This window comes from Streptomyces sp. NPDC051183, from assembly GCF_040682455.1.
Taxonomy (GTDB): Bacteria; Actinomycetota; Actinomycetes; order Streptomycetales; family Streptomycetaceae; genus Streptomyces.
Window position 1 is genome coordinate 1 of the sequence record NZ_JBFBBA010000022.1, and the last position, 115,343, is coordinate 115,343.

The 115,343-nt window shown below is 71.0% G+C and carries 98 protein-coding genes, 1 tRNA gene and 2 pseudogenes; 63 read left to right on the forward strand and 38 right to left on the reverse strand.

From position 1 onward, the window contains the following. Positions 1–50 precede the first annotated feature (50 nt). The gene (locus tag AB0M99_RS20350) at positions 51–608 is read right to left on the reverse strand and encodes a hypothetical protein (RefSeq protein ID WP_365922280.1); all 558 of its coding nucleotides are present in this window, start codon (positions 606–608) and stop codon (positions 51–53) included. 102 nt (positions 609–710) lie between these two features. On the opposite strand from AB0M99_RS20350, the gene AB0M99_RS20355 reads away from it, so the two are divergent. The 7 genes and pseudogenes from AB0M99_RS20355 to AB0M99_RS20385 all read left to right on the forward strand — a co-directional run bounded on the left by AB0M99_RS20355 (position 711) and on the right by AB0M99_RS20385 (position 7,383). Then, positions 711–1,388: an SAM-dependent methyltransferase gene (locus AB0M99_RS20355; protein ID WP_365922282.1), complete on the forward strand. Its 678-nt coding sequence runs from the start codon at positions 711–713 to the stop codon at positions 1,386–1,388. After that, positions 1,385–2,014, forward strand: a complete 630-nt coding sequence (locus tag AB0M99_RS20360; RefSeq protein ID WP_365922284.1) for a DNA cytosine methyltransferase — start codon at positions 1,385–1,387, stop codon at positions 2,012–2,014. Before AB0M99_RS20355 ends, AB0M99_RS20360 begins: the two co-directional genes overlap by 4 nt. After that, positions 2,011–2,913: a bifunctional DNA primase/polymerase gene (locus AB0M99_RS20365; protein ID WP_365922286.1), complete on the forward strand. Its 903-nt coding sequence runs from the start codon at positions 2,011–2,013 to the stop codon at positions 2,911–2,913. Before AB0M99_RS20360 ends, AB0M99_RS20365 begins: the two co-directional genes overlap by 4 nt. Positions 2,914–3,259: 346 nt before the next feature. Next, positions 3,260–4,414: pseudogene (locus AB0M99_RS20370) on the forward strand (DUF3631 domain-containing protein); the annotation flags it as partial. 288 nt (positions 4,415–4,702) lie between these two features. After that, positions 4,703–4,894: a helix-turn-helix domain-containing protein gene (locus AB0M99_RS20375; RefSeq protein WP_285340459.1), complete on the forward strand. Its 192-nt coding sequence runs from the start codon at positions 4,703–4,705 to the stop codon at positions 4,892–4,894. Further along, a complete protein-coding gene (locus AB0M99_RS20380; protein WP_365922288.1) occupies positions 4,891–6,342 on the forward strand; it encodes a site-specific integrase in 1,452 nt (483 codons plus the stop codon). Before AB0M99_RS20375 ends, AB0M99_RS20380 begins: the two co-directional genes overlap by 4 nt. 234 nt (positions 6,343–6,576) lie before the next feature. Next, on the forward strand, positions 6,577–7,383 hold the full coding sequence (locus tag AB0M99_RS20385; protein ID WP_365922290.1) for an HNH endonuclease: 807 nt from the start codon (positions 6,577–6,579) through the stop codon (positions 7,381–7,383). A gap of 178 nt (positions 7,384–7,561) precedes the next feature. Here AB0M99_RS20385 and AB0M99_RS20390 read toward each other — a convergent pair. After that, positions 7,562–7,633: transfer RNA gene (locus AB0M99_RS20390), tRNA-Arg, on the reverse strand. A gap of 105 nt (positions 7,634–7,738) precedes the next feature. Between AB0M99_RS20390 and AB0M99_RS20395 the strand changes: the two genes are divergently transcribed. From AB0M99_RS20395 to AB0M99_RS20515, 25 genes are all read left to right on the forward strand, one after another. Beyond that, the gene (locus tag AB0M99_RS20395) at positions 7,739–8,209 is read left to right on the forward strand and encodes a response regulator (protein ID WP_365922292.1); all 471 of its coding nucleotides are present in this window, start codon (positions 7,739–7,741) and stop codon (positions 8,207–8,209) included. Positions 8,210–8,277: 68 nt separating this feature from the next. Further along, positions 8,278–9,318, forward strand: coding sequence for an ArgS-related anticodon-binding protein NrtL (gene nrtL, locus AB0M99_RS20400; protein ID WP_365922294.1), 1,041 nt, complete (start codon positions 8,278–8,280; stop codon positions 9,316–9,318). 37 nt (positions 9,319–9,355) lie between these two features. Next, positions 9,356–10,747 (forward strand): diaminopimelate decarboxylase, encoded by a 1,392-nt coding sequence (lysA, locus tag AB0M99_RS20405; RefSeq protein WP_365922296.1) that lies wholly within the window; start codon positions 9,356–9,358, stop codon positions 10,745–10,747. Positions 10,748–10,871: 124 nt separating this feature from the next. Further along, the gene (locus AB0M99_RS20410) at positions 10,872–12,176 is read left to right on the forward strand and encodes a homoserine dehydrogenase (protein WP_365922298.1); all 1,305 of its coding nucleotides are present in this window, start codon (positions 10,872–10,874) and stop codon (positions 12,174–12,176) included. 6 nt (positions 12,177–12,182) lie between these two features. Then, a complete protein-coding gene (gene thrC / locus AB0M99_RS20415) occupies positions 12,183–13,253 on the forward strand; it encodes a threonine synthase (RefSeq protein ID WP_365922300.1) in 1,071 nt (356 codons plus the stop codon). Positions 13,254–13,571: 318 nt separating this feature from the next. Continuing rightward, positions 13,572–14,498, forward strand: a complete 927-nt coding sequence (gene thrB, locus AB0M99_RS20420; protein ID WP_365922302.1) for a homoserine kinase — start codon at positions 13,572–13,574, stop codon at positions 14,496–14,498. Between the two features lie 445 nt (positions 14,499–14,943). After that, complete coding sequence (gene rho / locus AB0M99_RS20425; RefSeq protein ID WP_365922304.1) at positions 14,944–17,049, forward strand: transcription termination factor Rho; 2,106 nt, start codon at positions 14,944–14,946, stop codon at positions 17,047–17,049. A 370-nt stretch (positions 17,050–17,419) separates the two neighbouring features. Then, positions 17,420–18,520, forward strand: coding sequence for an LCP family protein (locus AB0M99_RS20430; protein WP_365922306.1), 1,101 nt, complete (start codon positions 17,420–17,422; stop codon positions 18,518–18,520). Between the two features lie 162 nt (positions 18,521–18,682). After that, positions 18,683–18,898, forward strand: coding sequence for a 50S ribosomal protein L31 (gene rpmE / locus AB0M99_RS20435; protein WP_214954960.1), 216 nt, complete (start codon positions 18,683–18,685; stop codon positions 18,896–18,898). A gap of 109 nt (positions 18,899–19,007) precedes the next feature. Then, positions 19,008–20,087, forward strand: a complete 1,080-nt coding sequence (gene prfA, locus AB0M99_RS20440) for a peptide chain release factor 1 (protein WP_365922308.1) — start codon at positions 19,008–19,010, stop codon at positions 20,085–20,087. A 72-nt stretch (positions 20,088–20,159) separates the two neighbouring features. Continuing rightward, positions 20,160–21,005 (forward strand): peptide chain release factor N(5)-glutamine methyltransferase, encoded by an 846-nt coding sequence (prmC, locus tag AB0M99_RS20445; RefSeq protein ID WP_249767811.1) that lies wholly within the window; start codon positions 20,160–20,162, stop codon positions 21,003–21,005. Positions 21,006–21,054: 49 nt separating this feature from the next. Then, a complete protein-coding gene (locus AB0M99_RS20450; protein WP_356649338.1) occupies positions 21,055–21,702 on the forward strand; it encodes an L-threonylcarbamoyladenylate synthase in 648 nt (215 codons plus the stop codon). Further along, the gene (locus tag AB0M99_RS20455; protein WP_365922311.1) at positions 21,699–22,328 is read left to right on the forward strand and encodes a protein-tyrosine-phosphatase; all 630 of its coding nucleotides are present in this window, start codon (positions 21,699–21,701) and stop codon (positions 22,326–22,328) included. Before AB0M99_RS20450 ends, AB0M99_RS20455 begins: the two co-directional genes overlap by 4 nt. A gap of 109 nt (positions 22,329–22,437) precedes the next feature. After that, positions 22,438–23,670, forward strand: coding sequence for a serine hydroxymethyltransferase (gene glyA, locus AB0M99_RS20460; RefSeq protein WP_365922313.1), 1,233 nt, complete (start codon positions 22,438–22,440; stop codon positions 23,668–23,670). A gap of 101 nt (positions 23,671–23,771) precedes the next feature. Next, entirely contained in the window at positions 23,772–25,106 is a 1,335-nt protein-coding gene (locus tag AB0M99_RS20465) for an MraY family glycosyltransferase (RefSeq protein WP_365922469.1), read from the forward strand. 274 nt (positions 25,107–25,380) lie between these two features. Next, a complete protein-coding gene (locus AB0M99_RS20470) occupies positions 25,381–25,818 on the forward strand; it encodes a hypothetical protein (RefSeq protein WP_365922315.1) in 438 nt (145 codons plus the stop codon). A gap of 240 nt (positions 25,819–26,058) precedes the next feature. Continuing rightward, positions 26,059–26,868, forward strand: coding sequence for a F0F1 ATP synthase subunit A (gene atpB / locus AB0M99_RS20475; RefSeq protein ID WP_365922471.1), 810 nt, complete (start codon positions 26,059–26,061; stop codon positions 26,866–26,868). Between the two features lie 80 nt (positions 26,869–26,948). Next, positions 26,949–27,173: an ATP synthase F0 subunit C gene (atpE, locus tag AB0M99_RS20480; protein WP_175461222.1), complete on the forward strand. Its 225-nt coding sequence runs from the start codon at positions 26,949–26,951 to the stop codon at positions 27,171–27,173. A gap of 42 nt (positions 27,174–27,215) precedes the next feature. Continuing rightward, the gene (locus AB0M99_RS20485; RefSeq protein WP_365922317.1) at positions 27,216–27,758 is read left to right on the forward strand and encodes a F0F1 ATP synthase subunit B; all 543 of its coding nucleotides are present in this window, start codon (positions 27,216–27,218) and stop codon (positions 27,756–27,758) included. Continuing rightward, positions 27,755–28,570 carry a F0F1 ATP synthase subunit delta gene (locus AB0M99_RS20490; protein WP_365922319.1) on the forward strand — a complete coding sequence of 272 codons (816 nt, stop codon included), beginning with the start codon at positions 27,755–27,757 and terminating at the stop codon, positions 28,568–28,570. Before AB0M99_RS20485 ends, AB0M99_RS20490 begins: the two co-directional genes overlap by 4 nt. A 129-nt stretch (positions 28,571–28,699) precedes the next feature. Beyond that, positions 28,700–30,295 carry a F0F1 ATP synthase subunit alpha gene (gene atpA, locus AB0M99_RS20495; protein ID WP_365922321.1) on the forward strand — a complete coding sequence of 532 codons (1,596 nt, stop codon included), beginning with the start codon at positions 28,700–28,702 and terminating at the stop codon, positions 30,293–30,295. A 20-nt stretch (positions 30,296–30,315) separates the two neighbouring features. After that, entirely contained in the window at positions 30,316–31,233 is a 918-nt protein-coding gene (locus tag AB0M99_RS20500; protein ID WP_365922323.1) for a F0F1 ATP synthase subunit gamma, read from the forward strand. Continuing rightward, entirely contained in the window at positions 31,233–32,675 is a 1,443-nt protein-coding gene (gene atpD, locus AB0M99_RS20505) for a F0F1 ATP synthase subunit beta (RefSeq protein ID WP_365922325.1), read from the forward strand. The genes AB0M99_RS20500 and atpD overlap by 1 nt, the downstream gene beginning before the upstream one ends. Before the next feature lie 160 nt (positions 32,676–32,835). Then, positions 32,836–33,210, forward strand: a complete 375-nt coding sequence (locus tag AB0M99_RS20510) for a F0F1 ATP synthase subunit epsilon (RefSeq protein WP_280916174.1) — start codon at positions 32,836–32,838, stop codon at positions 33,208–33,210. A gap of 122 nt (positions 33,211–33,332) precedes the next feature. After that, a complete protein-coding gene (locus AB0M99_RS20515) occupies positions 33,333–33,779 on the forward strand; it encodes a DUF2550 domain-containing protein (protein ID WP_365922327.1) in 447 nt (148 codons plus the stop codon). A gap of 69 nt (positions 33,780–33,848) precedes the next feature. On the opposite strand, the gene AB0M99_RS20520 is transcribed toward AB0M99_RS20515, so the two are convergent. The 3 genes from AB0M99_RS20520 to AB0M99_RS20530 form a co-directional block, all read right to left on the reverse strand. After that, entirely contained in the window at positions 33,849–35,738 is a 1,890-nt protein-coding gene (locus tag AB0M99_RS20520) for a glycoside hydrolase family 18 chitinase (protein WP_365922329.1), read from the reverse strand. A 159-nt stretch (positions 35,739–35,897) separates the two neighbouring features. After that, complete coding sequence (locus AB0M99_RS20525) at positions 35,898–36,554, reverse strand: response regulator transcription factor (protein ID WP_365922331.1); 657 nt, start codon at positions 36,552–36,554, stop codon at positions 35,898–35,900. Beyond that, the gene (locus AB0M99_RS20530; RefSeq protein ID WP_365922333.1) at positions 36,551–37,774 is read right to left on the reverse strand and encodes a histidine kinase; all 1,224 of its coding nucleotides are present in this window, start codon (positions 37,772–37,774) and stop codon (positions 36,551–36,553) included. The genes AB0M99_RS20525 and AB0M99_RS20530 overlap by 4 nt, the downstream gene beginning before the upstream one ends. A 159-nt stretch (positions 37,775–37,933) precedes the next feature. Between AB0M99_RS20530 and AB0M99_RS20535 the strand changes: the two genes are divergently transcribed. Next, positions 37,934–38,482 carry a hypothetical protein gene (locus AB0M99_RS20535; RefSeq protein WP_365922335.1) on the forward strand — a complete coding sequence of 183 codons (549 nt, stop codon included), beginning with the start codon at positions 37,934–37,936 and terminating at the stop codon, positions 38,480–38,482. 34 nt (positions 38,483–38,516) lie between these two features. On the opposite strand, the gene AB0M99_RS20540 is transcribed toward AB0M99_RS20535, so the two are convergent. Continuing rightward, positions 38,517–39,089, reverse strand: a complete 573-nt coding sequence (locus AB0M99_RS20540) for a cob(I)yrinic acid a,c-diamide adenosyltransferase (RefSeq protein WP_365922337.1) — start codon at positions 39,087–39,089, stop codon at positions 38,517–38,519. 192 nt (positions 39,090–39,281) lie between these two features. On the opposite strand from AB0M99_RS20540, the gene AB0M99_RS20545 reads away from it, so the two are divergent. The 3 genes from AB0M99_RS20545 (at position 39,282) to AB0M99_RS20555 (ending at position 43,216) form a co-directional block, all read left to right on the forward strand. Beyond that, positions 39,282–40,130, forward strand: coding sequence for a 3-hydroxyacyl-CoA dehydrogenase family protein (locus AB0M99_RS20545; protein WP_365922339.1), 849 nt, complete (start codon positions 39,282–39,284; stop codon positions 40,128–40,130). 203 nt (positions 40,131–40,333) lie between these two features. After that, the gene (locus AB0M99_RS20550; protein ID WP_355410659.1) at positions 40,334–40,657 is read left to right on the forward strand and encodes an STAS domain-containing protein; all 324 of its coding nucleotides are present in this window, start codon (positions 40,334–40,336) and stop codon (positions 40,655–40,657) included. 177 nt (positions 40,658–40,834) lie between these two features. Next, positions 40,835–43,216 (forward strand): ATP-binding protein, encoded by a 2,382-nt coding sequence (locus AB0M99_RS20555; protein WP_365922341.1) that lies wholly within the window; start codon positions 40,835–40,837, stop codon positions 43,214–43,216. 249 nt (positions 43,217–43,465) lie between these two features. On the opposite strand, the gene nucS is transcribed toward AB0M99_RS20555, so the two are convergent. Then, the gene (nucS, locus tag AB0M99_RS20560) at positions 43,466–44,137 is read right to left on the reverse strand and encodes an endonuclease NucS (RefSeq protein WP_365922343.1); all 672 of its coding nucleotides are present in this window, start codon (positions 44,135–44,137) and stop codon (positions 43,466–43,468) included. A gap of 220 nt (positions 44,138–44,357) precedes the next feature. Between nucS and AB0M99_RS20565 the strand changes: the two genes are divergently transcribed. Then, on the forward strand, positions 44,358–44,750 hold the full coding sequence (locus AB0M99_RS20565) for an SCO5389 family protein (protein ID WP_069921977.1): 393 nt from the start codon (positions 44,358–44,360) through the stop codon (positions 44,748–44,750). 127 nt (positions 44,751–44,877) lie between these two features. On the opposite strand, the gene AB0M99_RS20570 is transcribed toward AB0M99_RS20565, so the two are convergent. After that, positions 44,878–45,918: an LLM class flavin-dependent oxidoreductase gene (locus tag AB0M99_RS20570; RefSeq protein WP_365922345.1), complete on the reverse strand. Its 1,041-nt coding sequence runs from the start codon at positions 45,916–45,918 to the stop codon at positions 44,878–44,880. A 240-nt stretch (positions 45,919–46,158) separates the two neighbouring features. Here AB0M99_RS20570 and AB0M99_RS20575 point away from each other — a divergent pair, with 240 nt between their 5' ends. Next, entirely contained in the window at positions 46,159–46,518 is a 360-nt protein-coding gene (locus tag AB0M99_RS20575) for an ATP/GTP-binding protein (protein WP_365922347.1), read from the forward strand. Between the two features lie 25 nt (positions 46,519–46,543). Here the strand turns inward: AB0M99_RS20575 and AB0M99_RS20580 are convergent, their stop codons facing one another. The 7 genes from AB0M99_RS20580 to mce form a co-directional block, all read right to left on the reverse strand. Continuing rightward, positions 46,544–47,419, reverse strand: coding sequence for an ABC transporter permease (locus AB0M99_RS20580; protein ID WP_365922349.1), 876 nt, complete (start codon positions 47,417–47,419; stop codon positions 46,544–46,546). Further along, a complete protein-coding gene (locus AB0M99_RS20585) occupies positions 47,416–48,531 on the reverse strand; it encodes an ABC transporter ATP-binding protein (RefSeq protein WP_365922352.1) in 1,116 nt (371 codons plus the stop codon). The genes AB0M99_RS20580 and AB0M99_RS20585 overlap by 4 nt, the downstream gene beginning before the upstream one ends. 134 nt (positions 48,532–48,665) lie before the next feature. Beyond that, positions 48,666–49,475 carry an ABC transporter permease gene (locus AB0M99_RS20590; protein ID WP_365922354.1) on the reverse strand — a complete coding sequence of 270 codons (810 nt, stop codon included), beginning with the start codon at positions 49,473–49,475 and terminating at the stop codon, positions 48,666–48,668. 2 nt (positions 49,476–49,477) lie between these two features. Then, positions 49,478–50,494: an ABC transporter ATP-binding protein gene (locus AB0M99_RS20595; RefSeq protein ID WP_365922356.1), complete on the reverse strand. Its 1,017-nt coding sequence runs from the start codon at positions 50,492–50,494 to the stop codon at positions 49,478–49,480. Positions 50,495–50,623: 129 nt separating this feature from the next. Continuing rightward, a complete protein-coding gene (locus AB0M99_RS20600) occupies positions 50,624–51,562 on the reverse strand; it encodes a cellulose-binding protein (protein WP_365922358.1) in 939 nt (312 codons plus the stop codon). A gap of 195 nt (positions 51,563–51,757) precedes the next feature. After that, the gene (gene scy, locus AB0M99_RS20605; protein ID WP_365922360.1) at positions 51,758–56,227 is read right to left on the reverse strand and encodes a polarized growth protein Scy; all 4,470 of its coding nucleotides are present in this window, start codon (positions 56,225–56,227) and stop codon (positions 51,758–51,760) included. 181 nt (positions 56,228–56,408) lie between these two features. After that, positions 56,409–56,837: a methylmalonyl-CoA epimerase gene (mce, locus tag AB0M99_RS20610; RefSeq protein ID WP_365922362.1), complete on the reverse strand. Its 429-nt coding sequence runs from the start codon at positions 56,835–56,837 to the stop codon at positions 56,409–56,411. Between the two features lie 137 nt (positions 56,838–56,974). Here mce and AB0M99_RS20615 point away from each other — a divergent pair, with 137 nt between their 5' ends. Then, a complete protein-coding gene (locus AB0M99_RS20615; RefSeq protein WP_365922364.1) occupies positions 56,975–58,177 on the forward strand; it encodes an acetyl-CoA C-acetyltransferase in 1,203 nt (400 codons plus the stop codon). A 51-nt stretch (positions 58,178–58,228) separates the two neighbouring features. Further along, a complete protein-coding gene (gene meaB, locus AB0M99_RS20620; RefSeq protein ID WP_365922473.1) occupies positions 58,229–59,185 on the forward strand; it encodes a methylmalonyl Co-A mutase-associated GTPase MeaB in 957 nt (318 codons plus the stop codon). Between the two features lie 262 nt (positions 59,186–59,447). Here the strand turns inward: meaB and AB0M99_RS20625 are convergent, their stop codons facing one another. The 5 genes from AB0M99_RS20625 to AB0M99_RS20645 form a co-directional block, all read right to left on the reverse strand. After that, the gene (locus AB0M99_RS20625) at positions 59,448–60,065 is read right to left on the reverse strand and encodes a PepSY domain-containing protein (RefSeq protein ID WP_365922367.1); all 618 of its coding nucleotides are present in this window, start codon (positions 60,063–60,065) and stop codon (positions 59,448–59,450) included. 116 nt (positions 60,066–60,181) lie between these two features. Beyond that, positions 60,182–60,658 (reverse strand): MarR family transcriptional regulator, encoded by a 477-nt coding sequence (locus AB0M99_RS20630; protein WP_365922475.1) that lies wholly within the window; start codon positions 60,656–60,658, stop codon positions 60,182–60,184. Positions 60,659–60,728: 70 nt separating this feature from the next. Next, positions 60,729–61,538, reverse strand: coding sequence for an AIM24 family protein (locus AB0M99_RS20635; RefSeq protein ID WP_365922477.1), 810 nt, complete (start codon positions 61,536–61,538; stop codon positions 60,729–60,731). A gap of 14 nt (positions 61,539–61,552) precedes the next feature. After that, positions 61,553–62,203, reverse strand: coding sequence for an AIM24 family protein (locus tag AB0M99_RS20640; RefSeq protein ID WP_365922369.1), 651 nt, complete (start codon positions 62,201–62,203; stop codon positions 61,553–61,555). After that, positions 62,203–62,841 carry an AIM24 family protein gene (locus tag AB0M99_RS20645; RefSeq protein WP_365922370.1) on the reverse strand — a complete coding sequence of 213 codons (639 nt, stop codon included), beginning with the start codon at positions 62,839–62,841 and terminating at the stop codon, positions 62,203–62,205. Before AB0M99_RS20645 ends, AB0M99_RS20640 begins: the two co-directional genes overlap by 1 nt. 181 nt (positions 62,842–63,022) lie before the next feature. Between AB0M99_RS20645 and AB0M99_RS20650 the strand changes: the two genes are divergently transcribed. Both AB0M99_RS20650 and AB0M99_RS20655 read left to right on the forward strand, forming a co-directional pair. Next, positions 63,023–63,367 carry a DUF3817 domain-containing protein gene (locus AB0M99_RS20650; protein ID WP_365922372.1) on the forward strand — a complete coding sequence of 115 codons (345 nt, stop codon included), beginning with the start codon at positions 63,023–63,025 and terminating at the stop codon, positions 63,365–63,367. Next, on the forward strand, positions 63,364–63,660 hold the full coding sequence (locus tag AB0M99_RS20655; RefSeq protein WP_365922374.1) for an MTH1187 family thiamine-binding protein: 297 nt from the start codon (positions 63,364–63,366) through the stop codon (positions 63,658–63,660). Before AB0M99_RS20650 ends, AB0M99_RS20655 begins: the two co-directional genes overlap by 4 nt. 5 nt (positions 63,661–63,665) lie before the next feature. Here the strand turns inward: AB0M99_RS20655 and AB0M99_RS20660 are convergent, their stop codons facing one another. Both AB0M99_RS20660 and AB0M99_RS20665 read right to left on the reverse strand, forming a co-directional pair. Next, positions 63,666–64,118 carry a hypothetical protein gene (locus AB0M99_RS20660; RefSeq protein WP_365922376.1) on the reverse strand — a complete coding sequence of 151 codons (453 nt, stop codon included), beginning with the start codon at positions 64,116–64,118 and terminating at the stop codon, positions 63,666–63,668. Positions 64,119–64,147: 29 nt separating this feature from the next. Continuing rightward, entirely contained in the window at positions 64,148–64,474 is a 327-nt protein-coding gene (locus AB0M99_RS20665) for a hypothetical protein (RefSeq protein ID WP_365922378.1), read from the reverse strand. A 55-nt stretch (positions 64,475–64,529) separates the two neighbouring features. Here AB0M99_RS20665 and AB0M99_RS20670 point away from each other — a divergent pair. Next, positions 64,530–64,613: pseudogene (locus tag AB0M99_RS20670) on the forward strand (thiamine-binding protein); the annotation flags it as partial. 92 nt (positions 64,614–64,705) lie between these two features. Here the strand turns inward: AB0M99_RS20670 and AB0M99_RS20675 are convergent. The 3 genes from AB0M99_RS20675 to AB0M99_RS20685 form a co-directional block, all read right to left on the reverse strand. Further along, positions 64,706–65,056 (reverse strand): hypothetical protein, encoded by a 351-nt coding sequence (locus AB0M99_RS20675; protein ID WP_365922379.1) that lies wholly within the window; start codon positions 65,054–65,056, stop codon positions 64,706–64,708. Then, the gene (locus tag AB0M99_RS20680) at positions 65,053–65,580 is read right to left on the reverse strand and encodes a DUF6232 family protein (protein ID WP_365922381.1); all 528 of its coding nucleotides are present in this window, start codon (positions 65,578–65,580) and stop codon (positions 65,053–65,055) included. The genes AB0M99_RS20675 and AB0M99_RS20680 overlap by 4 nt, the downstream gene beginning before the upstream one ends. A gap of 92 nt (positions 65,581–65,672) precedes the next feature. Further along, entirely contained in the window at positions 65,673–66,773 is a 1,101-nt protein-coding gene (locus tag AB0M99_RS20685) for a glycoside hydrolase family 6 protein (RefSeq protein WP_365922383.1), read from the reverse strand. A gap of 223 nt (positions 66,774–66,996) precedes the next feature. Between AB0M99_RS20685 and AB0M99_RS20690 the strand changes: the two genes are divergently transcribed. The 3 genes from AB0M99_RS20690 to AB0M99_RS20700 all read left to right on the forward strand — a co-directional run bounded on the left by AB0M99_RS20690 (position 66,997) and on the right by AB0M99_RS20700 (position 69,688). Then, positions 66,997–67,506, forward strand: a complete 510-nt coding sequence (locus AB0M99_RS20690) for a MarR family transcriptional regulator (protein ID WP_365922385.1) — start codon at positions 66,997–66,999, stop codon at positions 67,504–67,506. Positions 67,507–67,563: 57 nt separating this feature from the next. After that, on the forward strand, positions 67,564–67,893 hold the full coding sequence (locus AB0M99_RS20695) for a DUF3817 domain-containing protein (RefSeq protein WP_365922387.1): 330 nt from the start codon (positions 67,564–67,566) through the stop codon (positions 67,891–67,893). Between the two features lie 94 nt (positions 67,894–67,987). Continuing rightward, positions 67,988–69,688, forward strand: a complete 1,701-nt coding sequence (locus tag AB0M99_RS20700; protein ID WP_365922389.1) for a methylmalonyl-CoA mutase family protein — start codon at positions 67,988–67,990, stop codon at positions 69,686–69,688. Between the two features lie 114 nt (positions 69,689–69,802). Here the strand turns inward: AB0M99_RS20700 and AB0M99_RS20705 are convergent, their stop codons facing one another. Continuing rightward, entirely contained in the window at positions 69,803–70,444 is a 642-nt protein-coding gene (locus tag AB0M99_RS20705) for a TetR/AcrR family transcriptional regulator (RefSeq protein ID WP_365922391.1), read from the reverse strand. A 230-nt stretch (positions 70,445–70,674) separates the two neighbouring features. Here AB0M99_RS20705 and AB0M99_RS20710 point away from each other — a divergent pair, with 230 nt between their 5' ends. The 7 genes from AB0M99_RS20710 to AB0M99_RS20740 all read left to right on the forward strand — a co-directional run bounded on the left by AB0M99_RS20710 (position 70,675) and on the right by AB0M99_RS20740 (position 80,139). Next, positions 70,675–71,673, forward strand: coding sequence for a tetratricopeptide repeat protein (locus AB0M99_RS20710; RefSeq protein WP_365922393.1), 999 nt, complete (start codon positions 70,675–70,677; stop codon positions 71,671–71,673). A 607-nt stretch (positions 71,674–72,280) separates the two neighbouring features. Next, positions 72,281–72,931: a DUF6230 family protein gene (locus tag AB0M99_RS20715; protein ID WP_365922394.1), complete on the forward strand. Its 651-nt coding sequence runs from the start codon at positions 72,281–72,283 to the stop codon at positions 72,929–72,931. Between the two features lie 114 nt (positions 72,932–73,045). Beyond that, the gene (locus AB0M99_RS20720) at positions 73,046–73,603 is read left to right on the forward strand and encodes a DUF6114 domain-containing protein (protein WP_365922396.1); all 558 of its coding nucleotides are present in this window, start codon (positions 73,046–73,048) and stop codon (positions 73,601–73,603) included. Further along, the gene (locus tag AB0M99_RS20725; RefSeq protein ID WP_365922398.1) at positions 73,593–74,903 is read left to right on the forward strand and encodes a hypothetical protein; all 1,311 of its coding nucleotides are present in this window, start codon (positions 73,593–73,595) and stop codon (positions 74,901–74,903) included. The genes AB0M99_RS20720 and AB0M99_RS20725 overlap by 11 nt, the downstream gene beginning before the upstream one ends. A gap of 228 nt (positions 74,904–75,131) precedes the next feature. Beyond that, positions 75,132–76,013 carry a VCBS repeat-containing protein gene (locus AB0M99_RS20730; RefSeq protein WP_365922400.1) on the forward strand — a complete coding sequence of 294 codons (882 nt, stop codon included), beginning with the start codon at positions 75,132–75,134 and terminating at the stop codon, positions 76,011–76,013. Between the two features lie 20 nt (positions 76,014–76,033). Then, positions 76,034–79,906, forward strand: coding sequence for a hypothetical protein (locus tag AB0M99_RS20735; protein ID WP_365922401.1), 3,873 nt, complete (start codon positions 76,034–76,036; stop codon positions 79,904–79,906). Then, complete coding sequence (locus AB0M99_RS20740; RefSeq protein WP_365922403.1) at positions 79,906–80,139, forward strand: hypothetical protein; 234 nt, start codon at positions 79,906–79,908, stop codon at positions 80,137–80,139. Before AB0M99_RS20735 ends, AB0M99_RS20740 begins: the two co-directional genes overlap by 1 nt. A gap of 76 nt (positions 80,140–80,215) precedes the next feature. Here AB0M99_RS20740 and pyk read toward each other — a convergent pair whose 3' ends face one another. The 3 genes from pyk to pta form a co-directional block, all read right to left on the reverse strand. Continuing rightward, on the reverse strand, positions 80,216–81,634 hold the full coding sequence (pyk, locus tag AB0M99_RS20745) for a pyruvate kinase (RefSeq protein WP_365922405.1): 1,419 nt from the start codon (positions 81,632–81,634) through the stop codon (positions 80,216–80,218). A 62-nt stretch (positions 81,635–81,696) separates the two neighbouring features. Continuing rightward, positions 81,697–82,911, reverse strand: a complete 1,215-nt coding sequence (locus AB0M99_RS20750; RefSeq protein ID WP_365922407.1) for an acetate kinase — start codon at positions 82,909–82,911, stop codon at positions 81,697–81,699. 44 nt (positions 82,912–82,955) lie between these two features. Next, entirely contained in the window at positions 82,956–85,040 is a 2,085-nt protein-coding gene (gene pta, locus AB0M99_RS20755; RefSeq protein ID WP_365922409.1) for a phosphate acetyltransferase, read from the reverse strand. Between the two features lie 272 nt (positions 85,041–85,312). Between pta and AB0M99_RS20760 the strand changes: the two genes are divergently transcribed. Continuing rightward, positions 85,313–86,338, forward strand: coding sequence for an ATP-dependent 6-phosphofructokinase (locus AB0M99_RS20760; RefSeq protein ID WP_365922411.1), 1,026 nt, complete (start codon positions 85,313–85,315; stop codon positions 86,336–86,338). Positions 86,339–86,519: 181 nt separating this feature from the next. On the opposite strand, the gene AB0M99_RS20765 is transcribed toward AB0M99_RS20760, so the two are convergent. The 5 genes from AB0M99_RS20765 to AB0M99_RS20785 all read right to left on the reverse strand — a co-directional run bounded on the left by AB0M99_RS20765 (position 86,520) and on the right by AB0M99_RS20785 (position 95,130). Next, a complete protein-coding gene (locus tag AB0M99_RS20765; protein WP_365922479.1) occupies positions 86,520–87,143 on the reverse strand; it encodes a helix-turn-helix domain-containing protein in 624 nt (207 codons plus the stop codon). 403 nt (positions 87,144–87,546) lie between these two features. Continuing rightward, complete coding sequence (gene glgB / locus AB0M99_RS20770; protein ID WP_365922413.1) at positions 87,547–89,847, reverse strand: 1,4-alpha-glucan branching enzyme; 2,301 nt, start codon at positions 89,845–89,847, stop codon at positions 87,547–87,549. Beyond that, positions 89,844–91,289, reverse strand: a complete 1,446-nt coding sequence (locus AB0M99_RS20775; RefSeq protein ID WP_365922415.1) for a maltokinase — start codon at positions 91,287–91,289, stop codon at positions 89,844–89,846. The genes glgB and AB0M99_RS20775 overlap by 4 nt, the downstream gene beginning before the upstream one ends. Before the next feature lie 155 nt (positions 91,290–91,444). Then, entirely contained in the window at positions 91,445–93,139 is a 1,695-nt protein-coding gene (gene treS, locus AB0M99_RS20780) for a maltose alpha-D-glucosyltransferase (protein ID WP_365922417.1), read from the reverse strand. After that, positions 93,136–95,130, reverse strand: coding sequence for an alpha-1,4-glucan--maltose-1-phosphate maltosyltransferase (locus AB0M99_RS20785; RefSeq protein WP_365922419.1), 1,995 nt, complete (start codon positions 95,128–95,130; stop codon positions 93,136–93,138). Before AB0M99_RS20785 ends, treS begins: the two co-directional genes overlap by 4 nt. Before the next feature lie 413 nt (positions 95,131–95,543). Between AB0M99_RS20785 and AB0M99_RS20790 the strand changes: the two genes are divergently transcribed. The 3 genes from AB0M99_RS20790 to glgP all read left to right on the forward strand — a co-directional run bounded on the left by AB0M99_RS20790 (position 95,544) and on the right by glgP (position 99,942). Beyond that, positions 95,544–96,017: a hypothetical protein gene (locus AB0M99_RS20790; protein WP_365922421.1), complete on the forward strand. Its 474-nt coding sequence runs from the start codon at positions 95,544–95,546 to the stop codon at positions 96,015–96,017. Further along, positions 96,004–97,146: a hypothetical protein gene (locus AB0M99_RS20795; protein WP_365922423.1), complete on the forward strand. Its 1,143-nt coding sequence runs from the start codon at positions 96,004–96,006 to the stop codon at positions 97,144–97,146. The genes AB0M99_RS20790 and AB0M99_RS20795 overlap by 14 nt, the downstream gene beginning before the upstream one ends. A gap of 144 nt (positions 97,147–97,290) precedes the next feature. Next, positions 97,291–99,942 carry an alpha-glucan family phosphorylase gene (glgP, locus tag AB0M99_RS20800; protein WP_365922425.1) on the forward strand — a complete coding sequence of 884 codons (2,652 nt, stop codon included), beginning with the start codon at positions 97,291–97,293 and terminating at the stop codon, positions 99,940–99,942. A 13-nt stretch (positions 99,943–99,955) separates the two neighbouring features. Here glgP and AB0M99_RS20805 read toward each other — a convergent pair whose 3' ends face one another. Next, entirely contained in the window at positions 99,956–100,963 is a 1,008-nt protein-coding gene (locus AB0M99_RS20805; protein WP_365922427.1) for an Lrp/AsnC family transcriptional regulator, read from the reverse strand. Positions 100,964–101,120: 157 nt separating this feature from the next. Here AB0M99_RS20805 and AB0M99_RS20810 point away from each other — a divergent pair, with 157 nt between their 5' ends. Both AB0M99_RS20810 and AB0M99_RS20815 read left to right on the forward strand, forming a co-directional pair. Then, a complete protein-coding gene (locus tag AB0M99_RS20810; protein WP_365922429.1) occupies positions 101,121–102,611 on the forward strand; it encodes an MFS transporter in 1,491 nt (496 codons plus the stop codon). A 156-nt stretch (positions 102,612–102,767) separates the two neighbouring features. Further along, positions 102,768–103,277, forward strand: coding sequence for a hypothetical protein (locus AB0M99_RS20815; RefSeq protein WP_365922431.1), 510 nt, complete (start codon positions 102,768–102,770; stop codon positions 103,275–103,277). A 76-nt stretch (positions 103,278–103,353) separates the two neighbouring features. On the opposite strand, the gene AB0M99_RS20820 is transcribed toward AB0M99_RS20815, so the two are convergent. Further along, the gene (locus AB0M99_RS20820; protein WP_365922433.1) at positions 103,354–104,814 is read right to left on the reverse strand and encodes a nitronate monooxygenase; all 1,461 of its coding nucleotides are present in this window, start codon (positions 104,812–104,814) and stop codon (positions 103,354–103,356) included. A 230-nt stretch (positions 104,815–105,044) separates the two neighbouring features. Then, positions 105,045–107,312, reverse strand: a complete 2,268-nt coding sequence (locus AB0M99_RS20825) for a M4 family metallopeptidase (protein ID WP_365922435.1) — start codon at positions 107,310–107,312, stop codon at positions 105,045–105,047. Between the two features lie 382 nt (positions 107,313–107,694). Between AB0M99_RS20825 and AB0M99_RS20830 the strand changes: the two genes are divergently transcribed. After that, entirely contained in the window at positions 107,695–109,170 is a 1,476-nt protein-coding gene (locus tag AB0M99_RS20830; RefSeq protein WP_365922437.1) for a sugar transferase, read from the forward strand. A gap of 18 nt (positions 109,171–109,188) precedes the next feature. On the opposite strand, the gene AB0M99_RS20835 is transcribed toward AB0M99_RS20830, so the two are convergent. Then, the gene (locus tag AB0M99_RS20835; protein ID WP_365922439.1) at positions 109,189–110,130 is read right to left on the reverse strand and encodes a GDP-L-fucose synthase; all 942 of its coding nucleotides are present in this window, start codon (positions 110,128–110,130) and stop codon (positions 109,189–109,191) included. 218 nt (positions 110,131–110,348) lie between these two features. Between AB0M99_RS20835 and gmd the strand changes: the two genes are divergently transcribed. The 3 genes from gmd to AB0M99_RS20850 all read left to right on the forward strand — a co-directional run bounded on the left by gmd (position 110,349) and on the right by AB0M99_RS20850 (position 115,186). Beyond that, positions 110,349–111,362, forward strand: a complete 1,014-nt coding sequence (gene gmd / locus AB0M99_RS20840) for a GDP-mannose 4,6-dehydratase (protein ID WP_365922441.1) — start codon at positions 110,349–110,351, stop codon at positions 111,360–111,362. A gap of 247 nt (positions 111,363–111,609) precedes the next feature. Beyond that, complete coding sequence (locus AB0M99_RS20845; protein ID WP_365922443.1) at positions 111,610–114,393, forward strand: LamG-like jellyroll fold domain-containing protein; 2,784 nt, start codon at positions 111,610–111,612, stop codon at positions 114,391–114,393. Positions 114,394–114,505: 112 nt separating this feature from the next. Beyond that, a complete protein-coding gene (locus tag AB0M99_RS20850) occupies positions 114,506–115,186 on the forward strand; it encodes a hypothetical protein (RefSeq protein ID WP_365922445.1) in 681 nt (226 codons plus the stop codon). Positions 115,187–115,343: the final 157 nt, after the last annotated feature.

Genomic DNA, 115,343 nt, shown 5'->3' on the forward strand with positions numbered 1-115,343 from the left:
GCCCGTCGAATACGAAGCCAACTACTACACCGAACTCACGAAACCCCAGGTCACAACCACAGTCTGAGATCTCTATGGAACCCGGGGCGGTTCACATCGAGGTCTGCTCCGTCAGCATCCAGGAGAGCGTCACGCAGCTTCTCCCACCTGGCCGGGCGCATGCTCAGCTGGGAGCGGGGCGAGTCGGCCAGGTCCCTGACCTGGGGGCCGGTCAGCAGCCCACGGCCGTCCATCCACGTTTCCCCGTGCCGTGACCGGTAGGTGATGACCGGCTTGGTCTTGCTGCCCGGTTCCTCGAACTCGGCGCCGCACTTGTTGCACAAGCAGGTGGGCTTGAGCCGCTTGCGGCGCTTGAAGTCCGCCTTCTTGCAGGCCGGACAGAAGTAGAGGGTCTTGACCGCGCTGCCGGTCTCGATCGCGGAGATCTTCCCAAGGCCGAGCAGCTGCTTCTTGTCCCACAGGGCGATCACGTCGCCCACCGCCAAGTTGGCGTGGTTGGGGACGGTGTCGTCCCAGCTGTAGTGCTGCGACGGGTCGTCGTCGTACCCGTCGTTTCCCCCGTGCTGCCGCTCGTCGCCCACTGCCAGCACCAGCCAAGCCGTCGTCACAACGCCCCCTCACGCCAGAAACAAAGGCCGGGGGCAGCCACCCTCTCGCAAAGACCGGCTGCCCCCTATCCAGCCCTTTCCACTGAACTGGAGGCATCCAGCATGACCCATCCCACTGACATCGGGCAGCCGCCCAGGATCCTGGACGCGTTCTGCTGCCAGGGCGGCGCTGGCATGGGCTACCACCGGGCCGGGTTCGAGGTGACTGGCGTCGACAAGGACGCCCAGCCCCGCTACCCCCTCGGCTTCCACCAGGCCGAGGCCGTCGCCTTCATCCGCACGTTCGGCGCCGACTTCGACTTCATCCACGCCTCCCCGCCCTGCCAGCACGACTCCGAGTGCCAGCGCATCCAGGGCAACACCCACCCCGACCTCATCGGCCCCACCCGCGACGCCCTCAACGCCACCGGCCACCCCTGGGTCATGGAGAACGTCCGTGGGGCCGCCCACAAGCTGCGCGAGCCGGTGATGCTCTGCGGCGCGATGTTCGGGCTCCAGACCTACCGGCACCGGTACTTCGAGACCGGCGGCGGCTTCACCCTCACCCCGCCCCCGCACCCCGCCCACACCGCCCCGCAGGCCAAGATGGGCCGTCCCATCCCCGACGGCTGGTACGGGCAGTTCGTCGGGAACTTCTCCGGCGTCGGCCTGGCCCGCCAGGTCATGGACGTCCCCTGGATGAACCGCGACGGGATCCGCGAGTGCATCCCCCCGGCCTACACCCAGCACATCGGAGCCCAGGCCCTCGCCCAGCTCGGCGCCGCGGCGGTGGCCGCATGAACACGACGGTGTTACCGCTGCGTCGCCCGAACGGGCTGAAGGTGCTGGACCTGTGCTGCGGTGCCGGCGGCCTGTCCATGGGCTACTACCTCGCCGGATTCGACGTCACCGGCGTCGACAACCGGCCCCAGCCGAACTACCCCTTCACCTTCCACCAGGCCGACGCCCTCACCTTCCCCCTCGACGGCTTCGACCTCATCCACGCCTCCTGGCCCTGCCAGCACTTCGCCCGCGTCACCGCCTGGCGCGGCGACCGCACCCAGCACCCCGACCTCCTCACCCCCGGCCGCCAACGCCTCCAGGAATCCGGCATCCCGTGGGTCATCGAGAACGTCCCCGAAGCACCCCTCAGGCCTGACTACCTGCTGTGCGGCTCCCAGTTCGGGCTCAACGTCCGCCGCCACCGCACCTTCGAAACCTCCTGGGGCGGCGGCGGAGACCTCCTGCCCCCCTGCTGGCACCACAAGAACCTCCTCGCCTTCCAGCACAAGGGCGAACGCGCCTACGCCGACTCCATGGGCTGCACCTGGATGAACAAGACCGAAGCCCGCCAGGCCGTACCCCCGGCCTACACCCACTGGATCGCCACCCAGTACCTCACCCACGAGACGAGGGCCGCTGCATGAACCACCTCCTGTACGCCGCCCTCGCCACCGCCGACCGGGGCTGGCCGGTGTTCCCCCTCCGCCCCGGCTCCAAGGTCAACGCCCTCCACCGCGAGGACCGGTGCCCCGGCACCGGGGCCTGCGCGGGCAGGCACGCCAAGCCCGAGCAGCGGGCCACCACCAACCCCGACCGGATCCGGACCGCCTGGGCCACCAGGGCGTACAACGTGGGGCTGGCGACGGGGCCTGCCGGGCTGGTCGTGATCGACCTCGACCCGCCCAAGCCGTCCGACCCGCCCGGCACCCTCAGCGGCACGCAGATCCTCGACGCCCTGTGCCGGGCGATGGGCGAGCAGCTGCCGCCGACGTTCACGGTGACCACGCCGTCCGGCGGCCTGCATCTGTACTTCGCCGCCCCGCCTGGCTCCAAAGTCCGTTCCAACCAGGACATCCTCGGCCGGCACATCGACCACCGTGCCTGGGGCGGATACGTCGTCGCCCCCGGCAGCGCCACCCCCACCGGCACCTACACCATCACCAACGACCGGCCCGTCGCCCCGCTCCCCGGGTGGGTGCACGCCAAGATCACCGAACCGCCCCGCATCAAGGCCACCCCCATCTACCCCCTCGTCGAAAGGCCCGCCGGGCGCCGCGCCGCTTACGCCAGCGCGGCCCTGCGCAACGAGGAGGCGAACGTCGTAGGCGCCCCCGACGGGACCCGCAACAAGGTGCTGGTCAGGGCGGCGCGGGCTTTGGGGCGGCTGGTCGCGTCCGGCGACCTCGACCGGATGGTGGTGGAGGAGGCTCTTAGCCGGGGGGCGGAAGCGGCCGGTCTGAAGCCTTACGAGTACCGCTCCGCCATCACCAGCGCCCTCAACTGGTCCATCCGCAACAACCCCGCCACCCGGCGGACGGCATGAGCGCCCGCGAACACCCCCCGGCTAACAGCCCTACCCCCACACCGGCCGGGCTCAGCTCCGCCGGACCGGGCCCGGCCACGGACGGCAGTGGCGCGCCGAAGGTCATCGCCGAAGGCGTCCCTTCATCTGTTCGCCCTGACCCGCGCCCGGCGTCGGACGGCCGGTACATCGTCGCCACACTCCACATCCGCGCCCCACACGGGGCGGTCCCCTCCGCGCGCTCGGTCTGCGCCTGCGGACGTGACGAGACCGCGTACGGGCCCCGGCAGATCCTCGCGCTCGTCCAGCGCCACACCGACCACCGCAGCACCTGCCCCCTGCGGGCCGACGATAGGAGTGCCGCCGCATGACCCTCACCACCATCCACCCCGCCCACACCAGCACCCCCGAGGAGTCGGAGCAGGTACCGGAGGGGGCGGCCCTCCTCGACGCGGTGGAAGCCTTCCACCGCCGCTTCAACGTCTTCCCCAGCGAAGCCGCCTACGTCGCCGTCGCCCTGTGGGACGCGCACGCCCACCTCCTCGAAGCGTTCGACGCCACGCCGCGGATCGCGTTCCTCTCCCCGGAGCCCGGATCGGGCAAGTCCCGCGCGCTGGAGATCGTGGAAACCCTCGTCCCGGCGCCGATGGTGGCGGTCAACGCCTCCCCCGCCGCGCTCTTCCGCGCGGTCTCCGGCGGCGAGGGGCGCCCGACGATCCTGTTCGACGAGATCGACACCGTCTTCGGCCCCAAGGCCGGGGAGAACGAGGAACTGCGCGGGTTCATCAACGCCGGCCACCGCCGCTCCGGCGTCACCTACCGGTGCGTCAGCGACGGCGCCGGCAACCAGTCCGTCGTGGGGTTCCCCTCGTACTGTGCGCTCGCCGTCGCCGGGCTGGGGAACCTGCCCGACACGATCCTGACCCGCTCCGTCGTCATCCGCATGCGCCGCCGCGCCCGCTCCGAGAAGGTCGAACCGTTCCGCGCACGCCTCCACACCGCAGAGGGCCACGCCCTCAGGGACCGGCTCGCCACCTGGGCCGACAACATCCGCGACCGCATCACCGGCGCCTTCCCCGTCATGCCCGACGGGGTCACCGACCGGCCGGCCGACGTCTGGGAGCCCCTCCTCGCCGTCGCCGACGCGGCCGGCGGGGACTGGCCCGACCGCGCCCGCGCCGCGTGCCTGGAGCTGGTCACCGCCGCCGAGAGCGACGACAAGGCCAGCCTCGGAATCCGGCTCCTGACCGATCTGCGCGACCACGTCTTCGGCGACATCCCCCGCCTGCCCACCGCCGCCGTCCTCGAACAGCTCCGCTCCCTGGACGAAGCCCCCTGGGGCGACATGAACGGCCGCCCCCTCGACGCCCGCGGACTCGGCCAGATGCTCCGCGAGTACATGACCGGCAGCAACCGGCCGATCGTCGCGCGGAACATCAAGACCGGCGGGACCGTGCTGAAGGGCTACTACGCCGACGACCTCGCCGACGCCTGGAGCAGGTACTGCCCGCCCCCCGGTTCCTGAAAGTCCGCTACCGCCGCTACCGCCGCTACCTCGCAGGTCAGAGCACCTGCCGAGGTAGCGGCAACACCCCTGGGTAGCGGCAAAGATCCGCTACCCACGACCCGCCACCGGCCCGAGCGCACCCCGGGCCGGTGGCGGCACTCATCCGCTACCGCTACCCCATCCGCTACCAAAACACCGCCCCTGACCTGCGCGGTAGCGGAGTAGCGGCGGTAGCGGACCTCTAGAGGGGGAAGCGAGGGAGCTTCCCATTGCCAGATGTTCACGAACTCAAGGAGCCTCGCTGTGGCCAAGCCCCGCGACGAAATGCTGACCATCCCGCAGGTGGTCGAAGAGATCGGTGTTCCGCGAGCCACGTTCTATCGCTGGAGGCAGTGCAAGAAGGGCCCTAAGGCCATCAAGCTCCCCAATGGGTCTGTGCGTATCCGCCGATCCGAGCTGGTCCGTTGGCTGGAGATGCGGGAGGAATCCGCGTGACGAAAGACGCCGATTCCGGGTCCAAGCAGAACGATAGCTCGGACCCGGAAGGGTTTTCCCTCGATGTCCGTCTGTGGAATGTGACCAAGGCGCAGAGCAAGACCCGCCCTTATCAGCTCCGCTGGATTGTCGGCGGCAAGGTGAGCAGTAAGACCTTCGCCACCGTGGCGCTTGCAGGGAGTCGCCGGTCCGAGTTGTGGTTGGCCATGAAGCGGGGCGAGGCGTTTCGCATCAAGGACGGGCTGCCTGAGTCCGAAGTACGGGCCGCCGCGCAGGCCGCAGAGCCTGCGGACGCTCGTGAGGAACTTTCCTGGTTCACGTTCTGCCGTGAGTACATGGCCATGCGCTGGCCTACGGCTGCTGCCAAGACACGTGAGGGCATCGCGGATGGTCTCGCTGCGGTGACCCTGGCCATGGTGGACCAGGACAAGCAGATGCCCGAGGTGGAAGAGCTGCGCCTCGCTCTGCGATGGGCGGTCGTCCCGGCAAACGCCGAGTTGGAGCCGCCGGCCGAACTCGAAGATGCTCATCAGTGGCTTTCGGAGAAGTCGCTACTGGTTTCCGCGCTGGAAGATCCGAAGACCCTGCGAGACGTCCAGTACCGGCTTTCTTTCAAGCTGGACGGGACGCCTGCGGCGGGGGAGACGTCCCGGCGTAGGCGCCGCGCCTTGAACACCGCCGTGGAATACGCGATCGAGCGAAAGCTCCTGGTTGAGAACCCTCTTGCCGTGCTCAAGAAGGTGAAGATCTCTTCATCGGATCGTGTCGACCCGCGCGTTCTCGTGAACAAGGCCCAAGCCGCTCAGTTGCTCGCCGCGGTTTCGTATGTCGGCACGTGGGACCGAAAGAAGGGGCGCCGTCTGGTGGCGTTCTACGCGGTGATGTACTTCGCGGCGCTCCGCCCGAGTGAGGCCGTTGGGCTGCGAAAGTCGGACTGCTACCTCCCCGAGAAGGGATGGGGGACGCTCACCCTCCGGGACACGCACCCTGTGTCGGGCAAGCAGTGGACGGACAGCGGGGAGCGCCACGACAAGCGTGGGTTGAAGTCTCGGGAGGCCAAGGACGACAGGCCGGTCCCGATCCCGCCGCCGCTGGTCGCCATGCTCCGAGCCCACCTGAAGGAGTTCGGCACGGCCAAGGACGGCCGGCTCTTCACGAACGAGCGGCTCGGTCTCGTCGGCAGCAGCACGTACTGGCGGGTCTGGAAGGACTCCCGGGAGTACGCACTCCCGCCGGACCTCGAGGCATCCATCCTCGGCGGGAGGCCGTACGACCTTCGGCACACCTGCATCACGACCTGGCTGAACGCCGGGGTGCCCGTGGCTGAGGTCGCCCGTCGGGTCGGTAACTCACCCGAGGTGATCCACCGTGTGTATGAGGGCTGTATCTACGGCCAGGAGGAGGCCATGAACCGCAAGATCGAGGCTGAGCTGGACTGGTCTGGGTGACGGCCGAGAAGCCTGCCAGTGGCCATCGGTAGGCGGGGCAGTGAGCATGTTGCCGCCGGAATCCGGCGGCAACATCTTGTGATCGGGTGGGGGGATGGCTTGCAGGAAAAGGGTCGTTGGTGAGATTGCGGCTTGACAAGATCCATGCCGGATGGCATGTTCTGGTCGTCGAGTTGCCGATCTTGGGGGGTTGTTGTGACTGCTCGTAAGCTTCCGGAGCCTGGAAGCGCCGAATTGGCCGCGCTTGTGTCGAACGCGGAGACGTCTGCCATCTACGGACTGCTCCATGAGACCCGCGAGGCCCCGCTGGACATGCTGGCCATACGGCAGCGCGTGGAGGAGGTCATCGGCGCGGCGAACGAGCACACGGGTCGGCGCCTCCGGGAGTTGCGCACGCACTTTGAGATCGACCTGGTGAAGCTCCCTGGGCAGCGTCGGCCCGTCTACGTACTCAAGGGCTGGCACCCGCAGGCGGAAGACAGGACGCGCAGAACGACCGTCAGGGGTGCGATCCGGGCAGCGGTGTTCCATAACTACGGGAATCGGTGCGCGCAGTGCGGTCGGACGCCCAAGGAAGACGGTGTGAAGCTGGAGCTGGACCACAAGGTCCCGCTCGACTTGGGAGGGGACAACGAGCTTGAGAACCTCCAGCCCCTGTGTCGGCAGTGCAACAACGAGAAGCAGGCGATGTTCGCCGATCACGACGCGGACGGCCCGGCCATCAAGGCGGCGATCTCCCAGGAGGACGTCCACCTGCGCATCGGTGAACTTTTGAAGGCCAAGCAGGGTCAAGACGTCTCGGTCGACCTGATCAACCTTGTTGCGCGCGATGAGAACCAGGGGGACCCGACACGCCGCCTGCGCGACCTGCGCTCGCTGGGTTGGAAGATTGACGCCTGGCGCCGGAAGGAGGGCAAGCGCACGGTGAGCTACTACGCGCTCCGGCACTGGGAGCCTTGGCCGGCGGAGGGCCCGCGGGCGGCTGTTAATGCCCTTGAGGCTGCACGTAAGCGCCGCAGGAAGGGTGAGGGCGCCGCCTAAGGTGACTGCGGTCGGGTTCAGCGGGGCGCGGGACCGCCCCGCTGGGAACCTCTATCGCAGGTCTATCACGCGCCGTGCATAACAACGACAAAGACCTGGACTCAGTGGGACTGGGTCCAGGTCTTCATACTTGGCACTTGTGCAGATCAGCGGATATTTCACGCTGGTCCAACAGAAGTGCCCCCGGCAGGATTCGAACCTGCGCACACGGCTCCGGAGGCCGTTGCTCTATCCCCTGAGCTACGGGGGCGCGTCGTTCGCGTTGCGGCGACGGGTTGAACACTACCAGCTTCCGCGGGGTGATCAGAAACGGTTTGCAGGGGAGAGGGGGGTCGGTCGCTCGGAGGGGGTGGAAGTGGCAAAAACCCGGACGCGGGGGCCGGGGCGGACCTACTCTCGAGTTGTGCCAGGCGCCTCGCGCCGGGTGCTTGTTGTTGACGACAACAAGGTCATCCGGCAGCTGATCAAGGTCAATCTCGAGCTGGAGGGCTTCGAGGTCGTGACCGCGAACGATGGTGCCGAGTGTCTGGACATCGTGCACCGGGTCAACCCGGACGCGATCACCCTTGATGTGGTCATGCCCCGGCTGGACGGGTTCGGTACGGCCGCTCAGCTGCGGGCCGATCCGCGGACGCGGCACCTGCCCGTCGCCATCGTCAGTGCCTGTACGCAGCACGAGGTGGAGGCCGGGATCGCCGCCGGGGTGGATGCGTTTTTGGCCAAGCCCTTCGAGCCCGCCGAGCTGGTACGGGTCGTACGGCGGCTCATCGAGCGCCGGGACCGCCGCGAGCGGATGGGCACCCCCGCCGGGCGGGGGAGGGGCTAGGCGTCGGCCCGTTCCACATGGCGAAACCATTCGCGTGACGTGGGGGCTTCTCCCCTAGGCTGGGGCACGTGACCCCCGCCGACCTCTCCCGTACCGTCGTGCGCGCCGTGCGCTGCGCCGTCGAGGACGGGGAGCTGCCCGCGGATGCGGCCGTGCCCGCGCGGGTCGTCGTCGAGCGGACCCGGCCCGGCGGGGTGGGGGAGTACGCGACCCCGGTCGCCCTCCAACTGGCCAAGAGTGCCGCCCTCGTCCCGGGGCGCGTCGCGGACGTACTGGCCCGCCGCCTGGCCGGGGAGCCCGGCATCGAGCGCGTGGAGATCACCGGCCCGGGGTTCCTGAACTTCGTCATGGCCCCGGCCTCCGTCGCCGACCTCGTGCGCGACGTACGGGAGCGCGGGGCGCGGTACGGGTTCGTCCCGGCCCCCGACGACGCCCCCGACGACGCCCCCGACGCCTGCCCCGAGCCACCCGAGCTGCCCGAGCTGCGTGCCGGTGTCGTACGGGCCGCCGTGCAGCGAGTGCGCGACAGCCAGGGCCAGAGCGACAGCCAGGGTCTGGGGCTGGGCGCCGCCCCCCTCCCTGCCGGCCCCCTCCCCGTCGCCCCCGTCGCCCGCCGCGACGGTGACGTACGGGCGGCCTACGGTGCGGACGCCGCCGCCTGGGCCATGCTCTGCGTGCCGCCGCAGGAGACCCCGGTGTTCTCCGCGCGGCTGCTCGTCCAGGACGAGTCCAGCGAGTTCTTCCGCGTCAGGTACGCCCACGCCCGATCCCGGGCCCTCTCGCGCAACGCCGCCGACCTCGCCTTCCGCTCCGAGCCCGGGGACTTCACGGACGACGGCGACGACGCCGCCGCCCCGCTCCTGCGCGCGCTGCGCGACTACCCCCTCGTACTCGAAGCCGCCGCGCACCACCGTGCGCCCGAGCGGCTCGTCAGGCATCTCGTCGAGCTGGCCGACGCCCTGCTCGACTTCCAGTACCGCGTCCTGCCCAAGGGGGACGAGAAACCCTCGGCCGCCCACCGCGCCCGGCTGGCTCTTGCCGAAGCCGCCGGAACGGTGCTGGCCGGCGGCCTGGCCCTGCTCGGCATCGACGCTCCCGACTGCCTGTGATCCCCGTGATCCCTGTGATCTGTGAAGAGAGATACCGATGAGCCGTTCCGCGCACCCCGCCGGCCCCCGCCACGCCGATGTGCTGCCCGAGGGCCACTACTCCCCGCCGCCCGCCGACCTGAACGTCCTCGACGAGAAGGTGTGGGCGCGGACCGTCACGCGCAACAGCGCGGGCGTCGCCTGCGTGGGCGGGATCGAAGTCACCCGGCTCGCCCAGGAGTTCGGGACCCCCGCCTACTTCCTCGACGAAGAGGACTTCCGCCGGCGCTGCCGGGCCTGGGCGCACGCCTTCGGCCCCGACGCCGACGTCTTCTACGCCGGCAAGGCGTTCCTCTCCAAGGCCGTCGTGAAGTGGCTGCGGGAAGAAGGGCTGAATCTCGACGTCTGCTCCAGCGGGGAGCTGACCACCGCCCTCGCCGCCGAGATGCCCGCCGCGCAGATCGCGTACCACGGCAACAACAAGTCCGAGCGCGAGATCCGCCGGGCCGTCGAGGCCGGAGTGGGGCGCATCGTCCTCGACTCCTTCCAGGAGATCGCCCGCGTCGCGCACATCGCCCGCGAGCTCGGCGTGCGCCAGCCCGTGCAGATCCGGGTGACCGTGGGCGTGGAAGCGCACACGCACGAGTTCATCGCGACCGCGCACGAGGACCAGAAGTTCGGGATCGCCGTCGCCGACGGGTCCGCCGCCGAGGCCGTACGCCGCGCCCTCGGGCACGACTCGCTGGAACTGCTCGGCGTCCACTCCCACATCGGCTCGCAGATCTTCGACATGGCCGGCTTCGAGGTCTCGGCCAAGCGCGTCGTCCAGCTCCTGGCCGCCGTACGCGACGAGCACGGCGTCGAGCTGCCCGAGATCGACCTCGGCGGCGGCCTCGGCATCGCGTACACCTCCGCCGACGACCCCCGCGAGCCGCACGAGATCGCCAAGGCCCTGCACGAGATCGTCGCCCGCGAGTGCGAGAGCGCCGGCCTGCGCGCGCCCCGCATCTCCGTCGAGCCCGGCCGCGCCATCGTCGGCCCGACCGCCTTCACCCTGTACGAGGTCGGCACCATCAAGCCGCTCGAAGGGCTCCGGACGTACGTCTCCGTCGACGGCGGCATGTCCGACAACATCCGTACCGCGCTCTACGACGCCGAGTACGGGGTCTCCCTCGTCTCCCGCGTCTCCGACGCCGAGCCCATGCTGGTCCGCGTCGTCGGCAAGCACTGCGAGAGCGGCGACATCGTCGTCAAGGACGCGTTCCTGCCCGCCGACCTCGCCCCCGGCGACCTGCTCGCCGTGCCCGCCACCGGCGCGTACTGCCGCTCGATGGCCAGCAACTACAACCACGCGCTCCGCCCGCCCGTCGTCGCCGTGCGCGACGGGCAGGCCCGGGTCATCGTCCGGCGCGAGACGGAAGAAGATCTCCTGTCTCTGGACCTCGGATGATGAAATAGACGTCTCACTCAATGGACCGAAGGTGGAAACTGCTGTCCATTGAGTGAGACTGGTTCACACCTGGCGTACAAACCGTGCGCAAGGTAGCGAAGAAAGATCGAAAGGCGTAGGTCGAATGATGCGTACGCGTCCGCTGAAGGTGGCGCTGCTGGGCTGTGGAGTGGTCGGCTCAGAGGTGGCGCGCATCATGACGACGCACGCCGACGATCTGACAGCCAGGATCGGCGTGCCCGTCGAGCTCGCCGGCGTCGCCGTGCGCCGTCCCTCCAAGGTGCGCGAGGGCATCGACCCGGCGCTCGTCACCACCGATGCGACCGCGCTGCTCAAACGCGGCGACATCGACGTGGCCATCGAGGTCATCGGCGGCATCGAGCCCGCCCGCACCCTGATCACCACCGCCTTCGAGAACGGCATCTCCGTCGTCTCGGCGAACAAGGCCCTCCTCGCCCAGGACGGCGCCTCGCTGCACGCCGCCGCCGAGGCCGCCGGGCTGGACCTCTACTACGAGGCCGCCGTCGCCGGCGCGATCCCGCTGGTCCGCCCGATGCGCGAGTCCCTCGCCGGCGACAAGATCAACCGGGTGATGGGCATCGTCAACGGCACGACGAACTTCATCCTCGACAAGATGGACTCCACCGGCGCGGGCTACCAGGAAGCGCTCGACGAGGCCACCGCCCTCGGGTACGCCGAGGCCGACCCCACCGCCGACGTGGAGGGCTACGACGCCGCAGCCAAGGCCGCGATCCTGGCCGGCATCGCGTTCCACACCCGGGCCCGCCTCGACGACGTCTACCGCGAGGGCATGACCGAGGTCAGCGCCGCCGACTTCGCCTCCGCGAAGCGCATGGGCTGCACCATCAAGCTCCTCGCCATCCTGGAGCGCGCCGAGGACGGCGAGTCCGTCACCGCCCGCGTCCACCCGGCGATGATCCCGCTCAGCCACCCGCTCGCCTCCGTCCGCGAGGCGTACAACGCCGTCTTCGTCGAGGCGGAGGCCGCCGGGCGGCTCATGTTCTACGGGCCCGGCGCGGGCGGCGCTCCGACCGCCTCGGCGGTCCTGGGCGACCTCGTCGCCGTCTGCCGCAACAAGCTCGCCGAGGCAACGGGGCCCGGCGAGTCGGCGTACACCCAGCTGCCGGTCAGCCCCATAGGAGACGTCGTCACCCGCTACCACATCAGCCTCGATGTGGCCGACAAGCCGGGCGTGCTCGCCCAGGTGGCGACGGTATTCGCGGAGCACGGTGTCTCGATCGACACCGTAAGGCAGCAAGGTCGTCAGGACGGGGGCGGCACTGAGGCCTCCCTCGTCGTCGTCACCCACCGCGCGCCCGACGCGGCCCTCTCCGGGGTCGTCACGGCGCTGCGGAAGCTGGACACCGTCCGCGGTGTCGCCAGCATCATGCGTGTTGAAGGGGAGTAAGGACCCATGAGCAGCAATCGCACCCACCAGTGGCGCGGCATCATCGAGGAGTACCGGGACCGCCTGCCGGTGACGGACGCCACTCCCGTGGTCACGCTCCGTGAGGGCGGCACTCCCCTCGTTCCCGCGCAGGTGCTCTCCGAGCGCACCGGCTGCGAGGTGCACCTCAAGGTCGAGGGGGCCAACCCCACCGGGTCCTTCAAGGACCGCGGCATGACCATGGCCATCACCAAGGCCAAGGAGGACGGCGCCAAGGCCGTCATCTGCGCCTCCACGGGCAACACCTCGGCCTCCGCCGCCGCGTACGCGGTGCGCGCCGGCATGGTCAGCGCGGTCCTCGTGCCCCGCGGCAAGATCGCGCTCGGCAAGATGGGCCAGGCCCTGGTCCACGGCGCCAAGATCCTCCAGGTCGACGGCAACTTCGACGACTGCCTGGACCTCGCCCGCGCGCTGTCCGACAACTACCCGGTGGCGCTGGTCAATTCCGTCAACCCGGTGCGCATCGAGGGCCAGAAGACGGCTGCGTTCGAGATCGTCGACGCGCTCGGCGACGCCCCCGACATCCACGTGCTGCCCGTCGGCAACGCCGGCAACATCACCGCGTACTGGAAGGGGTTCAAGGAGTACAAGGCCGACGGCCTGGCCTCCCGTACGCCCCGCGTGTGGGGTTTCCAGGCCTCCGGCTCCGCGCCCATCGTGCGCGGTGAGGTTGTCAAGGAGCCGCACACCATCGCCACCGCGATCCGCATCGGCAACCCGGCCTCCTGGGACTACGCGCTGGCCGCGCGCGACGAGTCGGGCGGCTTCATCGACGAAGTGACGGACCGTCAGATCCTCGCCGCCTACCGGCTGTTGGCCGCGCAGGAGGGCGTCTTCGTCGAGCCCGCCTCGGCCGCTTCCGTGGCCGGTCTGCTGAAGGCCGCCGAGCTGGGCCTCGTCGACCCCGGTCAGAAGATCGTGTGCACCGTCACCGGCAACGGCCTGAAGGACCCCGACTGGGCGGTCGCGGGCGCTCCGCAGCCCGTCACCGTTCCCGTCGACGCCGAAGCGGCCGCCGTCCGCCTCGGTCTCGTCTGACCCACGCCCGGTCGCCGGATTCCGGAAGCTCCCGGAATCCGGCCACCGAGGCCGTACGACCAGTACGACCCGTAAGTTCCGTACGACACCAAAAGTCAACGCGATTCAGCGGAAGTTCGCGACACGCATCGTGCGCCTCCTGTGCGCCCTATGTCGGATGAGAACCTTCCTTCGATACGCTGTACTTACATCCGCCACCGCGCATATGACCGCGGTGCTGCCCACAGGGCCTTCGGGTGTCGTACGTTCTCCAGTACATTCGCAGCGAGCCAGCGAAGAGCGAAGATCTCGCACAGTCACAAGGAGTGTCATCGGACGATGGCCGGTCCAGCGTTCCGCGCCGCCGCCGTACGGGTGCGCGTCCCCGCCAGCAGTGCCAACCTCGGCCCGGGTTTCGACACCCTCGGCCTGGCCCTGGGGCTCTACGACGATGTCGTCGTCCGCGTGGCCGATTCCGGCCTGAACATCGACATCGCGGGTGAAGGTGCCGACACCCTCCCGCGGGACGAGAGCCACCTGCTCGTACGCTCCATGCGCACCGCCTTCGACCTGCTGGGCGGCCAGCCGCGCGGCCTGGAGGTCGTCTGCGCCAACCGCATCCCGCACGGCCGCGGCCTCGGCTCCTCCTCCGCCGCCATCTGCGCCGGAATCGTCGCCGCCCGCGCCGTGACCATAGGCGGCGAGGCCAAGCTCGACGACGCGGCGCTGCTGGAGCTCGCCACGGAGATCGAGGGCCACCCCGACAACGTCGCCGCCTGTCTGCTCGGCGGCTTCACCCTGGCGTGGATGGACGGGGGCAGCGCCAAGGCGATCCGCATGGAGCCCGCCGATTCCATCGTTCCGGTGGTCTTCGTGCCCTCCAAGCCCGTCCTGACCGAGACCGCGCGCGGCCTGCTGCCGCGCTCCGTCCCGCACGTGGACGCGGCCGTCAACGCGGGCCGCGCGGCCCTGCTCGTAGAGGCCCTGACCAGGCGTCCCGAGCTGCTGCTGGCGGCCACCGAAGACCGGCTCCACCAGGAGTACCGGTCCCCGGCGATGCCCGAGAGCGTGGCACTCGTCGCCCGGCTGCGGGCGGACGGCATCCCCGCGGTCATCTCCGGCGCGGGCCCCACGGTCCTCGCGCTGGTCGACAACGGCGCGGCCGACAAGGTCGCGCAGCTCGCGGGCGAGGGGTGGGCGGCCAACCGGCTCGCACTCGACGCCGCGGGCGCGAGCGTACTTCCGCTGGGCACCCAGGGCGGCTAGTCCGTGTCGTAGGGACATGGCCGGTCAGGGGCGGGCGGCCGGGGCAGGCCGCCCGCTCACGGAAGGGCGATTGCCGGTGACTGAGAGGGGGAATGTCTGTTGGATCCGGTAGTGTTAGTGTCAAGTGCGCATCCGAAGCCGCCATGGCTTGGTGCTCAGTGTCCCTATCAGGGACCACCTTTCTTCCGGGAGCCTCCCCGACTGCTTTGATCGCTGCCAGCAGTTTTCGAGCACGCTCCGGAATCGGCGTGACATTCCCACGCTTCCAGCTCGGGGGCTTCTCGCCGGAACCACCCACGCACGTTTCTCTCCGCCGTCGTACCTCCATCGGCGGACCACCGCCCCGGCCGCGGTCCATGCCCCATCAGGTCATGGTCCGTTGTCGGACAGCACAACCGGTCGCCGAGCCAGACAGGCCGACGTCCGCTCCAGGGAAGGACCCTTCGTGAGCGACACCACCGATCTGATGGGCGCTGCCGACACCAATGTCGGCACCAGTGCCCCCGCCGAGGGCGCCGCGCCGACCAAGCGCCGCCGCACCGGCACCGGCCTCGAGGGCATGGTCCTGGCCGAGCTGCAGCAGGTCGCGTCGGGCCTCGGCATCAGGGGCACCGCGCGGATGCGCAAGAGCCAGCTGATCGAGGTCATCAAGGAGGCGCAGGGCGGCAGCGCCCCCAAGGCCGCGGCTTCCGCCGCCGCCGACACCGCCGAGGCCAAGCCGAAGCGTCGCGCCACCAGCAAGGCCCGTACGGGCGAGGCCGCCGAGGCGCCCGCCGAGAAGCCTGCCGCGCAGGCCCAGATCGACATCCCGGGCCAGCCCGCCAGCGAGGACGCCCCGGCCGGCGAGCGCCGCCGCCGTCGGGCCACCGCGCCCTCCGGCAGCCCGGAGGCCTCGGCCCCCGCCGCCGTCCAGGTCGAGCAGAAGACCGAGACGGCCGCCGCCACCGCCCAGGCCGACGCCAAGGCAGAGGCCGCCACCGCCGTCTCCGCCCAGGGCCAGGCCCAGGACGGCGAGGGCCGCGGACGCCGCGACCGCCGTGACCGCGGGGACCGTGCGGAGCGCGGCGACCGCCAGCGCGACCGCCGTGACCGTGGCGCCAAGGCCGACGACCAGGGCCAGGGCGGCCAGGGTCAGGGCGGCCAGGGTCAGGCCGGTCAGGGCCAGGCCGGCCAGGGCGGCGGCCGCCAGGACCGCGCCGACCGCCAGGACCGCCAGCAGCAGGGCGGCCGCGGCCAGGGCCAGGGCCAGAACCAGGGCCAGCAGGGCCGGCAGGACCGTCAGGACAACGGCCCCCAGGACGACTTCGACGACGAGGGCGGCCGCCGTGGCCGTCGCGGCCGCTACCGCGACCGCCGTGGCCGTCGTGGCCGCGACGAGTTCGCCCCGAACGAGCCGCAGGTCGCCGACGACGACGTCCTGATCCCCGTCGCGGGCATCCTCGACATCCTCGACAACTACGCGTTCATCCGGACCTCCGGCTACCTGCCGGGCCCGAACGACGTGTACGTCTCCCTCGCCCAGGTCCGCAAGGCGGGTCTGCGCAAGGGCGACCACACCACCGGTGCGGTCCGCCAGCCCAAGGACGGTGAGCGCCGCGAGAAGTTCAACGCGCTCGTGCGCCTCGACTCGGTGAACGGCATGGCGCCCGAATCCGGCCGCGGCCGACCGGAGTTCCAGAAGCTGACCCCGCTCTACCCGCAGGACCGGCTCCGTCTGGAGACCGACCCGGGCGTGCTGACCACCCGCATCATCGACCTCGTGTCGCCGATCGGCAAGGGCCAGCGAGGCCTGATCGTGGCCCCGCCGAAGACCGGCAAGACCATGATCATGCAGGCGATCGCCAACGCGATCACCACCAACAACCCCGAGTGCCACCTGATGGTCGTCCTGGTCGACGAGCGTCCGGAAGAGGTCACCGACATGCAGCGGTCGGTCAAGGGCGAGGTCATCTCCTCGACCTTCGACCGCCCGGCCGAGGACCACACCACCGTCGCCGAGCTGGCCATCGAGCGCGCCAAGCGCCTCGTCGAGCTGGGTCACGACGTGGTCGTCCTGCTGGACTCCATCACCCGTCTGGGCCGCGCGTACAACCTCGCGGCTCCCGCCTCCGGCCGCATCCTGTCCGGTGGTGTCGACTCGACCGCGCTGTACCCGCCGAAGCGCTTCTTCGGTGCCGCGCGCAACATCGAGGACGGCGGCTCGCTGACCATCCTGGCCACCGCGCTGGTCGACACCGGCTCGCGCATGGACGAGGTGATCTTCGAGGAGTTCAAGGGCACCGGCAACATGGAGCTCAAGCTCGACCGGAAGCTCGCCGACAAGCGCATCTTCCCGGCCGTCGACGTCGACCCGTCGGGCACCCGCAAGGAGGAGATCCTCCTCAACGCGGAAGAGCTCGCCATCGTCTGGAAGCTGCGCCGGGTGCTGCACGCGCTCGACTCGCAGCAGGCCATCGAGCTGCTCCTCGACAAGATGAAGCAGACGAAGTCGAACGCCGAGTTCCTGATGCAGATCGCCAAGACGACCCCGTCGGGCAAGAACGACGACTGACGTCCCCGCGCAGCACCACGGCGCCACCACGGCCGCCCCCGCCGCACCCGCGGCGGGGGCGGCCGTGCGTTTTCCGGAGTTTCCGCCGTTTTTCGGGTTTCCGGCTCTTTCGGCCCCTGTGCGACCTTCGCCACAATCCCGGACCGGGTGAATCCGGGGCCGCCGCCCGGCGTCCCGTACCGAAACCGCAGGTGGGTGTGGCATTACGCGGTGTTTATGCCGGTCGGTTCGCCGGATTGCGGTGTTTTTGCGCCCGTCGGGGCCGTGGAACCCTGGAGAGCGTTCGTCCGTCTGTGTCAGGGGGCGGCGCCGGGGAGGCAAGGGCGGACCCCGGCCGGTCAAGCGGACCCAGGACGGACAGAGGGAGAGCATGAGCCAGGACAGCAGCGGCCGCGGTACGCGCGCCGCAGGCCGGCGGCGACGGAAGCCGCCGAAGCGTCGCAGGGCCCTCGTCATCGCCGCGTGGTGCGCCGCGGGCGTGGTCCTGCTGGGCGGGGTGGGGCTCGGCTACTTCTACTTCAAGCTGAACGGCAACCTGAAGACCGTCGACATCGACCAGGCCCTCGGCAAGGACCGCCCGCAGAACATCGACAACGGGTCGATGGACATCCTCGTCCTCGGCTCGGACTCCCGGGGCGGGGCCAACAGCGAGTACGGCGCCGACGACGGCGGCTCCGCCCGCTCCGACACCGCGATGATCGTCCACCTGTACGAGGGCCACCAGAAGGCCAGCGTCGTCTCGATACCCCGCGACACCATGGTGAACCGGCCCTCCTGCACGATGCCGAACGGGAAGACCGACCCCGGCAGCTCGCGCTCGCAGTTCAACGAGTCGTTCACCATCGGCGGGGCCGCCTGTGCGGTCAAGACGGTGGAGAAGATGTCGGGGATCCGCATGGACCACTACCTGGAAGTCGACTTCACGGGCTTCAAGAAGATCATCGACAACCTCGGCGGCGTCGAAGTGACCACGACCAAGCCGATCAAGGACGGGGCCAGCCACCTCGACCTCAAGGCCGGCACCAACCGGCTGGGCGGTGAGCAGGCCCTGGGCCTGGTACGGACCCGCAAGACCATCGGCGACGGCAGCGACCTGGGCCGAATACAGCTCCAGCAGGCCTTCATCAAGGCGCTGATCAAGCAGGTCAAGGGCATCGGCCTGTTCGACAACCCGAAGCGGCTGCTCGACCTCGCCGACACCGCCACCAAGGCGCTGACCACGGACAAGGCGCTCGGCGACGTGAAGTCGCTGATGGGCTTCGCCCAGGGCCTCCAGGGCATCGACGCCCAGAACATGCAGATGATCACCCTGCCCGTGACCACCGACCCGCGTGATCCCAACCGCGTGGTCCCGCTGGTCAAGGAGTCCAAGATGGTCTGGGACGCGCTGCTGGCCGAGCAGGCGATCCCCGCCGAGGCCACCGTGAATTCCGCCGGGGACAAGGGAACGGCGGGCGCCGTCGTCTCCTAGCGCGGCGGCCAGGAATAGATGCCGGACCCCTCCTGTTGAGGGAGGCGTCCTCAGAATTTTGACAGGCAGCCCGGTCCTGGCAGACTGGTCTGTCGGCCCCGGTTCACGCAGCGCGCAATTCGGCTCCTGCGACCCGGCGCCCTCCCGAATCTAGGAGACACCTTGAAGCGCGATGTTCACCCCGAGTACGTCGAGACCCAGGTCAGCTGCACCTGTGGCGCGTCGTTCACCACCCGTAGCACCCTGACCGAAGGCACCATCCGTGCCGAGGTCTGCTCCGAGTGCCACCCGTTCTACACGGGCAAGCAGAAGATCCTCGACACCGGTGGCCGTGTGGCCCGCTTCGAGGCCCGCTTCGGCAAGGCTGCACAGAAGTAGCGAGCCTCAGGCGTCGGATCCGGCTGCACCCTGTCGATACGGGGGCGGCCGGACCGGCGCCTTTCTCGTCCCGCAGCCCTTTTTCGTACTTTCACCACAGGAGCCCCCGATGTTCGAGGCGGTCGAGGAACTGGTCGGCGAGCACGCCGATCTTGAGATTAAGCTCGCCGACCCGTCGGTCCACTCCGATCAGGCCAACGCGCGCAAGCTGAACAAGCGCTACGCGGAGCTGACCCCGATCGTCGCGACCTTCCGTGCGTGGAAGCAGTCGGCCGAGGACATCGAGACGGCCAAGGAGCTCGCGGCCGACGACCCGGACTTCGCCGCCGAGGCCAAGGAACTGAGCGCGCAGCGCGAAGAGCTCACCGAGAAGCTCCGCCTGCTGCTCGTCCCGCGCGACCCCAGCGACGACAAGGACGTGCTCCTGGAGGTCAAGGCGGGCGCGGGCGGCGACGAGTCCGCCCTGTTCGCCGGCGACCTGCTGCGCATGTACCTGCGCTACGCCGAGCGCGTGGGCTGGAAGACCGAGATCATCGACGCCACCGAGTCCGAGCTCGGCGGCTACAAGGACGTCCAGGTCTCCGTCCGCACCAAGGGCGGCAACGGCGCCACCGAGCCCGGCCAGGGCGTCTGGGCCCGCCTGAAGTACGAGGGCGGCGTGCACCGCGTCCAGCGCGTTCCGGCCACCGAGTCCCAGGGCCGCATCCACACCTCCGCCGCCGGCGTGCTCGTCACCCCGGAGGCCGAGGAGGTCGAGGTCGAGATCAACATGAACGACCTCCGCATCGACGTGTACCGCTCCTCGGGCCCCGGCGGCCAGTCCGTCAACACCACCGACTCGGCCGTGCGCATCACGCACATCCCGACCGGTGTGGTCGCCTCCTGCCAGAACGAGAAGAGCCAGCTCCAGAACAAGGAGCAGGCGATGCGCATCCTGCGCTCGCGCCTGCTGGCCGCCGCCCAGGAAGCCGCCGAGCAGGAGGCCTCCGACGTGCGCCGCAGCCAGGTGCGCTCCGTGGACCGCTCCGAGAAGATCCGGACGTACAACTACCCGGAAAACCGGATCTCGGACCACCGGACCGGCTTCAAGGCGTACAACTTGGACCAGGTGCTCGACGGCGACCTCGACTCGGTCATCCAGGCCTGCGTCGACACCGACTCCGCCGCGAAGCTCGCGGCCGCGCACTGACCGGCCCGGCCCAGCCCGGCCCTGCCTGACCCCAGCACCACCCCCCGTACGACAGCAGCCCGGAGGACCAGCGTGAACTTGCTGCTTGCCGAGGTGGCCCAGGCCACTCAGCGGCTGGCCGCCGCCGGCGTGCCCTCACCGCGCTTCGACGCGGAGGAGCTCGCGGCCTTCGTGCACGGCGTCAAGCGGGGGGAACTGCACCACGTCAAGGACGCGGACTTCGACGCCCGCTACTGGGAGGCCGTCGCCCGCCGCGAGGCGCGCGAGCCGCTCCAGCACATCACCGGCCGTGCCTTCTTCCGGTACCTGGAGCTCCAGGTCGGGCCCGGGGTCTTCGTGCCCCGGCCCGAGACCGAGTCGGTCGTGGACTGGGCCATACAGGCCGTCCGGGCGATGGACGTCGTCGAGCCGCTGATCGTCGACCTGTGCACCGGCTCCGGCGCCATCGCGCTCGCCATGGCGCAGGAGGTGCCGCGCTCGCGCGTGCACGCGGTGGAGCTGTCCGAGGACGCCCTGCGGTGGACGCGCAAGAACGCCGAGGGCTCCCGGGTCACCGTCCACCAGGGCGACGCGCTCAGCGCGCTGCCCGAGCTCGACGGACAGGTCGACCTGGTCATCTCCAACCCGCCGTACATCCCGCTCACCGAGTGGGAGTACGTCGCCCCGGAGGCCCGGGACCACGATCCCGAGATGGCGCTGTTCTCCGGCGAGGACGGCCTCGACACCATCCGCGGCATCGAGCGCACCGCGCACCGGCTGCTGCGGCCCGGCGGCATCGTCGTCATCGAGCACGCCGACACCCAGGGCGGCCAGGTCCCGTGGATCTTCGCCGACGAGCGCGGCTGGGCCGACGCGGCCGACCACCCGGACCTGAACAACCGCCCGCGCTTCGCGACGGCCCGCAAGGCACTGCCGTGACCGGCGCGACGAATCCCGCCACCCCCCTGCTGCACGAGGAGGCCCGCTGATGGCCCGGCGATACGACTGCAACGACGCGACGGACCGCAAGACGGGCCTGCGCGAAGCCGCATCCGCCGTGCGCCGCGGCGAGCTCGTCGTGCTGCCCACCGACACCCTGTACGGGATCGGCGCGGACGCCTTCAGCGCCGAGGCCGTCGGTGACCTGCTCGCCGCCAAGGGGCGCGGCCGCAACATGCCCACCCCCGTCCTCATCGGCTCCCCGAACACCCTGCACGGCCTGGTCACGGACTTCTCCGAGCAGGCCTGGGAGCTCGTCGACGCCTTCTGGCCGGGCGCGCTGACGCTCGTCGCCAAGCACCAGCCGTCGCTGGCGTGGGACCTGGGGGAGACCCGCGGGACCGTGGCCGTACGGATGCCGCTGCACCCCGTCGCGATCGAGCTGCTGACCGAGGTCGGGCCGATGGCGGTGTCCTCGGCGAACCTGACCGGGCACCCGGCGCCGGAGGACTGCGACGCGGCCCGCGAGATGCTGGGGGACTCCGTCTCCGTGTACCTGGACGGTGGTCCGACTCCGGGGATGCAGCCGTCGTCGATCGTCGATGTCACCGGGAAGGTTCCCGTCCTGCTGCGGGAGGGGGCGCTGACCGCCGAGCAGCTGCGGGAGGTCGTACCCGACCTCGAGGTGGCCCCGTGAGCCCTGAGGGGCGTGGCATAGCGAGTGACACTTTCCGCATACTCCACGTCAGCACCGGCAACGTGTGCCGCTCGCCGATCACCGAGCGGCTGACGCGGCACGCCCTGTCGCACCGCCTGGGCGGGCTGGTCACGGGTGACCTCATCGTGGAGAGCGCCGGGACGTGGGGGCACGAAGGTGCCCCGATGGAGGCGAACGCGGCCGCCGTGCTGGCGGACTTCGGCGCGGACGCCTCCGGCTTCACGGGGCGGGAGCTGCTCGACGAGCACGTCATACGGGCGGACCTGGTCCTCACGGCCACGCGCGACCACCGCGCGCAGGTCATCTCGATGGGCCACTCGGCGGGGCTGCGCACCTTCACGCTGAAGGAGTTCACCCGGCTGGTCCGGGCGATAGACCCGGCGACGCTCCCGCCGCTGGACGACGGCATGGCCGAACGGGCGCGCGCGCTGGTCCGCGCCGCCGCCGCCCTGCGGGGCTGGCTGCTGGCGCCCTCGCCGGACGCGGACGAGGTGTACGACCCGTACGGCGCGCCGATCACCTTCTTCCGCTCGATCGGCGACGAGATCAACCAGGCCCTGGAGCCCGTGGTCACGGCCCTGACGGGCGTCACCGCGTCGCGGTAGGCCGCTGCGCGGAGCCTCGCCGCGTGCGCCGGGGTCCGTCGCGAGGCGCCGGGGCGGGGTGCGGCCTACAGTGGCTGGTACCCGGTACCCCACTGCGCGGGAGCACGCCATGAGCGTCATCACCCAGCCGACGGACCTCCTGCGGCAGCAGGATCCGCAGATGGCCGACGTCCTCGCGGGGGAGCGGCAGCGGCAGGCCGGGACGCTCCAGCTGATCGCCGCGGAGAACTTCACCTCGCCCGCCGTGCTCGCGGCGCTCGGCTCCACGCTCGCCAACAAGTACGCCGAGGGCTACCCCGGCGCCCGGCACCACGGCGGGTGCGAGTACGCCGATCTGGCCGAGCGGATCGCGGTCGAACGGGCCAGGGCGCTGTTCGGTGCCGAGCACGCCAACGTGCAGCCGCACTCCGGTTCCGCCGCCGTGCTGGCCGCGTACGCCGCCCTGCTGCGGCCCGGGGACACCGTCCTGGCCATGGGCCTGCCGTACGGCGGCCACCTCACCCACGGGTCGCCGGCGAACTTCTCCGGCCGCTGGTTCGACTTCGTCGGGTACGGGGTCGACGCGGAGACCGGGCTCATCGACTACCTCCAGGTCCAGGAACTGGCGCGCGCGCACCGGCCCAAGGCGATCGTCTGCGGGTCGATCTCCTACCCCCGCCATCCCGAGTACTCCGCGTTCCGGGAGATCGCCGACGAGGTCGGGGCGTACCTGATCGCCGACGCCGCCCACCCGATCGGGCTGGTCGCGGGCGGGGCCGCCCCCAGCCCCGTCCCGTACGCCGACATCGTCTGCGCGACCACCCACAAGGTGCTGCGCGGTCCGCGCGGCGGGATGGTGCTCTGCGGCGCCGAGTTCGCCGAGCGGGTCGACCGGGCGGTGTTCCCCTTCACGCAGGGCGGCGCCCAGATGCACACCATCGCCGCCAAGGCCGTGGCGTTCGGGGAGGCCGCCGGGCCCGCGTTCACCTCGTACGCGCACCGGGTGGTGGCCAACGCCCGGACCCTGGCCGACGCGCTGGCCGCCGGCGGCTTCGCCGTGACGACCGGCGGCACCGACACGCACCTGATCACCGCCGACCCCGCGCCCCTGGGCCTCGACGGCCCGACCGCCCGCGGCCGTCTCGCCGCCGCGGGGATCGTGCTGGACACCTGCGCCCTCCCGTACGGGGACCAGCGCGGGATCCGCCTCGGCACGGCCGCGGTGACCACCCAGGGGATGGGGGAGCCGGAGATGGGCCGGATCGCGGCCCTGTTTGCGCAGGCGCTGCGCGGGGAGGCCGCGAGAACCCGTGCGGAGGTCAACGAGCTGGCGCTGGAATTTCCCCCGTACGGGGAGCAATAGGGGCGAGAGGGGCGTACCGCAACCGGGATACCGCCACCTTGCGTCCTCGATACCGACTGCATCGCAGCTAGTGTGTGGGGCTGAGATGGCCGGCGATACATCTGGGGCAGCCCGTGCGTGAATATCTGCTGACGCTTTGCGTCACGGTCGCGGTGACCTACCTGCTCACCGGGCCCGTGCGGAAGTTCGCGATCGCGGCCGGCGCGATGCCGGAGATCCGCGCCCGCGACGTCCACCGCGAGCCCACGCCGAGGCTGGGCGGCATCGCGATGTTCGGCGGGCTGTGCGCGGGGCTCCTGGTCGCGGACCACCTGCAGAACCTCAACGGCGTCTTCGAGCTGTCGAACGAGCCGCGGGCCCTGCTCTCCGGTGCGGCCCTGATCTGGCTGGTCGGCGTGCTCGACGACAAGTTCGAGATCGACGCCCTGATCAAGCTCGGCGCACAGATGATCGCCGCCGGCGTGATGGTCATGCAGGGCCTGACCATCCTGTGGATCCCCGTCCCGTGGATCGGGACGGTCGCGCTCACCCAGTGGCAGGGCAACCTGCTGACGGTGGCCCTCGTCGTGATCACCATCAACGCGGTGAACTTCGTGGACGGCCTCGACGGCCTGGCCGCCGGCACGGTCTGCATCGCGGCCGGCGCCTTCTTCCTCTACGCCTACCGCATCTGGTTCGGCTACGGCATCGAGGCGGCCGCGCCCGCGACCCTTTTCGCCGCGATCCTCATGGGCATGTGCCTGGGCTTCCTGCCGCACAACATGCATCCCGCCCGCATCTTCATGGGCGACTCCGGCTCGATGCTGATCGGTCTCGTGCTGGCCGCCTCGGCGATCTCCATCACCGGTCAGGTGGACCCCGACACGATGGCGCTGTTCGCGGGCGGCGAGCGCAACGCGACGCACGCGATGCTCCCGGTCTTCATCCCGCTGCTGCTGCCCCTGACCATCATCGCCATCCCGATGGCCGACCTGATCCTGGCCATCGTCCGGCGCACCTGGAAGGGCCAGTCCCCGTTCGCGGCCGACCGCGGGCACCTGCACCACCGGCTGCTGGAGCTCGGCCACTCGCACAGCCGTGCGGTGCTGATCATGTACTTCTGGTCGGGGCTGATCGCCTTCGGCGCGGTGGCGTACTCGGTGCACTCCGCCTCGATGTGGATCGGGCTCGCGATCGCCGGGCTGAGCGCCCTCGGCCTGGTCCTGCTGCTCCTGCCGCGCTTCACCCCGCGGACCCCGCGGTGGGCGGAGGCACTGGTCCCGCCGCGCTACCGACACGCCGAGCGGGCCGCGGAGGCGGCCCTGCAGGAGGCCACGGCCGCGGAACCGGAGCCCGTACGGCCGGTCGCGGCGGGTGTCTCCGGCGTCAACGGGGCGACCGCCGTAGGCCCCCGTTCGCGCTTCCCCGACCGGCGTAAGGCCGAATCCTCGCGCTGACATCCAGGGTGCATGTCGGATATACACCCCCTTTAGCAGGCAAGCCCGTTAGCTGCCGTGCACACACGCGCAGGGTCACTCTCATGTGTGACAGTCAGCACACCCGGCAGGTAAAGCTCTCATCAAATAGTTTGTGATACCGTTCACTAAACCCGGCGACAGAGCCGAAGGACCGTAGTGCGACGGTCCATTGGCCCGAGGTTTCCACTCGAACCGGGCTTACGCTCGTCCCGTACGAGTCCCGTGCCCCCACCACCACGCGGAGCAAACCGCCATGCGGTCAGACGATGTCCGATCCCTCCTGCAAACCGCTGTGCCCACAGCCGCGGCCGGCGCTCTAGCCGCCGTCATCTGCGGCGTGGCCGTCGGCGGCAAGGGGGCTCTCGGTGCTGTCATCGCGACGCTGGTCGTGATCCTCTTCATGGGTGTCGGGGCCGTGGTCCTGCAGCGCACGGCGAAATCACTACCGCACCTGTTCCAGGCCATGGGGCTCATGCTCTACACGGCCCAGATCCTGTTGCTCTTCGTCTTTCTCGCCGCGTTCAAGAACACGACACTGTTCCACCCCCGGTCCTTCGCGATCACGCTCGTCGCCGCCACCCTCGTGTGGATCGGCGTCCAGACCCGTGTTCACATGAAGGCCAAGATCCTCTACGTCGAACCGGACTCGACCAAGGGCGAAAAGCCCGAAAATTCGGGGCCGAAGCCGTGAGGGGTAGGGGCGGAATAAATGGGCGTTCGAGATGCTGCTATCGTCCGGTTCCAACTGCGGCACTGCGGGCGCGGGCATCTGAGCTGACGCCTGTTCCATCGCGAGGCTCGATGCCTGACTGCCGCCCCACCATCCGTAACACCAGTCCAGTGCCGAACCGCGGCTGCGCGCCGCGCCGACACAACGAGGTTGCCGTACCTATGCGCCACGCTGAAGGAGCCCGCGGTGAGTGCTGCTGACATGACGCTCGCCTTCGATATCAACTGTCATTTCGAAGACGGCACTGGCTGCGGCTTCCCGGGCCCGACCCTGTACTCGTTCCTGTTCAAGCCGATCTTCGGCGACGCGGACAGCAACCTGTACTTCAACAAGACGATGCTGCTCGCCCTGCTGGGCTCGGTCATCATCGTCGGCTTCTTCTGGGCCGCGTTCCGGAAGCCGAAGGTCGTCCCGGGCAAGCTCCAGATGGTCGCCGAGGCGGGCTACGACTTCGTACGCCGCGGCATCGTCTACGAGACGCTCGGTAAGAAGGAAGGCGAGAAGTACGTCCCCTTCATGGTCGCGACGTTCTTCTTCGTCTGGATCATGAACCTGTGGTCGATCGTGCCGCTCGCCCAGTTCCCGGTGACCGCCGTCATCGCGTACCCGGCCGGCCTCGCCCTCGTCATCTACGTCATGTGGATGTCGGTGACCTTCAAGCGCCACGGTTTCGTCGGCGGCTTCAAGAACATCACGGGCTACGACAAGTCCCTCGGCGCGATCCTGCCGATGGTCATGGTGATCGAGTTCTTCTCGAACGTCATCGTCCGCCCCTTCACCCACGCGGTCCGACTGTTCGCGAACATGTTCGCCGGTCACACCCTGCTGCTGCTGTTCACCATCGCCAGCTGGTACCTGCTGAACGGGATCGGCATCGCCTACGCGGGCGTCTCGTTCGTCATGGTGATCGTGATGACCGCATTCGAACTCTTCATCCAGGCTGTCCAGGCGTACGTCTTCGTCCTCCTGGCCTGCAGCTTCCTGCAGGGCGCAATCGCCGAGCACCACTGAGCGACCACCGCTCCTGCAACACCCCCGAATCGTCCGGTGGCCAACCCCCACCGGTCCATGAAAGAGAAGGAAGAACTGGCATGTCCCAGACCCTTGCTGCCGTCGAAGGTTCCCTCAGCTCCGTCGGTTACGGTCTCGCGGCGATCGGCCCGGGCGTCGGCGTCGGCATCATCTTCGGTAACGGCACCCAGGCGATGGCCCGTCAGCCCGAGGCTGCCGGTCTGATCCGCGCCAACCAGATCCTCGGCTTCGCCTTCTGTGAGGCGCTCGCCCTCATCGGTCTGGTCATGCCGTTCGTCTACTAAGACGAACTCCACGACTAGTCCGTATCGACGAAAGGCACTGATGTGAACCTCCTGGTTCTCGCGGCCGAGGAGCCTGGTAACCCCCTCGTCCCGCCGATCCCCGAGCTCGTCATCGGTCTGATCGCCTTCGTCATCGTCTTCGGTCTCCTGGCGAAGAAGCTCCTCCCGAACATCAACAAGGTTCTGGACGAGCGTCGCGAGACGATCGAGGGCGGTATCGAAAAGGCAGAAGCCGCTCAGACCGAGGCCCAGAGCGTCCTGGAGCAGTACAAGGCCCAGCTCGCCGAGGCCCGGCACGAGGCCGCGCGCCTGCGCCAGGAAGCGCTGGAGCAGGGCACTGCGCTCAAGGAAGAACTGCGCGCAGAGGGCCAGCGGCAGCGTGAGGAGATCATCGCTGCCGGCCACGCCCAGATCGAGGCCGACCGCAAGGCCGCCTCTCAGGCGCTGCGTCAGGACGTTGGCAAGCTCGCCACCGACCTGGCCGGAAAGCTCGTCGGCGAGTCCCTCGAGGACGCCGCCCGGCAGAGCCGCACGATCGACCGTTTCCTCAGCGAGCTTGAGGAGAAGGCCGAGGCCGCCCGATGAACGGAGCGAGCCGCGAGGCGCTGGCCTCCGCGCGCGAGCGTCTCGACGCGCTGACGGACAACACGTCCGTCGACGCGGCGAAGCTCGCCGGTGAGCTGGCTGCCGTCACCGCGCTGCTCGACCGTGAGGTCTCGCTGCGTCGGGTCATCACGGACCCGGCGCAGTCCGGCGAGGCCAAGGCCGAGCTGGCCGGGCGCCTGCTGGCGGGCCAGGTGGGCGGGGAGACCCTCGACCTGGTGTCCGGCATGGTCCGGTCCCGCTGGTCGCAGTCCCGTGACCTGGTGGACTCGCTGGAGCAGCTGGCGTCCACCGCCGACCTCACGGCGGCCCAGCAGAACGGCGCCCTCGACGACGTCGAGGACGAGCTGTTCCGCTTCGGCCGGATCGTGTCGTCGAACACCGAGCTGCGCGCCGCGCTGACCGACCGGTCGGCCTCCGCCTCCGCCAAGAGCCAGCTGCTGCGCAGCCTGCTCGGCGGCAAGGCGAACGCCGTCACCGAGCGTCTGGTCACGCGTCTCGTCACGCACCCGCGTGGACGTAGCCTGGAAGCGGGACTCGAGTCCCTCTCCGTGATCGCCGCGGAGCGCCGCAACCGCATGGTCGCCACCGTGACCAGCGCGGTTCCGCTCAGCGACGTTCAGAAGCAGCGTCTCGGCGCGGTGCTGGCCAAGCTGTACGGCCGCCAGATGCACCTGAACCTCGACGTGGACCCCACGGTCCTCGGCGGGATCGTGGTGCGGGTCGGCGACGAGGTCATCGACGGCACCATCGCGGACCGCCTCGCCGAGGCGTCCCGCCGCATGGCCGGCTGACCAGCCACCAATAGAACAACGCATTCCTAGCGGCCCGGTTGGGCCGTGCAGAACTTGCAGAAGATTCCTGGGGGTCAACCCCAGACCCCTAAGAAGCTTCAGGCCCAACAAGGAGAGCAGGGAACCCAGATGGCGGAGCTCACGATCCGGCCGGAGGAGATCCGGGACGCACTGGAGAACTTTGTCCAGTCGTACCAGCCGGACGCGGCCTCGCGCGAGGAGGTCGGAACGGTCAGCGTTGCCGGCGACGGCATCGCGAAGGTGGAGGGCCTGCCCTCCGCCATGGCGAACGAGCTGCTGAAGTTCGAGGACGGCACCCTCGGTCTCGCCCTCAACCTCGACGAGCGCGAGATCGGTGCGGTCGTCCTCGGCGAGTTCAGCGGTATCGAGGAGGGCCAGCCGGTGCAGCGCACCGGTGAGGTTCTCTCCGTAGGCGTCGGCGAGGGCTACCTCGGCCGCGTCGTCGACCCGCTCGGCAACCCGATCGACGGTCTCGGCGAGATCGCGACCGAAGGCCGCCGCGCCCTCGAGCTGCAGGCCCCGGGCGTCATGGTCCGTAAGTCGGTGCACGAGCCGATGCAGACCGGCTACAAGGCGATCGACGCGATGGTGCCGGTCGGCCGTGGCCAGCGTCAGCTGATCATCGGTGACCGTCAGACCGGCAAGACCGCTCTGGCCGTCGACACGATCATCAACCAGCGTGACAACTGGCGCTCCGGCGACGTGAACAAGCAGGTTCGCTGCATCTACGTCGCCATCGGCCAGAAGGGCTCGACCATCGCGTCCGTTCGCGGCGCCCTGGAAGACGCCGGCGCGCTCGAGTACACGACGATCGTCGCCGCCCCGGCGTCCGACCCGGCCGGCTTCAAGTACCTGGCGCCGTACACCGGTTCCGCCATCGGCCAGCACTGGATGTACGCCGGCAAGCACGTCCTGATCATCTTCGACGACCTGTCGAAGCAGGCCGACGCCTACCGCGCCGTGTCGCTGCTGCTGCGCCGCCCGCCGGGCCGTGAGGCCTACCCGGGTGACGTCTTCTACCTGCACTCCCGTCTGCTGGAGCGCTGCGCGAAGCTCTCCGACGACATGGGTGCCGGTTCGATGACCGGTCTGCCGATCGTCGAGACCAAGGCGAACGACGTGTCGGCGTTCATCCCGACCAACGTCATCTCCATCACCGACGGCCAGTGCTTCCTGGAGTCCGACCTGTTCAACGCGGGCCAGCGCCCGGCGCTGAACGTCGGTATCTCGGTCTCCCGCGTCGGTGGCTCCGCCCAGCACAAGGCCATGAAGCAGGTTTCCGGCCGTCTGCGCCTGGACCTCGCCCAGTACCGTGAGCTGGAGGCGTTCGCCGCCTTCGGTTCCGACCTGGACGCCGCGTCGAAGGCCTCGCTGGAGCGCGGCAAGCGCCTGGTCGAGCTGCTGAAGCAGGGCCAGTACCAGCCGATGCCCGTCGAGGAGCAGGTCGTCTCCGTCTGGGCCGGCACCACCGGCAAGATGGACGACGTCCCGGTCAACGACATCCGTCGCTTCGAGTCGGAGCTGCTGGAGCACCTGCGCCGCGAGCGCAAGGACCTCCTCACCTCCATCGCCGACGGCGGCAAGATGTCGGACGACACCCTGGGCTCGATCGCCGACGCGATTGCCGCCTTCAAGCGGCAGTTCGAGACCTCGGACGGCAAGCTTCTGGGCGAGGACGTGCCGGCCGTCAACGTCTCCAAGTGACGACGGAAGGGACCTGACTCATGGGAGCGCAGCTCCGGGTCTACAAGCGTCGCATCCGTGCCATCACGGCGACCAAGAAGATCACCAAGGCGATGGAGATGATCGCCGCCTCGCGCATCGTCAAGGCGCAGCGCAAGGTGGCGGCATCGATGCCGTACGCGACCGAGCTCACCCGTGCGGTGACCGCGGTGGCGACGGGCTCGAACACCAAGCACGCCCTGACCACCGAGGTCGAGGCGCCGACCCGGGCCGCGATCGTGCTCATCACGAGCGACCGCGGTCTGGCCGGCGGCTACTCCTCGAACGCCATCAAGCAGGCGGAGCGGCTCACCGAGCGGCTCCGCGGCGAGGGCAAGGAGGTCGACACGTACATCGTCGGCCGTAAGGGTGTCGCCTACTACGGCTTCCGCGAGCGCAAGGTCGCGGATTCGTGGACCGGCTTCACCGACAGCCCGGCCTACGCCGATGCCAAGCGCGTCGCGGGACCGCTGATCGAGGCCATCCAGACGGAAACGGCCGAGGGCGGCGTCGACGAGCTGCACATCGTCTACACGGAATTCGTGTCGATGATGACGCAGAACGCGGTGGACGGCCGGATGCTGCCGCTCAGCCTCGACCAGGCTGCGGAGGAGAGCGGTACGAAGGGCGAGATCCTTCCGCTGTTCGACTTCGAGCCGTCGGCGGAGGACGTCCTCGACGCCCTGCTGCCGCGCTACGTCGAGAGCCGCATCTACAACGCACTGCTGCAGGCCGCTGCTTCCGAGCACGCCGCCCGCCGCCGCGCGATGAAGTCGGCGACCGACAACGCCGGGGATCTCATCAAGAGCCTCTCCCGGCTTGCCAACGCGGCCCGCCAGGCCGAAATCACCCAGGAAATCAGCGAGATCGTCGGTGGCGCCAGCGCCATGGCAGACGCGACCGCGGGGAGTGACAAGTAATGACGACCACTGTTGAGACGGCCGCCGCCACGGGCCGCGTCGCCCGGGTCATCGGCCCGGTCGTCGACGTGGAGTTCCCCGTCGACGCCATGCCCGACATCTACAACGCCCTGAAGGTCCAGGTCACCGACCCGGCCGAGGACGGCGCGCTGAAGACGCTGACCCTTGAGGTCGCCCAGCACCTGGGTGACGGCCTGGTCCGCACCATCTCCATGCAGCCCACCGACGGTCTGGTCCGCCAGGCCCCGGTGACCGACACGGGCGAGGGCATCACCGTCCCCGTCGGTGACTTCACCAAGGGCAAGGTGTTCAACACCCTCGGTGAGGTGCTGAACTACCCGGAGGAGAACGCCAACGTCACCGAGCGCTGGCCGATCCACCGCAAGGCGCCTCGCTTCGACGAGCTCGAGTCGAAGACCGAGATGTTCGAGACCGGCGTCAAGGTCATCGACCTTCTCACCCCGTACGTCAAGGGTGGAAAGATCGGTCTGTTCGGTGGTGCCGGTGTCGGCAAGACCGTTCTGATCCAGGAAATGATCTACCGCGTCGCCAACAACCACGACGGTGTGTCGGTCTTCGCGGGCGTCGGTGAGCGTACCCGTGAGGGCAACGACCTCATCGAGGAAATGGCCGACTCGGGCGTCATCGACAAGACGGCGCTTGTCTTCGGCCAGATGGACGAGCCCCCGGGCACCCGTCTTCGCGTCGCGCTCGCCGGTCTGACCATGGCGGAGTACTTCCGCGATGTGCAGAAGCAGGACGTGCTCTTCTTCATCGACAACATCTTCCGTTACACCCAGGCCGGTTCCGAGGTCTCCACGCTGCTCGGCCGCATGCCGTCCGCAGTGGGTTACCAGCCGAACCTGGCTGACGAGATGGGTCTGCTGCAGGAGCGCATCACCTCGACCCGCGGTCACTCGATCACCTCGATGCAGGCGATCTACGTCCCCGCGGACGACCTGACCGACCCGGCGCCGGCCACCACCTTCGCCCACCTCGACGCGACGACGGTTCTTTCCCGTCCGATCTCCGAGAAGGGCATCTACCCGGCCGTGGACCCGCTGGACTCGACGTCCCGTATCCTCGACCCGCGGTACATCGCGGCGGACCACTACGCCACCGCGATGCGCGTCAAGGGGATCCTGCAGAAGTACAAGGACCTCCAGGACATCATCGCGATCCTCGGTATCGACGAGCTGGGCGAGGAGGACAAGCTCGTTGTCCACCGTGCCCGTCGTGTCGAGCGCTTCCTGTCGCAGAACACCCACGTCGCCAAGCAGTTCACCGGCGTGGACGGTTCGGACGTTCCGCTCGACGAGTCGATCACCGCGTTCAACGCGATCTGCGACGGTGACTACGACCACTTCCCCGAGCAGGCGTTCTTCCTGTGCGGTGGCATCGAGGACCTGAAGGCCAACGCCAAGGAGCTGGGCGTCTCCTGATCCGGCGCGCTCCTCGGAGCGCATCGGTTCGCAGGCCCGCCGGCTCGCCGGCTGGTGTCTCGTAGGAGAGGGGCGGGTGTGTCCCGTCCCTCTCCCCACGCCCATTAGAATTTGACCCAACACCCGGCTGAACCGCCGGGTGGTGACCCGAGGAGCCACCTTGGCTGCTGAGCTGCACGTCGAGCTGGTCGCGGCGGACCGCAATGTCTGGTCCGGCGAGGCCACCCTTGTTGTCGCCCGCACCACGTCCGGCGACATCGGCGTCATGCCCGGTCACCAGCCGCTTCTCGGTGTGCTGGAATCGGGCCCGGTGACCATCCGTACCAGCGAGGGCGGCACTGTCGTCGCCGCGGTGCACGGCGGATTCATCTCGTTCGCGGACAACAAGCTGTCCCTGCTGGCCGAGATCGCCGAGCTCGCGGACGAGATTGACGTCCAGCGGGCGGAGCGGGCACTGGAGCGCGCGAAGTCGGAGGCCGATGCGGCCGCCGAGCGTCGCGCCGATGTCCGGCTGCGCGCGGTCACGGGGCACTGAGCCCCGTACCGAATAGGTTTGATACCTCAGCCGCGGTCCGTTCCGGAATTTTCCGGAGCGGGTCGCGGCTGAGGCGATGCAGGTCCGTTTTTCGCATTCGATGAGCGAGGAGGTCGGTGAAGATGCTCCTCGCTCTGCTTGTGAGCGGCCTGGTCGTAGCCCTGGTGGTGATCGGGCTCTTTGTCTTCGGGCTGCGCCGCAGGCTGATCCAGCGTTCCGGCGGGACCTTCGACTGCAGTCTGCGCTGGGGTGTGGCCGAGGAGCCCGACATCTCCGGCAAGGGCTGGGTCTACGGAGTCGCGCGCTACGGCGGCGACCGGATCGAGTGGTTCCGGGTGTTCTCGTACTCGCCGCGGCCGCGCCGGGTGCTGGAGCGCTCCGCCATCGAGGTGCTCGCCCGCCGGGCCCCCGAGGGCGAGGAGGAGCTCGCGCTGCTGTCCGACGCCGTCGTGCTCGGCTGTTCCCACCGGGGGACCCGCCTGGAGCTGGCGATGAGCGAGGACGCGCTGACCGGATTCCTGGCCTGGCTGGAGGCGGCGCCTCCCGGCCAGAGGGTGAACGTGGCGTAGTCGCACGGGCCGAACGGACGTGAAGAAGCCGGGGAGACGGGGGCGGACCCGTCTCCCCGGCTTCGGTCTTTACTGGAGCCCGGTGTGGATCGCGTTCGCCAGCTCACCGTTGGTGGTGTCGCCGCTGAACTCCCAGAAGAAGGCGCCCTTCAGGCCCTGCTGCTTGGCCCAGGTCATCTTCCCGGCGATCGTGGCGGGGGTGTCGTAGCTCCACCAGTTGCTGCCGCACTTGGCGTAGGCCGTGCCGGCGACGGTGCCGGTGGAGGGGCAGGTGTTCTTGAGCACCTTGTAGTCCTCGATGCCCTGCTCGTACGTGCCGGCCGCCGGTCCGGTGGCGGTGCCGCCGGGGGTCGCCTGGGTGACGCCCGTCCAGCCGCGGCCGTAGAAGCCGATGCCGAGGTTGAGCTTGGAGCCGGGGATGCCCTTGCCCTTGAGCTTGGTGATGGCGGCCTCGGAGTTGAAGCCGGCGATCGGGATGCCGGTGTACGAGGTGAGCGGGGAGTGCGGGGCGGTCGGGCCCTTGGCGTCCCACGCGCCGAAGAAGTCGTACGTCATGACGTTGTAGAAGTCGACGGACTGCGCGGCGCCCGCGTAGTCGGCGAGGTCGAGCTTGCCGCCGTTGGAGCCGTCGGCGGAGATCGCGGCGGTGACGAGGTTGGAGCCGCCGAACTTGGTGCGCAGGGCGGACATCAGGTTCTTGAAGGAGGCGGCGCCGCTGGTGTCGCAGGACAGGCCGCAGGCGTTGGGGTACTCCCAGTCGATGTCGATGCCGTCGAACACGTCGGCCCAGCGCGGGTCCTCGACCAGGCCGTAGCAGGAGTCGGCGAAGGCGGCCGGGTTCGCCGCGGCCTGGCCGAAGCCGCCGGACCAGGTCCAGCCGCCGAAGGACCACAGGATCTTGATGTGCGGGTACTTCGCCTTCAGCTTGCGCAGCTGGTTGAAGTTGCCGCGCAGCGGCTGGTCCCAGTTGTCCGCGACGCCGTCGACGCTCTGGTCGGCGGTGTAGGCCTTGTCGTAGTCGGCGTACGCGTCACCGATGGTGCACTTGCCGCCGGTGACGTTGCCGAAGGCGTAGTTGATGTGGGTGATCTTCGCGGCGGAGCCGGAGGTGACCAGGTTCTTCACGTGGTAATTGCGGCCGTAGACGCCCCACTCGGTGAAGTAGCCGAGCTTGATCTTGTCGCCCGGGTCCGGGGGCGTGGTGCCGCCGGGGGTGGTCACCGACAGGGTGGCGGCTGGACCGGTCTGGTCGATGGTGTCGCGGGCGGTGACCGAGTAGGCGTACGTCGTGCCCTTGGTCAGGCCGGAGTCGCCGTAGCTGGTGCCGGTGACGGTCGCGATCTTGGCGCCGCCGCGGTAGACGTCGTAGTTCTTGATGCCCTTGTCATCGGTGGCCGCCGACCAGGAAAGGGTCAGGCCGGTCTCGCCGACGTTGCTCGCGGCGAGGTTGCCGGGGGCGGAGGGCGGGTTGTCGCCGGGCTGGGTGGTGCCGTCGCAGGCGCCGCCGTTGACCTTGCAGCCGCTGGGGGCGCCCGGGCCGGCGCCGTTGAAGCCGAAGCTGATGCTGGCCCCGGGGGAGAGGGTGCCGTTCCAGCCGACGTTCTTGCCCGTCCAGTGGGTGCCCGAGCTGGTGACGGTGGCGTCCCAGGCCGAGGTGACCGAGGTGCCGGCCGGGTAGTCCCACTCCACGGTCCAGCTGGTGAGGGTGGTGGTGCCGGTGTTCTTCACCGTCCACTTGCCCTCGAAGCCAGTGCCCCAGTCGGACACCTTGGTGTAGGTCGCGGTCGCCGAAGCGGCGGCCTCGGCGGGTCCGGCGAGGGCCACCAGCCCGGCGATGGGCAGGGACAGACAGGCCACGGCCGCGGCCACTCTTCGGAACAGTCGTACGCGTCGTGGGGGTGCTGTGCTCAAGGGTGCTCCTCCGTAGGTCCGTCGCGGCCGTGGGGCCGACTGCGACATGGGGGTGGGACCTGCGCCGCCCGTGAGCACGCTTTTGTCATGGCACGCTCACCACAGTGTTGCGGTGAGAGTAGAAAGGTCTGGACCAAGCGTCAAGAGGTCCAGACCTCCAGGCGGAAGCGGCCCCAGTACGGCTCCAGCGGCCCCCAACGGCCGTGCCTAGAGGCCGAGTTCCTGCGCCAGCACCGCCGCCTGCACCCGGCTGCGCAGCTCCAGCTTCGCCAGCAGCCTGCTGACGTGCGTCTTCACCGTCGCCTCCGCCATCTCCAGGCGCACCGCGATCTCCGCGTTCGCCAGCCCCTCGCCCAGGCAGCCGAGCACCTCCCGCTCGCGCCGGGTCAGCGAGGCCACCGCCGCGGCCGTCCCCTCGGGCACGGGTGCCCGTACGGCCGCGCGCGGGGCCGCGAACTCGGCGATCAGCCGCCGGGTCACCGCCGGGGCGATCAGGCCCTCCCCGCGCGCGACGGTCCGTACCGCGCCGATCAGCTCCGCCGCGTCCGCGTTCTTCAGCAGGAAGCCGGACGCGCCCGCGCGCAGTGCGCCGAAGACATACTCGTCCAGGTCGAAAGTGGTCAGCACCAGGACGTCCGCCAGCCCCTCCGCGACCACCTGGCGCGTCGCCGAGACCCCGTCCAGCCGCGGCATCTGCACGTCCATGAGGACCAGGTCCGGCCGCAGCTCCCGGGCCAGGCGCACCGCCTCCTCGCCGTCCGCGGCCTCGCCCGCCACCTCGATGTCGCCCGCGCTGCGCAGGATCAGCACCAGCCCGGCCCGTACCGCGTTCTGGTCCTCCGCCACCACGACCCGGATCGTCATTCGCGTACCGCCTTCTCCTCCGCGGGCAGCGTCGCCCGCACCCGCCACACCGATTCCGCCGGGCCGGCCGGGCCCGCGGAGAACTCCCCGCCGAGCAGCTCCGTCCGCTCCCGCATGCCGATCAGGCCGGACCCGGAGCCGGGGGCGCGGGGGCCGGGGCGCTCCCCGTACGGGGAGTCCACCTGCACGGTCAGCATCCCGCCCGCCGCGCCGGAGCCGCGGCCGCGGGCCACCCGGACCGTGACCGTGCCCGGAGCGGCGTGCTTGAGGGCGTTGGTCAGCGACTCCTGCGCGATCCGGTACGCCGCCAGCTCCACCGGGGCCGGCAGCGGCTCGCCGGGGGGCCGCTCGTCGTGGAGTACGAAGTCCAGCCCGCTCGCGGAGCCGTTCGTACGGGCTTGGCGGAGCAGGGCGTCCAGAGCGTCGAGCGAGGGCACGGCCACCGCCTCCTGCTCGGCGCCCGCCTCGCGCAGTAGTCCGATCAGACGGCGCATTTCGGCCAGACCCTGAACGCTGTTCTCCCGGATCACCCCGAGCGCCTCGCGGCTCGTCGCGGGGGAGTCGATGGAGAGCGCGGCGGTGGAGTGGATGGCGATGGCGGACAGGTGGTTGGCCACCATGTCGTGCAGCTCGCGGGCCATCCGGGCACGCTCGGCGACCACCGCCTGCGCCCGGTCCATCTCGGCCAGCAGCGCGGTCTGGTCGGCGCGCAGCCGGGCGGCGACCGCGGCCTCGCGGTGATTGCGCAGGGTGGCGCCGGTCAGGGCCGGGGCGAAGCTGACGAGGCCCGTGACCACGCCGATCAGCAGGGCCGGCGGGGTGCGCAGCCAGCTCACGGCGGCGATCGTGACGGCGATGGTGATCAGGCCGGTGGACACGGGGAGCCGGCGGGCCATGGCGGGTTTGCCGTAGACCACGGCCGCGTACATCAGGTCCGTGAAGATCAGGACGGTGGCCAGATTTCCCACCGTGAACTGGTCGGCGATGATCCCGAGCGTGCCGACGGCCAGGGTGACGTGGGGCGCGGACCGGCGTACCAGCTCCAGCGCTCCGAGGGTCACCAGCGGTACCAGGGCGGCCCAGTCGGGGAAGAAGTGCCGGCTGCCGTTGCTGTGCACCCCGAGCGACCACAGCAGCAGGCCCGCGAGCACGCTGACCACGGCGAGCAGGACGTCGTCGCGGTGCGGCCGCGGGAGCTTCGGGGTCACGGTCCCATCCAACACGCTGGGGCGGCGCGGAGCCTCCACACCCGGACGGAGTCCGACTACATCGAAGGATGCAGCCGCCTTTCGTCACGGCGGACGACGAACCGGGCCGGATCGGGCGGGAGCCTGGGAGAGAACCGGGGAACGCAAGAACTGAGCGGAACGGAGAGTCCCGTGATCGTCGCACTGATCATCGCCTGCGAGGTCGGCTTCTGGGTGCTGCTGGCCGCCGGGCTGACGCTGCGCTACGTCGCGAAGATGCCCCGGGCGGGAGCGGCGCTGCTGCTGTGCGAGCCGCTGCTCGAACTCGTCCTGCTGGTCGTCACCACGCTCGACCTCAAGAACGGCGCCGCGCCGGACTGGAAGCACGGCCTCGCGGCCCTGTACATCGGCTACACCGTCGCCTATGGCCACTACACCGTGAAGTGGCTCGACGGCCACGCCGCCCACCGGCTGGCCGGCGGCCCGAAGCCGGCCGGTCCCGGGTACGGCAAGGCGCGCGCCGCCCACGAGTGGAAGCTGTGGATCCGGACGGTCCTCGCCGCGGCGGTCGCGCTCTGCCTGCTCCAGGTCGCTGTCTGGTACGTCGGCGACGCGGGCGACGTCTCCTCCCTCAAGGGCTGGCAGTTCGCCGCCCTGCGGGTGGTCGGCATCCACGCCCTGATCGCCGCCGCCTACACGATCTGGCCGAAGAAGGCCCCGGTGGGCGCGGACGCGTCCTAGCGTCGAGGCCGCCCCCAGCGGTCGCCGACACCCCCTAGCGGTCGCCGCCGGGCACCCAGAGCACGTCCCCGACCTCCTTGTTGGCCGTACGCGCCAGGATGAACAGGAGGTCGGAGAGGCGGTTCAGGTACGTGGCCGTGAGCGGGTTCATCACCTCGCCGTGCACCTCCAGCGCCGCCCACGTCGAGCGCTCCGCGCGCCGGACCACCGTGCAGGCCTGGTGGAGCAGGGCCGCGCCGGGCGTGCCTCCGGGCAGGATGAAGCTGCGCAGCTTCTCCAGCTGCTCGTTGAAGGCGTCGCAGTCGGCCTCCAGCTTGTCGACGTAGAACTGCTCGACGCGCAGCGGCGGGTACTCCGGGTTCTCCACCACCGGGGTGCACAGGTCGGCGCCGACGTCGAACAGGTCGTTCTGCACACGGACCAGGACTTTCACGACCTCCTGCGGCAGCGAGCCCAGGGCGATCGCCGTCCCGATGGCCGCGTTGGCCTCGTTGGCGTCGGCGTACGCGGAGATGCGCAGGTCGGTCTTCTGCGTACGGCTCATGTCGCCCAGGGCGGTCGTGCCCTTGTCGCCGGTGCGGGTGTAGATGCGCGTGAGGTTCACCATGCCGCCAGCGTAGTGCGGGCCAACTGCGGGCCTCCGGCGCACTGCTGGGCCGTATCAGTGTGATGTCCGTCATCTGAGACGTGACGCGTGTTACTTCGCGGTCACACCGCCCCTCACTGACGCTAGTCTCCGCCGGAGAGGCCATGAGACGGCCTTGTCGAGCTGGGCCGTATGAAGAACATGGGGTGTGCAGTGGCTGGGAAGCTTGCCGTCATCGGTGCCGGGCTGATGGGCTCCGGGATCGCTCAGGTCTCCGCTCAGGCGGGCTGGGACGTCGTACTGCGCGATGTCACCGACGCCGCCCTGACCCGGGGCACCGACGGGATCAAGGCCTCGTACGACAAGTTCGTCTCCAAGGGCAGGATGACCGCCGAGGACGCCGAGGCGGCCCTGGCCCGGATCACCACGACGACCGACTTCGACGCGGTCGCCGACGTCGACATCGTCGTCGAGGCCGTCTTCGAGAAGCTCGACGTCAAGCACGACATCTTCCGCACGCTGGACGAGCTGGTGCGCGAGGACACGGTCCTCGCCTCCAACACCTCCGCCATCCCGATCACCAAGATCGCGGCCGTGACGAAGCGCCCCGAGCGGGTCGTCGGCGCGCACTTCTTCTCGCCCGTCCCGATGATGCAGCTGTGCGAGCTGGTGCGCGGCTACAAGACGAGCGACGAAACCCTCGCCACCACGCGGGCGTTCGCCGAGTCCGTCGGCAAGACCTGCATCGTCGTCAACCGCGACGTCGCCGGCTTCGTGACGACCCGTCTGATCTCCGCGCTGGTCGTCGAGGCCGCCAAGCTGTACGAATCGGGCGTGGCCTCCGCCGAGGACATCGACATCGCCTGCAAGCTCGGCTTCGGGCACGCCATGGGGCCGCTGGCCACCGCCGACCTCACCGGCGTCGACATCCTGCTGCACGCCACCAGCAACATCTACACGGAATCGCAGGACGAGAAGTTCGCGCCGCCGGAGCTGATGCGCCGGATGGTGGACGCCGGCGACCTCGGTCGCAAGAGCGGGCAGGGTTTCTACAAGCACTGAGGGCGCGAGGGGCGCCGCGGATGCCCTGCCAGTCCAGAGCCCGCGGCGTGCCGCTGTTCGAATGCCCGCACCCCTACGGGTGAATTAGGTATCGGTTCGCTCACGGTCGGCAACTTCCCCGCCCCCGAGGCAGTCAGTTGCAGTGAGAGTTGCCGACCACGGACCAGTCGGACCAAACGTACGCAGTACCGCCGGGAGCACACATGCACATCAGGGGCGACCACGCCGAACTCGCTGTCGGGGGCCGCCTCGACGTGCGCAGCGCGGCGGACGCCCGTACGGTCCTGCACACCGCCCTCGACGACGGTCACGGCGACCTCGTGCTGGACCTCACCGGGCTCGACTCCTGGGACGCGACCGGCCTCGGCGTGATCATGGGCGCCCACCGGCGGGCGGGCCGGACCGGCCGCCGGCTCGTCCTGCGCGGGGTGCCCCCGCAGATGCAGCGACTGCTCGTGGCCACCCGGCTGCACCGGATCCTCGCGATCGAGGGCGGCCTGGAAGCGGAGTCCCTCCCGCGCGTGTGAACCGCGACCGGTTTCCTGCGGAAACGTAACGTTCCGGTCGTGAAGGCCCCCAGCGGTTCCGGCGCGCCCGGCCACGGTCTAGGGTTCGGGCGGAAACCGGACCAGTAGCGAGAGCGGCGTGTGCGAAGGCCGGGCGGAACGACGGCGACGACGCGCGCGCGATCGGGGGACTGAGTCATGGACCACACACAGGTGCCGACGGATCCGGCGGAGCAGCCCGCACGGGTGGTCACGCTGACCGCCGGTGACTTCACCCTCACCGTGAACCCCGTCGACGGCAGCGAGATCGAGCCGCTCCGCCCGGGCGCCACGGCCGGCCGCCCCGCCAAGCGCGCGTCCGCCGACCGCGGCGCCCGGGAAGCCGCCGCCCGGCCCCCCGTCCCGCCGCTGCCCGTGGGCGCCGCCGCCTCGGGGCGGCTGCCGCTGGGGCGCGACGAGGAGCGCGAGCGGCTCGTACGGCTGCTCGCGCGCGGCCGCTCCGTACGCCTCACCGGTCCCGCCGGGTCCGGGCGTACGACGCTGCTCGACGCGGTCGCGGCCGAGTGCGGGAACCTGGCACCCGACGGGGTGGTACGGCTCTCCGCGTACGGGCACCAGCAGCCCGGCGAGGTGCTCCACGCGCTGTACGCGGCCGTCCACGACACCGCCGGGCGGCCCGACCGCGCCGAACTCCTCGCGCGGGTGCGGGAGATCGGCGCCATAGTCCTGCTGGACGACCTCGACATGGGCGGTCCCGCGCTCGACGAGCTGCTGCGGGCCACGCCGGAGTGCGCGTACCTGCTGGCGGCCACCCCCGACACCCGGGCCCCCTCCGACGACTCGCACCTGGAGGAGGTCTTCCTCGGCGGTCTCGCGCGCGCCGACTGCGCGGCCCTGCTGGAGGCGGGCGTCGGGCGGGCCCTGACGGACGCGGAGACGGCCTGGGCGGAGGACCTGCGGTTCGCCTCCGAGGGGCTGCCGCTGCGCTTCGTGCAGGCCGCCGCGCTGCTGCGGCAGCGGGACGAGCTCAACCGCAGGACCGACGAGGACGAGGACGAGGAGCCCGGCGTCTTCGAGGAGCGGCCGCGCGACGCCGCCTTCGTACCGCTGCCGACGCTGGCCGAGGGCGCGGCCCCGGCCGAACTGCTGGCCTCCCGCGTCAGCGAGTCCGCGCGGGCGGCGCTGCGGATCGCGTGCGCGCTCGGCGGGGAACTGCCGCACCACGCGCACCTGCCGGCGCTGGTCGGGGACACGCACGCCGACACCGCGGTGGGGGAACTGCTCGACTGCGGGCTCCTGACCCCCGTCGGGACGCGCTACCGGCTGGCCGCCGGGGTCGCACGACAGCTGGACGAGGCCGGGTACGGGGACACGGCGGCCGAGGAGGCCCGTACGGCCGCCCGGCACTACGCCTGGTGGACCGGCCACACCTCGGTGACCCCCGGGCGGGTCGCGGCCGAGGCGGACGCGGTGCTCGCGGCGCTGGCCGGCGCCGATGTGGTGGCGGCCGTACTGCTGGCGCGCACGGCGGCTCCGGCGTTCGCGGCCTCGCTGCACTGGGAGGCGTGGGAGCGGGTGCTGCGCTCGGGCGCCGAGGCCGCGCGGAAGGCGGGGGAGGTCGCGGAACAGGCCTACTTCCACCACGAGCTGGGCGTCCTCGCGCTGTGCGAGGGGCGGCTCGACCGGGCGCGCGCGGAACTGGAGGCCTCGATCGGGCTGAAGGGCGCGCTGGCCGACAAGCGGGGGACCGTGGCGGGGCGGCGGGCGCTGGCGCTGGTCGCCGACCGCGAGGCGGCGGGGGTGGAGGTGTCGCCTCCGCTGAGGCTGGAGCCGCCGGTGGCTGCGTCTGGCGGGTCTGCCGCGTCTGCCGCGTCCGGTGCGTCGTCCGCGTCCTCCGCGCCGGTCGCGGCGAAGCAGAGTCCGGCGCTCGCCGCCGGCTCGGCCCCTGCGCCCATTGCTGCCGCGCCGGCCTCGGAGGCGGTGACGACGGTGGTTCCGGTGGTGTCGCCGGCCACGGCACGGGGCGCCGTACCGGCGACGCTGGCGGAGGTGTTCGAGGACGCGTTCCCGCTGACTCCGAAGCCCCCGCGGGTGGAGCGGACGCCGGAGCCGGAGCCCCGGCCGGTCCCGCGCGGGCGCCGCAAGACGGTCCTGCTGGCGGGGGCGGGCGCGGTGACGGTGGCGGTGCTCGGCACGGTGGTGGCGCTGGCGATGGGCTCCTCGGACCCGTCCACGCCGCCGGCCTCGGGGCCGGGGATGTCCACGACCCCGACGCCGCCGGCGGTGCCGGGTACGAGCGGGAACGATCCTGCACCGGATCCGGGCGCGTCTGCGTCTGCGTCCGCTGCGGAGTCGGGTGGGCCGGAGGAGCCGTCGCTGACGCCGTCCGCGACCCCGTCGTCGCGTACGACCCCGTCGCGCAAGCCGTCCTCGAAGCCGCCGACCAAGCCGTCCTCGACCCCGCCGACGCAGGACCCGACGCCTCCGACGCCGACGGAGACGCCCACGACGACGCCGCCGCCGACCCCGACCGCGACCCCGACGGAGCCGCCCCCGGCCAACACCCCGCCGGGCACCTGACCGCCCCGCGCCTCGCCGGCGGGGCTGAAGGATCGGGGCTCCGCCCCGTACCCCGCGCCTCAAACGCCGGCGGGGCTGGATTTCGGCTGATGCCGCCTGCTGGCGGGCTGGATCTGCCGCGCAGCGGCAATCTCAGCCCCGCCGGCGTTTGAGGCGCGGGTCCGGGCAGAGCCCGGGGAACGGTGGAAGGGCGGGTAGGGGACCGCTCCGCGCAGCGGTGCGAGGGGCGCGTCAAAGAAGAGGGGCGCGTCAGAACAGGCGGAGCTTGTCGTCCTCGATGCCGCGAAGGGCGTCGTAGTCCAGCACCACGCAGTCCATACCCCGGTCGGTCGCCAGAACACGCGCCTGCGGCTTGATCTCCTGCGCCGCAAAAACACCCCGCACCGGCGCCAGATGCGGATCGCGGTTCAGCAGCTCCAGGTAGCGCGTGAGCTGCTCGACGCCGTCGATCTCCCCGCGCCGCTTGATCTCGATGGCGACCGTCGCGCCCGACGCGTCCCGGCACAGGATGTCCACGGGCCCGATCGCCGTCATGTACTCGCGGCGGATCAGGGTGTAGCCCTCGCCCAGGGTGTCGATCCGGTCCGCCAGGAGCTCCTGGAGGTGGGCCTCCACGCCGTCCTTGATCAGGCCCGGGTCGATGCCCAGCTCGTGGGAGGAGTCGTGCAGGACTTCCTCCATGGTGATGATGAGCTTCTCGCCCGCCTTGTTGACGACCGTCCAGACGCCGGCCTCGTCACCGCTCCCCTCCTTGAGGGTGCACGGCGGCGACATCCAGTTGAGCGGTTTGTACGCCCTGTCGTCCGCGTGGATCGAGACACTGCCGTCGGCCTTCACGAGGATCAGACGGGGTGCCGAGGGCAGATGGGCGGTGAGCCGGCCCGCGTAGTCGACGGAGCAGCGGGCAATGACGAGACGCATGGTCGGCAACGCTACTCGACCGACGGCCCTGCACGCGATTCGCCCCCGAAAGCCCCGTTCGCCGATGGCGCGTTGTATGCGCATTCTCCTGGTGCGGTACCCACCGGGCGCCTACCGTGGATAGCTGGAGGTTGCCGAGCGTGCACACTGCGTCGCGGCCTCCTTCCCTGCCCGTAAGACTCCGGCAACCCAATCTGCCGGAGTCGCGAGAGGAGAACCCATGTCGCTCGACGTCTCACCGGCCCTACTCGAACAGGCCGAGCGAGGCGAGGTCGACGAAGCCGCTTTCGTCGACTGCGTCCGGACCTCCCTGCCCTACGCATGGGAGATGATCAGCTCGCTGGTGGCCCAGCTGAAGGTGGACGGCGGCCAGTTCGCCGACAACCAGACGCCGCCGCCCGACGAGCAGGCGCGCGGACAGCTGCTGCGCGCTCTCGCGAGTGACGCGATACGCGGTGCGCTGCAGCGGCACTTCGGAGTGCGCCTGGCATTCCAGAACTGCCACCGTGTCGCGGTGTTCCCGCTGGATTCCTCGGTGGACGACCGGCTGGCCAAGTTCACTTCGATCCGCGGCCAGCTGCTCAACCAGTCGCCGGAACTGCGGGACTGCTAGAACCACCTGCACGACCGCACCACCCGCAACCGCACGACCGCAACCGCACCACCCCAACCGTACGACCGTACTTCGCTGCCGCTCCGTATCGCGGGAGGTGCCACAGATACCGGAGCGGCAGCCTTGGTCACACGCCCCGGCCCAGCCGGGGCAGGACCTCGGCGCCGAGGCGTCGTACGTTCTCCTCCGTCGCGGCGAGATCGCCGGAGCCCTCCGTCAACAGGGCGAACCGCGTGATGCCCGTACGCTCCGACGTGGCCGCCAGCCGGTCCGCCGCCAGCTCCGGCGTGCCCACGGGGTGCAGATCGCACAGCAGCTCCGTGTACGCGACCGGGTCGCGCATCGCGCGCTTGCGGCCGTCGACCGTCACATGCGCGTCCAGTCCCTGCTTGAGCCAGCCCGGCATCGACTTCAGCAGGGTCTCCCGGGCGTCCGCCGTACGGTCCGCCAGCTGGCACACCCCGGCCGACACATGGCCCGCTTCCCGTACGAACCGCCGCGCGTGGCCCGCCGCCAGCGCCGTACGCCGCCACAGCGCGACCATCTCCGCCTTGTCCTCGTCCCCGCAGTGCATGCCCAGCAGCATCGGCAGCCCCCGCTCCGCGGCCAGCCGCACCGACGCCGGGGAGGTGCACGCGACGATCACTTCCGGCCCTGTTCCGTCCCCGTCCAGCGCCTCCGCCGGACGCGGTACGACGGCCACCTCGCGGAAGCCGTGCCGCCCGCCGGCCGCCGCCACCCGCGGCTCGGTCAGCCAGCGCCGCAGCAGGTCGAGGTCCTCCGGAAAACCGGTCTCGTACGCGTCGAGCCCGCCTCCGAACACCTCCAGGTCCACCCACGGCCCACCGCGGCCCACCCCCAGGGTGAACCGGCCGCCCGAGGTGACGTGCAGCAGTGCGGCCTGCTCGCCGAGGGCCACCGGATGCGTGCTCGGCAGCACGCTCACCGCCGTGCCCACCCGCAGCCGCCGGGTCCGCCCGAGCAGCAGGGCCGCCAGGGTCACCGCCGACGGGCAGACCCCGTACGGCACGAAGTGGTGCTCGGCGAGCCAGACCGAGTCGAGCCCGGCCTCCTCGGCCACCTCGGCGGTCCGCACCGCCCGGTGCAGCGGCTCTCCCTGTCCCTGACCCGGGAACTGGGCCGCCAGTACAAACGCTCCTACGCGCATCGCTTTGCCTCCTCGCAGCTGACGCGGCCTCCCCCAGGTGGACCGGTTTGATGACAACAACGTCTGATGGCAACAACGTCTGACACGTGCCAAAGGCACGGCCTGACACGAAAGTTATTGGGATTGTCAGGCCAACCGTCCGGGACCGGCCACCCTCTACCGGCCACCCTGCGGGTACCCCGCCTCGCTGCGCGTAGTCTGGGAGAAAGTCACTGCCGTCCGCCCATTCGTGAGGTATACGTGTCACCGCGCCACAACCGCCCCAGGGGCGGCGGGAATCCAGCCGACCGTTCGGACCAGGGCTCGGGCTCCGGTTCGGGAGCGGGTTCGGGGGGCCTGGACCGGTTCGGGCTGGAGCGCACCGAGGAGTACCTCGGCGAGGAGTGGAAGGTCCGGCACGTGGCGGGCGCGAGCGCGGCGGGCAAGCGCTACCGCTGCCCGGGCTGCGACCAGGAGATCCCCTCCGGGACCCCGCACCTGGTGGCCTGGCCGGAGTACGGCGGCGTGGACGACCGGCGGCACTGGCACAAGGCCTGCTGGAACGCGAAGGACCGCCGCACCTCCAAGGTGCAGCGGTCCCGTAACGCCCCGAAATACTGAGACGGTCGTGCAGACGTCTGGACGACTACACGTCCCGGCGGCCGGTCACGACGTACGAGCCGGCGACCGCGGCTCCCGTGGCCAGCAGGATCACGGCCAGATGGGTCGCGTTGCCGGGCAGCCCGAACAAGGACGTCGGGCCGGTGTTCACGTCCGGCATGCCGAAGACCTGCATCAGGGCCACGGGCGCGTTGTACTCCAGCAGCACGCGCCCGACCCCGGCGGAGGCCTCCCAGACGCCGAGTATCCCCCCGATCAGGGGCGGCAGCGTGACCACGCCGAGCATCACCGCGACGGCCCCGGCGGAGTGCCGCACGAGTGCCCCGACGGCGACCGCGAGCACGCCGAGCAGGGTGACGTAGAAGCTGCCGAGCAGCGCGTACAGCCATGCGCTGCCCGGGTGCGGCCCGGCGGCGGTCCCGCCGTGCACGAGCATCGCGGCCAGTCCGACCAGGTAGACGGACCCCGCGGTGGCCAGGAACGTGGTGATGCCGAAGACCAGGTACTTCGCGGTCAGCACCCGGTACCGGTCGGGGGCGGCGGTGAAGGTCGTGCGGACCAGGCCGGTGCCGTACTCCGAGCTCATCATCAGAACACCGAGGGCCATCACCGACAGCTGCCCGACCAGCAGGCCGAAGAGGGCCGGCGCGGTGAACGGCATCTGCACGTAGTTGTCGGACCTCGTCTGGGTGATGAAGAGGATCCCGATGCCGACGATGATGACGACGAGCGAGGCGAGGGTCCCGACCGTGGAGCGCACCGACGTCAGCTTGGTCCACTCCGAGGCCATCGCGTGGCCCAGGTGCGGCCGCGTGGCCGGCACCGACGAGGTGTAGACGGCAGGATCCGGCCGCTCCGCGGGCACGGCGGCCCGGCCGGTCGTGTTCGGGGCGGCGGTCATCGGGGGTCCTCGGGGTTGTTCTTGGCGGCTCCGGCGAGCCGGCTCGGATCGCTCGGCATCAGGAACGGCGCTCCGCCCGACCCGGGCGGCGGAGGCGCGTAGAAGCCCGTCTGCGGGACCGCCGGGGCCGGGACCTCCTCCTCCCACTCGGGGACGGTCAGCGGCTCCGGCTCCCAGAGCTCGGCGCGCGGGTCCTCGGTGGAGGTGAACTCGACGGAGGACTGGGTCATCCGCATGTACGCCTCCTCCAGCGAGGCCCGGTGCGGTGAGAGCTCCCACAGCCGTACGCCGGCCTCGTGGGCCAGGTCAGAGATGCGCGGCAGCTCCAGCCCGGTCACCCGCAGCGCGCCGTCGGGCTCCCTGAGCACGCGGCCGCCCGCCTTGGTGAGGACCACACCCAGCGTGTCCCACCCGGCCGGGTCGGTGTCGGCCGCGCGGACCCGGGCGAATCCGGCCGAGTTGTGGGTGATGAAGTCCTGGGTGCCCATGTCGGCGAGCAGCCGGCCCCGGCCGATCACGATCAGGTGGTCGGCGGTCAGCGCCATCTCGCTCATCAGGTGCGAGGAGACGAAGACGGTGCGGCCCTCGGCGGCGAGCTGGCGCATGAGGTTGCGGACCCAGAGGATGCCCTCGGGGTCCAGGCCGTTGATCGGCTCGTCGAACAGCAGCACCTGCGGGTCGCCGAGCAGCGCGGCGGCGATGCCCAGCCGCTGGCCCATGCCGAGCGAGAAGCCCTTCGTGCGCTGCCGGGCCACGTCCTGGAGGCCGACGACGCCGAGGACCTCGTCCACCCGCTTCTCGGGGATCCCGGAGAGCTGGGCGACGGAGAGCAGGTGGGTCCGGGCCCGGCGGCCGCCGTGCATGGCCTTGGCGTCGAGCAGGGCGCCGACCTGCCGCTGGGCGTTCGGCAGGTCCCGGAACGGGGTGCCGTTGATCGTGACCTGGCCGGAAGTGGGCCTGTCGAGTCCGACGATCATGCGCATGGTGGTGGACTTCCCGGAGCCGTTGGGCCCCAGGAATCCCGTGACGTGACCCGGCTTGACCTGGAAGGACAGCTGGTCGACGGCGGTCTTCGCGCCGAAGCGCTTGGTCAGGCCGACTGCCTCGATCATGATGCTGCCCCTCAGCAGGCTGGGACGGCTTTCGTCCTGTAAGGGTTTAGAGGATATCCAGACGCATCTGGTTCCGTCCCGTCCGTTATCCCTGACCTACCCCTGAGGCCGACCCGGGGATGCCCCGTAGTACCTCAGGCGTCCCTCTTCCTGAGGACGACGTAGCCCCCGAGTACCGCGGCGGCCACCCACAGGACCATGATCCCGAGCCCGCCCCAGGGCCCGTAGGGCACCGGGGCGCTGCCCATGGCCCCGGGGACGACCTGCATGATCTTGGATCCGGCCTGGTCGGGGAAGTACTGCGCGACCTTCTTGGTGGCGCTGACCAGGCCGAGGATGTTCGAGATCAGGAAGAAGAACGGCATCAGGATGCCGAGCGCGAGCATCGAGCTGCGCAGCATGGTGGCCACGCCCATGGAGAAGAGGGCGATCAGCGCCATGTAGAGGCCGGCCCCGATCACCGCGCGCAGCACGTTCGGCTCGCCGATGCCGATGCTGCGGCCGCCCAGGATGGCCTGGCCGAGGAAGAAGGACAGGAAGCTTGTGATCAGACCCACGGCCAGCGCGAGGCCGGTGGCGACGGAGAGCTTGCCGAACAGGAAGCTGCCGCGGCGCGGCACGGCGGCCAGCGAGGTGCGGATCATGCCCGAGCTGTACTCGGTGCCGACGACGAGGACGCCGAAGACGATCATCGCGAGCTGACCGAGGGTCATCCCGGAGAAGCTGACCAGCGTCGGGTCGAAGGTGGCCTGCTCCGCGGGCTCCATGTCCTGGAAGCTGCTGTTGACGAACGCGGACAGGGCGGCGCCGATGCCGACCGTGACGACGAAGGCGGCGACCAGGGTCCAGGTGGTCGAGGCGACCGAGCGGATCTTGGTCCACTCGGACTTCAGGATGGCGGGGAGGGAGGAGGAGGCGGAGGAGGGGGCGGAAGAAGAGGCCACGGTCACTCGCCGCCCTTGCGCGTCGCCTCGAAGCCGGCGCCCCACGCTGGTACGTCGGCCGGCCGGGCCGGATTGTCGGAGGCCGTCCCCGCGGGGACGCCCGGAACCCCCGGGGCGTGGGCGTGGTACTCGACGGAGTCCGCCGTCATGCGCATGAACGCTTCCTCCAGTGAGGCCCGCTGCGGGCTGAGTTCGTGCAGCACGATCTGGTGCTGGGCGGCGAGCTCGCCGAGCCGCTCCGCGGGCACCCCGTCGATCTCCAGCGTGCCGGTGGCGGGGACGCTGATGGCGTCGACCCCGGCCTGGTGCAGGACGTCCTTGAGCCGCTCCTGCTGCGGGGAGCGCAGCCGGACGTAACTACGCGAGTTCTGCTGGATGAAATCGGCCATTGACAGGTCCGCCAGCAGCCTTCCCTGTCCGATGACGACCAAATGGTCTGCGGTCAGCGCCATTTCGCTCATCAGGTGGGAGGATACGAAGATCGTCCTCCCTTCGGCCGCCAGCCCCTTCATAAGATTTCTGATCCACAGAATTCCTTCCGGGTCCAGACCATTGACGGGTTCGTCGAACATCAGGATTTCCGGATCGCCGAGCAGCGCGGAGGCGATTCCCAGCCGCTGCCCCATACCGAGCGAAAATCCTTTCGACTTCTTCCGCGTGACGGCCGTCAGACCGACCAGGTCCAGCACCTCGGAGACCCGGCGCTCCGGGATCCGGTTCGACTGGGCCAGGCAGAGAAGGTTGTTGTAGGCGCTGCGACCGCCGTTCATGGCCTTCGCGTCGAGCAGCGCACCGATGTACTTCAGTGGCTCGGGCAGGTCCCGGTAGTGCTTCCCGTCGATCCGGACCGTGCCGCTGGTCGGGTTGTCGAGGTCCAGCATCATGCGCATGGTCGTGGACTTCCCCGCCCCGTTGGGGCCGAGGAATCCGGTCACCACCCCCGGTCTGACCTTGAAGCTGAGGTCGTCCACGGCGGTCTTCGCGCCGAATCGCTTGGTGAGGCCCTCAAGCTCGATCATGCCGCTCACGCTAGAACGACCGAGGGCCCCTCGCCACCTCACGGAGGTGGCGCGGGGCCCTCGGTCATATGTACGTACGGCGCGTGCGTACTGCCCGTGCGTACGGCGTGTACGTACTGCGCCTACGTACTAGCGGCTCTGCTGCGCCGGGACGCCGCGGGTGACCGGCTCGTCGTCCACGATCGGGTTGGCCGCCGCGACGGCCGCACCGGTGAGCGTCGCCAGCATCTCGCGGACGTTCGTCAGCTGCGCGTTGATCGAGTCGCGGCGGTTGGTGAGCGCCGCCAGCTCGCGCTCGGACTCGCTGCGGATCCGGTCGGCCTTGGCGTTGGCGTCGGCCACGATGTCCTCGGCCTGGCGCTGCGCGGTCTCCACGGTCTGGCGGGCGCGGCGCTCGGCGTCCGTACGGAGCTTCTCCGCCTCCAGGCGCAGCTGCTCCGCGCGGTGCTCGATCTCCGCGAGGCGCTTCTCGGCCTTGGCCTGACGCGAGGCCAGGTCCCGCTCGGACTGCTCGCGGCGCTTGGCCAGGTTGGTCTCGAAGTCCGCGGCGGCCTGGGCGGCCTTCGCGCGGGTCTCCTCGAACAGCGCGTCGGCCTCCTCGCGCTTGGAGGCCGCGTCCTTCTGGGCCTCGGCGCGCAGGGCCGAGGCATCGCCCTTGGCCTTCTCGACGATGCGGACGCCCTCGTCCTCGGCCGTCGACTTCCGGTCGGCAGCGAACGACTCGGCGTCGTTGCGGACCTGCTGGGCAGCCGACTCGGCGAGCTCACGGTGCTGCTCGGCCGCGCGACGGGCCTCCTCGCGCAGGTCCTTCGCCTCCTCCTCGGCGAGCCGCAGGATCTTCTCGACCCGGGCGCCGAGGCCGGCGTACGACGGCTCGGCGTCGCTCACCTGGGCCTGGGCGTTCTGCGTCTCGAGGTGCAACTCCTCGATCCGCTTTTCCAGAGAGTTGATGCGTCCGAGGGCGCTGTCACGGTCGGAGACCAGCTTGGTAATGCGGTCGTCCACCTGACCGCGGTCGTAACCGCGCCGCACGAGCTCGAAGCCGAAGGGGGAGGAAGGGTCGCTCATGGGGTTCCTGTCGAATGAGACCGATGAGGTACTGCGTGAGGTGTTAAGGGGAATCCTAGGCGCCAGGGCGGCGTGTCATCGAGTCAATCCGCGTTTGATCTGGACAATGACACCCCTTTTGAGTGGCAAGGCGTCAGAATGCTTGTCACTCGTTCGCCTGAACCTCCATCAGGAGCACACATTTGTGTGCGCCGACTACCCCTCTGACGTCTTGCCACCCGATCGAGTGGAACCCGCTGTCGCGCCGGCCTTCACGCCCCCCGCGCCCTGGCCGCCGACCGTGGGCTTCGCGCCACCCGAAGGCGCCTCGAATGATTCCAACGCCTCAAGAACGTCCTGGACACGGGAGATCTCCGCCTGAATGTCCTCGCGCCTGCGCACCAGGACCTCCAGCTCGCGGCGGCCCTCCTCGACGAGCCGTTCGGCCTCCGCCTTGGCCTGGGTGAGCGCGCTCTCGGCCTCCCTGACCAGCTCGGCCTTCTTCTGCTCGGCCTCCTTGAGCAGCGCCTCCGCCTTGCGCACCGCGGCGATCCGGACCTTGCTCGCCTCGCTGCTCGCGTCCGACACCAGCTCCTTGGCCTTCGCCTCGGCCTCGACGCTCTGCTCGGTCGCCGCCCGGACCAGCTTGTCCACGCGCTCGCCGGCCGACTTCATCTGCTCGGCAGACTCCCGGCGGGCCCGCTCGTGCAGCTCCTCGACCTCCGACTCGACCCGGCCGCGCAGTTCCTCCGCCCGCTCCCTTATGGCGGCGGCGTCCGTGCGCGCGCCGACGAGCAGCTCGTCCGCGTCCGTGCGGGCCTTCTCCACCATGGAGTTGCCCTCCACGGTCGCCTCCGAGGTGATCCGCGCGGCCTCCTTGCGCGCCGCGTCGACCATCGCGTCGGCCTGCTCCTCGGCCGCCGTGGTGGCGGCCAGGGCCTGCTTCTGCGCGTCGGACGTCAGCTTCTCGGCCTCCGAGGAAGCCTCCGTGATGAGCCGGTCCACCTGCTCCGCGGCCTCGCTGCGGCGCTTGTTGGCCTCCTCGCGGGCCTCGTCCAGCAGCCGCTCCGACTCCGTACGGGCCTCGGCGCGGGTGCGCTCGGCCTCGTTCGCCGCCTCCGCCTTGACCCGCTCGGCCTCGGACCGGGTACGGGTCGCGTGCTCCTGCGCCGAGGACAGCGCCTCCGCCGCCTCCGTACGCAGCCGCTCGGCCTCCGTCGCGGCCTCGCCGACCGTGCGCTCGTTGTCCTTGCGGGTCTGCTCGGTGAGCTTCGCCGCTTCGGACGAGGCCTCCGTGATGAGCCGGTCCGCCTGCTCGGCCGCCTCCGTACGCAGCCGGTTGCCCTCGGCACGCGCCTCGTCCAGGGTCTGCTCGGACTCCCGCTCGGCGCTCGCCAGGGTCTCGTTGGCCGCGACCGTGACGCGCTCCGCCTCCGCGGTGGCCTCGCCGATGATCCGGCCGCCGTCGGCCCGGGCGTCCTCCAGGAGCCGCTCGGCCACGGCCCGCAGGGCCTCGGCCCGCTCGTTCGCCTCGCCGACCGTACGGTCGTTGGCCGCCTGGGTCTCGACCGTCATCCGCTCGGTCTCGGCGGTGGCCTCGCCGATCAGGCGGGCGCCCTCGGTGCGGGCGTCCTCCAGGGTCTCGGCCGCCTGCGCGATGAGCCGGTCGGCCTCGGCGGCGGCGTCGCCGACCGTCGCCGCGTTCGCCGCGCGGGTCTCCTCGGTGAGGCGTTCCGCCTCGGAGAGGGCCTCCGACGTGAGCCGGTCGGCCTGCTCGGCCGCCTCGGTACGCAGCCGGTTCGCGTCGGCGCGGGCCTCGTCCAGCGTGCCCGCGGCCTCGGCGCGCGTCGCGTCCGCGGCCGCCAGGGCCTCGGCCGTCAGCCGCTCCGCCTCCGCCGTCGCCTCCGCGACGATCCGCCCGCCCTCGGCGCGGGAGGACTCCAGGGCCTCCGCCGCCTCGCCGCGGATGCGGTTCGCGTCGTCCCGGGCGTCCGCGCGGGTCCGGGCCGCGTCCCGCTCGGACGCCGCCAGTGCGTCCGTGGCCTCCGTGCGCACCCGCTGCGCGTACTCCGCGGTGTCGGCGCGCAGCTGCTCGGCCTCGGCGATGGCCTCGCCGACCGTCCGCTCCGCGAGCGCCTTCGCCGCGTCCGTCTCGGCCCGCGCCTCGGTGCGGATCCGGTTGGCGTCCTCGTCGGCCCGCTCCCGCTCCGCGTGGGCGTCGGTACGGACCCGCTCGGCCTCTTCCCCGGCCTCGGTCCGCGTACGCTCCGCCGCGTGCTCGGCGGCGCTGCGCAGCCCGGCGACCTCCTCCTCGGCCTGCTCGTGCAGACCCGCCACGGAGTCCCGTACCTGCTGGGCGGTGGCCTCGGCCGCCGTGACCAGCTCCGACGCGCGCTGCTCCGCCTCCTCGGTCAGGCGGGCCGCCTCGGCCTGCGCCTCCTCCGAGCGCTTGCGGGCCTGCGCCAGCAGTTCCTCGCTCTGCTCGCGGGCCTGGGCCCGCTCGCTGTCCGCGTCCGTGCGCGCCGAAGCCAGGGTCTCCTCGGACTCCCGACGGCGCCGGGCGGCCTCCTCCTGGGCGGCGGCCAGCGCCTCCGCGGCCTCCTCGGCGACCCGCTCCGCGGCGGCCTTCGCCTCCGCGCGCAGCCGGTCGGCGGTCTCCTTGGCCTCCGAGCGCACCCGCTCGGCCTCGGCCTCGGACTCCTCGCGCAGCCGCAGCGCGACCTGCTCGGCCTCCGCGCGGACCCGGCCGGCGTCGTCCGCCGCGTCCCCGCGCAGCTGGTCGGCCTCGGCCTCCGACTGCGTCTGGAGGGTGCGGATCCGTTCCGCCGACTCGGCACGCAGCCGGTCGTTCTCCTCGGCGGTCTCCTTGCGGATGTTCTCCGCCGCCGTACGGGCGTCGCGCAGCGTCTGCTCGGCCGTGGTCAGCCGGGCCTCCGCCTCCGTGTGCAGGCGTACGAGCTCCTCGTCGGCCTCCGCGCGCCGCGCGGCCACCGCCTGCTCGGTCTCCTCGCGCCGCACCGCCGCGGCGGCGTCCGCCTCGGCCCCGACGGTCTCCGCCCGCTCCTCGGCCTCGGCGCGCAGCCGCTCCGCCTCGGCGCGGGTCCGCTCCAGGGTCTCCTCGGCCTGCTTGCGCAGGGTCGTGGCCCGTTCCACGGCCTCGGCGCGCACGCGCTCGCTCTCGGCGGTCGCCCCGCCGCGCAGCTCGTCCGCGTCCGCCTTGGCCTTGCCGAGCAGTTCCTCGGCGGTCCGGGCCGCCTCCTCGATCTGCTGGACCGCCTCGCGGCGGGCCTCGCCGCGGATCCGCTCGCCCTCGGCGACGGCCTCCGCGCGCAGCTGCTCGGCCTCGCCGCGCAGCCGCCGGGCCTCCTCCTGGAGCTCGACGGTCCGGGCCCGGTACTCCTCGGTGTCGTCCTTCGCCGCGCCCTTGAGCTCGTCCGCCGTGGTCGCCGCCTGCAGGCGCAGCCGGTCGGCCTCGGCCTCGGCCTCGCGGCGGATCCGCTCGGCCTCCTCGGACGCGGCCTTCGTGGTGGCCCGGGCGTCCTCCGAGGCCTTGTTCAGTACGTCCTCGGCCGTGCGGGCGGCCTTCGCCAGCTGCGCCGCGGTGTCCTCGGCGGCCGCCGTACGGGCCGCCTCACCGGCCTCGGTGCGCAGCCGCTCCGCCTGGGCGCGGGCGTCGGCCAGCGCCTGCTCGGCCTCGGCCTTGAGGACCTCGGTCTCCTTGGTGGCCTCGCCGACCAGCCGGGCCACCTGCTCCTTGGCGGTACGGGTGCGCTGCTCGTTGACGGACTCCGCCGAGGCCAGCTGCCGTGCGGCGCTCTCCTTGGCCTCCGCCAGCACCTTCTCGGCGGCCGCGCGGGCTTCTCGCAGCGCTCCCTCGGCCTCCTGGGCGCGCTGCTCGGCCACCCGGCCGAGGTCCATCGTCTGCTGCCGGGTCTGCTCGGCCTCGGCGCTGGTGGACGAGCGCAGCCGCTCCGCGTGCTCGGTGGCCTCCTGGGCCTGCGCGGAGGCGGCGGTCAGCAGCCGCTCGGCCTCCTTGCGGGCGCGCAGCAGGGTGGCCTCGGTCTCCGCCCGGGCGGCCTCCGTGTCGGCGGCCATCCGGCGCCGGGTCTCCTCGGCGACCCGCGCGGCCTCGGCGCGGGCGGCGTTCAGCGACTGCTCGGCCTCGGCGCGGGACTCCTCCATGAGCCGGCGGGCCTGGGACTCCGTACGGGCCCGAAGCTGCTCGGCCCACGCGACGTTCTCGTTGACGTGCGCCTCGACGGTCTGGCGGCGCTCGCTCAGCTCCTGGTCCAGGCGCTGGCGGCGGTTGACGGCCTCGGCGTGCAGCTCGGCCTGCAGGCGCGCCTGGTGCTCGGCGTGCTCCTGGAGGATCCGCTGGGTCTGCGCCCGGACGTCGCGCAGCTCGCGCTCGGCGTCGGAGCGCATCTGGTCGGCCTGGATCTGGGCATTGCGGAGCAGCTGCTCCGCCTGATAGCCCATGTCCGCGCTGTCGTAGGCGGGCCGGGACGCCAGATTGCGGCGTACCTCGTGGAGCTTGGCGCGCAGCACCTCGACCTGGTATCCCAGGTCCTCGGCGTGCTGGACGGCCTTCCCGCGCTCCTTCTTCAGCCGCTCCATCTCGGCCTCGAAGCGCGAGAGATGGTCGGCCTCAGCCTGATGGCTCTCCTGGCTTTCGTAGCCCCGCACAGCGCGGTCCCATCCGTCCCCTGGTCGCAAGCTCACTCCCAATTGAGCATCGCTCGCCCGCTGAACGACGCCCCCGGGGAATGGTGTCAGATACCGGGGCAGGGATCACAGGCCCCGACCCCGTCTCCGCACCGATCCCCGGCCGAGCCATGGCCACTCTACCGGCCGGGGAATCGGGGCATCAGTGGTCAGGGTTGGAGGTGACGAGTTCGGTGAGGACTCCGCCGCAGTCCTTGGGGTGCAGGAAGGTGATCCGGGAGCCCATGGAGCCCGTGCGGGGCTGGTCGTAGAGCACGCGGACGCCCTTGCCGCGGATGGCCTCCGAGTCGCCGAGGACGTCCTCGGTGCCGAAGGCGATGTGGTGGACGCCCTCGCCGTTCTTGGCCAGCCACTTGGCCACCGTGGAGTCCTCGCGGGTGGGCTCCAGGAGCTGGAGGTAGGAGGCGCCGCCGTCGGAGGTCTCGTTGATCTTGAGCATGGCCTCGCGCACGCCCTGCTCCTCGTTGACCTCGGAGTGGAACACCTCGAAGCCGTACGTGGCACGGTAGAACTCGACGGTCTTGTCCAGGTCGAAGCAGGCGATCCCGATGTGGTCGATTCTTGTCAGCATGGGACCAGTGCACCGCCGAGAGGGGCGGTCACGCAACGTGCCAGCGATCACACCGACAGCCCGGTGACGCCGCGGGTACCGCTCAGTACATTCAGGTAAACCCTCGTTCACTCCTCATCCTCAAGGGGCTGTGCCTCATGTCCGGATCGAACAACACCACTTCAGTGATCGTCGCCGGGGCCCGCACGCCCATGGGACGACTGCTCGGCTCGCTGAAGTCCTTCTCGGGCGCCGACCTCGGCGGCTTCGCCATCAAGTCCGCGCTGGACCGGGCCGGGATCTCCGGCGACCAGGTGCAGTACGTGATCATGGGCCAGGTGCTCCAGGCCGGCGCGGGCCAGATCCCCGCCCGCCAGGCCGCGGTCAAGGGCGGCATCCCGATGAACGTGCCCGCCCTCACCATCAACAAGGTGTGCCTCTCGGGCCTGGACGCCATCGCGCTGGCCGACCAGCTGATCCGCGCCGGTGAGTTCGACATCGTGGTCGCGGGCGGCCAGGAGTCGATGACCAACGCCCCGCACCTGCTGCCGAAGTCCCGCGAGGGCTACAAGTACGGCGCCATCGAGATGCTCGACGCGATGGCCTACGACGGCCTCACCGACGCCTTCGAGAACATCGCGATGGGCGAGTCCACCGAGAAGCACAACACCCGCCTGGGCATCGAGCGCGCCCCGCAGGACGAGTTCGCCGCCGTCTCGCACCAGCGTGCCGCGGCCGCGCAGAAGAACGGCGTCTTCGAGGCCGAGATCACCCCGGTCGAGATCCCGCAGCGCAAGGGCGAGCCGGTGGTCTTCTCGCAGGACGAGGGCATCCGCGCGGAGACCACCGCCGAGTCCCTCGGCAAGCTGCGCCCGGCCTTCGCCAAGGACGGCACCATCACCGCCGGCACCTCCTCCCAGATCAGCGACGGCGCGGCCGCCGTGGTCGTGATGAGCAAGGCCAAGGCCGAGGAGCTGGGCCTGGAGTGGCTCGCCGAGATCGGCGCCCACGGCAACGTGGCCGGCCCGGACAACTCGCTCCAGTCGCAGCCGTCGAACGCGATCCTGCACGCGCTGAAGAAGGAGGGCCTGGAGGTCGCCGACCTGGACCTCGTCGAGATCAACGAGGCCTTCGCCGCCGTCGCGGTGCAGTCAATGAAGGACCTCGGCGTGACCCCGGAAAAGGTGAACGTCAACGGCGGCGCCATTGCCCTGGGGCACCCGATCGGCATGTCCGGCGCCCGCGTGGTGCTGCACCTGGCGCTGGAGCTCAAGCGCCGCGGCGGCGGGGTCGGAGCGGCCGCGCTGTGCGGCGGCGGCGGGCAGGGCGACGCCCTGATCGTCCGCGTGCCCAAGGCCTAGGAACCCGTCGAAGCAGCGGTACGAGAACCGAGGAGAGCAGCACGCATGACGGTGGTGGACGTCCCCCAGCTCGTGGCCCAGGCGCGTGAGGGCAGGCCGAGGGCGGTGGCCCGGCTGATCTCGCTGGTCGAGGGGGCGTCCCCGCAGTTGCGCGAGGTGATGGCGGCGCTGGCCCCGCTCACGGGCAATGCGTACGTGGTGGGCCTGACGGGGTCGCCGGGTGTCGGCAAGTCGACTTCGACCTCCGCGCTCGTGACGGCCTACCGCAAGGCCGGCAAGCGGGTCGGCGTCCTCGCCGTCGACCCGTCCTCGCCGTTCTCCGGCGGTGCGCTGCTCGGTGACCGGGTGCGGATGTCGGACCACGCCTCCGACCCGGGGGTCTACATCCGCTCCATGGCCACCCGCGGCCACCTGGGAGGTCTCGCCTGGTCCGCGCCGCAGGCGATCCGGGTGCTGGACGCGGCGGGCTGCGACGTGATCCTGGTCGAGACGGTCGGGGTCGGGCAGTCCGAGGTGGAGATCGCCGCGCAGGCGGACACCTCGGTGGTGCTGCTGGCTCCCGGGATGGGCGACGGGATCCAGGCCGCGAAGGCGGGAATCCTGGAGATCGGCGACGTCTACGTCGTCAACAAGGCCGACCGGGACGGCGCGGACGCCACTGCCCGGGAGCTGAACCACATGCTGGGCCTGGGCGAGTCCCGGGGCCCGGGGGACTGGCGGCCGCCGATCATCAAGACCGTCGCAGCGCGGGCCAAGGGCATCGACGAACTCGTCGAGGCGCTGGAGAAGCACCGGGCGTGGATGGACGAGCACGGGGTGCTGGCCGAGCGGCGTACGGCGCGCGCCGCGCGCGAGGTGGAGACCATCGCGGTGACGGCCCTGCGGGCCCGGATGGCCGATCTGCACGGGAACGCCCGGCTCGAAGCGCTGGCGGCCCGTGTCGCCGCGGGCGAGCTGGACCCGTACGCGGCCTCGGACGTGCTCCTGGCGACGCTGACGGAGGCCTGAGGCCCTTCCCGGCCCGCGCTGGCCGGATCGGGGCTGATGCGGGTGCGGGCGGTCGACCATAGACTGGCGAACGCCCGGAATGCCCCGATAGAGGGAGTGGCGTCATGGCCAAGCGCGGCAACAAGAAGCGAGCACGCAAGAAGAAGAAGGCGAACCACGGCAAGCGTCCCAACGCCTGACCGACCGGACCGCCGCAAGCGTACGAGGAGCCGCACCCCCGCCCCGGGGGTGCGGCTCCTCGTTCTGCTGCTGTCGCAGGCCGTCAGCGGCTGTCGTAGTTCTCGTAGCTGCCGTTCTGGTCGCTGTCGTCGCCGTCCTCGTCCTCGTCGGAGTCCGAGGGGGACACGGTGGCCTTGCCCGAGGTGGGGTCGACGTGGACGTTCTGCGTGCGGCCGTCGCCGGACTTGATCTGCACGTCCCAGTAGCGCTTCTGGCTGCTGCCGTCGTTGTCGTCGTCGTCCCAGTTCACCGACCAGACCGTGCCGGGGTGGGCGGCGAGGGCGGCCGTGATCGCCTTCTGGGCGTTGACCTTCGCACCGACCAGCGCGGCGTTCTCGTTGCGGTCGTCGTCGTTGCGTTCGGTGCCCCGGGTGGTGGCCTTGCCGTCGGAGCCGACCTCCACCTCGGCGTACGTGCCGTTCTTGCCGATGATGTTCACGTGCCAGGTCGAGCCGTCCTTGTCGAGGGACTCGATGACGCCGGGGTAGTGCTTCAGTGCCGCCGCGGCGGCCCCCTCCGCGTCGACGGAGGCGCGGACGGCCGTGGAGACCGCCGGGAGGGCTCTGCCCGCGTCGGCCGCCGCCGCTCCGGCGGCGGCCACCGGGCCGCCGACGAGCAGGACCGCGGCGGCCGCGGACGAGACGTACAGGGTGCGCTTCATGGCTGACCTCCTCGGGCCGGCCATGCGCTTGCGGTTGCTCGGCGGGCGGCCGGCGAGCGAGCGTTACCGCCCATTCTCCCGGCTGCCGGCGAGGACCGCGCGGCCAGGGATCCCGCTCAGGCCTTGCCGCGGTTGTCGCGCAGGTGGTCCGCGACCGGTCCCAGCGAGCCGCGCAGCGCCGCCAGGGCCTCCGGCGGCAGCAGGTCGATGAAGTGCCGGCGGACGGACGCCACGTGGTGCGGGGCGACCTTGCGCATGGTCTCCATGCCCTCGTCCGTGAGCACCGCGAACAGGCCGCGGCGGTCGGACTCGCAGTTCACCCGGCGGACCAGGCCGGCCGCCTCCATGCGCGTGATCTGGTGGGACAGCCGGCTCTTGGACTGCAGGGTCGCGGTCGCGAGATCGCTCATCCGCATCCGGTGGTCGTCCGACTCCGAGAGGTTCACGAGGATCTCGTAGTCGTTGTTGGTGAGTCCGAAGGGCTGGAGATCCTTTTCCAGCTGGTGCATCAGCAGTCTGCTGACGTCCAGGTGGGTGCGCCACGCGCACTGCTCGGCGTCGGTCAGCCAGCGCGTGGCCGTCTCGGTCTCGATGGTCTCCATGAATGAACTCTACCTAAGAAGTTGAATTACGTACAAAAGTGCGAGCGGGATTCGAGCGGGACTAGAGGCCGAAGCGCCGCTGGAGATCACCCAGCTGCCCCGGCATCCGGGGCACACCCAGCTGCCCCAGCGGACCCTGACCCGCCCCCGGAACGCCCTGCGCGTTGCCCGCGGCGGCACCGGCGCCGACCGCGCCGACGGCCTGCTCCGCCATCAGCATCTCCGACGACTGGAGCAGGACCGTGCCCGCCCCCACGAACTCGAACTGGTGTTCCTCGCCCGAGGAGCCGCCGATGCCCGTCAGCGAGCGCAGTCCGCCGATCACGCCCGACATGTAGCCGTGGTCGTAGTGGTGGCAGGGGGAGGGGCAGTCGGCCCATCCCACCAGTGCCTGCGGGTCCACGCGCAGTGGCGGTTCCATGAACACCACCGGACCGTTGGACGCCGCCACGAACTTGCCGGTTCCGATCAGCGTGAGGAAACCCGGGACGATCGACTGCTTGAGCGCCAGCGAGGGCTGGTACGCCAGCAGGTTCCCCGACCGGATGGTCAGGTTCCCGTTGTCCAGGTCGTACGAGTTCACGTCGAAGGCCCGGTCGGCGAGCAGCATCTTGCCCTGCCCCTCGGCCACCACCCAGTCGCTCGCGTGCAGCGGCGAGTGGAAGCTGGTGCGCAGCAGCCGGTCGAAGCGGCCGTGGCCGATGCCGTTGAACTCGATGCTCCCGTAGTACGAGATCATCTTGCCCTTCTGCAGGAACCACTGGCTCCCCTTGAGCTCCACGCAGAAGGTGTACGCGTTCACGTTGTCGTCGGAGGGCAGGGTGTACGGGTCGAAGACCGTTGGACCGCCGGCGCCGCCGGGTCCGCCCATCACGGGACCAAAGTTCACAGCTTCTCCTCCGAGGCCTGTACGTACACCGCGCCCTGGCCGGACAGCTCCAGCTGGAACGCCTCGCCCGAGCCGCGCCCGACCATGTCCCGCCAGCCCAGCGCCGTGGACAGCTTGTTGCGGACGTCCCCGTGGTGGGCCACGTACGCCTGCGGGTCCACGTGGACCGGGCGGTTCGGGGTGATCGGGAGCTCGATGACCCCGCCGTGGGCCATCACGGCGACCGAGCCGTGGCCCTTGAGGGTGGTGGTGAACAGGCCCTGGCCGGTCACCTGGCCGCGCACCATGCCCATGACCCCGCCCTGCGAGCCCATGAACATCGTGCCCTGCTGGAGGGAGCCGTCGAAGGCGAGGAGCCGGTCGGCCTCCACGTACAGCGTCTCGCCGGTGAGGCTGATGACCTGGATGTGGTGGCCGCCGTGGCCGAACATCACGGTGCCGCTGCCCTCGACCGTCATCAGCGGGGTCTGCTCGTTCGCCACGCGGCGCCCGATCATGCCCATGACCCCGCCCTGGCCGCCGGTCAGGCTCGGGGTGAAGGACACCTCGCCGCGGTACGCGAGCATCGCGCCCCGCTGGCTGTACATCTTCTGCCCCGGGACGACCTGGGCCTCGACCATCTTCGAGTTGATCTCGCGGAACGGCATCAGACGTCGCCCCCGATGGTGTTGCGCTCGCTGGGCTGCACGTACACCAGGCCCTCGCCCTCGAAGCGGATCTGGAACGCCTCGCCCGAGCCCTCGCCGATCAGCGTGCGGAAGTTCACGCCGGACTGGAAGGACTGCTGGAGGTTGCCGGTGTGCGCGATGTACGCGCCCGGGTCGACGGAGAGCGGGTACTGGGCGCTGACGCGCAGCACCACCGCCGGGCCGTCGGACGTGATCGCCGCCTGGCCCGAGCCCTCGACGGTCGTCGTGAACAGCCCGTTGCCGGTCGTCGCGCCGCGCAGGCCCGTGAAGGTGGTGCCGGTGCGCAGGCCGGCGTCGGTGCACAGCAGGTTGCTGGACTCGACGTAGAGCTTCTCGCCGCGCAGATTGACCAGATTGATCTCACTCGCGCGGTCGGCGAAGAAGCAGGTGCCGTGCCCCTGGACCTCCATCACGGTCATCTGCTCGCCGGTCAGGCGCCGGGTCACCATGCCGCGGAGGCCTTCGCCGCCGCCTGTCATCTTCTTGAAGGCCATCTGACCGTCGTACGCGACCATGGAGCCGTTCTTCGCTTTTACGGCGTCCCCGGTCAGGTCGACGGCGAGCACCTTGCTGCCTTGGAGTCGGAACTGAGCCACGGGATGACGTTATCGGCAGTGGGCGCACCCGAACAGGGCCTGTTGGCCGATATCCGCCACACTCGGGCAGGTTCGTGCACCTTCGGGGTGTGCGAACGGCCCCCGGCGGGACCCGCGTCAAGATCTCCCGCACCGGCTGAGACACTGGAACGGACCCCCGGCACCCACCCGAAGGTTCCACGTGGACATCAAGACCGCTTCCGCCCTGCACCGGCTGCGCCTCATCTCCGTACCGGAGGCGCTGTCGTTCCCGGCCCTGCTGATCTTCGGGTCGCTGCTGAGCCGGATCTCGGACATCGACTACCTGATGATGCCGCTCGGCGCCCTGCACGGGATCCTGTTCGTCATCTACGCGGTCTTCCTGCTGGATGTCTGGAACAAGGCCAAGTGGCCGCTCAAGAAGGCCGCCCTGTTCTTCCTGCTGGCGCTGGTGCCCTTCGGCGGCCTGTACGGCGACCGGCTGCTCAAGCGCGACGAGGCGGACAGCGTCCTGGCCGCGCGGGCGCGTGAGGCGGCCCGCGCATGATCGTCGCGTTCTCCGTGACCCCGCTGGGGGTCGGAGAGGAGGTCGGCGCGTACGTCGCCGACGCCGTGCGCGTCGTACGGGAGTCGGGGCTGGCGAACCGGACCGACGCCATGTTCACCACCGTCGAGGGCGAGTGGGACGAGGTGATGGACGTGGTGAAGCGCGCCGTGGAGGCCGTGGAAGCGCGCGCGCCGCGGGTCTCCTTCATCCTCAAGGCCGACATCCGCCCCGGTGTCACCGACGGCATCACCTCGAAGGTCGAAACGGTCGAACGGCACCTCGCGGCGGGCTGACGCGCTCATACGGCGTGGATGTGCACATCCGGCGGATTCAGCACGGCCAGATAAGCCGCGATGTCCTCCGGGTCGCTGGTGAAGATCACCGCGCTGCCGTGTTTCGTAGCGGCCAGGGCCACGCAGGCATCCACCGCGTCGGGCCGTTTCTTCGGTGGGAGTCGGGCTTGCCCCAGGACGGTCCCGATTCGGTGCCAGTCGGCCAGGTCGAAGCCCGTCGCGCAGGCGATGCACTCGGGCCGGCCCGCCCTGGTATCGCGCATCGGCGGGGCCGAGCTGCGAGCCTGCGGCACGGTGCAGTCTCTGAGGGTGGTGGCCAGTCGGTGCACGAGTGCCGGATGCGGGCGCCATACCTGGGCCAGCACCGGCCCTAGGACCACCGCCCGGTGCGGGGTGGCCTTCAGCGCTTCATGCAGGTGGGCCGGCTTGGCTTTGCGGTCTGCCAGAGCGATCAGCATTCCCGTGTCGTAGACAGGGACCCTTGCGTTCACGCGGCCTCTCCGGGGCGGGCACGGGCTCGATCCGGCCCGTAGACGAGGTCGAGGGCGGATTCGACCTCCCGTCGCTCCTGTTCGGTCAACTCTCCGGCCGGAGGAGCGGTCTCCGGACGGAGAGCAGCAGCCTCGGCCTCGGCCGCCGCGATGATGGCGTCAACGCCCGCGAATTGATCCTCTATGGCTTCGGTCTCGGCCATCTGCCGTGTCGCCGCGTGCACGAGGTACGCGGAGACGTCCAGGCCGGCCCGTTCTGCGTGTCGCCTGATGCGGTCGGCCTGGTGCTCCTCAAGGCTGATGCTGATCCTGGTCTTGGCCACAAGCACACTGTATGACGCGTATTACGCCGGGCCAAGTGCGGCGTCCTCCGAGTTCCTCAAGGCCGACGTCCGCCCCGGCGTGACGGACGGCATCACCTCGAAGGTCGAAACGGTCGAACGCCACCTCGCCGACGGCTGAGCCCCGGCCCCGCTCCTCTGCTTCCGCGACGCCCCCGGCCGGGGGCGTCCGCACGTCCGCCGTCACCCGTACGGCCCTGGCCCGTCGGCCGGTCAGCCGCCGAGCAGGGCGAGGAAGCGGCGTACCGCCTCGACCACCGGCGCCCCGACCTCGCCGACCACCGCGGCGACCCCGGCGATGGAGCCGAGCGCACGGCGCACGGCACCCGGGGGAGCGGCGTCCCCCTCCTGGACGGTCTCCAGGGATTCGTCGATGACCGCCCGGTCCGCGGCCGAGACCTGGCCCCGGAGCACCTGGATCAGGCTGATCATCTCGCGGAAGACGGCCTGCGGGTCCTGGGGCGCGTTGTAGGTGTTCTTGATCTGGCCGACGTTCCCGGTGCCGCCGTAGACGTTGACGTTGTCGCCGATGTGGCCGATCCGGTAGTCCTCGTTGCCGGTCATCTGCCCACCTTCCCGGTGTTGCCGCGTCCGCCGAACACGTTGACGTTGTCCCCGACGTGCCCGATGTAGTTGTCGATCTTGAGCTCGAAGTCGGCGTGCGGGTTGTCGATCGATTCCATGATCCGGTGGACGAGGTCGTGCACCTCGGCCCGGTCGATGCTCACGAGCGCGGTACGGGGGCTGCCCGCCGTCTCGATGACCAGTGCGTAGAACGTCCTGCGCAGCAGCGCCACGACCAGCCGGCCGATCGCGACGAGCGCCAGGGCCAGCAGGACGAGCACCGCGACGCGGACGGAAGTCTGCTCGTCGTCGCCCGTCAGGCCCTCCTGGATCGCCCACTGGACGATGACCGTCAGGACCGCCAGCGCCACGATCGTCGAGGCGAAGCGTCCGATGGCCGCCTTGCGGTCCGCGTCGATCCGCACGGTCGTCGCCCTGGCGATGTTGTTGAGCGGATACGCCTCGGCGCCGATCCACAGGACGCGCCGACTCACGCGGACATCGATGATCTCGTGTCTGGCCATTGCGGATCCCCCTCCACGCACTGCCCGTAGCGCACAGGATCCTCGTCAACTCCCCCTCCGGCAAGGTGTTTTGGCCAGGCGGATGCGGCGATTCAGCCCTTCGAGCGACGGGCCAGCCCGAGGGCGTAGTCGGGCCACCAACGGCCCGCGGCCGGGCCGCCCCGGCAGGGGCCGTCGGACTCGCCCGGACGCTTGATCCACAGGTACGCGTCCACGAGCGGGTCGCCCGTCCGGTCGGTCGGCGGCGCGCCCAGGGACCGGCCCGGCGGGTTGCACCAGGCCTGCCCGCGGTCGCCGCCCAGCGGGCCGTCGCCGTTGCGGCTGGTGTCGATGACGAAGTGCTTGCCCTTGGCGGCCTTGGAGATCTTGGCGCCGTAGGCGCGCCCGGCCTCGCTGGGCTGGAAGTTGGAGACGTTGAGGGCGAAGCCGTCGGCGCGCTCCAGGCCGGCCCGGTAGAGCGGACCGACCAGTTTCGCCGGGTCCGGGATCCAGGCCGGGTTGCCCGCGTCCAGGTAGACCTTGGTGTTCTTGTTCCGCTTGAGCCGGTCGACGGCCTCGGACAGCAGCCGGAAGCGCTCGTCGTGGTGGTCGGCCCGGGTGCAGCCGTCGACGACGTGCGCGATGGCGTCCGGCTCCAGGATGACGACGGCCTTGTGGTCCGCGATGTTGTCGGCGAAGGCGCCGATCCAGGCGCGGTAGGCGGCCGCGTCCCGGGCGCCGCCCGCCGAGTGCCGGCCGCAGTCGCGGTACGGGATGTTGTACGCGGTCAGCACCATGGTCCGGCCGGCCGCCCCGGCGCCGGCCCGCGCCCGGCGGATCTCCGGGCCGGGGTCGCCCGCGGGACCCCACAGCGCCATCGGCCGGTCCGAGATCCGCCGCAGCACCTGGGCGTCGCTGTTGCGTCCCTGCGCCTCCCAGGCGTCGACCTGCCGGGCAGCGTCGCTCTGCGGGTCCACCCAGAACGGGGACTCGTCGACCGGGCCGACCGCCGCGGGCCGGTTGGGCGGCGCGGACTCCGGCCGCACCTGCGGGGCAGGGCTGCACGCGGGGGCGGCGGCGAGCAGCAGCGCGAGGCCGAGGGCGGCGGGGACGGCGCCGGGGAAGGCGGTGCGCAGGGGGCTGCCGGTGCGGGGAGGGGTGGGGCGGGGGCGGGGGCGGGGGCTGCGGGCGGCGGGGTGGCGACGGCCTGGCATCCGGCTCCTCGGGGCGAAGGGTCGGGCAGCGGACCGGGATATCGTGACATAAGCGACATTAAGGGCGAGGCTGCGACACCGGCCGCGGGCCTCGGGGCCCGCGGGGCTCACCGTCCGAACGCGTTCCCGGGCCGACTGCCCCGCCAGCCCGCACGCGGCCGCGCGGCGGCCGAGGGGTGAGACGGGGCCCGCCGTCAAATGACCGACCGGTAGGGTCTGTGCCGTGCCGAAGCCGCTCAGCCTCCCCTTCGACCCCATCGCTCGCGCCCACGAACTCTGGCAGCAGCGCTGGGGCCCGGTGCCCTCGATGGCCGCCATCACCTCGATCATGCGGGCGCAGCAGATCCTGCTCGGCGAGGTCGACGCCGTGGTCAAGCCGTACGGGCTGACCTTCGCGCGGTACGAGGCGCTGGTGCTGCTGACCTTCTCCAAGGCCGGGGAGCTGCCGATGTCGAAGATCGGCGAGCGGCTGATGGTCCACCCGACGTCGGTGACGAACACGGTGGACCGGCTGGTCAGGTCGGGCCTCGTCGCCAAGCGCCCGAACCCGAACGACGGCCGCGGCACCCTCGCCTCCATCACGGACAAGGGCCGCGAGGTCGTCGAGGCGGCGACGCGGGACCTGATGGCGATCGACTTCGGCCTGGGTGCGTACGACGCCGAGGAGTGCGCGGAGATCTTCGCGCTGCTGCGGCCGCTGCGGGTCGCCGCCGAGGACTTCGAAGAGGCGTAGCGGGGATCACGCCGCCCCCGTCGAGATCGCGCAATTCGGACGGCTAGGCTCGACGGCATGAAAAAGAGCGTGCTGACCCGCTACCGGGTGATGGCCTTTGCCACCGCCGTCATGCTGCTGGTGCTCTGCACCTGCATGATCTTCAAGTACGGCTTCGACAAGGGTGCGGATCTGACCTTCGTCGTGTCGCAGGCGCACGGCGTGCTCTTCATGATCTACGTGGTCTTCGCCTTCGACCTGAGCTCCAAGGCGAAGTGGCCGTTCGGCAAGATGCTGTGGATCATGCTCTCCGGCACGATCCCGCTCGCCGCCTTCTTCGTCGAGCGCAAGGTCCGCGCCGAGGTGGAGCCCCTCGTGACCGACGGGCTCGCCGCCGCGAAGGCCTGAGGACTCGCGTCCCGCTCGATTCCCACGCCCCCGGGGTGACTCTCCGGGGGTTGCCCATCGACATTTACTAGGACGTCCTAGTAAATTCGTGGGTATGGACGCTGACGCCATCGAGGAGGGCCGCCGCCGCTGGCAGGCCCGTTATGACAAGGCCCGCAAGCGCGAGGCCGATTTCACCACGCTCTCCGGCGATGCCGTCGACCCCGTCTACGGGCCCCGGCCCGGCGACTCGTACGAGGGATTCGAGCGCATCGGCTGGCCGGGGGAGTACCCCTACACCCGCGGCCTGCACCCCACCGGGTACCGCGGGCGGACCTGGACCATCCGGCAGTTCGCCGGGTTCGGGAACGCCGAGCAGACCAACGAGCGCTACAAGATGATCCTGGCCGCCGGCGGCGGCGGGCTCTCCGTCGCCTTCGACATGCCCACCCTCATGGGCCGGGACTCCGACGACCCCCGCGCCCTCGGCGAGGTCGGGCACTGCGGGGTCGCCATAGACTCCGCCGCCGACATGGAGGTGCTGTTCAAGGACATCCCGCTCGGGGACGTCACCACCTCCATGACCATCTCCGGGCCCGCCGTGCCCGCCTTCTGCATGTACCTCGTCGCCGCCGAGCGCCAGGGAGTCGACCCGGCCGTCCTCAACGGGACGCTCCAGACCGACATCTTCAAGGAGTACATCGCCCAGAAGGAGTGGCTCTTCGAACCCGAGCCGCACCTGCGCCTCATCGGCGACCTCATGGAGTACTGCGCCGCCGGCATCCCTGCGTACAAGCCGCTCTCCGTCTCCGGCTACCACATCCGCGAGGCCGGGGCCACGGCCGCGCAGGAGCTCGCGTACACGCTCGCCGACGGCTTCGGCTACGTGGAACTCGGCCTCTCCCGCGGCCTGGACGTGGACCACTTCGCCTCCGGCCTGTCCTTCTTCTTCGACGCGCACCTCGACTTCTTCGAGGAGATCGCCAAGTTCCGCGCCGCCCGCCGGATCTGGGCCCGCTGGATGAAGGAGGTGTACGGCGCCAAGACGGACAAGGCCATGTGGCTGCGCTTCCACACCCAGACCGCCGGGGTCTCGCTGACCGCGCAGCAGCCGTACAACAACGTCGTGCGCACCGCGGTGGAAGCCCTCGCGGCCGTGCTCGGCGGCACGAACTCGCTGCACACCAACGCCCTCGACGAGACCCTCGCCCTGCCGAGCGAGCAGGCCGCAGAGATCGCCCTGCGCACGCAGCAGGTGCTGATGGAGGAGACCGGGGTGGCCAATGTGGCCGACCCGCTGGGCGGTTCCTGGTACGTCGAGCAGCTCACCGACCGCATCGAGGCGGACGCGGAGAAGATCTTCGAGCAGATCAAGGAGCGCGGACTGCGCGCCCACCCGAACGGGCAGCACCCGATCGGGCCGATCACCTCGGGCATCCTGCGCGGCATCGAGGACGGCTGGTTCACCGGGGAGATCGCCGAGTCGGCCTTCCAGTACCAGCGCTCCCTGGAGAAGGGCGACAAGCGCGTCGTCGGCGTCAACGTCCACCACGGATCGGTCACCGGGGACCTGGAGATCCTCCGGGTCAGCCACGAGGTGGAGCGCGTCCAGGTCCGCGAACTGGCGGAGCGCAAGGGCCGGCGCGACGAGGCCAAGGTCAAGGCGGGGCTGACGGCGATGCTGGATGCCGCGCGCGACGGCTCGAACATGATCCCGGCCATGCTCGACGCGGTCCGCGCCGAGGCCACGATGGGCGAGATCTGCAACGTCCTGCGCGAGGAGTGGGGCGTCTACACGGAGCCGCCGGGCTTCTAGCCGACGCCGACGCCGACGCCGCCGCGCACCGCGCGGTACGGCCGGTCGTGCCCCCTCCGTACGGTGGCGGGCGCGGCCGGCCTTCGCGTGCCCGCCGCCGGAGCGGCTCGGGCCTCAGGCCGGGGCCGGGCCGCGCAGGCCGTGCATCAGGAGGGCCGTGAAGGTGGTGACCCAGAGCTCGTCGACCGGCTCCGAGCTCACCAGGGCGCGGTGGACCACCGTGCCGGCGATCACGTCGAAGATCAGGTCCGTGGTGCGGTCCGCGAGGGACTCGTCCTCTTCGTACGGGAGTTCGCCGCGCGCCTGCGCCCGCTCGCGGCCCAGTACGACGAGACGTTTCTGCCGGTCCACGATCGCCGACCGGATCCGGTCGCGCAGGGCCTCGTCCCGGGTGGACTCGGAGACCACCGCCATCAGGGCCGTACGGGCCTCCGGGCGCCGCAGCAGCTCCGCGAAGCGCAGGACCACGTACTCGATGTCGGCTTCGAGGGAGCCCCGGTCGGGCAGTTCGAGGGCGTCGAAGAGCTCTGCCACCGCGTCCACGACCAGCTCGCTCTTGCCCGCCCAGCGCCGGTAGAGAGTGGTCTTCGCGACCCCGGCCCGCGCCGAGACGTCGCCCATCGTCAGCTTCGACCAGCCCAGCTCCACCAGCGCGTCCCGCGTCGCGGCGAGGATCGCGGCATCCGCGGCCGCGCTGCGCGGGCGGCCGGTGCGGCCGCCTGGCGGGGTGTGGGTGGCTGAGCTGGGGTTGCGCATGGCCGAGACCATACCCGCCAGTAGTGGAACCGCCGGGACCCTCGAAGGTGTGGTTCAGATCACGGGGCGCCGGGGGGCCCGGGGAGTTACGCTACGACTCGTAGCGTAAGAGCGACAACCACGCGAAGCTACCGGCGCCAGGTGGGGACCCGGCGCCAAAGACCAAGAGGGACCGGCCCGATTCGGCCGATCTTTTTCATCGGCGCGCGCACTCGGGGGAGGATGTACGCATGCAGCCCAGAAACATGTCCATGAGCGGCGTCGTAGACCTTGCCGCGGTGAAGGCGGCCGGCGAGGCCAAGGCGAAGGCCGAGCAGGCGCGCGCGGATGCGGCCCGGCAGGCCGCACAGGGCGGCGCCCCCGCTTCCGCCGGCGCGCTGCCGCCGTCCGCGCTCGTCATCGACGTAGACGAGGCCGGTTTTGAACGCGATGTGCTCCAGCTCTCCGCTGAGGTACCGGTCGTCCTCGACTTCTGGGCCGAGTGGTGCGAGCCCTGCAAGCAGCTCAGCCCGCTGCTGGAGCGCCTGACCGTCGAGGCCAACGGCCGCCTCGTGCTGGCCAAGGTCGACGTCGACGCCAACCAGATGCTGATGCAGCAGTTCGGCATCCAGGGCATCCCGGCCGTCTTCGCCGTGGTCGCGGGCCAGGTCCTGCCGCTGTTCCAGGGCGTGGCCCCCGAGCAGGAGATCCGCGCGACGCTGGCCCAGCTGGTCCAGGTCGCGGAGGAGCGCTTCGGGATCATCGGCATCGAGGTCGACCCGAACGCCGAGGCGCCGGCCGCCGCGACCGCCGCGGCCGAGGCCCCGGCCGGCCCGTACGACGCGCTGCTGGAGGCGGCCGTCGTCGCGCTGGACGCCGGTGACCTGGGCGGTGCGGTGCAGGCGTACAAGAACGTGCTGGCGGACGACCCGGCCAACACCGAGGCCAAGATGGGCCTGGCCCAGGCCGAGCTCCTCGTCCGCGTACGGGACATGAACCCGCAGACGGTGCGCGCCGAGGCGGCCGAGAACCCGCGCGACCCGGCGGCGCAGATCGCGGCGGCGGACCTGGATCTGGTCGGCGGCCACGTGGAGGACGCCTTCGGGCGCCTGGTGGACACCGTACGGGTGACGTTCGGTGAGGACCGCGACGCCGTGCGGGTGCGGCTGCTGGAGCTGTTCGAGGTCATCGGGGCGGACGATCCCCGGGTGTCGGCGGCGCGTACGGCGCTGGCGCGGGTGCTCTTCTGAGGGCGCTGCCGCGGGCGCCTCTGGAGGCGTCGCCGAATGCCGGTGGACCGCCGGCGATTTGTTGACACGTAGCTAAACAGCGGCCGCACTTTACCAAAACTTGGTAATTGCGGCCGCTGTTACTCGCAGTAAATGGAACCCCGTGAACTGTCCGGTGTGTTCACTCTTCCGCCGATCTGTCGTGGCCCTTGGTGACACCGTGTGTTGCTGCCCGATACCGGTGGGCCGTACGTAGGTTATCTGGCCGTTACCCGCCAGTAACGACCCCCCTTGTGCCCCGGCCGGGAATGGACCACGATCGGCGACGCTCGGTCCTTCCCGCAGAGCCGCTCATCCGGAGCCGCGGTGGAGGGTCCCCACCGAGCCGGCCGGTGGCAGTGGCACCGACCGTGGGACAGGGGGGTCTCCGCCGCACGGTGGGGCCTGTCCTCCAGGTTGCGCGAACGCGTGGCCAAGTGGTTGTCGCTCGGGGGTGATCGCCGGTGTACCGGACGCGGCCAGGCCGCGGCTCGGCCGCTTGCGCTCCTTCCCGAGGACGTAGCACTTCTCCCATCCCAGGACGGGCACGGCCCGGACCGGAGATGTACGTCCGAGAAGGAGGAACGAAATGAGTTCTCAGGTTCGTGGCGGGACCAGATGGAAGCGCTTCGCGCTCGTCATGGTGCCGAGCATCGCGGCCACGGCCGCGGTCGGTGTGGGTCTGGCGCAGGGTGCCCTCGCGGCGTCCTTCAGCGTCTCCGGCCAGGACTTCAAGGTCAGCGCCGAGAAGCTCGACGGTGACAACCTGATCCAGTACGGCAGCGTCACCAAGGGCAAGGACCTCCACGGCTCCGGTGACGTGTACCACCCGGTCACCATCTCCGGGTTCAGCCACGCCGAGATCACCAACATGTGCCAGTCCCTGGTGACGCCGACTCCGCTCGGCAACATCACGCTGCAGCTGCGTACCGGTCACAAGGGCTCGCCGGCGATCGCGGACAACATCTACCTGGATGTTGCCGAGCTCGATGCCGACGCGGAGTTCAGGGACCTCGACATCGGTGTCGCCGTGGGCGAACTCGGCAAGGACGGCACCACCAAGCCGCAGGCCGGCACGGTGTCCAACGGCGCGATGTTCTCGCAGCGCGCCAAGAAGGCCATCCTCACCAACGTCAAGCAGAAGGCGTGGGCGACGACGGCGGGCACCTTCAAGCTGCCCAACCTCAAGCTCCGTCTCCTGGGCGGCGACCAGCCGTGCTACCAGGACGTCAAGGACTGACGCAGTCCCGGTGCTTGACCGGACGGGCGGCCGGCGACGGCAGCCGTCACCGCCGCCCGCCCGTCCGGGCTCCACAGAGTTCTCCGTACCACCGTTTCCAGGGAGCTGTTGTCCATGAACCCCCAGGCCCCGGTCTACGTGCGCGCCGAAGATGACGCCTTTCTCACCGTGGTGTACTACTACGTCCACGCCTGGAGCGGTCGCCGTCCCTTCTGGGCCGGGCTGTTCACGCTCCTCGGTGGTCTCCCGATCATGTACTTCCCGTACGCGGACCTCCGGTTGGGCAACGTCACCTTCGCCATGGCCACGACGGCGGGCTCCGGCTCGCTGATCATCGGCGTCCTACTGGTAACGCTGGGCCTGGTCCTGTGGTTCCAGCGCGGCGCAAGGGTTTTTGCCGGCGTCGCCGCGATCCTGCTGGCGCTGGTGTCCCTGCCGATGTCCAACCTCGGCGGCTTCTTCATGGGCTTCAGCCTGGCCATGGTCGGCGGCGCCCTCGCCCTCGCGTGGGTCCCCGGCAAGCCGGCGGACGAGGCCGTGCAGGCGGGCGGGCCGGACAAGGCCGAGGCGATGGCGGGCTCCCAGGGCATTCCGGGCCCCCGTGAGACGGAAACGGCATACGCGAGCGAGACGACTGCCCACGCCGATGGCGGGAGGAACAGTGCGGGGTGACGAGACGCAGCGGGGTGTGGCCCCAGGCGCAGAGTCCCGTGAGAGAAGGGGCCCGCGGCACGCGGCGCCCAGGAAGTCGCTGCTGACCAAGATCCAGATACCCGTCGGCAAGACGATGGCACTGGCGGCCATGCCGACGGCGGTCTTCGTCGGGATGGGCATGGCGCCGAAGCTCGCCATGGCCGACGACAAGGAGATCCCCTTCGCGCCCGGGCCGTGCGTGACGCGGTCCGACGAGCCCGCGGAGTCGGCCTCCCCCACGCCGTCGCCCTCGAAGTCCCCTTCGAAGACGCCGTCGGCGAGCAAGTCGCCCACCGCGACCCCCTCGCCGGGCGTGACCCCGTCGGCGGGGAAGCCGGCGGAGAAGGAGCCGGAGAAGGAGCCGGAGAAGCCCGCGGAACAGCCGGCGGCGAAGCAGGCGGCCCCGGCCGCTCCCGTTGCGCCGTCGGCGTCCAAGAGCGTGAACCCGCTGGACCCGCTGGGTGTCGGCGACAAGATCAAGGGCTTCTTCGACGAGCTCGGCAAGCCCCTCACGGGAGCGAAGGCGGCGGACAACCCGACGCCCGCGACCCCGTCCCAGCCTGCCGCCACGCCCACCCCGGACCCCTCGGCGGACGCGATCCGCGAGGCGGCCCGCAAGGCCGGCGTCGAGGTCTCGGAGCTGTCCGAGGAGGTCAAGGGCACCGTCGCGACCCCCAAGGACGAGACGGGCAAGACCGCGAAGGACGAGGCGGACGAGGAGGCGGACGACGAGGCCGAGGACACCAAGCCCTCGCCCGGGGCCTCGAAGGACGCGGACGGGAAGGAACCCTTCCCCTGCCCGACCTACGACGCCAAGGCGCTGGCCGATGCCGAAATGGAGCAGGGAATCCCGCTCCTGCCGGACGAGCCCTGGTACCTCGACAGTTCGCTGCTGACCCTCTACGGCCTGGACTACGCGGGCATCGTCGAGGTGAAGACGGCGGGCGGCAAGACCAAGAAGGTCCTGAAGTTCACGGCGGACTCGCTCGACATCAAGGACCTGTACCAGACGGTCGGCAAGGAGGGGAAGGTCGCCCACCTGAAGTCCCGTCCGGGCTCCACGTCCAAGATCCGCGGCGGCACGGTGACGATGTACACCGAGAGTCTCAAGGGCAACCTCTTCGGCCTGATCCCGATCGAGTTCACCCCGAACAGCCCGCCGCCGCTGAACGTACCCTTTGCGTTCTTCACGAACGTCAAGGTCGTTCAGGCCGGCCAGTTCGGCGGCACCCTCACCGTTCCGGGCCTCAAGAACTACATCGGCCCGCCGGAGGGCTAGCAGCTCCCGCGCGTTCTCCACGGCCCGTCCCCCCTGTGTGGGGGACGGGCCGTCGGCATTGTGATGTACAGGCAACTTATAAGTTCTTCACAGGAGTTGAGGTCTGGACTAGCGTGATCACGTCGCTGTCATGGACGCGGCGCGCGGCTGTCCACGGGGGGAAGGTCGAGTACTTCGGCGTGCCCTTGGCATGCCTGCGCTCGAAACTCCTTAAGGACCAGCTCTTTCATGCTGCAAACAATGAACCGCTCGGTGCGCCGGGTGGTGATCGGCGCGGTCGGCCTGGTGCTGGCCGCCGTCGCGGTGGGGGTGTCCGGAGCCGCGCCGCCGCTGTGGACCGACCGCACCGAGAACACGGCGGCCACCGCGCCCCTGAAGACGTTCCCGCTGCTCGCCCGCTACGCCAGCAACGGCAAGCTCCGCGCGTACGAGGCGAACGGCAGCGGCGGCCTCAAGGCCGGCTACGACCTGGGCGGCGGGTTCGGCGACTCGACCGCGCTCGTGCAGGCCAACATCTCGGAGGGCGGCAGGGGCAACGACCTGTACCACCGGATGAACAACAACCTGTTCTACACCGCCGAGCACGGCAACGACACCAAGCTCATCGGCGGCGGCTGGGACATCTACAACCTGATCTTCTCCGTCGGCAACATGGGCGGTTCGGCCGAGGTCGACCTGGCCGCCCGGGACGCCTCCGGCAACCTCTGGCTGTACCAGGGCAAGCCCGACGGCACCCTCGCGGCCCGGGTCAGGATCGGCACCGGCTGGGGCGGCATGACGCTCGTGGGCCGCGGCGACTACACGGGTGACGGCAAGGCCGACATCCTCGCCCGCTACACCGACGGCACGCTCGTCATCTACTCCGGCACGGGCTCGGTCACGGCGGACGCCGTGGTCGGCACGAAGTACACCGTGGGCCCGGGCTGGCAGGGGTACAAGACGCTCGCCTCCGCGGGCGACACCGACGGCGACGGCAAGACCGACCTGATCGGGGCCGACACCGCGGGCGCGCTGTGGCTGTTCAAGGGCACCGGCAACGCCGCCGCCCCGTTCGCCCCCCGGGTGCAGATCGGCACCTCCGGCTGGGCCGCCTTCGATGTCCTCTTCTGAACAGAACGGCTGATTCCGGTATGCGCAAGAACGCACCGCCGCCCGGACGCCGTCGTACCGGCGCCTGGACGCGATTCCTCGTCACCACCGCCGTGGCCACGGCCGCGGCCGTCACCTTCACCAGCAGCGGCATCCAGCCGCCCGCCGACCCCCTGAGCACCGCCCGCCCCGCCGGGGCCTCCGAGCTGGACCTCGACGCCGCCGAGAAGGTCCGCGACGCGCAGTGCCTCCTCGGCAACGTCCTGCGCAAGGGCGGCGCCGAGATGAAGGCCGTCGCCCGGGCCGGGCTGAACGGCACGGAGGCGCAGCTGCTCGCCGCCGCCGCGCCGAACTACTGGGACCAGACCCCGCTGGCGGTCGCGTACGACAAGGACCACGAGGCCGCCAACGCGAAGTTCGCCGAGATGGAGGAGCGCAACAAGGCCTGGCAGGCCTCGCTCTACATGCTCGACACCCCGCCCGGTTACACGTACACGGGATTCCAGTGGCCGCCGAACCCCACCATCTTCAACGAGACGGGCTTCGCCGGCTGGATCGCCGACCGCTTCTGGACCGGCGAGAGCGACCACTACGTGGATCCGCACCCGGTGGCCAGCAAGGAGTCCGCCGACGCCGTCACGGCCATCGCCAACGCCCGCTACTACCCCGACGGGTCCTATGAGGACCGCAGGGCGTGGGAATGGGACATGCAGCACATGCATCCCATGTACGCGGACGACGCGCGCATGTTCCTGGAGAACGGCGGCTTCCCGACCTCGGCCCCCGCACCGGACACCATGGAGTTCCGGGTCGACGTCGAGAACCTGAAGGCCCGCTTCGCCTCCTGCGCCACCACCAACCCGGTCGACCCGCACCAGGTGCTGACCGCCGAGGTCGCCGTGGCCTCGCAGGAGTGGCAGAACGAGATCGCCGGCCAGCGCACCCAGCGCGACACCATCCTCGGTGCCGAGCAGGCCGCGTCGAAGGACCTCCAGATCGCCGCTCAGGCGATGGCCGAGGCCCTGGGCCAGTCGATGATCGCCAGCCGCCTCGCGGACTGGGAAGCGCACTTCCTGAAGGTCCCGGCCGGCAGCGGACGCCCCGCCGCGTCCGAGTTCACCAAGGCCCGGACCTGGATCGAGCAGGCCAAGGCACGCGCCACCGGGCGGCTGTACGTCGCCTCGCGCGCGGCCCAGGACGCGCAGGCGCAGGCCGCCACCGTCAGCTCCGCGCAGACGGCGGCGTACCAGATCGCGGACCAGGCGGGCCTGCCCCGCGGCCGCGGACTGCTCTACGGGCAGCAGGCGGCGCAGATCACCAAGGCCTCCGCCGCGGCCGCCCAGGCCGCGGCCAAGGCGACCGAGACGGCGCTGAACGCCACCCGCGCCTCGGCCGCCGACAGCAAGACGCTGAACTCGCTGGCGATGACCCAGGCCCACGCCTCGAAGGCGGAGTTCCGCCGCAAGGCCGCGCAGGAGGCCGAGGCCCAGGCCAAGGCGGCCGCCGAAGGAGCCGCCGCCCAGGCGGTGAAGGCGGCCGAGAACGCGGCGAAGGCCAAGGCGGCCCAGACGAAGGCCGCCGAGGCCGAGACCGCCGCGAAGAACGCGGCGGCCGACGCCAAGGCCAAGCGCCAGCAGGCCGAGGCCGAGCGCGACTACGCCAAGTCCCAGAAGGACCTGGCGGAGTCCGAGCGCAACAAGGCGGCCGCCGCCGAGTCCACCGCGCAGAACCAGCGCGCGATAGCGGCCGAGAAGCTCACGGGCGCCCAGGCCGCGGGCCGGACGGCCGGCGAGCAGAAGGACGCCGCGCTCAAGGCCGAGCAGGACGCGGTCGCCGCACGCGACGACGCCCTCGACGCCGAGACCCGGCGCGACGCGCTCAACGCACAGGCGGCCGCCCTGGAGTCCCAGGCCGCCGCGGACGAGGGCAGCTCGGCAGCGGGGGCCTCGCGCGCCGCCGCAACCAGGGCCCGGTCCGAGGCCAACGACGCCACGAGCGCGGCCACCGCCGCCCGCGCGGCGGCGAACACGGCCACCACGGCCGCGTCCAACGCGCGCGCCGCGGCCACCCGGGCCGAAGGCGCGGCGAAGCGGGCCCAGTCGGCCGCGGACCAGGCGAAGGCCGACGTGGCCATCACCGGCGCAGCGGTCACCAAGGCGCACGCGGCCGCCGCCGAGGCGATCGACGCCTCGTGGCAGGCGAGCTGGAACGCGGTCACCGCCAAGGCGCTGGCCGACACGGCCAAGGCCAACGCGCTCAAGGCGAAGGCCGACGCGAGTGTGGCGCGCACCGAGGCCAACGCCGCGGGCGCCGAGTCGATCCGCACGGCCGGGTTCGCCTACTCCACCGCGCAGGCGGCAGCCGCCGCCCGCGACTCGGCGGCGCAGGTCATCAAGCCGGCGAACGACGCCATCGAGATGGGCTCCCCGTACAAGGAGACCGACGCCTCGGCGGGCCTGGCCGTACTCACCGGGCAGGCGGCCAAGACCGCCGCCGAGCGCCAGGCGGCCGTGGCCCAGGCCAAGTCCGACCAGGCCGCCAAGGCCGCGGCCGAGGCCAAGGCGCTGGCGGCGCAGGCCGACGCGGACGCGAAGATCGCGGCGGAAGCGGCCGCTTCGGCGGCGGACTGGGCGGCGAAGGCGGCCAAGTCGGCCGCGGCGGCCCAGGCGTCGGCGAGCCAGGCCGCGGCCTCGGCGAAGGCCGCGCAGGCCTCCGAGGCCAAGACGGTCGCGTACCACGAGCAGGCGACCGCGGACGCGGCGGCCGCCCAGTCGGCGGCCACCACGGCCGACGGGTACGCGAACGCGGCGGACTCGGCCGCCACCGACGCGGAGCGGGACGCGGCGTCCGCCCGTACCGCCGCCGCCGGTGCCGAGGCCGACGCGGGCGCCGCCCGCACGGTCGCCACGCAGGCGGAGAAGGACGCGACCACCGCCGAGGCGGCCGCGTCCCGCGCCCAGGAGGCCGCCGACCAGGCCCAGGTGATCGCCAAGGAATCCGAGAGCTGGAAGGCGGAGGAGAAGCAGGCCAAGAGCGCGGCCGTCTCGGACTCGGGCCAGGGCGTCACGGGCGAGGGAGTCGTCTGGGTCGCCAGCCTCAAGGACCAGCCGGAGCCGATCACCGACTGCGTGGGCACCGGCGGCTGCGACATCACCTTCCGCCACCACATCACCGGCACGGTGGTCTACCTGCTGCTGGTGTGCGACCTGCCGGACGTGTCGCTCGGCGACTGCATCGGCAACATCTCCTCCGAATACATCACGCAGGTGCCGATCGACGTCACGCACGACAAGGTCGAGCACATCGCGGGCCGGGACCTCGCCGAGGCGGCCATCAAGGGGATCATCCACGCGCTCCTCGACGACATCAAGGGCTGCTTCTGGGACCTCCAGCTGTCGAGCTGCGCCTGGGTCGCCGCGGAGTTCGCGGTCCCGGGGATCCTCGGTCTGCTCTGCAAGGCCGTGGTCGGGATGCGTGCCGCGATCAGGGCCGGACGCGCCCTGGCGGCGTTCGAGGCGGAGATGGCGTCGTTGGGCGCTTCAGCCGCCGCCATCAAGAGCGTCACCTCGGGGTTGAAGGTCTCCGAACTCGCCGGCATAGCGATGAAGAAGGCCCTGGACGTCGGAGCGAAGAGGGGGCTGAGCAACAAGCAGTTCGGCGAGATGCTCTGGGAGAACACCACGGGCAAGGGGCCGGTCAATGCCGACGGCGCGTACGAGATGATGAACCTCAAGCACCTCGCCGAGGTGAAGAAGACGTTCAGCAAGTCGGAGATCACCGATGTGCGCGACGGGTACGCCGAGGTCAACAGGCTCCGTCCGTACCACCCGGTCACGCATCCCAAGGGCAACAAGAGCGCCGGCCCCCGGGCGGATCTGATGGACTGGCTGCTCCAGCACTGGGACGAGGTGTGATGAGAACCCGCTTCTACGCCGACCGGCACGAACCGCTGACGGTCCACTTCGAGATCATCGGTGGTGAACGCGTCATCGCTCCGGGCGACTGGATCGACGTCGAATTCGCCGAGTCCGAGACACCGAGCTCGGTCCAGCTGACGGGCGGCGTCCTGATCCTGACCCAGGAGGGCGACGGCTCCATGAGGGTCTGGGACTCCACCGGCCGGGAGATCGACCCCGGCGGCGAGTGACCGCATGAAAAGCGCCGAGGGCGGCACCCCGATTCCGATCGGGGTGCCGCCCTCGGCCTCTGTGCGGCAGAGTCGGTCAGCCGCCCAGGTGGTGGACGCGGACCATGTTGGTCGTGCCCGGGACGCCGGGGGGCGAGCCGGCGGTGATGATCATGGTGTCGCCCTGGTTGTAGCGCTTGAGCTTGAGCAGCTCCGCGTCCACGAGGTCGACCATCGCGTCGGTGTTGTCCACGTGCGGGACGACGTAGGACTCGACGCCCCAGCTCAGGGTGAGCTGGTTGCGGGTGCCGGTGTCGGTGGTGAAGGCCAGGATCGGCTGGGACGCGCGGTAGCGCGACAGCCGGCGGGCGGTGTCACCGGACTGGGTGAAGGCGACGAGCGACTTCGCGTCGAGGAAGTCGGCGATCTCGCAGGCCGCGCGGGCGACGGAGCCGCCCTGGGTGCGGGGCTTCTTGCCCGGGACCAGCGGCTGGAGGCCCTTGGCGAGGAGCTCCTCCTCGGCCGCCGCGACGATCTTCGACATCGTCTTGACGGTCTCGATCGGGTACGCGCCCACCGAGGACTCGGCCGACAGCATGACGGCGTCCGCGCCGTCGAGGATGGCGTTGGCGACGTCGGACGCCTCCGCGCGGGTCGGGCGGGAGTTGGTGATCATCGACTCCATCATCTGGGTCGCGACGATCACCGGCTTGGCGTTGCGCCGGCACATCTCGATGAGCCGCTTCTGGACCATCGGGACCTTTTCGAGCGGGTACTCGACGGCCAGGTCGCCACGGGCCACCATGACCGCGTCGAAGGCGTCGACGACGGCCTCCATGTTGGCGACGGCCTGCGGCTTCTCGACCTTGGCGATGACGGGGACCCGGCGGCCCTCCTCGTCCATGACCTTGTGGACGTCGTTGACGTCGTTGGCGTCGCGCACGAAGGACAGGGCGACCATGTCGCAGCCCATCCGCAGGGCGAAGCGCAGGTCGTCGACGTCCTTCTCCGACAGGGCGGGGACGTTGACGGCGGCACCCGGCAGGTTGATGCCCTTGTGGTCCGAGATGACACCGCCCTCGATGACGATGGTCTTGACCCGGGGGCCCTCGACCGCGGTCACCTGGAGCTCGACGTTGCCGTCGTTGATCAGGATCTGGTCGCCCTTGGCGACGTCACCCGGCAGGCCCTTGTAGGTGGTGCCGCAGATGGACTTGTCACCCGGGACGTCCTCGGTGGTGATGGTGAACTCGTCACCGCGCACCAGCTCGACGGGACCCTCGGCGAAGGTCTCCAGACGGATCTTCGGGCCCTGGAGGTCGGCGAGGACGCCGACGGCGCGCCCGGTATCCGCGGAGACCTGCCGGACGCGGTCGTACCGCTCCTGGTGTTCTGCCTGGGATCCGTGGCTGAAGTTGAATCGGGCCACGTTCATACCTGCCTCGATGAGTGCTTTCAGCTGCTCATACGAGTCGACGGCGGGGCCCAGCGTGCAGACGATTTTGGAACGGCGCATGGAGCGATCCTATCGGTTTGTTTCGTAGCGGAATATTCCGTCTGGTGGAAAGTCCAAAGTGACTAGCCGGTAACCAATTCGTACGTCTGCGCGGCGATCTCCAGTTCCTCATCGGTCGGGACCACGGCCACGGCCACCCGGGCGTATTCCGCCGAGACCAGCCGCGGCTCGGGGGAGCGCACGGCATTGGCCTCCAGGTCCAGGGCGAGCCCCAGCTCGGCCAGGCCGTCCAGCGCGGCCTCGCGGACCTGGTGGGCGTTCTCGCCGACCCCGGCCGTGAACGCCACCGCGTCCACCCGGCCGAGGACCGCCGAGTAGGCCCCGATGTACTTCTTCAGACGGTGCACGTACGCGGCGAAGGCGAGGCTCGCCGCCTCGTCGCCCTCGCCCGCGCGCCGCAGCACCTCGCGCATGTCGTTGTCGCCGCACATGCCCAGCAGACCGCTCTTCTTGTTCAGGAGCGAATCGATCTCATCCACCGAGAGGCCGCCCACCCGGGCCAGGTGGAAGATGACCGCCGGATCGAGATCGCCCGAACGGGTACCCATGACCAGCCCCTCCAGCGGGGTCAGGCCCATCGACGTCTCCACGCACACCCCGCCCCGGACCGCCGACGCGGAGGCTCCGTTGCCCAGGTGCAGCACGATCACGTTGACCTCCTCGGGGCTCTTGCCGAGCAGCCCGGCGGTCGCCCGCGAGACGTACGCGTGGGAGGTGCCGTGGAAGCCGTACCGCCGGATGGAGTACTTGTCGGCGGTCGCGGCGTCGATCGCGTACCGGGCCGCGTACTCCGGCATCGTGGAGTGGAACGCAGTGTCGAAGACGGCGACCTGCGGGATGTCCGGGCGCAGCGAGCGCGCCACCTCGATGCCCGTCACGTTCGCCGGGTTGTGCAGCGGAGCCAGCGGGATCAGGTTCCGGATCTCCGCCAGCACCTCGTCGTCGATGACGGTCGGCTCGGTGAACCGGGTCCCGCCGTGCACCACCCGGTGGCCCACGGCGGCCAGTTCGGGCGAGTCCAGGCCCATCCCGTCCGCGGCGAGCTCGGCCGCCACCGCCTTCAGCGCGGCCTCGTGGTCGGCGATCGGGCCGAGCCGCTCCCGCTTGCCGCCGGCCGCGCCGGCCCCGATCAGCGGCTCGTGCACGAGCCGGGACGTCTCCTCGCCGATCCGCTCCACCAGGCCGACGGCGAGGCGGGACCGGTCCGCCATGTCGAGGAGCTGGTACTTCACCGACGAGGAGCCGGAGTTGAGGACGAGTACGCGAGATGCGGTCACGATGGGGTCTTTCCTGTTCGCAGTCGGTCGGGGTGGTGGGGGGTTCAGGCGGTGGGCGCCGGTGCGCCCTGCGCCTGGATCGCGGTGATCGCCACGGTGGTGACGATGTCCTGCACCAGCGCACCGCGCGAGAGGTCGTTGACCGGCTTGCGCAGACCCTGGAGCACCGGGCCGACCGCGACGGCGCCCGCCGAGCGCTGTACGGCCTTGTACGTGTTGTTGCCGGTGTTGAGGTCGGGGAAGATCAGCACCGTGGCGCGGCCGGCCACGTCGGACCCGGGCAGCTTGGTCGCGGCGACCGAGGGCTCCACGGCGGCGTCGTACTGGATCGGGCCCTCGACGGCCAGGTCGGGGCGCTGCTCGCGGACGATCTCGGTCGCCTTGCGGACCTTGTCCACGTCCGCGCCGGTGCCGGAGGTGCCGGTCGAGTACGAGAGCATCGCGATCCGCGGCTCGACGCCGAAGGCGGCCGCAGTGGCCGCCGACTGGATGGCGATGTCGGCGAGCTGCTCGGCGTCGGGGTCCGGGTTGACCGCGCAGTCCCCGTAGACGAGGACCTGGTCGGCCAGGCACATGAAGAAGACCGAGGAGACGATCGAGGCGTCGGGCTTGGTCTTGATGATCTCGAAGGCGGGGCGGATGGTGGCGGCGGTGGAGTGCACCGAGCCGGAGACCATGCCGTCGGCGAGGCCCTCCTGGACCATCAGCGTGCCGAAGTAGTTGACGTCGGTGACCACGTCGTTGGCCAGCTCGACGGTCATGCCCTTGTGGGCGCGGGCCTTCGCGTAGTACTCGGCGAAACGTTCCCGCAGCGGGGAGGTCGCCGGGTCGATGAGCTGGGCGCCCGAGATGTCGACGCCGAGGTCGGCGGCCTTCTTCAGGATCGCCTGCTCCTCGCCGAGCAGCGTCAGGTCGCAGACCCGGCGGCGCAGCACCACGTCCGCCGCGCGCAGCACGCGCTCCTCGGCGCCCTCGGGCAGGACCACCCGGCGGCGCTCGGAGCGGGCCCGCTCCAGCAGCTCGTGCTCGAACATCATCGGGGTCACGCGCTCGGAGCGGGCCACCGACAGCAGGTCGCGCAGCTCGGCGGTGTCCACGTGCCGCTCGAACAGGCCGAGCGCGGTCTCCAGCTTGCGCGGGGTGGCCGAGTTCAACCGGCTCTGCAGCGAGAAGAGTTCGGCGGCGGTCGGGAAGCTGTTGCCGGCCACCGAGACGACCGGCGTGCCGGGCGCGAGCTTCGAGGCCAGCGCCAGGATGTCCTTGCTCGGGCGCTCGTTCAGGGTCAGCAGCACACCGGCGATCGGCGGGGTGCCGGAGGTGTGCGCGGCGAGCGCGCCGACGACCAGGTCGGAGCGGTCCCCGGGGGTGACGACCAGGCAGCCGGGGGTCAGGGCGCCCAGGAAGTTCGGCAGCATGGCGCCGCCGAAGACGAAGTCCAGCGCGTCGCGCGCCAGCCCGGCCTCGTCGCCGAGGAGCACCTCGCCGCCGAGCGCCCGGGTGATCTGGGCGACGGTCGGGGCGGACAGCGACTTGTCGTCCGGCAGTACGTAGCAGGGCACCGGCAGCCGGGCGGTCAGGCGCTCGGCTATCAGGTCGCGGTCCTCGGCGGCCACCCGGTTGACGACCATCGCGACGACGTGGCAGCCCAGGCTCTCGTACGCCCGGTAGGCGTTGCGGGCCTCGGCGCGCACGGCCTCGGCCAGGTGCTTGGTGCCGCCGACCACGGGCACCACGACGGCCCCCAGTTCGTTGGCCAGGCGGGCGTTCAGCGCGAGCTCGTCGGGCAGGTTCGTATCGGCGTAGTCGGTGCCGAGGACCAGCATGACCTCGTAGTCGCGGGCCACCCGGTGGTAGCGGTCGACGAGCCGGGAGACCAGCTCGTCGGTGCCCTTCTCGGCCAGGACGGCCGAGGCCTCCTGGTACTCCATGCCGTACGCCGTGGCGGCGTCCTGGTCGATGCGGTAGCGGGCCTTCAGGAGGTCGAAGAGCCGGTCGGGACCGTCGTGCAGCAGGGGCCGGTACACACCGACCCGGCCTGTCTGCCGGGTCAGGAGTTCCATGATCCCCAGCTCGACGACCTGTCGGCCGTCCCCCCGCTCGATGCCGGTCACGTACACGCTGCGCGTCACGCGTGCTCTCCGTCCATGGTTTGTACTGTTTGGTATGGGCTTGACCCCTTGACAATACCTCTGCGGGTCGATAGGGCGCCCGCCAGGAAAAGGGCCCGTCCGGGCAGGTCGAAGGGCCTGGTGGGGGTCGTGGCGGCCGATGGCCACAGAGCGCGCGGTACCCCCGGCCCGTGGAACAATCGGACACGCTTCACTAATACGCCCTTCATATGTACGGCCGTCCGCCCGCACGCGAACGGCCAGGTACGACCAGGAGCAGGAGACACAGCACGATGCGTATCGGAGTTCTCACCGCAGGCGGCGACTGCCCGGGCCTCAACGCTGTCATCCGGTCGGTCGTACACCGCGCCCTGGTCGGGCACGGGGACGAGGTCATCGGTTTCGAGGACGGCTTCAAGGGCCTCCTGGACGGCAATTACCGCCCCCTCGACATCAATGCCGTCAGTGGCATTCTCGCCCGCGGCGGCACGATTCTGGGTTCAGCCCGCATGGAGCGCGCCCGCCTGCACGAAGCGGCCGAGAACGCTGCCGAATTGGCCAGGCGCTACGAGATCGACGCCCTGATCCCGATCGGCGGCGAGGGCACCCTGACCGCCGCCCGGATGCTGTCGGACGCCGGGATGCCCGTGGTCGGCGTACCGAAGACGATCGACAACGACATCTCCTCCACCGACCGCACCTTCGGCTTCGACACCGCCGTCATGGTGGCCACCGAGGCCATCGACCGCCTGAAGACCACGGCCGAATCGCACCAGCGCGTGATGGTCGTCGAGGTCATGGGCCGTCACGCGGGCTGGATCGCGCTGGAGTCGGGCATGGCCGGCGGCGCCCACGGGATCTGCCTGCCGGAGCGCCCCTTCGAGGTGGACGCCCTGGTCAAGATGGTCGAGGAGCGGTTCGCCCGCGGCAAGAAGTTCGCCGTCATCTGCGTCGCCGAGGGTGCGCACCCGGCCGAGGGCTCGATGCCGTACGAGAAGGGCGCCATCGACCAGTACGGCCACGAGCGCTTCGCCGGCATCGGCAACCGCCTCGCGGTCGAGCTGGAGCGGCGCCTGGGCAAGGAGGCCCGCCCGGTCATCCTCGGCCACGTCCAGCGCGGCGGCACCCCCACCGCGTACGACCGCGTGCTCGCGACCCGCTTCGGCTGGCACGCCGTCGAGGCCGTGCACCGCGGCGACTTCGGCAACATGACCGCCCTGCGCGGCACCGACATCGTGATGGCCCCGCTGGCGGAGGCCGTCACCGAGCTCAAGACGGTCACCGAGGCCCGTATGTACGAGGCCGAGTCCGTCTTCTGAGGCTCCGCCGCGTACGGGTCTCCGACTCCGGCTCGGGCTCCGGCTCCGGCTCCGGCGGCATGACCTAGGTCCGTCCGGCCGGGACCTCCGTCCCGACTTCCGCGGCCGAACGGCCCCGGCGCGTCCCTGCGTGGACGCGCCGGGGCCGTCTGCCGTATGCCCGCCGAGCGGGAGATGTGTCCTAAGACGCACCGCCGGCGAGGTACCAGAAGTGGTCCACGATGCCGGCGAGGAACTCCCGCCCCGCATCGCCCGTCCCCGCCTCGCCCGAGGCACCGCCCCAGCTCAGGGTCGCCACCATCCTCGACTGGTAGTCGTCGTGCAGCTGCTCCAGTACGTGTTCCAGGTTCTGCCTGGGTATCGGCAGCAGCTTGCTCAGCGGCTTCACGTACGCCTGCCAGCGCGTGGTGACCGCACTGCGCAGCACCTCGGCCAGCTCCTCCTGCTTGCCCGTGGCCGTCACGAACTGGGCCAGGGTCAGCCCCAGCGCCGAGGCGAGGGCGACGGACTGCCGCTCGTTGCCCTTCCAGCGCCCGGTGTCCTCCATCTTCTGGTACGAGTTGGCCTCCAGGCCGACCCGCCGGGCCAGCTCCTCCGCGGCCAGCCCCCTCGCCATCCGGTGCTCCCGCAGGGTGACCGGTTCGGCGAGCAGCTCGCCGGGCGAGCACCACAGCACGCCGGCGAGCGCGGTGAGCTCGGCCGACGTGGGGGAGACCTCGCCCCGCTCCCAGGCCATCACCGTCTCGGGGTCGACGATCAGTCCGTACTGGGCGCGCAGGCCATAGGCGACATGACCGGGAGCCATGCCCAGGGCCGCGCGCAGACGACGCGCGGCGGGGGCATTGAAAGGTGGGCTGGAGTGCACACGGCACACCGTAGGAGTGGCCGAGGCGTGGCGACTACAGACCAATCAAACAAGCCCATAACTCGTAGGAACGTCCTATGGAGTTAAGGGCTTTGGTCCGTTTTCCCTGAGACTGTCCGGTAATCGGATCCCCGAAAGATCCACAGTCAGCGTACGGTTCCGGCCATCCGCAGCGATACCCCCGCGCGCGATCCCCACACGATCCCTTCACGGACCCCCCTGAACCGGCCCCGCGGCCGGCACGTGATCCCTTACGGGGCCCTCGCAGACGGGGGTGGCGAGGGCCCCTGCCTCCTCCTGCCCCGGCGCAAGCTGCTTCAGGAGCTGGAGGAGGCCGCCGGCGTCACGGCCTGAGCCAGACCGTCGCCAGCGGCGGGAGCGTCATGCGCAGGCTGGCCGGCCGGCCCTGCGCGGGCACCGGCTCGGGCCGCAGCGGCCGGGCGTGGTGCACGCCGCTCCCGCCGTACGCCTCGTGGTCGGTGTTGAGCACCTCCCGCCACTGCGGCACCTCCTCCGGGACCCCGATCCGGTACCCGTGCCGGACCACCGGCGAGAAGTTCGAGACGGCCAGCAGCTGCGAGCCGTCCTGCGCGTACCGCAGGAACGCGAGGACGTTGTCCTCGGCCGCGTCCGCCTCCACCCACGCGAAGCCCTCCGGGACGCTGTCCCGCTCCCACAGCGCGGGCGCCGCCGTGTACGTGCGGTTCAGGTCGCGCACCAGGGTGCGCACCCCCCGGTGGTCGCCGGCCGCCGCGTACGAGGAGTCCAGCAGCCACCAGTCGGGCCCGTACGTCTCGGACCACTCCGACCCCTGCGCGAACTCCTGCCCCATGAACAGCAGTTGCTTGCCCGGATGGGCCCACATGAACCCCAGGTAGGCGCGGTGCGCGGCCCGCTGCTGCCACCAGTCCCCGGGCATCTTCGAGACCAGCGAACCCTTGCCGTGCACCACCTCGTCGTGCGAGATCGGCAGGACGTAGTTCTCGCTGAACGCGTAGACCATCCCGAAGGTCATGTCGTGGTGGTGGTACTTGCGGTGCACCGACTCCTTCGACGCGTACCGCAGGGTGTCGTGCATCCACCCCATGTTCCACTTCAGGCCGAAGCCGAGCCCCCCGCCGTCCGTCGGCCGGGTCACGCCGTCCCACGCGGTGGACTCCTCGGCGATCGTCACCACGCCCGGGCAGCGCCGGTAGACCGTCGCGTTCATCTCCTGGAGCAGCGCCACCGCGTCCAGGTTCTCCCGCCCGCCGTGCTTGTTCGGCGTCCACTGCCCCTCGCCGCGCGAGTAGTCGAGGTAGAGCATCGAGGCCACCGCGTCCACGCGCAGCCCGTCGATGTGGAACTCCTGGCACCAGTACACCGCGTTGGCGACGAGGAAGTTGCGCACCTCCTTGCGGCCGTAGTCGAACTCCAGCGTCCCCCAGTCCGGGTGCGCCGCCCGCTGCGGGTCCTGGTGCTCGTACAGCGGCCGCCCGTCGAACTCGGCCAGCGCCCAGTCGTCGCGCGGGAAGTGCGCCGGCACCCAGTCGACGATCACCCCGATGCCGGCCCGGTGCAGCGCGTCGACCAGGAAGCGGAAGTCGTCCGGGCCGCCCATCCGCGAGGTGGGCGCGTAGAAGCCGGTGACCTGGTAGCCCCAGGAGCCGCCGAAGGGGTGCTCCGCGACCGGCATCAGCTCCACGTGCGTGAAGCCGAGCTCCTGCACGTACGCGGGCAGCTGCTCGGCCAGCTGCCGGTACGAGAGGCCGGGCCGCCAGGAGGCCAGGTGCAGCTCGTACACCGAGAACGGGGCCTGGTGGGCCGGCCGGGTGCCCCGGGTCGCCATCCACTGCGCGTCCTGCCACACGTAGTGCGAGGCGACCACCACGGAGGCGTTGGCCGGCGGGACCTCCGCGTGCCGGGCCATCGGGTCGGCGCGCAGGGTGTGCGAGCCGTCCGGGCGCGTGATGTCGTACTTGTACAGGGCGCCCTCGCCGACCCCGGGCAGGAACAGCTCCCACACCCCGGTGGAGCCGAGCGAGCGCATCGGACAGGCGACGGAGTCCCAGTACGAGAAGTCCCCGGTGACCCGGACCCCCTGGGCGTTGGGCGCCCACACCGTGAACCGGGTGCCCGCCACGCCCTGGTGCTCCATCGGCTCGGCGCCCAGCGCCGTCCACAGCTCCTCGTGCCGTCCCTCGCCGATCAGGTGCAGGTCCAGCTCGCCCAGCGCGGGCAGGAAGCGGTAGGGGTCGTGCACCTCGATCTCGTCGCTGTCGTACTCAACCAGCAGCCGGTAGTCCGGCACCCCGGTCAGCGGCAGCAGCCCGGAGAACAGCCCGTCGCCGTCGTCGAAGAGCTCGGCCCGCAGCCCCTTGGCGACGATGGTGACCGCCTTGGCGTACGGGCGCAGCACGCGGAAGGACACCCCGCCCCGCTGGGTACGGGCACCCAGCACCGCATGGGGGTCGTGGTGGCGGCCCTCCAGCAGCCGGGCCCGCTCCTCCCCGCCGAGCGCGGGCGCGGGCCGGACCCCGTGGGGAGGGGTCGTACGGCGGGCCCGCGGGGTGCGCGGCTTTCTGGCGGCGGTCTCGGCCTGGGCGGCGCCCTTGGGGGCGGCTTCCTCGCGGACGGGCGGTGACGGCTGTCGTGCGGCGCTCACGCGAGCGGCCTCCTCGGGGGCTTCTGATGGGGGTGCGGGGAGATGGAGCCGGGGGCGGGCGGGGTCGGCGGCACCCGGTGGGCGGGGCGCTGGGGCTCCGACAGCCGCCGGATCGCGGCCATCGGGACGTGCAGCCAGTCGGGGCGGTGCCGGGACTCGTAGCGGGCCTCGTACACCGCCTTGTCGGTCTCGTACGCGCGCAGCAGTACGGGGTCCTCGCGCGGGTCGCGCCCGGTGGTGCGGGCGTAGCCCTCGCAGAACGCGGCCCGGCAGGCGTCCGCCCAGGCGGGGGCGAAGGGGCGGTGCGAGCGGGCGGCGTAGTCGAAGGAGCGCAGTATCCCGGCGATGTCGCGCACGGCCGGTTCGGGGCGGCGCCGGTCGGCCAGCGGCCGGGCCGGTTCGCCCTCGAAGTCGATCAGCGCCCAACTGCCGTCGGCGGTGCGCAGGGTCTGGCCCAGGTGCAGGTCGCCGTGGATCCGCTGGGCGGGGACCCCGGCCCCGCGGGAGGCGGCCAGCGCGTCGAAGGCCCCGCGCAGGCCCGCCTCGTAGGGGCGCAGGGCCGGCACCTCGCGGGCGGTGGCGGCGAGCCGCGCGGTCATCCCGGCGGCGAGCCGGGCGGTCTGCTCGGGGCCGAGCGCCAGGGTGGGCAGGGCGGCGGCGAGCGCGCTGTGCACCTCGGCGGTGGCGCGGCCGAGCGCGTGGGCCTCGGCGGTGAAGTCGGCCCCGGCGCCGAGCCGGCGCAGCGCGAGCTGCCAGCCGTCGTCGGAGCCGCGCAGGTAGGGCTGGAGCACGCCCAGGGTCAACGGTTCTCCGCCCGCCGGCCGGGCCTCGTACCAGGCGACCGGAGCGGGCACCCGCGTGCAGCCGGCGGCGGCCAGGGCGCGGGGCAGCTCCAGGTCCGGGTTGACCCCGGGGCCGACCCGGCGGAACACCTTCAGGATGTACGAGTCCCCGTAGATCAGCGAGGAGTTGGTCTGCTCCGCGGACAGCGGCCGGGGGGTCAGGCCGGCCGGGACGGGCGCCGCCGGGTCCCGGTCGAAGCAGAGCGGGCCGAGGGCGCCGGGGGAGCGCAGCCGCTCCAGCAGCAGGGTCGCCAGCCTGGGGTCGCCCATCCCCTCGTACACGGCCTTGCCGGCGTACGGGCCGTCCTCGGCGTGGCCGATCAGCGCGGGGGCGAGCGCCGGCGGCAGGGACGCGCGGACGCCCAGGAGCAGTTGGTAGCAGTCCCCGTCCACGTCGAGGAGGAGGTGCAGCAGACCGGGATCGGATCCCGGCGGCAGCAGCTCCGCCGCCGAGACGGCCCGGATCGCCGTGATGGTGCGGCCCTTGCCCGCGAACCAGCGCTGCGCGGGCAGCCAGGCCCGCAGCATGGGTTCGAGCGGGCCGATCCCGGTTTCCCGGTCGGCCGTCAGCCGGCTCCGGGCGGATGCAGCCTCCGACATGGCGTCGCGTCCTTTCCCCGGGCCGTCACAGAATGCGCAGAGTGTCCCGGATGTGCGGCAGTTGCTTCTCCGGTATGTGCGAGTGTCGGGTCAGGATGATCCGTACAGGGGCGGGCGGTTGACCCATTCGAGCTGCCCGCCCCGTAGCGGGTCCGTTATTCGGTGCGCAGCCGGAACCAGTAGAAGCCGTGGCCCGCCAGGGTCAGCAGGTACGGCCACTCGCCGATCGGCGGGAAGCGCACGTCGCCGGTGAGCTCCACCGGGACCCGCCCGTTGAACGACCGCAGATCGAGCTCGGTGGGCTGGGCGAAGCGCGAGAAGTTGTGCACGCACAGCACCAGGTCGTCCCCGTACTCGCGCAGGAAGGCGAGCACCGCCGGGTTCGACGACGGAAGTTCGGTGTACGAGCCGAGTCCGAAGGCGGGGTTCGCCTTGCGGACCTCGATGAGCCGGCGGGTCCAGTGCAGCAGCGACGAGGGCGAGGCCATCGCGGCCTCGACGTTGGTGACTTGGTACCCGTGGACCGGGTCCATGATGACCGGCAGGTTCAGCCTGCCCGGATCGCAGGAGGAGAAACCGGCGTTGCGGTCCGGCGTCCACTGCATCGGGGTGCGGACGCCGTCGCGGTCGCCGAGCCAGATGTTGTCTCCCATGCCGATCTCGTCGCCGTAGTAGAGCACCGGCGAACCGGGCAGCGACAGCAGCAGGGCGGTGAACAGCTCCATCTGGTTGCGGTCGTTGTCGAGCAGCGGGGCGAGGCGGCGCCGGATGCCGATGTTGGCCCGCATCCGCGGGTCCTTGGCGTACTCGGCGTACATGTAGTCGCGCTCTTCGTCGGTGACCATTTCGAGGGTGAGCTCGTCGTGGTTGCGCAGGAAGATCCCCCACTGGCAGCGGTCCGGGATCGCCGGGGTCTTGGCCAGGATTTCGGAGACGGGGTAGCGGGACTCTCTTCGGACGGCCATGAAGATGCGCGGCATGACGGGGAAGTGGAATGCCATGTGGCATTCGTCCCCGCCCTTGGCGAAGTCCCCGAAGTAGTCGACGACGTCCTCGGGCCACTGGTTCGCCTCGGCCAGCAGGACGGTGTCCGGGTAGTGCGCGTCGATCTCGGCCCGGACCCGCTTGAGGAGGTTGTGCGTGCGGGGCAGGTTCTCGCAGTTGGTGCCCTCCTCGGCGTACAGGTAGGGCACGGCGTCGAGGCGGAAGCCGTCGATGCCGAGGTCGAGCCAGAACCGCAGGGCGGAGATGATCTCCTCCACCACGGCCGGGTTCTCGTAGTTGAGGTCCGGCTGGTGGGAGAAGAAGCGGTGCCAGTAGTACTGCTTGCGGACCGGGTCGTAGGTCCAGTTCGAGGTCTCGGTGTCGACGAAGATGATGCGGGCGTCCTGGTACTGCTTGTCGTTGTCGGCCCACATGTAGTAGTCGCCGTAGGGCCCGTCGGGGTCCTTGCGCGACTGCTGGAACCACTCGTGCTGGTCGCTCGTGTGGTTCATGACGAAGTCGATGATCACCCGCATGCCGCGCTGGTGCGCGGAGTCCACGAACTCCACGAAGTCGGCGAGGTCGCCGAACTCGGGCAGCACGGAGGTGTAGTCGGAGACGTCGTAGCCGCCGTCGCGCAGGGGCGAGGCGAAGAACGGGGGCAGCCAGAGGCAGTCGACGCCGAGCCACTGGAGGTAGTCGAGCTTGGCGGTGAGCCCCTTGAGGTCACCCACACCGTCCCCGTTGCTGTCGTGGAAGGAGCGGACGAGGACCTCGTAGAAGACGGCCCGCTTGAACCAGTCGGGATCGCGGTCCTTGGCGGGGGTGTCCTCGAAGGTGTCGTGGACGGGATCGTTGATCATCATGTGGTGGGTGACCCTCCGGTGGGCGGGGACGGTCGCAGAGCGGCAAGCACGTGCGCGGGCGTGCGGCCCGGCTCCAGGCGTACGTAGTTCGCCCTGCCCCAGTGATAGGTCTCGCCGGTGAGCTCGTCGCGCACCGCGAGGGACCCGTGCCAGTCGAGGCCGAGTACCGGCATGTCCAACGAGACCGTCGCCTCCTGGGTGTGGTGCGGATCGAGGTTGACGACCACCAGTACGGAATTGGCTCCGGCGTGCTTCGAATAGGCGATCACCTGTTCGTTGTCGGTCGGGTGGAAATGGATGTCGCGGAGCTGCTGGAGCGCGGGGTTGCGGCGGCGCAGCCGGTTCAGGGAGGTGATCAGGGGGGCGATGGTGCTGCCGTCGCGGTCCGCGGCGGCCCAGTCGCGTGGCCGGAACTCGTACTTCTCGGAGTCCAGGTACTCCTCGCTGCCCTCCTTGACCGGGGTGTTCTCGCAGAGTTCGTAACCCGCGTAGACGCCCCAGGTCGGGGAGAGGGTGGCGGCGAGCACCGCGCGCACCTCGAAGGCGGGGCGGCCGCCCTCCTGAAGGTATGCGTGCAGGATGTCCGGGGTGTTGACGAAGAAATTCGGCCGCATGACGGAGGCCGACCGGGTGGAGGACAGCTCGGTCAGGTACTCGGTGAGCTCGGCCTTGGTGTTGCGCCAGGTGAAGTACGTGTACGACTGCTGGAAGCCGATGGAGGCGAGCGCCCGCATCATGGCGGGCCGGGTGAAGGCCTCGGCGAGGAAGATCACGTCCGGGTCGGACTTGTTGATGTCCGCGATCACCTTCTGCCAGAAGACGACAGGCTTGGTGTGCGGGTTGTCCACCCGGAAGATCCGGACGCCGTGGTCCATCCAGTGCCGCAGGACCCGGACGGTCTCCTCGACGATGCCGGCCATGTCGGTGTCGAAGTGGATCGGGAAGATGTCCTGGTACTTCTTCGGCGGGTTCTCGGCGTACGCGATCGTCCCGTCGGCGCGGTGGCGGAACCACTCCGGGTGCTTCTCCACCCAGGGGTGGTCCGGGGAGCACTGCAGGGCGAAGTCCAGGGCCACCTCGATCCGCAGCTCGCGGGCCTTGGCGACGAAGGCGTCGAAGTCGTCGATGGTGCCGAGGTCGGGGTGGACGGCGTCGTGCCCGCCCTCGGTGGAACCGATGGCCCAGGGCACGCCCGGATCCCAACTGCCCGCGGAGAGCGTGTTGTTCGGGCCCTTGCGGTACGTGCTCCCGATCGGGTGGATCGGCGGCAGGTACACCACGTCGAAGCCCATGGCGGCGACCGCCGGCAGCCGCTCGGCGGCGGTCCGGAAGGTCCCGCTGACCGGCGGCGCGCCGGGCGCCATGACGGCGCCCTCCGAGCGGGGGAACATCTCGTACCAGGAGCCGAAGAGGGCCCGCTTGCGCTCGACCAGCAGCGGCAGCGGCTTCGATGCCGTGACCAGCTCGCGGTACGGGCGCCTCGCGAGCACCGCGTCCACCCGGGGGTCGAGGGCGGCCGCGTACCGCACGGCCGTGGCGCGGTCCTCGTCGCGCATGGCGTCGGCGGCGGCCAGGACGTGCTCGCGGCCGTCGCGCTTGGGGACCTTGGCGGCCGCCCGTTCGTAGAGCTCGGCACCCTCCAGCAGGGTCAGCCCGACGTCGATCCCGGCGGGGATCTTGATCTCCGCATGGGCCCGCCAGGTGGCCACCGGGTCACTCCACGCCTCGACGGTGTACGTCCACCTCCCCTCGACCTCGGCCGACACCCGGGCCCCCCACCGGTCGGTGCCGGGGGCCAGCTCGCTCAGGGGCACGGGGGGCCGCAGCCGCCCGCTCGGATCTCGGAGTACGACGTGGGCGGCGACGGCGTCGTGCCCTTCGCGGAACACGGTGGCCGAGATCTCGAAGACCTCGTCCACCACCGCCTTGGCGGGTCTGACGCCGCAGTCGACGGCGGGGCGGACGTCCAGCACGGGAATGCGACCGATCATGATGGGATCACCTGGGGGCAGTTCGCAGGGCTCGGTGACAGTCCGGCCGGGGTTCCGGCCGGTCGTGCACGCTCTGTTCGCTCTGTTTCTAGCCGCTCAGTGGACGGCTGGGCTGCGGGCATGGCCGCTCCTGTCCGCGTTCACTCGGGTGGCGGGAGAGGTTCGGGGGAGGGTGTGCCGTGCGCGTACCCGGGAGCCCTGCCCACTCTCGCCCGGCCCAATCCGGGTCCTTGGTTAACTACTCGTACGTAGTGGCCGGGGCATGACCAAGGCCCCGCTCGACATCCGTCGAGGCTCCGTCAAGTCGGCGCGGACTACCCGATGTACATCGAGCTGACGCGCGCCACACCCACCTCTCCAGCACCATCCCGCCGGGCCGTTTCCCCAGGTTCCCGGACGGGTGACAATGGCCCATGCGCACGACGGCATGGCACGAATACATCACCAACGGGGACCCCCTCGCCGAGTGCTTCGAGGGCGGGCCGCCGCCGCTGGCCGGGGTACGGGTGCGGTCCGTGCACCCCGACGGCTGGGGCCGGGCCGTGGTGCTGCGGATCGACCTGCCGCGCGAGCGCGAGCGGCAGCGGGACACCGTGCAGTGCCACCTGACCTTCCTCGCCGTCGACGACTTCCGGCTGGACCGCTGGGAGCCCCCCGCCGCGGCCGACGTCCTCCTGACCCCGGTGGGCGGGCACCGGCTCGCGGTCACCGTGCGCGGCGAGCGGATCGCGCTGGCCTTCGGGGCGCACGCGGACCTGCACGTGACCCATGTGAGCGTCCACCGCGGGGACGAGGCCGGACCGCGGGAGTTCGCCGGGGCCCTCGACCGCAGGCTCCACCCCGTACTGCCGCCGACCACGGCAAGGACCTTCTATGAACATCCCTGACGCGCGCATCCCCGACTGGGCCGCCGGGCAACTGCTGTACGTCCACCTCGACGAGCGCGGCCCGTCCGTCACCCTGGGCTTCGAGTGGGCCAAGCCCGCCGGGTACCACCACCTGAGGTTCCTCGTCTTCGACGGAGTGACGCAGGTGCGCGCCACCGGCCTCGGCAGCCCGGTCCCGCACGAGGTGACCGCCGTACCCGGGGCGGACGGGCGCCTCGACGTCCGGGTCGCCGGACCCGCGCAGACGCTCACCTTCCGCGCGGCTTCGCTGCGCACCCCCGACCCCTCGGTCCTGGACCACGTACGCCGGCTGCGCGCGCCCGACCCCGCCGTACGGGCCGCGGCCGCGCGGGCGGCGACGGCCGTGGCCTGGGCCCCGGAGGAGGAGCGCCACCTGGCCGCGGCGCTGGTCGAGACCGCCCGTGCGGAGCCCGACAGGCAGGCCCTGGCGGCGCAGCTCGACGCGCTGCCCGTGTTCGAAGAGGGCCTGGACGACCGGGTCCTGGACCGGCTCTGCACCGTCCGCTCCGACGCCCCGGCCCTGCGCGGCCTGCTCGCACGGGCGGCGCGGCTGGTGATCGCCGAGCCCGCGGAGCCGGCCGGCGCGGCGACCCTGGCCGTGGTGCGCTGCCTGCGCGGGGTCGCGCACCCGGGCCTGGCCTTCCGCACCCCGGGCGGGGAGCCGGTGGTGCTGGAGCGCATCGAGTTCTACCGCAGGGCCGTGGACCGGCTGGATCCCGGGTGCAGCGCCCGCGTGCTGCTGTCGGGTCCCGGGGCCCGGTCGCTGTGCGAATGGGACCGGCTCGACGCCGACCGCCCCGTACGGACCCTCGTACGGGCCCTGCGCGGCCCCGCCCCCCGGGCACGGGAGCGGGCCGCCGACGAGGCCTCGGACTGGCCGGACTCCTGGCCGCCGGACGAGGGGCGCGTCCTGTGCGCGGCCCTGGCCCGCGCCGCCGCCCGGGAGGCGGACCCGACCGCACTGGAGGCCGAACTGAACGCGCTGCTGCGGCTCGGCCGCTTCCTCGACGGGCCCGCGCTGGCGGTCCTGAGCACGATCCCCGTCGGGTCCCTGCCGGAGCCCCTGCGCCCGTACCTGGCGGACCTGTTGGCCGGCCCGCCCCGGTGACCGGCCCGGGCACACCGCAACGGAGCCCCGCTCAAGGCGCCATGGCCGACCGCAAGCCGTCTCGCTAGCCTTCCGGGGGTGATAGGCGGGTGCACAGCGTGGTGCGGCCGCTCCGATCCGTAATCCCCTGCGAAGGTGGAACACGTGAAGGCTATCCGTCGATTCACCGTGCGCCCCGTTCTCCCCGAGACCCTCCTGCCGCTCGCCGACCTCGCGCGCAATCTGCGCTGGTCGTGGCATGCGGAAACCCGCGAACTCTTCCAATCCGTCGATCCCGAGGGCTGGCAGGCCGCCGGCGGCGATCCCGTCCGGCTGCTCGGCGCCGTCTCCGCCGCGCGGCTGGGGGAGCTGGCCGGGGACCGGCGGTTCCTGCGGCGGCTCGCCGTCGTCGCCGCCGACCTCGACGACTACGTCCACGGCGGGAGGTGGTACCAGAGCCACGAGGCCGGCCCCGAGCTGCCCACCGGTATCGCCTATTTCTCCCCCGAGTTCGGGATCACCGCCGCCCTGCCCCAGTACTCCGGCGGACTCGGGATCCTCGCCGGTGACCACCTCAAGGCCGCCAGCGACCTCGGCGTACCCCTCATCGGCGTCGGACTGCTCTACCGGCACGGGTACTTCCGCCAGTCCCTCTCCCGTGACGGCTGGCAGCAGGAGCACTACCCGGTACTGGACCCCAACGAACTGCCCGTCTCCCTCGTGCGCGAGGAAGACGGGGCCCCCGCCCGGGTGTCCCTCACCCTCCCCGGCGGACGCTCGCTGCACGCCCACGTCTGGCAGGCCCGCGTCGGCCGCGTGCCGCTGCTGCTCCTGGACTCGGACGTCGAGGACAACGACGCCGTCGCCCGGGAGGTGACCGACCGGCTCTACGGCGGCGGCAGCGACCACCGGCTGCTCCAGGAGATGCTGCTCGGCATCGGCGGCGTCAGGGCCGTGCGGACGTACTGCCGGATCACCGGGCACCCCGCCCCCGAGGTGTTCCACACCAACGAGGGACATGCCGGGTTCCTGGGACTGGAGCGCATAAGGGAACTGGAGGGGCAGCAGGGCCTCGGCTTCGACGCCGCCGTCGAAGCCGTCCGCGCGGGGACCGTGTTCACCACGCACACGCCCGTGCCCGCGGGGATCGACCGCTTCGACCGGGCCCTGGTCGCCCGGCACTTCGGGGAGGGCGGCGAGCTGCCCGGAGTACCGGTCGAGCGGATCCTGGAGCTCGGCGCGGAGACGTACCCCGGCGGCGACCCCGGGGTGTTCAACATGGCGGTCATGGGGCTGCGCCTGGCCCAGCGGGCCAACGGCGTGTCCACCCTGCACGGCGCCGTCAGCCGGGAGATGTTCGCCGGGCTGTGGCCCGGCTTCGACCCGGCCGACGTGCCCATCACCTCGGTCACCAACGGGGTGCACGCACCGACCTGGGTGGCCCCCGAGGTCGTCCGCCTCGGGGTCCGCCAGATCGGGGCCGGGCGGACCGAGGACGCGCTGTCCGTCGGCGGCTCGCAGCGCTGGGACGCCGTCGCCGACATCCCCGACCAGGACGTATGGGACCTGCGCCGGGTGCTCAGGGAGCAGCTCGTCCAGGAGGTACGGGACCGGGTGCGCGCCTCGTGGCGGCAGCGCGGCGCCGCCGAGGCCGAACTGGGCTGGGTGGACTCCGTGCTCGACCCGGACGTGCTGACCATCGGCTTCGCCCGGCGCGTGCCCTCGTACAAGCGGCTCACGCTGATGCTCCGCGATCCGGAGCGGCTGCGCAGGCTGCTGCTGGACCCGGACCGGCCGGTGCAGATCGTGGTCGCGGGGAAGGCGCACCCGGCCGACGACGGCGGCAAGCGGCTCGTGCAGGAGCTGGTGCGCTTCTCGGACGACCCGCGCGTACGGCACCGGATCGTGTTCCTGCCCGACTACGGCATGGCCATGGCGCAGAAGCTCTACCCGGGCTGCGACGTCTGGCTGAACAACCCGCTGCGGCCGCTGGAGGCCTGCGGGACCAGCGGGATGAAGGCGGCCCTGAACGGCTGCCTCAACCTGTCCGTGCTGGACGGCTGGTGGGACGAGTGGTTCGAGCCGGACTTCGGCTGGGCCATCCCGACCGCCGACGGCCTGGGCACGGACGAGGAGCGGCGGGACGACCTGGAGGCGGGCGCCCTCTACGACCTGATCGAGGGCCGGGTCGCACCGCGCTTCTACGACCGGACCGGGCGCAGCGGCCTTCCCGTGCGGTGGATCGAGATGGTCCGGCGCACCCTCGTCTCACTGGGGCCGAAGGTGCTGGCGGGACGGATGGTGCGGGAGTACGTGGAACGCCTCTACGCCCCGGCCGCGCTCGCCCACCGCGCCCTCGACTCCGGGGCGGCGCGGGACCTCGCCTGGTGGAAGGGGCGCGTCCGGGCCGCCTGGCCGCAGCTGCGGGTCGAGCACGTGGAGGCGCTGGCCGCGGCTCCCGTGAACGGCACCGCCGAACTCGGGGCCACGCTCACGCTGCGCGTGCAGGTCTTCCTGGACGCGCTCGCGCCCGAGGACGTGGAGGTGCAGGCCGTCGCCGGACGGGTCGACGCCCAGGACGTCATCCGGGACGCGCGGACCTTCCCGCTCAAGCCGGCCGGCGGGCCGGACCTGGAGGGGCGCTGGGTGTACGAGGGCCCGCTCGCCCTCGACCGCACGGGGCCCTTCGGGTACACCGTACGGATCCTCCCCTCGCATCCGCTGCTGGCGACCTCGGCCGAACTGGGACTGGTCGCGGGCCCGGTGGACGCCGAGGCGGGGGACGCGGCCGCGGGAGCCGGTGTGGTGCTGAGGTAGCGCCACGGGCCCCTCAAGGGACGGGCGGCGGGTCGACCAGCCGCCCGTCCTCCACGAGCATCCCGGCCCGCTTGACGGTCTTCAGGGTCGGGATCACCTCCACCTGCCGGATCCCGGGCACCGCGCCGATCCGCTCGGTCAGGTACGTGTACAGGGCGTCGGTGTCCCGGCAGACCACCACGGCCACCAGATTGGCCGCCCCGGTCACGGCGGCCGCGAACGGCACCTCCGGGTGGCCGCCCAGTGCGGCGCCCGCCGCCGCGAGGTCCGCCGGGGCAACGGTCAGCATCAGGGTCGTCTCCGCCTCGAACCCGAGCGTGCGCGGCACGATCTCCACGTCGAGGTACATCGCGCCCTCCTCGCGCAGCCGCTCCAGCCGCCGCCGCGCGGTGGACTCCGACAGGCCCGCGGCCCGGGCCAGTTCGGGGTACCCGGCCCGGCCGTCCTGCCCGAGCACCGCCAGCAGGGCCAGCTCCGTCTCGTCCAGGCCGTACCGCGGCCGGCTCCCGCGCGCAGGCGGCCGGGGCGGCTCCAGGGCGGCCACCTGGTCGGGGCGCAGCACGTCGAGGCCGAACCAGCGCTCGGGGCCGCCGCCGAACATGCGCAGGACGGTGTGGGCCGTCACCCCGGTGACCCGGCGGGTGCGCGGGAGCTTGTCCAGCAGCAGGGCGTCGCGGTCCTCGCGGTTGCGGGCCTTGGTCATGCAGTGGATGTCGGTGCCGCCGGAGCCGAGCTTCACCCAGGCGATGTCCGGGCGGCGGGCGAGCGCCTCCGCCACCGCCAGCGAGGCGTCCGGCGCGCACTGCACGCGCAGCCAGGACTCGAAGAGGCCGACGCGCGGGCCCATCGGCAGCCCGACGACCCGGACCAGGCCGCCGCCCCGCAGCCGGCGGTAGCGGCGCACGACGGTCTGGTCGGACACCTCAAGCACCTCGGAGAGGCGGCTGAAGGACGCTCGACCATCGATCATCAGCGCCTGGATCAGCGCTTGATCGAGAGTGTCCAGCTCCACTGAGTTCATGGTTTCCATCATTGCAGGGCCTCGAATGATGGGAATCCGGCAGATTCGGGGCTCTGGGTGTGGGTGGTGGGGGATCGGCTGGGACCTTGAGGCCGGCGGAAGTCCTGCCGGACACTGCTGCTGACGAACTCCGCACCGGACCCCGAGGAGACCTTCCATGCGCAAGTGGCTGCCGTTGACCGCGGTGTGCCTCGGGGCCTTCATGCTCCTGGTCGACGTCACGATCGTGACCGTCGCCCTGCCGGACATGGCCGCCGACATGCACACCGGATTCGCCGGGCTCCAGTGGGTGATGGACATATACGCCCTCGCCCTCGCCGCCCTGCTGCTCGGCGCGGGCTCGCTCGCCGACCGGGTCGGCCGGCGGCGCGTCTACCTCGGCGGGCTCGGCCTGTTCGCCGCGGCCTCGCTCGCCTGCGGCCTCGCCGACGGCCCGGGCGCGCTGATCGCCTTCCGCGCCGTCCAGGGCGTGGGCGGCGCCGCGATGTTCGCCACCACCATGGCCCTGCTCAGTTCGGCCTACCAGGGCCGGGACCGCGGGGTGGCCTTCGGCGTCTGGGGCGCGGTCAACGGCGCCGCCGCCGCGGCCGGCCCGATCATCGGCGGGCTGCTCACCGAGCAGTTCGGCTGGCGCTGGATCTTCTTCATCAACCTCCCCGTCTGCGCGCTCGCGGTGTACGTCACCCTCAGGGCCGTCGCCGAGTCCCGCAACCCGCAGGCCAAGGGCCTCGACCTGCCCGGCATGGCCACCTTCACCGCCGGCGCCGGCATCGTGACGTACGCCCTGATCCGGGTCGGGGAGAACGGCTGGAGCTCGGGCACGACCCTCGGCCTGTTCGGCCTCGGGGCGGCCGCCTTCGCCGCCTTCGTCCTCGTCGAACTGCGCAGTTCCCGCCCGATGCTGGACCTCTCGCTGTTCCGCAGCCCGACCTTCGTGGCCGTCATGGCCGCCGCGCTGCTGATGTCCGGCGCCGCGTTCGGCTACCTGATGTACGTGTCCCTGTGGCTGCAGTCCGCCGAGGGGATGGGCCCGGTCGGCGCGGGTCTGGTGCTGGTGCCGCTCAGCCTGGCCGCCTTCTTCGTCTCCGCCGCGGCGGGCAAGCTGATGCACGGGGCCCCGGTCCGGCTGACCATCGGAGGCGGGCTGCTGCTCATGGGGCTCGGCGCCCTGCTCCAGGGCTGGATGCTGGACGCCGGTGACGGCTGGCCGGCGCTGCTGGCGGGCCTGACCGTCACCGGGGTGGGAGTGGGCACGGCCTCCCCGGCCCTGGCAGCCGCCGCGATGGCGGCCGTGGCCCCGGCCCGGGCGGGCATGGCGGGCGGCGCCCTGAACACCGCGCGGCAGCTCGGCATGGCGCTCGGCATCGCGGTGCTCGGCGCGGTCTTCCAGGCCGGGCTGGCCGACGGCCTCGGCGGCTCCGGCCGGCCGCACGGCGCGGCCGAGGCGCTGGCCACCGGCCGGGCGGGCGAGCTGCTGCACGCCGACCCGGGGGCCAGGGCCTGGATCGAGACGGCCTTCGCGAGCGGGCTGAAGGACACCTTCTGGGTCTCGGGAGCGATGGGCCTGGTGGGCGCGCTGATCCTGTTCGCACTGGTCCGCCGGGCGGCTCCGGCAGCGGCTCCGGCCCCCGAACGCGCTGCTGCCTGAGCGGTTGCCGCGTTCGGCCCGCCCGGCGGGCCCGTGAGGGTGAACCTTCGAACGCGCCTCGCATGCAGAATCGTTTCGGCGGATTTGTCCGCTTCTACGCTTCCGGCGGATGTCATCGGACCCGGCATCCTCGTGACCCGAGAAACGGACTCCTCCATGCGTCTTCGCACCACCGCCGCGGCCGTCCTCGCCGCCGTCGCGCTCGTCCTGCCCACCGCGGGCCAGTCCCTGGCCAACGATCACGACGACCGTGAATCCCTCGGCGAGCTGCGTTACCGCTATAGCGACAGCTACGGCGACACCCGCCGGGGCGAGATCGAGCCCGCGGACAACGACACCTGCTACCGGCTGACGAACGCCTCGGGCAGCCACCCCGCCTTCGAGGTCCGCAACGACACCGAGTCTCTGGCGCTGCTCTTCGAGAACCGCAGCTGCAACGGCGAGGCCGTCGAGGCCCTGCAGCCCGGCGAGCGCGCGCACGACCTGGAGGTCCGCTCGGTGCTCTTCAAGCCGACCCGCCACCACGGCCGCCACGACGACGAGGGCCGCCACGACGGCGGCCACGACGGCCGCTACGACGAGGACGACGAGGACCGCACCATCAAGGGCGTCAACAGTGCGGCGCAGAACGACCTCTTCACCCGGATCTTCAGCAACATCGGCTGATCCGGCTGCCCCTTGCCCGAACGGGCCCGGCCCCCACATGGGGCGCCGGGCCCGTTCGGCGTCCGGTGGGCCCGGTTCAGGCCCGCCCCGCCTGGGCCGCACTGGGAGCGAGCCAGCGCACCACGTCCGCGGCCGTGTACGGCCGGGCGTCCGGGGCGAGCCGCGGCAGGAACGACAGGTCCTTGCCGATCGTCACCAGCGGCGGCTCCACGCGTCCGCCCGGCCGCCGCTGGGCCAGGCCGATCGTCGCCAGCAGCCCGTTGCACAGGCACTGCCGGCCCTTCGTGTCGGCGGCGTCCCCGCCCTTGCGGAGGTACGCGGCCACGGGCTCGGCGGCACACCGGTAGACCAGGCTGCGGGAGCCGCGTACGGGGGTGCGCAGGAACCCCAGGTCGCACACCCGGCGCCGGGCCGCGGCCACTTCCGGCTCCGAGACGGTGCCCGGCAGGTCCGCCACCTTGAAGGGGAAGGAGGTCGGCGAGGCCTCGGGGTCGTTGCGGACCGAGAGGGTGCCGTCGTGGGCCCGGCCGAGCAGTTCCTCGCGCAGGTGGCGCGCCATTCCGGACTCCTCGCACAGCGCGAACGCGCTGCCGATCTGGACCCCGGCCGCCCCCGTGGCGCGGGCCGCGGCGAGCGCCTCGGGGCTCGCCTGGCCGCCGGCGAGCCAGAACGGCAGCCCGAGCGCCGCCATTCTGGCGAGATCCGGATCGTCGCGCGGCCCGTACACGGGCTCGCCGTCCTCGTCGAGCTTCATCGGCCCGCGCGGCGGAGCGCTGTGGCCGCCCGCCCTGCTGGTCTCGATCACGAACCCGTCGGGGCGGGTGGCCTCGTCCCGGGCCAGGTAGGCCGCCAGCACCGGAAGCGACACGATGGCCAGCACGTCGGGGCGGCGGAGCGGACCGGGCAGGTGCCCGGCGAGCAGCGCCCGCGGGTCGAAGAGGTGGTCCAGCGGCTCCTCGTCGCCCTCGACGGCGATCTTGGTCACGCAGCGTTCGTAGCGCGCCAGCCGAGAGGCGAGGGCAGGGATCTGGCCGGGGACTCCCGCGCCCACGAGCACGTAGTCGACGCCTGCCAGGATCGCGCCGAACATCGCGGGGGCCGTGGCCAGCTGGATCTTTTCGAGGTAGTTGACGCCGATGACACCTTCGTGTCCCTCCTTGGCGAGCCAGACCTCGGCGAAGTTGCCGAGGACGGTGAGGATCTCGGCCTGCGCACCGCCGGTCGCGCGCAGCCGGGGGGTGGTCCGCATCGCGGCGCCCTCGTCGAGGCCGTCCTTGCGGAAGTAGCAGTCGAGCGCGGCCTGGGCGAGCTCGGGGAGCGGGAAGGCCGCGAGCGCCCGGCGCGCGTGGCCGCCCGGGTCACCGGTCTGGAGCACGCGGGCCAGTACGACGTCCAGCGCGGTCCCGGAGACCACCCCCAGCTGTCCCTCGCGGGCGACGGCCCCGGCCAGCCGCCAGCCGGAGACTCCGACGCCCATGCCGCCCTGGATCAGCCAGGGGCGCTGCGCGGCGGGATCGGTCGTGGGGGTCTGCGGCATGGGGCACGTCCGTCACTCGGGGGGTTCACCCGGACCTACGGTTCCGTAGGTTCGCTGAGTTCCACTATCTCCCCGGGGCGGCCCGCCGACCGGCGCCGAAGGTCCCCGCCCTGGGGGGAGCAGGTCCCGTACGGGAAGGGCACATGGAACAGGGCCGCCCGGGGAGGTCTTCTCCCGGGCGGCCCCGTGGTCTAGCGGTTCAGCCGTGGTTCATCCCTGGCCCGGTGGGGTCAGAAGGTGAGCTTCCAGCTGTCGATCTTGCCGGTGTCGATGTTCGCGTTGTCGTTGACCCGGAGCTTCCAGACGCCCTGGGCGACCTCGGAGGAGGCGTTGACCGTGTAGCTCTTGACGATGTTGTCCGCACTGCCGCCGGAGCGGTTGTGCAGGTTGTAGACGCTGCCGTCAGGAGCGACCAGGTCGACCTTCAGGTCACCGATGTAGGTGTGGACGATGTTGACGTCCACCTTCAGGGCGCTCGGCGCGTTGCCGGTGCGGTTGACGGTGATCGGGGACTCGACGGTCGAGTTGTCCGCGATCGCGTAGTCGGTGGTGTTCTCGAAGACGTTCGGCTGCGTGGTGCCGACCGTCCAGGTGAAGGCCGCCGTGCCGGTCTGGTTCGCCGAGTCGGTCACCGTGACGGTCACGTTGGACGTGCCGGCGGTGGAGGCCGTACCGGTGATCAGGCCGGTCGAGGAGTTGATCGACAGCCCGGCCGGCAGGCCGGTCGCCGCGTAGCTCAGCGCGCCGGAGTTGCTGCTGCTGGCCTGGATCTGCAGGCTGACCGCGCTGCCCGTGACGGTGTTCTGGTTGCCCGGGTTGGTGACCGAGACTCCGGAGACCGGACGGGTGCCGACGTTGATGGCGGCCCAGGCGTGCGCGACGTTGTTGTAGGTGGTCGAGCCGGCGCCGTACAGGTCGGCGGCGGCCTGGAGTGTGGCCGTACGGGCGGCCGCGTAGTTGGTGTTCGACCGGAACAGACCGGTGGTCAGCGCGCGGAACCAGATCTTGGAGGCGGCGTCGCGGCCGATCGCGGTGACCGGGAGGCCGTCGGAGGTCGGCGAGTCGTAGCTCACGCCGTTGACGACCTTGGCGCCCGAGCCCTCGGAGGCCAGGTAGTACCAGTGGTTGGCCGGACCCGAGGAGTAGTGGACGTCGATGGAGCCGATGCCCGAGTACCAGGCGTCCTTGGACGAGCCGTCCTTGCTCGGCTTGTCCATGTAGCGCAGCGGGGTGCCGTTGCCGCGGATGTCGATCTTCTCGCCGACCAGGTAGTCGCCGACGTCCTGCGGGTTGTTGGCGTAGAACTCGACCGCCGCCGCGAAGATGTCGGAGGTGGCCTCGTTCAGGCCGCCCGGCTCGCCGCTGTAGGTCATGTTGCCGGTGACCGAGGTCAGACCGTGCGTCATCTCGTGGGCGGCCACGTCGGTGGAGGTGAGCGGCTTGGCGTTGCCGTCACCGTCGCCGTACGTCATGCAGAAGCAGTTGTTGTCCCAGAAGGCGTTCACGTAGTTGTTGCCGTAGTGGACGCGGCTGTACGGGGAGACCCCGTCGTTGCGCAGGCCGTTGCGGCCGTGCACGTTCTTGTAGTAGTCCCACGTCACCTGCGCGCCGTAGTGCGCGTCGGCGGCGGCCGTCTCCAGGTTGGAGGCCGCGCCGTTGCCCCAGACGTCGTCCGTTCCGGAGAACAGGGTGCCGGTGCCGGAGGTGCCCCGGTTGAGGTTGTTCGTCTTGTGGCCGCCGCGGGTGGCGTCGTTCAGCGTGAAGTTGCTGCCCGACTGCGAGGTCCCGATGGTCACCTGGCCGCTGTACATGGTGTTGCCGGTGCCGGTCTCGATGGCCTGCCAGTCGGTGATCTTCGCGCCGGTCTTGGCGTTGGTCACCACGTGCAGCTCGTTCGGCGTGCCGTCGTGCTGGAGGCCGCCGACGACGGTCTCGTAGGCGAGGACCGGAACACCGTCGGCCGCCCAGATCACCTTGCGGGCACCCTTGGAGGCCTTGACCTCCTTGGAGCCCTCGGCGCCGGCGGCGGAGACGGCCTGGCTCTCGGCGGCCTCCGTGGAGACGGCCGGGCTGGTGTCCGCGACCTTGATCTCGTGGTTCGTGGCCTTGGTGACGCTCTTGGTGACGCCGCCCTTGGCATGGATCGTCAGGTCGCCACCGAGCACGGGCAGGCCGTCGTAGGTCCGCTCGTACATGGTGTGCGTGGTGCCGTCCGCGTCCTTGGCCACTTCACGGACGACCAGCTTCTCGCCGCTGCCGAGGCCGAGAGCCTTGGCGGCCTGCGCGGTGGTGGAGTTGGCCTCGGCCAGGAGCGTCGCACGCTCCGAAGCGCTGAGTTTGAGGTTGGCCGCGCCCGGGTTGGACTGAACGGACGTGGGGGCCTGCGACGCGGTGGCGTCGGCGGTTGCGGATCCGGCCTGTATGCCGACGGCGAGCATCGCTGCCGCAGCAACGAGCGCGCCGACCGCGGTGGCACGCCTCTGGGGGGTGGGACTCAACGCAAACTCCTTCTGCAAGGGGGGTTCCGGACGGCTGGGTGGGCCTCCGGGCAGAACAGGGCTGGTGCGATGAACGGTCGAAGAGTGCCACCTGGGCGCCGTGATGTCAGGGCCGCGTCAAAAGGTTGGCTGGAAACAGTTCGTTGTCCGAAGAGACGTATCCGGTATCCGAACCATTCACCTTCATGTGGGAGAAGGGGGGTCCACCATCCGGAACAGGTGGTACCGGTTGCTAACGCTTGAGCAACGAGAGGTCTCGTTCACGCAAACGGCATCTACCGTACGGGTGTTTGTCGTACTGTTTCCCGGTGCGCCAGATGTCCGTTGCCCGGGGAAGCCACGGACACGCGCCACTGTCATAGACCACGTGCCAGGGGGGCCCATGAGGCATGTCCATATTCCTGCGCAGAGAGTGGCCAGAGCAGCCGCGGGGGCGGCTGGGCCGGCCCGTCGGCTGGGAGACAAGGCCCGCTGGTACCTGCCTGCCGCCGTCACCGCCGACTTCATCGGCGCGGCCGTGCCCGTCGGGCTCGTCTTCGAGGCCGCGCAGCAGGTCCGGCCCGTGTACTGCGCCCTCGGCGCCGCTCTGGCCTGGACCGGGGTGCAGGCGCTGCGGCGCCGGTACGCGTCCCGGGTGCTCGGTGAGTCCCGCGGTGTCCTGCCGGTCGTACACGACTGGCTGATTCTGATCGGTGTCCTCGCCGTGGCGCGGGTCGTGACCGGTGAGAGCACCCCGCGGCTGTCCGCGCTCGGAGCCCTGCTGCCCGCTCTGCTGATCACGGTGGCCTGCCACAAGCTGACCTACCGCCACCTCTCCGCCGCCCGCCGCGAGGCGCACGCGGTGAGCCGGGTGCTGGTCATCGGCGAGCCCGACGCCGCCGAGGACGTCATCGCCCACCTGGCCGCGCGCACCGACCACCCGTACGTCGTCGTCGGCGTGGTCCCGGTCGGCGCCGGGGCCATGGACAGCGGAGTGCCCGTGGCGGCCCGGCTGGAAGCGGGCATGCCGCAGGCCCCGAACGGGGACTCCATCGCCGTTCTCGGCGCCGTCGCCAGCCACCACGCCGACCTGGTACTCGTGGCCCCGGGGGCGCGGATCGCGGGGGAGCGGCTGCGCCGCGTCGCGTGGGCCCTGCACGACGCGGGGCTGGAACTGGCCGTTTTCCCGGGGCTGGTGGAGGTTTCCGTCAAGCGCCTGGAGACCCTGTCCGCGGGCGGGCTGGCCGTGCTGCGCGTGGCGCCGCCGGTGAGCCGCGGCGTGCAGACCCTGCTGAAGTCGGCGCTGGACCGCGTGGGAGCCGGGATCGGGCTGGTCCTGCTGCTGCCCGTGTTCCTCGGCATCTTCCTGGCGATACGTCTCGGCTCGCGCGGCCCGGCCTTCTACCGGCAGCGCCGCATCGGCCGCGACGGGGTCCCGTTCGTGATGTGGAAGTTCCGCACCATGGTCGTCGACGCGGACGCGCGCAAGTCGGAGCTGTCCGGGGCCAACGAGAACGACGGCCTGATGTTCAAGATGCGCCGCGACCCCCGGGTGACCCGGGTGGGCCGGCTGCTGCGCCGCACCTCCATGGACGAGCTGCCGCAGCTGTTCAACGTACTGGCCGGGCACATGTCGCTGGTCGGCCCGCGGCCCCCGCTGCCGGAGGAGGTGGCGCAGTACGACGAGGTCGAGCTGCGCAGGCTCACCGTCCGGCCGGGGATGACCGGGCTGTGGCAGATCAGCGGACGATCCGACCTGTCTTGGGACGAAACGATTCAGCTTGATCTGCAGTACGTCGACAACTGGTCCTTCACCAGCGATGTCGACGTGATGGGCCGTACCCTCCGCGCCGTCGTCGACGGTCGCGGAGCGTACTGAGGGGCCTCAAGATTGCGATCAGCTCTGCTCCCGCCACCACCGGTAGGTGGAGGCGATGCCGTCCCGCAGCGGGATCCCCGGCTTCCAGCCCAGCGAGGTCAGTCGGCTGACGTCCAGGAGCTTGCGGGGGGTTCCGTCCGGCTTCGAGGTGTCCCAGGCGAGCCGGCCCTCGAAGCCGGTCACCTCGGCGACCGTCTCGGCCAGGGCCTTGATGGTCAGGTCCTCGCCGCAGCCGATGTTGACGGGCTCGTCCCCGTCGTAGCGCTCCAGCAGCACCGCGCAGGCCGCCGCCAGGTCGTCCACGTGCAGGAACTCCCGGCGCGGGGTGCCCGAACCCCACAGCGTGACCTCCTCGCGGCCCTCGGCGGCCGCCTCGTGGAAGCGCCGGATCAGGGCGGGCAGCACGTGCGAGGACTCCAGGTCGAAGTTGTCGCCCGGGCCGTAGAGGTTCGTCGGCATGGCCGAGATGTACGAGGCGCCGTACTGCTTGCGGTACGACTGGACCTGGACGATGCCGGCGATCTTCGCCAGGGCGTACGCCTCGTTGGTGGGCTCCAGCGGACCGGTCAGCAGGGCGTCCTCGCTGATCGGCTGCGGGGCCAGCTTCGGGTAGATGCAGGAGGACCCGAGGAACAGCAGGCGCTCCACACCGGCGGCGTGCGCGCCGGCGATCACGCTGAGCTGGATCTTGAGGTTGTCCTCCAGGAACTGCACCGGGTACGTGCTGTTGGCCATGATCCCGCCGACCTTGGCGGCGGCCAGTACGACGGCGTCGGGCCGGACGTCCTTCAGGTACGCCCCGGTCGCGGCGGCGTCGCGCAGGTCGAGGTCGGCCCGTCCCCGGGTGAGCACGTCGTGGCCGTCGGCGGTGAGGCGGCGGACGACCGCGGACCCCACGAGGCCGCGGTGGCCGGCGACGAAGACGCGAGCGTTCGGGGGCAGGAGCGGCGAGCTTGTCATACCGCCGATGATGCCAGTCCGCCCCGGCGTCCCGAGGGGCAGCCCCGCGCCCGACCGAATCCGCCGCAAAGACGGCCGGACCGGGCGTGTACGGTACCCAACCAGCTCCGGGCCCCTGGCCCGAACGTGCGGAGCGTCCCGATGCCGGGGCCCGCCGCACGCACACCGAGGCGCAGCCTCACCACACACCGAACAGCAACCACCACCAGGGGGACCCCATGGGCAAGACCGCGCTGATCACCGGCGTCACCGGACAGGACGGCTCGTACCTCGCAGAGCTCCTGCTCTCCAAGGGCTACACGGTGCACGGGCTCGTGCGACGGTCCTCCAGCTTCAACACGGAGCGGATCGACCACATCTACCAGGACCCGCAGACGGCGAACCGCTCCTTCGTGCTGCACCACGCGGACCTGTCCGACGGCGTCGCGCTCGTGAACCTGCTGCGCGACATACGCCCCGACGAGGTCTACAACCTCGGCGCCCAGTCGCACGTCCGCGTCTCCTTCGACGCGCCCCTCTACACCGGCGACGTGACCGGCCTCGGCGCGCTGCGCCTGCTGGAGGCCATCCGGGCCAGCGGGGTCGACACCCGCATCTACCAGGCCTCCTCCTCCGAGATGTACGGGGCCACCCCGCCCCCGCAGAACGAGGGCACCCCGTTCCACCCGCGCAGCCCGTACGGCGCCGCCAAGGTCTTCGCGTACTGGACCACGGTGAACTACCGCGAGGCGTACGACATGTTCGCCGTCAACGGGATCCTCTTCAACCACGAGTCCCCGCGCCGCGGCGAGACCTTCGTGACCCGCAAGATCACCCGCGCGGTGGCCCGCATCAAGGCCGGCCTCCAGGACCGGCTCTACCTCGGCAACCTCGACGCCGTCCGCGACTGGGGCTACGCCCCGGAGTACGTGGACGCCATGTGGCGGATGCTCCAGCAGGACGAGGCCACCGACTACGTCGTGGCCACCGGAGTCGCCGCCACGGTCCGCGAGTTCGTCGAGGCCTCCTTCGGCCACGCCGGTCTCGACTGGAACGAGCACGTGCGCTACGACCCCAAGTACGAGCGCCCCAGCGAGGTCGACGCCCTCATCGGCGACGCCTCCAAGGCCAATGACCTGCTTGGCTGGAAGCCGACGGTTCTGGTGGCAGATCTGGCAAAGATCATGGTCGACGCCGACATCCGCCAGGTCGAGGACCAACTGGCGGGCGTGACGGTCCGCATCGACCGCTGAGGGCTTATATTTCCCCTACGATTTGCCGTGTCCCGGTCATTCGCGCAGTTCTCTGCGGGTGTGACCGGGGCAAACCTGCCGTATGTCCGTAGTGCACCCTCCATGCTGAACCCTGTTGATTCCAAGTTGGTATGCAATGGGTCAAGTGAGGTGACCGGGACCTCGCGTGAGCCCTAGTCTGCGCCCAGTACATATGGCTGTTCGGATAGTTCCAGCCATCAAACCGGGCGATTGCCCTGGGGGGCTCATGCGTAGATCAAGAGGGCTGACTGCTGCCCTCGTCCTGTCACTGGCCGGTGCCGGCACCGGTATGGGCCTGGTGCTGATGCCCGAGGCCTCCGCCATCACGGCGCCCGTGGCATTCACCGCCGACAACCTGCCGACCTGGCAGCCCAACGGCATCGTCTGGGCAATGGCCCAGGCCAACGGCACCGTCTTCGCCGGCGGTACCTTCTCCGCGGTCCGCCCGCCGGACAACTCGGGCAGCGGCACCGAGCAGGAAGCCGTGAACTTCGTGGCGCTCGACGCCGCGACGGGCACCCCGACCTCCTGCAAGCTCGCCTTCACCATCGGCGACGGCACCGCGACCGTCCGCACGCTGACCGTCTCGCCGGACAAGAAGACGCTGTACGCGGGCGGCTACTTCGGCGCCGTCAACGGCACCCCGGTCTCCAGCGTCGCGGCCATCGACATCGAGACCTGCACCCCCAAGGCCTCGTTCCACCCGAGCTTCCCCGCCACCGTGCGCTCGCTCGCCGTCACCGACGACACCCTGTACGCGGCCGGCGACTTCGGCACCGTCGAGGACCAGACCCGCGAGCGCTTCGCCGCGGTCGACGCCACCTCCGGTGCGCTCAAGCCCTTCACGGCCAACGCGGACGAGCCGGGGCGCGCCGTCGCGGTCACCCCCGACGGCAAGAACGTCCTGCTGGGCGGCGACTTCTTCTCGGTCAACGGCTCCAACACGCACGCGCTCGCGGTGGTCAACTCCACCACCGGCGCGGTCGCCAAGACCTACACGAACATCCCGTCGAACTCGGTCGTCAAGCACATCTCGACCGACGCCACCGGCTTCTACACCGGCAACGAGGGATCCGGCGGCGGCGTCTTCGACGGCCGCATCGGCCTGCGCCTCAGCGACTTCAGCGAGAAGTGGCGCGACCGCTGCCTCGGCGCGACGCAGTTCGTCCTGCCGTACGAGGGCGTGCTCTACAGCTCCTCGCACGCGCACGACTGCTCCACCGAGCTGGAGTTCCCCGACGGCAAGCGGAACTTCCTGCTGGCCCAGCCGACCGACCACGAAGGCGCCGCCCCCGCGCCCGTGGACGGGTTCGTGCGCGGCCCGCGCAAGCTCGGCTGGCACCCCAACGCCAACGACGGCCTCGGCGAGGGCATCGGCCCGCGCGTGATGGCCGTGGCGGAGAAGAACGACGTCAAGTACATGTGGGTCGGCGGTGAGTTCACCCTGATCAACGGCCAGCCGCAGCAGGGCCTGACCCGCTTCGCCTCCACCGGCGACGTCGGCGCCCCGACCACCCCGGTCGCCAGCGCCGCCGCCGTCAAGCCGGGCGAGGTCCAGGTCCGCTGGCGCACCAGCTACGACCAGGACGACAGCAAGCTGACGTACCGCATCTACCGCAACGGCTCGGCCACGCCGATCGCCTCCGTGGTCGCGGACTCCGTCGAGTGGGAGCGCCCGCAGGCGTCCTGGGTCGACAGCACCGCCAAGGCCGGCCAGTCGTACAGCTACCGGGTGACGGCGACCGACGCGGCGGGCAACACCAGCGCCCTGTCGGCGTCCGTCTCCGTGACGGTCCCGACCTCGGTCCAGGCGTACCCGAACCAGGTCCGCGCCGACGGCGCCAACCTGTACTGGCGCTACGACGACACCGTCAGCCCGTACGTCGCCGACTCCTCGGTCAGCGGCAACACCAGCGGCATCCAGCTCAACGCCCCGGCCCTGCGCCAGGCCCCCGGCGCCGTCACCGGTGCCAGCACGGCCATGGGCTTCAACGGCACCAGCCAGCAGGTCTACAGCGACCACCGCCAGACGGTGGGCAGCTCGTACACCATCGAGACGTGGTTCAAGACGAACACCACGCGCGGCGGCAAGCTGATCGGCTTCGGCAACAACACCGACCGCAACAGCGGCACGTACGACAAGCAGCTGTACATGACCAACACCGGTCGCCTCATCTTCGGTGTCTACAACGGCTCGACCCGGACCATCTCCACCGGTCTGTTCGACACGTTCAACGACAACAAGTGGCACCACGTGGTCGGTACGCAGGGCCCCGGCGGCATGGCGCTGTACGTGGACGGCCAGTCCAAGGGCACGCTGAACGTCACCAACTTCAACTCCTACGCCGGTTACTGGCACGTGGGCGGCGACAACCTCAACAGCTGGCCGACCCGTCCGACGAGCAACTTCTTCGCCGGTCAGATCGACGAGACGGCCGTCTACCCGACGGCGCTGTCCCAGGCCCAGGTCAAGAACCACTTCGACCTGGCCAAGGCCCCCTCCGACACGGTCTCCAAGGTCTCCACGACCGAGGACACCTACATCAACCAGGGCGCCCCGAGCGCCGCCAACGGCGCGGCCACCTCGCTCGCCGTCCGCGGCAGCGGCTCGCTGTACGAGACGTACCTGCGCTTCAACCTCCCGGCCGCCCCGGCCGGGCAGGTCCTGAAGGCCGCCTCGCTCCAGATCAAGACCACCACCCAGACGGGCGCCGGCTCCGCCGACACCGTCTCCGTGGTCCCGGTCACCGGCACCTGGAGCGGTACGGACACCACCTTCAACACCAAGCCCACGGTGGGCACCACCGTGCTCGGCACCATCTCGGCGGTGCCGGACGGCTCGGCGATCCAGAGCATCCCGCTGGACACCGCCGCGCTGACCCCGGTGCTGAACTCCAGCTACAGCCTGGCCCTGACGAGCAACGGGTCCGACCCGCTGTGGATCTGGGCCTCGGAGGCGACGGCCGCTGACGCCGCGCCGCAGCTGGTCCTCACCTTCGGCCCGCAGTAGCAGCCCGACGGAGTGCGGGGCCCGGCTTTCGAGCCGGGCCCCGCACTCCTGCACCACCGAGAACTCCGAGTACTCCGAGAACCGAGTACCCAGTAAGTACGGGAGCCACCTGATGTACCGACGCTCCGCAGCGGCTGCTGTTCTGCTGGCCGCAGCCCTGACCCTGACCGCCTGCGGCTCGGACGGTGACGGCAAGGCCGACGCCGGCGCGGCCGCCAAGGCGAAGCCGCCGGCCTCGTCCTCGGCCCCCGACCCGGCGGACTCCCCGGCGGCGCCCGCCGCGCCCGAGGCGAAGCCGACGGGACCCGTCCTGCCGGACGCGAAGCTCACCCCCAAGACGGGCAGCTTCAAGGAGAACGAGAAGAAGTACCTGAGCGGCCGGGTCCCGGAGAAGATGGACCCGGCGGCCGTCCTGCAGACCGGTCAGGAGTCCTGCCAGCGGGTGGAGCGCACGGCCAAGCGCGACAAGGACGCGGCGATCGGGTCCGTCGTCGCCGGGGAGATCCCGGGCGCGAAGGACGCGATCACCTACCTGTGCCCGGAGCAGAAGCCGATCCTCGCCGCGGCGGAGAAGGGCTTCCCGGACGGCACGAAGCAGTCGCCCGCGGCGGGCACCTACCGCGCGCTGACCCAGAGCACCACCTGCGCGTGGGAGGCGAAGGGCAAGGACGGCGGCGCCCTCGCGTCGGGCCCGGAGGCCCCGGTCAAGGCCGGTGACAAGATCACGGCCACGATCCCGGCCGGCACCGCGGAGTTCGTCTCCACCGGCTGCTACGCCTGGGTGCCCGCGTAGGGGCCGGGCCCCTGCCCCCGTTCGCACGAGAACGCCGCCGAGGACCTGACTGCCGGTCCACGGCGGCGTTTTCGCGTCCGTTCATGAGGGTGGTCGGCGTCATCGGCCTCGCGGTCTACGGGAGCGTCCTCAAGCGCCGCCGCATCACGGGGGCGAT

Coding starts and splice junctions, on each gene's coding strand:
- AB0M99_RS20830 (WP_365922437.1), top strand. CDS start 107,695: ATGAGGCATGTCCATATTCCTGCGCAGAGAGTGGCCAGAGCAGCCGCG.
- AB0M99_RS20655 (WP_365922374.1), top strand. CDS start 63,364: ATGATCGTCGCGTTCTCCGTGACCCCGCTGGGGGTCGGAGAGGAGGTC.
- AB0M99_RS20555 (WP_365922341.1), top strand. CDS start 40,835: ATGGACCACACACAGGTGCCGACGGATCCGGCGGAGCAGCCCGCACGG.
- AB0M99_RS20835 (WP_365922439.1), bottom strand. CDS start 110,130: ATGACAAGCTCGCCGCTCCTGCCCCCGAACGCTCGCGTCTTCGTCGCC.
- AB0M99_RS20765 (WP_365922479.1), bottom strand. CDS start 87,143: ATGGCTCCCGGTCATGTCGCCTATGGCCTGCGCGCCCAGTACGGACTG.
- AB0M99_RS20805 (WP_365922427.1), bottom strand. CDS start 100,963: ATGAACTCAGTGGAGCTGGACACTCTCGATCAAGCGCTGATCCAGGCG.
- AB0M99_RS20600 (WP_365922358.1), bottom strand. CDS start 51,562: ATGAGCGACCCTTCCTCCCCCTTCGGCTTCGAGCTCGTGCGGCGCGGT.
- AB0M99_RS20515 (WP_365922327.1), top strand. CDS start 33,333: ATGCTCCTCGCTCTGCTTGTGAGCGGCCTGGTCGTAGCCCTGGTGGTG.
- AB0M99_RS20635 (WP_365922477.1), bottom strand. CDS start 61,538: ATGGGCGGACCCGGCGGCGCCGGCGGTCCAACGGTCTTCGACCCGTAC.
- AB0M99_RS20675 (WP_365922379.1), bottom strand. CDS start 65,056: ATGACCGGCAACGAGGACTACCGGATCGGCCACATCGGCGACAACGTC.
- AB0M99_RS20775 (WP_365922415.1), bottom strand. CDS start 91,289: ATGTCGGAGGCTGCATCCGCCCGGAGCCGGCTGACGGCCGACCGGGAA.
- AB0M99_RS20735 (WP_365922401.1), top strand. CDS start 76,034: ATGCGCAAGAACGCACCGCCGCCCGGACGCCGTCGTACCGGCGCCTGG.
- AB0M99_RS20430 (WP_365922306.1), top strand. CDS start 17,420: ATGAGCCAGGACAGCAGCGGCCGCGGTACGCGCGCCGCAGGCCGGCGG.
- AB0M99_RS20585 (WP_365922352.1), bottom strand. CDS start 48,531: ATGATCGAGGCAGTCGGCCTGACCAAGCGCTTCGGCGCGAAGACCGCC.
- AB0M99_RS20365 (WP_365922286.1), top strand. CDS start 2,011: ATGAACCACCTCCTGTACGCCGCCCTCGCCACCGCCGACCGGGGCTGG.
- AB0M99_RS20470 (WP_365922315.1), top strand. CDS start 25,381: ATGCGGTCAGACGATGTCCGATCCCTCCTGCAAACCGCTGTGCCCACA.
- AB0M99_RS20795 (WP_365922423.1), top strand. CDS start 96,004: ATGAACATCCCTGACGCGCGCATCCCCGACTGGGCCGCCGGGCAACTG.
- AB0M99_RS20355 (WP_365922282.1), top strand. CDS start 711: ATGACCCATCCCACTGACATCGGGCAGCCGCCCAGGATCCTGGACGCG.
- AB0M99_RS20625 (WP_365922367.1), bottom strand. CDS start 60,065: ATGAAGCGCACCCTGTACGTCTCGTCCGCGGCCGCCGCGGTCCTGCTC.
- atpD (WP_365922325.1), top strand. CDS start 31,233: ATGACGACCACTGTTGAGACGGCCGCCGCCACGGGCCGCGTCGCCCGG.
- AB0M99_RS20820 (WP_365922433.1), bottom strand. CDS start 104,814: ATGCCGCAGACCCCCACGACCGATCCCGCCGCGCAGCGCCCCTGGCTG.
- atpB (WP_365922471.1), top strand. CDS start 26,059: ATGACGCTCGCCTTCGATATCAACTGTCATTTCGAAGACGGCACTGGC.
- AB0M99_RS20565 (WP_069921977.1), top strand. CDS start 44,358: ATGTCGCTCGACGTCTCACCGGCCCTACTCGAACAGGCCGAGCGAGGC.
- glyA (WP_365922313.1), top strand. CDS start 22,438: ATGAGCGTCATCACCCAGCCGACGGACCTCCTGCGGCAGCAGGATCCG.
- AB0M99_RS20570 (WP_365922345.1), bottom strand. CDS start 45,918: ATGCGCGTAGGAGCGTTTGTACTGGCGGCCCAGTTCCCGGGTCAGGGA.
- AB0M99_RS20810 (WP_365922429.1), top strand. CDS start 101,121: ATGCGCAAGTGGCTGCCGTTGACCGCGGTGTGCCTCGGGGCCTTCATG.
- AB0M99_RS20720 (WP_365922396.1), top strand. CDS start 73,046: ATGAACCCCCAGGCCCCGGTCTACGTGCGCGCCGAAGATGACGCCTTT.
- AB0M99_RS20540 (WP_365922337.1), bottom strand. CDS start 39,089: ATGGTGAACCTCACGCGCATCTACACCCGCACCGGCGACAAGGGCACG.
- AB0M99_RS20450 (WP_356649338.1), top strand. CDS start 21,055: ATGGCCCGGCGATACGACTGCAACGACGCGACGGACCGCAAGACGGGC.
- AB0M99_RS20685 (WP_365922383.1), bottom strand. CDS start 66,773: ATGCCAGGCCGTCGCCACCCCGCCGCCCGCAGCCCCCGCCCCCGCCCC.
- nucS (WP_365922343.1), bottom strand. CDS start 44,137: ATGCGTCTCGTCATTGCCCGCTGCTCCGTCGACTACGCGGGCCGGCTC.
- AB0M99_RS20580 (WP_365922349.1), bottom strand. CDS start 47,419: ATGACCGCCGCCCCGAACACGACCGGCCGGGCCGCCGTGCCCGCGGAG.
- AB0M99_RS20520 (WP_365922329.1), bottom strand. CDS start 35,738: ATGTCGCAGTCGGCCCCACGGCCGCGACGGACCTACGGAGGAGCACCC.
- mce (WP_365922362.1), bottom strand. CDS start 56,837: ATGCTGACAAGAATCGACCACATCGGGATCGCCTGCTTCGACCTGGAC.
- AB0M99_RS20550 (WP_355410659.1), top strand. CDS start 40,334: ATGCACATCAGGGGCGACCACGCCGAACTCGCTGTCGGGGGCCGCCTC.
- atpE (WP_175461222.1), top strand. CDS start 26,949: ATGTCCCAGACCCTTGCTGCCGTCGAAGGTTCCCTCAGCTCCGTCGGT.
- gmd (WP_365922441.1), top strand. CDS start 110,349: ATGGGCAAGACCGCGCTGATCACCGGCGTCACCGGACAGGACGGCTCG.
- lysA (WP_365922296.1), top strand. CDS start 9,356: ATGAGCCGTTCCGCGCACCCCGCCGGCCCCCGCCACGCCGATGTGCTG.
- thrB (WP_365922302.1), top strand. CDS start 13,572: ATGGCCGGTCCAGCGTTCCGCGCCGCCGCCGTACGGGTGCGCGTCCCC.
- AB0M99_RS20360 (WP_365922284.1), top strand. CDS start 1,385: ATGAACACGACGGTGTTACCGCTGCGTCGCCCGAACGGGCTGAAGGTG.
- AB0M99_RS20615 (WP_365922364.1), top strand. CDS start 56,975: ATGTCCGGATCGAACAACACCACTTCAGTGATCGTCGCCGGGGCCCGC.
- AB0M99_RS20845 (WP_365922443.1), top strand. CDS start 111,610: ATGCGTAGATCAAGAGGGCTGACTGCTGCCCTCGTCCTGTCACTGGCC.
- AB0M99_RS20715 (WP_365922394.1), top strand. CDS start 72,281: ATGAGTTCTCAGGTTCGTGGCGGGACCAGATGGAAGCGCTTCGCGCTC.
- AB0M99_RS20595 (WP_365922356.1), bottom strand. CDS start 50,494: ATGATCGAGCTTGAGGGCCTCACCAAGCGATTCGGCGCGAAGACCGCC.
- AB0M99_RS20785 (WP_365922419.1), bottom strand. CDS start 95,130: ATGATCGGTCGCATTCCCGTGCTGGACGTCCGCCCCGCCGTCGACTGC.
- AB0M99_RS20525 (WP_365922331.1), bottom strand. CDS start 36,554: ATGACGATCCGGGTCGTGGTGGCGGAGGACCAGAACGCGGTACGGGCC.
- AB0M99_RS20500 (WP_365922323.1), top strand. CDS start 30,316: ATGGGAGCGCAGCTCCGGGTCTACAAGCGTCGCATCCGTGCCATCACG.
- AB0M99_RS20730 (WP_365922400.1), top strand. CDS start 75,132: ATGCTGCAAACAATGAACCGCTCGGTGCGCCGGGTGGTGATCGGCGCG.
- AB0M99_RS20815 (WP_365922431.1), top strand. CDS start 102,768: ATGCGTCTTCGCACCACCGCCGCGGCCGTCCTCGCCGCCGTCGCGCTC.
- AB0M99_RS20790 (WP_365922421.1), top strand. CDS start 95,544: ATGCGCACGACGGCATGGCACGAATACATCACCAACGGGGACCCCCTC.
- AB0M99_RS20740 (WP_365922403.1), top strand. CDS start 79,906: ATGAGAACCCGCTTCTACGCCGACCGGCACGAACCGCTGACGGTCCAC.
- AB0M99_RS20490 (WP_365922319.1), top strand. CDS start 27,755: ATGAACGGAGCGAGCCGCGAGGCGCTGGCCTCCGCGCGCGAGCGTCTC.
- AB0M99_RS20410 (WP_365922298.1), top strand. CDS start 10,872: ATGATGCGTACGCGTCCGCTGAAGGTGGCGCTGCTGGGCTGTGGAGTG.
- AB0M99_RS20680 (WP_365922381.1), bottom strand. CDS start 65,580: ATGGCCAGACACGAGATCATCGATGTCCGCGTGAGTCGGCGCGTCCTG.
- AB0M99_RS20700 (WP_365922389.1), top strand. CDS start 67,988: ATGGACGCTGACGCCATCGAGGAGGGCCGCCGCCGCTGGCAGGCCCGT.
- AB0M99_RS20850 (WP_365922445.1), top strand. CDS start 114,506: ATGTACCGACGCTCCGCAGCGGCTGCTGTTCTGCTGGCCGCAGCCCTG.
- AB0M99_RS20710 (WP_365922393.1), top strand. CDS start 70,675: ATGCAGCCCAGAAACATGTCCATGAGCGGCGTCGTAGACCTTGCCGCG.
- AB0M99_RS20695 (WP_365922387.1), top strand. CDS start 67,564: ATGAAAAAGAGCGTGCTGACCCGCTACCGGGTGATGGCCTTTGCCACC.
- AB0M99_RS20640 (WP_365922369.1), bottom strand. CDS start 62,203: ATGCCGTTCCGCGAGATCAACTCGAAGATGGTCGAGGCCCAGGTCGTC.
- pyk (WP_365922405.1), bottom strand. CDS start 81,634: ATGCGCCGTTCCAAAATCGTCTGCACGCTGGGCCCCGCCGTCGACTCG.
- atpA (WP_365922321.1), top strand. CDS start 28,700: ATGGCGGAGCTCACGATCCGGCCGGAGGAGATCCGGGACGCACTGGAG.
- AB0M99_RS20660 (WP_365922376.1), bottom strand. CDS start 64,118: ATGCTGATCGCTCTGGCAGACCGCAAAGCCAAGCCGGCCCACCTGCAT.
- thrC (WP_365922300.1), top strand. CDS start 12,183: ATGAGCAGCAATCGCACCCACCAGTGGCGCGGCATCATCGAGGAGTAC.
- AB0M99_RS20760 (WP_365922411.1), top strand. CDS start 85,313: ATGCGTATCGGAGTTCTCACCGCAGGCGGCGACTGCCCGGGCCTCAAC.
- AB0M99_RS20705 (WP_365922391.1), bottom strand. CDS start 70,444: ATGCGCAACCCCAGCTCAGCCACCCACACCCCGCCAGGCGGCCGCACC.
- treS (WP_365922417.1), bottom strand. CDS start 93,139: ATGATGATCAACGATCCCGTCCACGACACCTTCGAGGACACCCCCGCC.
- prfA (WP_365922308.1), top strand. CDS start 19,008: ATGTTCGAGGCGGTCGAGGAACTGGTCGGCGAGCACGCCGATCTTGAG.